Source organism: Streptomyces sp. CNH287 (assembly GCF_000424825.1).
The window spans coordinates 113,592-215,784 of record NZ_AUKQ01000014.1 but is presented as its reverse complement, the minus strand read 5'-3'; the positions used below and the strand labels follow the sequence as shown (position 1 = coordinate 215,784).

Annotated in this window: 93 protein-coding genes, 10 tRNA genes and 1 pseudogene (1 of these 104 running past the window's edge); 53 read left to right on the top strand and 51 right to left on the bottom strand. The window is 73.0% G+C overall.

Annotated features, from left to right (window positions below; genetic code table 11):
• From H299_RS34525 to H299_RS0116100, 5 genes are all read right to left on the bottom strand, one after another.
• A partial coding sequence (locus H299_RS34525; protein WP_037759217.1) for a choice-of-anchor A family protein occupies nucleotides 1-1,910 on the bottom strand: 1,910 nt, incomplete at its 3' end.
• Nucleotides 1,911-2,067: 157 nt separating this feature from the next.
• The gene (locus tag H299_RS0116115; protein WP_027749233.1) at nucleotides 2,068-2,766 is read right to left on the bottom strand and encodes a L,D-transpeptidase family protein; all 699 of its coding nucleotides are present in this window, start codon (nucleotides 2,764-2,766) and stop codon (nucleotides 2,068-2,070) included.
• A 181-nt stretch (nucleotides 2,767-2,947) separates the two neighbouring features.
• Nucleotides 2,948-4,090, bottom strand: a complete 1,143-nt coding sequence (locus H299_RS0116110; RefSeq protein ID WP_027749232.1) for a phosphotransferase — start codon at nucleotides 4,088-4,090, stop codon at nucleotides 2,948-2,950.
• Nucleotides 4,087-5,205, bottom strand: a complete 1,119-nt coding sequence (locus tag H299_RS34520; RefSeq protein WP_486587294.1) for a class II D-tagatose-bisphosphate aldolase non-catalytic subunit — start codon at nucleotides 5,203-5,205, stop codon at nucleotides 4,087-4,089. Before H299_RS34520 ends, H299_RS0116110 begins: the two co-directional genes overlap by 4 nt.
• Nucleotides 5,202-6,311 (bottom strand): DegT/DnrJ/EryC1/StrS aminotransferase family protein, encoded by a 1,110-nt coding sequence (locus H299_RS0116100; RefSeq protein ID WP_027749231.1) that lies wholly within the window; start codon nucleotides 6,309-6,311, stop codon nucleotides 5,202-5,204. The genes H299_RS34520 and H299_RS0116100 overlap by 4 nt, the downstream gene beginning before the upstream one ends.
• 210 nt (nucleotides 6,312-6,521) lie before the next feature.
• Here H299_RS0116100 and H299_RS0116095 point away from each other — a divergent pair, with 210 nt between their 5' ends.
• On the top strand, nucleotides 6,522-7,019 hold the full coding sequence (locus tag H299_RS0116095) for a GNAT family N-acetyltransferase (RefSeq protein ID WP_027749230.1): 498 nt from the start codon (nucleotides 6,522-6,524) through the stop codon (nucleotides 7,017-7,019).
• A gap of 342 nt (nucleotides 7,020-7,361) precedes the next feature.
• On the opposite strand, the gene H299_RS0116090 is transcribed toward H299_RS0116095, so the two are convergent.
• Entirely contained in the window at nucleotides 7,362-8,126 is a 765-nt protein-coding gene (locus tag H299_RS0116090) for an IclR family transcriptional regulator (protein WP_027749229.1), read from the bottom strand.
• 117 nt (nucleotides 8,127-8,243) lie between these two features.
• Here H299_RS0116090 and H299_RS0116085 point away from each other — a divergent pair, with 117 nt between their 5' ends.
• From H299_RS0116085 to H299_RS0116045, 9 genes are all read left to right on the top strand, one after another.
• Nucleotides 8,244-9,428 (top strand): 4-hydroxybenzoate 3-monooxygenase, encoded by a 1,185-nt coding sequence (locus H299_RS0116085; protein ID WP_027749228.1) that lies wholly within the window; start codon nucleotides 8,244-8,246, stop codon nucleotides 9,426-9,428.
• Entirely contained in the window at nucleotides 9,425-10,111 is a 687-nt protein-coding gene (locus H299_RS0116080) for a 4-carboxy-4-hydroxy-2-oxoadipate aldolase/oxaloacetate decarboxylase (RefSeq protein WP_027749227.1), read from the top strand. Before H299_RS0116085 ends, H299_RS0116080 begins: the two co-directional genes overlap by 4 nt.
• A 29-nt stretch (nucleotides 10,112-10,140) precedes the next feature.
• Nucleotides 10,141-11,259 (top strand): 4-oxalomesaconate tautomerase, encoded by a 1,119-nt coding sequence (locus tag H299_RS34515; RefSeq protein ID WP_051262535.1) that lies wholly within the window; start codon nucleotides 10,141-10,143, stop codon nucleotides 11,257-11,259.
• Nucleotides 11,256-12,272 (top strand): amidohydrolase family protein, encoded by a 1,017-nt coding sequence (locus H299_RS0116070; protein WP_027749226.1) that lies wholly within the window; start codon nucleotides 11,256-11,258, stop codon nucleotides 12,270-12,272. The genes H299_RS34515 and H299_RS0116070 overlap by 4 nt, the downstream gene beginning before the upstream one ends.
• Nucleotides 12,269-13,171, top strand: a complete 903-nt coding sequence (locus H299_RS0116065) for an amidohydrolase family protein (protein WP_027749225.1) — start codon at nucleotides 12,269-12,271, stop codon at nucleotides 13,169-13,171. Before H299_RS0116070 ends, H299_RS0116065 begins: the two co-directional genes overlap by 4 nt.
• Nucleotides 13,168-13,572 (top strand): protocatechuate 4,5-dioxygenase subunit alpha, encoded by a 405-nt coding sequence (gene ligA / locus H299_RS0116060; protein WP_027749224.1) that lies wholly within the window; start codon nucleotides 13,168-13,170, stop codon nucleotides 13,570-13,572. Before H299_RS0116065 ends, ligA begins: the two co-directional genes overlap by 4 nt.
• A gap of 2 nt (nucleotides 13,573-13,574) precedes the next feature.
• Nucleotides 13,575-14,417, top strand: a complete 843-nt coding sequence (locus H299_RS0116055) for a class III extradiol dioxygenase subunit beta (protein WP_027749223.1) — start codon at nucleotides 13,575-13,577, stop codon at nucleotides 14,415-14,417.
• Complete coding sequence (locus H299_RS0116050; RefSeq protein ID WP_037759215.1) at nucleotides 14,417-15,382, top strand: Gfo/Idh/MocA family protein; 966 nt, start codon at nucleotides 14,417-14,419, stop codon at nucleotides 15,380-15,382. The genes H299_RS0116055 and H299_RS0116050 overlap by 1 nt, the downstream gene beginning before the upstream one ends.
• A gap of 137 nt (nucleotides 15,383-15,519) precedes the next feature.
• On the top strand, nucleotides 15,520-16,869 hold the full coding sequence (locus H299_RS0116045) for an MFS transporter (protein ID WP_027749221.1): 1,350 nt from the start codon (nucleotides 15,520-15,522) through the stop codon (nucleotides 16,867-16,869).
• A gap of 74 nt (nucleotides 16,870-16,943) precedes the next feature.
• Here H299_RS0116045 and H299_RS0116040 read toward each other — a convergent pair whose 3' ends face one another.
• Nucleotides 16,944-17,567, bottom strand: coding sequence for a helix-turn-helix domain-containing protein (locus H299_RS0116040; protein ID WP_027749220.1), 624 nt, complete (start codon nucleotides 17,565-17,567; stop codon nucleotides 16,944-16,946).
• Between the two features lie 141 nt (nucleotides 17,568-17,708).
• On the opposite strand from H299_RS0116040, the gene H299_RS0116035 reads away from it, so the two are divergent.
• Entirely contained in the window at nucleotides 17,709-18,557 is an 849-nt protein-coding gene (locus H299_RS0116035) for an SDR family NAD(P)-dependent oxidoreductase (protein WP_027749219.1), read from the top strand.
• Nucleotides 18,554-19,465: a DMT family transporter gene (locus H299_RS34510; RefSeq protein WP_037759213.1), complete on the top strand. Its 912-nt coding sequence runs from the start codon at nucleotides 18,554-18,556 to the stop codon at nucleotides 19,463-19,465. Before H299_RS0116035 ends, H299_RS34510 begins: the two co-directional genes overlap by 4 nt.
• Before the next feature lie 34 nt (nucleotides 19,466-19,499).
• On the opposite strand, the gene H299_RS34505 is transcribed toward H299_RS34510, so the two are convergent.
• Both H299_RS34505 and H299_RS0116020 read right to left on the bottom strand, forming a co-directional pair.
• Nucleotides 19,500-20,435, bottom strand: a complete 936-nt coding sequence (locus H299_RS34505; RefSeq protein ID WP_037759294.1) for a hypothetical protein — start codon at nucleotides 20,433-20,435, stop codon at nucleotides 19,500-19,502.
• A 98-nt stretch (nucleotides 20,436-20,533) separates the two neighbouring features.
• Nucleotides 20,534-21,058 carry a hypothetical protein gene (locus H299_RS0116020; RefSeq protein WP_158692338.1) on the bottom strand — a complete coding sequence of 175 codons (525 nt, stop codon included), beginning with the start codon at nucleotides 21,056-21,058 and terminating at the stop codon, nucleotides 20,534-20,536.
• Nucleotides 21,059-21,181: 123 nt separating this feature from the next.
• Between H299_RS0116020 and H299_RS0116015 the strand changes: the two genes are divergently transcribed.
• A complete protein-coding gene (locus H299_RS0116015) occupies nucleotides 21,182-21,961 on the top strand; it encodes an alpha/beta fold hydrolase (RefSeq protein ID WP_027749217.1) in 780 nt (259 codons plus the stop codon).
• 8 nt (nucleotides 21,962-21,969) lie between these two features.
• On the opposite strand, the gene H299_RS34500 is transcribed toward H299_RS0116015, so the two are convergent.
• Nucleotides 21,970-22,575 (bottom strand): GNAT family N-acetyltransferase, encoded by a 606-nt coding sequence (locus H299_RS34500; RefSeq protein ID WP_051262525.1) that lies wholly within the window; start codon nucleotides 22,573-22,575, stop codon nucleotides 21,970-21,972.
• A gap of 13 nt (nucleotides 22,576-22,588) precedes the next feature.
• Complete coding sequence (locus H299_RS34495; RefSeq protein ID WP_078512789.1) at nucleotides 22,589-23,299, bottom strand: PadR family transcriptional regulator; 711 nt, start codon at nucleotides 23,297-23,299, stop codon at nucleotides 22,589-22,591.
• Nucleotides 23,300-23,422: 123 nt separating this feature from the next.
• Here H299_RS34495 and H299_RS0116000 point away from each other — a divergent pair, with 123 nt between their 5' ends.
• Nucleotides 23,423-24,802 carry a carotenoid oxygenase family protein gene (locus H299_RS0116000; protein WP_027749216.1) on the top strand — a complete coding sequence of 460 codons (1,380 nt, stop codon included), beginning with the start codon at nucleotides 23,423-23,425 and terminating at the stop codon, nucleotides 24,800-24,802.
• Nucleotides 24,803-24,814: 12 nt separating this feature from the next.
• Here H299_RS0116000 and H299_RS40485 read toward each other — a convergent pair.
• From H299_RS40485 to H299_RS0115975, 6 genes and pseudogenes are all read right to left on the bottom strand, one after another.
• Nucleotides 24,815-25,006, bottom strand: a pseudogene (locus H299_RS40485) (IS30 family transposase); the annotation flags it as partial.
• Between the two features lie 184 nt (nucleotides 25,007-25,190).
• Nucleotides 25,191-25,263 (bottom strand) — tRNA-Lys (locus H299_RS0115995).
• A gap of 73 nt (nucleotides 25,264-25,336) precedes the next feature.
• The gene (locus H299_RS0115990; RefSeq protein WP_027749215.1) at nucleotides 25,337-27,490 is read right to left on the bottom strand and encodes a DEAD/DEAH box helicase; all 2,154 of its coding nucleotides are present in this window, start codon (nucleotides 27,488-27,490) and stop codon (nucleotides 25,337-25,339) included.
• A gap of 450 nt (nucleotides 27,491-27,940) precedes the next feature.
• The gene (gene crcB / locus H299_RS0115985; RefSeq protein ID WP_027749214.1) at nucleotides 27,941-28,318 is read right to left on the bottom strand and encodes a fluoride efflux transporter CrcB; all 378 of its coding nucleotides are present in this window, start codon (nucleotides 28,316-28,318) and stop codon (nucleotides 27,941-27,943) included.
• The gene (crcB, locus tag H299_RS34490) at nucleotides 28,315-28,854 is read right to left on the bottom strand and encodes a fluoride efflux transporter CrcB (protein ID WP_078512778.1); all 540 of its coding nucleotides are present in this window, start codon (nucleotides 28,852-28,854) and stop codon (nucleotides 28,315-28,317) included. Before crcB (H299_RS34490) ends, crcB (H299_RS0115985) begins: the two co-directional genes overlap by 4 nt.
• Complete coding sequence (locus H299_RS0115975; RefSeq protein WP_027749213.1) at nucleotides 28,851-29,213, bottom strand: metallopeptidase family protein; 363 nt, start codon at nucleotides 29,211-29,213, stop codon at nucleotides 28,851-28,853. Before H299_RS0115975 ends, crcB (H299_RS34490) begins: the two co-directional genes overlap by 4 nt.
• A 126-nt stretch (nucleotides 29,214-29,339) precedes the next feature.
• Here H299_RS0115975 and H299_RS0115970 point away from each other — a divergent pair, with 126 nt between their 5' ends.
• The 5 genes from H299_RS0115970 to H299_RS0115950 all read left to right on the top strand — a co-directional run bounded on the left by H299_RS0115970 (nucleotide 29,340) and on the right by H299_RS0115950 (nucleotide 32,075).
• On the top strand, nucleotides 29,340-30,914 hold the full coding sequence (locus H299_RS0115970) for a metallophosphoesterase (RefSeq protein WP_078512777.1): 1,575 nt from the start codon (nucleotides 29,340-29,342) through the stop codon (nucleotides 30,912-30,914).
• 100 nt (nucleotides 30,915-31,014) lie between these two features.
• Nucleotides 31,015-31,087, top strand: a tRNA-Glu gene (locus tag H299_RS0115965).
• A gap of 45 nt (nucleotides 31,088-31,132) precedes the next feature.
• Nucleotides 31,133-31,207 (top strand) — tRNA-Asp (locus tag H299_RS0115960).
• 27 nt (nucleotides 31,208-31,234) lie between these two features.
• Nucleotides 31,235-31,311 (top strand) — tRNA-Phe (locus tag H299_RS0115955).
• 293 nt (nucleotides 31,312-31,604) lie between these two features.
• Nucleotides 31,605-32,075 carry a pyridoxamine 5'-phosphate oxidase family protein gene (locus H299_RS0115950; protein ID WP_027749211.1) on the top strand — a complete coding sequence of 157 codons (471 nt, stop codon included), beginning with the start codon at nucleotides 31,605-31,607 and terminating at the stop codon, nucleotides 32,073-32,075.
• Between the two features lie 40 nt (nucleotides 32,076-32,115).
• On the opposite strand, the gene H299_RS0115945 is transcribed toward H299_RS0115950, so the two are convergent.
• On the bottom strand, nucleotides 32,116-32,970 hold the full coding sequence (locus H299_RS0115945; protein ID WP_027749210.1) for an NAD(P)H-binding protein: 855 nt from the start codon (nucleotides 32,968-32,970) through the stop codon (nucleotides 32,116-32,118).
• Between the two features lie 71 nt (nucleotides 32,971-33,041).
• Here H299_RS0115945 and H299_RS34485 point away from each other — a divergent pair, with 71 nt between their 5' ends.
• Nucleotides 33,042-33,836, top strand: a complete 795-nt coding sequence (locus tag H299_RS34485; protein WP_051262524.1) for a TetR/AcrR family transcriptional regulator C-terminal domain-containing protein — start codon at nucleotides 33,042-33,044, stop codon at nucleotides 33,834-33,836.
• A 23-nt stretch (nucleotides 33,837-33,859) separates the two neighbouring features.
• On the opposite strand, the gene H299_RS40480 is transcribed toward H299_RS34485, so the two are convergent.
• Entirely contained in the window at nucleotides 33,860-34,351 is a 492-nt protein-coding gene (locus H299_RS40480; protein WP_486587293.1) for a hypothetical protein, read from the bottom strand.
• Between the two features lie 571 nt (nucleotides 34,352-34,922).
• Between H299_RS40480 and H299_RS0115930 the strand changes: the two genes are divergently transcribed.
• The 4 genes from H299_RS0115930 to H299_RS0115915 all read left to right on the top strand — a co-directional run bounded on the left by H299_RS0115930 (nucleotide 34,923) and on the right by H299_RS0115915 (nucleotide 36,882).
• Nucleotides 34,923-34,997: transfer RNA gene (locus H299_RS0115930), tRNA-Asp, on the top strand.
• Between the two features lie 27 nt (nucleotides 34,998-35,024).
• Nucleotides 35,025-35,098 (top strand) — tRNA-Phe (locus tag H299_RS0115925).
• 129 nt (nucleotides 35,099-35,227) lie between these two features.
• On the top strand, nucleotides 35,228-36,166 hold the full coding sequence (locus H299_RS0115920; protein WP_027749208.1) for a MerR family transcriptional regulator: 939 nt from the start codon (nucleotides 35,228-35,230) through the stop codon (nucleotides 36,164-36,166).
• 74 nt (nucleotides 36,167-36,240) lie between these two features.
• The gene (locus H299_RS0115915; RefSeq protein WP_486587292.1) at nucleotides 36,241-36,882 is read left to right on the top strand and encodes a GNAT family N-acetyltransferase; all 642 of its coding nucleotides are present in this window, start codon (nucleotides 36,241-36,243) and stop codon (nucleotides 36,880-36,882) included.
• On the opposite strand, the gene H299_RS0115910 is transcribed toward H299_RS0115915, so the two are convergent.
• Nucleotides 36,834-37,346 (bottom strand): DinB family protein, encoded by a 513-nt coding sequence (locus H299_RS0115910; RefSeq protein ID WP_027749206.1) that lies wholly within the window; start codon nucleotides 37,344-37,346, stop codon nucleotides 36,834-36,836. The two genes, H299_RS0115915 and H299_RS0115910, sit on opposite strands and share 49 nt — an antisense overlap.
• Nucleotides 37,347-37,464: 118 nt before the next feature.
• A complete protein-coding gene (locus H299_RS0115905) occupies nucleotides 37,465-38,163 on the bottom strand; it encodes a class I SAM-dependent methyltransferase (protein ID WP_051262523.1) in 699 nt (232 codons plus the stop codon).
• 104 nt (nucleotides 38,164-38,267) lie between these two features.
• Between H299_RS0115905 and H299_RS0115900 the strand changes: the two genes are divergently transcribed.
• Complete coding sequence (locus H299_RS0115900; RefSeq protein ID WP_027749204.1) at nucleotides 38,268-39,263, top strand: LacI family DNA-binding transcriptional regulator; 996 nt, start codon at nucleotides 38,268-38,270, stop codon at nucleotides 39,261-39,263.
• Here H299_RS0115900 and H299_RS0115895 read toward each other — a convergent pair.
• The 8 genes from H299_RS0115895 to H299_RS0115860 are packed head-to-tail and all read right to left on the bottom strand — an operon-like array spanning nucleotide 39,235 to nucleotide 48,133.
• Nucleotides 39,235-40,803, bottom strand: coding sequence for an aldehyde dehydrogenase family protein (locus H299_RS0115895; RefSeq protein ID WP_027749203.1), 1,569 nt, complete (start codon nucleotides 40,801-40,803; stop codon nucleotides 39,235-39,237). The two genes, H299_RS0115900 and H299_RS0115895, sit on opposite strands and share 29 nt — an antisense overlap.
• Nucleotides 40,800-41,924, bottom strand: coding sequence for a C45 family autoproteolytic acyltransferase/hydrolase (locus H299_RS34480; RefSeq protein ID WP_051262522.1), 1,125 nt, complete (start codon nucleotides 41,922-41,924; stop codon nucleotides 40,800-40,802). The genes H299_RS0115895 and H299_RS34480 overlap by 4 nt, the downstream gene beginning before the upstream one ends.
• A 43-nt stretch (nucleotides 41,925-41,967) precedes the next feature.
• A complete protein-coding gene (locus tag H299_RS0115885) occupies nucleotides 41,968-42,939 on the bottom strand; it encodes a P1 family peptidase (protein ID WP_051262521.1) in 972 nt (323 codons plus the stop codon).
• Nucleotides 42,940-42,956: 17 nt separating this feature from the next.
• Nucleotides 42,957-43,712 carry an ATP-binding cassette domain-containing protein gene (locus tag H299_RS0115880; RefSeq protein ID WP_027749201.1) on the bottom strand — a complete coding sequence of 252 codons (756 nt, stop codon included), beginning with the start codon at nucleotides 43,710-43,712 and terminating at the stop codon, nucleotides 42,957-42,959.
• Complete coding sequence (locus H299_RS0115875) at nucleotides 43,709-44,695, bottom strand: ABC transporter ATP-binding protein (RefSeq protein WP_027749200.1); 987 nt, start codon at nucleotides 44,693-44,695, stop codon at nucleotides 43,709-43,711. The genes H299_RS0115880 and H299_RS0115875 overlap by 4 nt, the downstream gene beginning before the upstream one ends.
• Nucleotides 44,692-45,537, bottom strand: a complete 846-nt coding sequence (locus H299_RS0115870; protein ID WP_027749199.1) for an ABC transporter permease — start codon at nucleotides 45,535-45,537, stop codon at nucleotides 44,692-44,694. Before H299_RS0115870 ends, H299_RS0115875 begins: the two co-directional genes overlap by 4 nt.
• Nucleotides 45,534-46,505: an ABC transporter permease gene (locus H299_RS0115865; RefSeq protein ID WP_027749198.1), complete on the bottom strand. Its 972-nt coding sequence runs from the start codon at nucleotides 46,503-46,505 to the stop codon at nucleotides 45,534-45,536. The genes H299_RS0115870 and H299_RS0115865 overlap by 4 nt, the downstream gene beginning before the upstream one ends.
• A 23-nt stretch (nucleotides 46,506-46,528) precedes the next feature.
• Nucleotides 46,529-48,133, bottom strand: coding sequence for an ABC transporter substrate-binding protein (locus H299_RS0115860; protein ID WP_037759210.1), 1,605 nt, complete (start codon nucleotides 48,131-48,133; stop codon nucleotides 46,529-46,531).
• A gap of 270 nt (nucleotides 48,134-48,403) precedes the next feature.
• On the opposite strand from H299_RS0115860, the gene H299_RS0115855 reads away from it, so the two are divergent.
• The 4 genes from H299_RS0115855 to H299_RS0115840 all read left to right on the top strand — a co-directional run bounded on the left by H299_RS0115855 (nucleotide 48,404) and on the right by H299_RS0115840 (nucleotide 53,446).
• A complete protein-coding gene (locus tag H299_RS0115855; protein WP_486587291.1) occupies nucleotides 48,404-50,365 on the top strand; it encodes a primary-amine oxidase in 1,962 nt (653 codons plus the stop codon).
• Nucleotides 50,366-50,377: 12 nt separating this feature from the next.
• Nucleotides 50,378-51,043, top strand: a complete 666-nt coding sequence (locus H299_RS34475) for an FMN-binding negative transcriptional regulator (RefSeq protein WP_051262519.1) — start codon at nucleotides 50,378-50,380, stop codon at nucleotides 51,041-51,043.
• A gap of 74 nt (nucleotides 51,044-51,117) precedes the next feature.
• Nucleotides 51,118-52,293 carry a CoA transferase gene (locus H299_RS0115845; protein ID WP_027749195.1) on the top strand — a complete coding sequence of 392 codons (1,176 nt, stop codon included), beginning with the start codon at nucleotides 51,118-51,120 and terminating at the stop codon, nucleotides 52,291-52,293.
• On the top strand, nucleotides 52,283-53,446 hold the full coding sequence (locus tag H299_RS0115840) for an acyl-CoA dehydrogenase family protein (protein WP_027749194.1): 1,164 nt from the start codon (nucleotides 52,283-52,285) through the stop codon (nucleotides 53,444-53,446). Before H299_RS0115845 ends, H299_RS0115840 begins: the two co-directional genes overlap by 11 nt.
• 61 nt (nucleotides 53,447-53,507) lie before the next feature.
• Here H299_RS0115840 and H299_RS0115835 read toward each other — a convergent pair whose 3' ends face one another.
• The 5 genes from H299_RS0115835 to H299_RS0115815 all read right to left on the bottom strand — a co-directional run bounded on the left by H299_RS0115835 (nucleotide 53,508) and on the right by H299_RS0115815 (nucleotide 57,590).
• Entirely contained in the window at nucleotides 53,508-54,641 is a 1,134-nt protein-coding gene (locus H299_RS0115835; protein ID WP_027749193.1) for a membrane protein, read from the bottom strand.
• A 25-nt stretch (nucleotides 54,642-54,666) separates the two neighbouring features.
• Entirely contained in the window at nucleotides 54,667-55,512 is an 846-nt protein-coding gene (locus H299_RS0115830; protein WP_027749192.1) for a cytochrome c biogenesis CcdA family protein, read from the bottom strand.
• Nucleotides 55,509-56,306, bottom strand: coding sequence for a thioredoxin domain-containing protein (locus H299_RS0115825; RefSeq protein WP_037759208.1), 798 nt, complete (start codon nucleotides 56,304-56,306; stop codon nucleotides 55,509-55,511). Before H299_RS0115825 ends, H299_RS0115830 begins: the two co-directional genes overlap by 4 nt.
• Nucleotides 56,307-56,355: 49 nt before the next feature.
• Nucleotides 56,356-56,919: a hypothetical protein gene (locus H299_RS0115820; protein ID WP_106965805.1), complete on the bottom strand. Its 564-nt coding sequence runs from the start codon at nucleotides 56,917-56,919 to the stop codon at nucleotides 56,356-56,358.
• Nucleotides 56,920-57,125: 206 nt separating this feature from the next.
• Nucleotides 57,126-57,590: a hypothetical protein gene (locus H299_RS0115815; RefSeq protein ID WP_027749189.1), complete on the bottom strand. Its 465-nt coding sequence runs from the start codon at nucleotides 57,588-57,590 to the stop codon at nucleotides 57,126-57,128.
• 239 nt (nucleotides 57,591-57,829) lie between these two features.
• On the opposite strand from H299_RS0115815, the gene hrpA reads away from it, so the two are divergent.
• The 3 genes from hrpA (at nucleotide 57,830) to H299_RS34470 (ending at nucleotide 62,788) form a co-directional block, all read left to right on the top strand.
• The gene (hrpA, locus tag H299_RS0115810; RefSeq protein ID WP_027749188.1) at nucleotides 57,830-62,020 is read left to right on the top strand and encodes an ATP-dependent RNA helicase HrpA; all 4,191 of its coding nucleotides are present in this window, start codon (nucleotides 57,830-57,832) and stop codon (nucleotides 62,018-62,020) included.
• 107 nt (nucleotides 62,021-62,127) lie between these two features.
• Nucleotides 62,128-62,202 (top strand) — tRNA-Asp (locus tag H299_RS0115805).
• A gap of 187 nt (nucleotides 62,203-62,389) precedes the next feature.
• Nucleotides 62,390-62,788: a DUF6274 family protein gene (locus H299_RS34470; protein ID WP_051262518.1), complete on the top strand. Its 399-nt coding sequence runs from the start codon at nucleotides 62,390-62,392 to the stop codon at nucleotides 62,786-62,788.
• 442 nt (nucleotides 62,789-63,230) lie between these two features.
• Here the strand turns inward: H299_RS34470 and bldC are convergent, their stop codons facing one another.
• Nucleotides 63,231-63,437 carry a developmental transcriptional regulator BldC gene (bldC, locus tag H299_RS0115795; protein ID WP_027749187.1) on the bottom strand — a complete coding sequence of 69 codons (207 nt, stop codon included), beginning with the start codon at nucleotides 63,435-63,437 and terminating at the stop codon, nucleotides 63,231-63,233.
• Between the two features lie 545 nt (nucleotides 63,438-63,982).
• Entirely contained in the window at nucleotides 63,983-64,867 is an 885-nt protein-coding gene (locus H299_RS0115790) for a DUF8083 family protein (RefSeq protein ID WP_027749186.1), read from the bottom strand.
• A gap of 187 nt (nucleotides 64,868-65,054) precedes the next feature.
• Here H299_RS0115790 and H299_RS0115785 point away from each other — a divergent pair, with 187 nt between their 5' ends.
• Both H299_RS0115785 and H299_RS0115780 read left to right on the top strand, forming a co-directional pair.
• Complete coding sequence (locus tag H299_RS0115785) at nucleotides 65,055-66,188, top strand: Glu/Leu/Phe/Val dehydrogenase dimerization domain-containing protein (protein WP_078512774.1); 1,134 nt, start codon at nucleotides 65,055-65,057, stop codon at nucleotides 66,186-66,188.
• Between the two features lie 339 nt (nucleotides 66,189-66,527).
• Nucleotides 66,528-66,785 (top strand): DUF3073 domain-containing protein, encoded by a 258-nt coding sequence (locus H299_RS0115780; RefSeq protein WP_027749184.1) that lies wholly within the window; start codon nucleotides 66,528-66,530, stop codon nucleotides 66,783-66,785.
• Between the two features lie 83 nt (nucleotides 66,786-66,868).
• Here H299_RS0115780 and purM read toward each other — a convergent pair whose 3' ends face one another.
• From purM to purS, 6 genes are all read right to left on the bottom strand, one after another.
• Entirely contained in the window at nucleotides 66,869-67,951 is a 1,083-nt protein-coding gene (purM, locus tag H299_RS0115775; protein WP_027749183.1) for a phosphoribosylformylglycinamidine cyclo-ligase, read from the bottom strand.
• A 120-nt stretch (nucleotides 67,952-68,071) separates the two neighbouring features.
• Entirely contained in the window at nucleotides 68,072-69,637 is a 1,566-nt protein-coding gene (gene purF / locus H299_RS0115770) for an amidophosphoribosyltransferase (RefSeq protein WP_027749182.1), read from the bottom strand.
• Nucleotides 69,638-70,008: 371 nt separating this feature from the next.
• Nucleotides 70,009-70,815, bottom strand: a complete 807-nt coding sequence (locus H299_RS0115765; RefSeq protein WP_027749181.1) for a maleylpyruvate isomerase family mycothiol-dependent enzyme — start codon at nucleotides 70,813-70,815, stop codon at nucleotides 70,009-70,011.
• A 79-nt stretch (nucleotides 70,816-70,894) separates the two neighbouring features.
• On the bottom strand, nucleotides 70,895-73,192 hold the full coding sequence (purL, locus tag H299_RS34465; RefSeq protein ID WP_037759205.1) for a phosphoribosylformylglycinamidine synthase subunit PurL: 2,298 nt from the start codon (nucleotides 73,190-73,192) through the stop codon (nucleotides 70,895-70,897).
• Between the two features lie 23 nt (nucleotides 73,193-73,215).
• Nucleotides 73,216-73,905 (bottom strand): phosphoribosylformylglycinamidine synthase subunit PurQ, encoded by a 690-nt coding sequence (gene purQ, locus H299_RS0115755; RefSeq protein ID WP_027749180.1) that lies wholly within the window; start codon nucleotides 73,903-73,905, stop codon nucleotides 73,216-73,218.
• The gene (gene purS, locus H299_RS34460) at nucleotides 73,902-74,210 is read right to left on the bottom strand and encodes a phosphoribosylformylglycinamidine synthase subunit PurS (RefSeq protein ID WP_037759203.1); all 309 of its coding nucleotides are present in this window, start codon (nucleotides 74,208-74,210) and stop codon (nucleotides 73,902-73,904) included. The genes purQ and purS overlap by 4 nt, the downstream gene beginning before the upstream one ends.
• Before the next feature lie 371 nt (nucleotides 74,211-74,581).
• Between purS and H299_RS0115745 the strand changes: the two genes are divergently transcribed.
• The 13 genes from H299_RS0115745 (at nucleotide 74,582) to H299_RS0115685 (ending at nucleotide 86,974) form a co-directional block, all read left to right on the top strand.
• On the top strand, nucleotides 74,582-74,899 hold the full coding sequence (locus tag H299_RS0115745; RefSeq protein ID WP_027749179.1) for a histone-like nucleoid-structuring protein Lsr2: 318 nt from the start codon (nucleotides 74,582-74,584) through the stop codon (nucleotides 74,897-74,899).
• Between the two features lie 249 nt (nucleotides 74,900-75,148).
• Nucleotides 75,149-75,220 (top strand) — tRNA-Gly (locus tag H299_RS0115740).
• Between the two features lie 74 nt (nucleotides 75,221-75,294).
• Nucleotides 75,295-75,367, top strand: a tRNA-Gly gene (locus tag H299_RS0115735).
• Nucleotides 75,368-75,523: 156 nt separating this feature from the next.
• Nucleotides 75,524-76,495 (top strand): ABC transporter ATP-binding protein, encoded by a 972-nt coding sequence (locus H299_RS0115730; protein WP_037759201.1) that lies wholly within the window; start codon nucleotides 75,524-75,526, stop codon nucleotides 76,493-76,495.
• Entirely contained in the window at nucleotides 76,492-77,322 is an 831-nt protein-coding gene (locus tag H299_RS0115725; RefSeq protein ID WP_051262517.1) for an ABC transporter permease, read from the top strand. Before H299_RS0115730 ends, H299_RS0115725 begins: the two co-directional genes overlap by 4 nt.
• 84 nt (nucleotides 77,323-77,406) lie before the next feature.
• The gene (locus H299_RS34455) at nucleotides 77,407-78,750 is read left to right on the top strand and encodes a histidine kinase (protein ID WP_051262516.1); all 1,344 of its coding nucleotides are present in this window, start codon (nucleotides 77,407-77,409) and stop codon (nucleotides 78,748-78,750) included.
• Nucleotides 78,747-79,361, top strand: a complete 615-nt coding sequence (locus tag H299_RS0115715) for a response regulator transcription factor (RefSeq protein WP_027749176.1) — start codon at nucleotides 78,747-78,749, stop codon at nucleotides 79,359-79,361. Before H299_RS34455 ends, H299_RS0115715 begins: the two co-directional genes overlap by 4 nt.
• Nucleotides 79,362-79,451: 90 nt before the next feature.
• Nucleotides 79,452-79,524, top strand: a tRNA-Gly gene (locus H299_RS0115710).
• 121 nt (nucleotides 79,525-79,645) lie between these two features.
• Nucleotides 79,646-80,926 carry a phosphoribosylamine--glycine ligase gene (gene purD / locus H299_RS0115705; RefSeq protein WP_027749175.1) on the top strand — a complete coding sequence of 427 codons (1,281 nt, stop codon included), beginning with the start codon at nucleotides 79,646-79,648 and terminating at the stop codon, nucleotides 80,924-80,926.
• A gap of 332 nt (nucleotides 80,927-81,258) precedes the next feature.
• Nucleotides 81,259-83,121, top strand: a complete 1,863-nt coding sequence (locus tag H299_RS0115700; RefSeq protein ID WP_078512786.1) for a hypothetical protein — start codon at nucleotides 81,259-81,261, stop codon at nucleotides 83,119-83,121.
• A 195-nt stretch (nucleotides 83,122-83,316) separates the two neighbouring features.
• The gene (locus H299_RS0115695) at nucleotides 83,317-84,852 is read left to right on the top strand and encodes a N,N-dimethylformamidase beta subunit family domain-containing protein (protein ID WP_027749173.1); all 1,536 of its coding nucleotides are present in this window, start codon (nucleotides 83,317-83,319) and stop codon (nucleotides 84,850-84,852) included.
• 97 nt (nucleotides 84,853-84,949) lie between these two features.
• Nucleotides 84,950-85,873 carry a phosphoribosylaminoimidazolesuccinocarboxamide synthase gene (locus tag H299_RS0115690; RefSeq protein WP_027749172.1) on the top strand — a complete coding sequence of 308 codons (924 nt, stop codon included), beginning with the start codon at nucleotides 84,950-84,952 and terminating at the stop codon, nucleotides 85,871-85,873.
• Nucleotides 85,874-86,155: 282 nt separating this feature from the next.
• The gene (locus H299_RS0115685) at nucleotides 86,156-86,974 is read left to right on the top strand and encodes an SLATT domain-containing protein (RefSeq protein ID WP_027749171.1); all 819 of its coding nucleotides are present in this window, start codon (nucleotides 86,156-86,158) and stop codon (nucleotides 86,972-86,974) included.
• A gap of 74 nt (nucleotides 86,975-87,048) precedes the next feature.
• Here the strand turns inward: H299_RS0115685 and H299_RS0115680 are convergent, their stop codons facing one another.
• From H299_RS0115680 to H299_RS34450, 3 genes are all read right to left on the bottom strand, one after another.
• Nucleotides 87,049-87,699: a hypothetical protein gene (locus tag H299_RS0115680; protein ID WP_027749170.1), complete on the bottom strand. Its 651-nt coding sequence runs from the start codon at nucleotides 87,697-87,699 to the stop codon at nucleotides 87,049-87,051.
• A gap of 177 nt (nucleotides 87,700-87,876) precedes the next feature.
• On the bottom strand, nucleotides 87,877-88,548 hold the full coding sequence (locus H299_RS0115675; RefSeq protein ID WP_027749169.1) for a GntR family transcriptional regulator: 672 nt from the start codon (nucleotides 88,546-88,548) through the stop codon (nucleotides 87,877-87,879).
• A complete protein-coding gene (locus H299_RS34450; RefSeq protein WP_078512773.1) occupies nucleotides 88,545-90,074 on the bottom strand; it encodes an aspartate aminotransferase family protein in 1,530 nt (509 codons plus the stop codon). Before H299_RS34450 ends, H299_RS0115675 begins: the two co-directional genes overlap by 4 nt.
• A 176-nt stretch (nucleotides 90,075-90,250) precedes the next feature.
• Between H299_RS34450 and H299_RS0115665 the strand changes: the two genes are divergently transcribed.
• The 4 genes from H299_RS0115665 to H299_RS34445 all read left to right on the top strand — a co-directional run bounded on the left by H299_RS0115665 (nucleotide 90,251) and on the right by H299_RS34445 (nucleotide 95,570).
• The gene (locus tag H299_RS0115665; RefSeq protein ID WP_027749168.1) at nucleotides 90,251-90,832 is read left to right on the top strand and encodes a DJ-1/PfpI family protein; all 582 of its coding nucleotides are present in this window, start codon (nucleotides 90,251-90,253) and stop codon (nucleotides 90,830-90,832) included.
• Nucleotides 90,829-91,389, top strand: coding sequence for a MarR family transcriptional regulator (locus H299_RS0115660; RefSeq protein WP_027749167.1), 561 nt, complete (start codon nucleotides 90,829-90,831; stop codon nucleotides 91,387-91,389). The genes H299_RS0115665 and H299_RS0115660 overlap by 4 nt, the downstream gene beginning before the upstream one ends.
• A gap of 73 nt (nucleotides 91,390-91,462) precedes the next feature.
• A complete protein-coding gene (locus H299_RS0115655; RefSeq protein WP_027749166.1) occupies nucleotides 91,463-93,499 on the top strand; it encodes a protein kinase domain-containing protein in 2,037 nt (678 codons plus the stop codon).
• Nucleotides 93,500-93,719: 220 nt separating this feature from the next.
• Nucleotides 93,720-95,570 (top strand): protein kinase domain-containing protein, encoded by a 1,851-nt coding sequence (locus H299_RS34445; protein WP_037759198.1) that lies wholly within the window; start codon nucleotides 93,720-93,722, stop codon nucleotides 95,568-95,570.
• Between the two features lie 68 nt (nucleotides 95,571-95,638).
• On the opposite strand, the gene H299_RS0115645 is transcribed toward H299_RS34445, so the two are convergent.
• Together H299_RS0115645 and H299_RS0115640 are read right to left on the bottom strand one after the other, a co-directional pair.
• Nucleotides 95,639-96,505, bottom strand: coding sequence for a putative protein N(5)-glutamine methyltransferase (locus H299_RS0115645; RefSeq protein WP_027749165.1), 867 nt, complete (start codon nucleotides 96,503-96,505; stop codon nucleotides 95,639-95,641).
• A gap of 150 nt (nucleotides 96,506-96,655) precedes the next feature.
• Nucleotides 96,656-97,030 carry a winged helix-turn-helix transcriptional regulator gene (locus H299_RS0115640; RefSeq protein ID WP_027749164.1) on the bottom strand — a complete coding sequence of 125 codons (375 nt, stop codon included), beginning with the start codon at nucleotides 97,028-97,030 and terminating at the stop codon, nucleotides 96,656-96,658.
• Nucleotides 97,031-97,114: 84 nt separating this feature from the next.
• Here H299_RS0115640 and H299_RS34440 point away from each other — a divergent pair, with 84 nt between their 5' ends.
• The gene (locus tag H299_RS34440) at nucleotides 97,115-98,704 is read left to right on the top strand and encodes an MFS transporter (protein ID WP_078512772.1); all 1,590 of its coding nucleotides are present in this window, start codon (nucleotides 97,115-97,117) and stop codon (nucleotides 98,702-98,704) included.
• A gap of 60 nt (nucleotides 98,705-98,764) precedes the next feature.
• On the opposite strand, the gene H299_RS0115630 is transcribed toward H299_RS34440, so the two are convergent.
• Nucleotides 98,765-99,541 carry a glyoxalase gene (locus tag H299_RS0115630; protein WP_027749163.1) on the bottom strand — a complete coding sequence of 259 codons (777 nt, stop codon included), beginning with the start codon at nucleotides 99,539-99,541 and terminating at the stop codon, nucleotides 98,765-98,767.
• 121 nt (nucleotides 99,542-99,662) lie between these two features.
• Between H299_RS0115630 and H299_RS0115625 the strand changes: the two genes are divergently transcribed.
• Nucleotides 99,663-100,478, top strand: coding sequence for a methyltransferase domain-containing protein (locus H299_RS0115625; RefSeq protein ID WP_027749162.1), 816 nt, complete (start codon nucleotides 99,663-99,665; stop codon nucleotides 100,476-100,478).
• A 31-nt stretch (nucleotides 100,479-100,509) separates the two neighbouring features.
• Here H299_RS0115625 and H299_RS37600 read toward each other — a convergent pair whose 3' ends face one another.
• From H299_RS37600 to H299_RS34430, 3 genes are all read right to left on the bottom strand, one after another.
• Nucleotides 100,510-101,256 (bottom strand): hypothetical protein, encoded by a 747-nt coding sequence (locus tag H299_RS37600; RefSeq protein WP_027749161.1) that lies wholly within the window; start codon nucleotides 101,254-101,256, stop codon nucleotides 100,510-100,512.
• 4 nt (nucleotides 101,257-101,260) lie between these two features.
• Nucleotides 101,261-101,878 carry a hypothetical protein gene (locus H299_RS0115615; RefSeq protein ID WP_027749160.1) on the bottom strand — a complete coding sequence of 206 codons (618 nt, stop codon included), beginning with the start codon at nucleotides 101,876-101,878 and terminating at the stop codon, nucleotides 101,261-101,263.
• A gap of 100 nt (nucleotides 101,879-101,978) precedes the next feature.
• A protein-coding gene (locus tag H299_RS34430; RefSeq protein WP_078512771.1) for a MarR family winged helix-turn-helix transcriptional regulator crosses the window boundary here: on the bottom strand, nucleotides 101,979-102,193 show its 3' end. The gene runs 397 nt beyond the window's last position; the window shows 215 of its 612 coding nt (coding positions 398-612); the start codon falls outside the window, past its right edge; its stop codon occupies nucleotides 101,979-101,981.

Sequence of the window (102,193 nt, the reverse complement as noted above, 5' to 3'; positions counted from 1 at the left end):
ACACCGTTGGTCTCCTGCCACAGCTCGAACTCCGCACCCGCGAGCGGGTCACCCGTCGCGCTGTCCACCTTGACGACGGTCACCTCGCCCTCACCGGGAATCCGGTCGTCCTCGGCGGTGACGGAGACACCCTCCTCGATGTTCCCCTCATCCAGCGTCAGCGGACCGAAAACATTCGGATCAGGCAGCTCGTAGCCGTCCGGCGCCGCGATCTCACGCCAGTAGTACGTACCCGCCATCTGCGTCGAGGTGCACTCACCAGCGCCGTCCGTCGTGCAGGACGGAACCACCAGGGCGTCCGGGTCCGCACCCGTGGTCTGAAGACCCTCCACGCCGTTGGTCTCCTCCCACAGCTCGAACTCCGCACCCGCGAGCGGGTCACCCGTCGCGCTGTCCACCTTGAGGACCGAGACCTCACCGGTCTCCTCCTCACTCGGAGTGTTCTCCGCCGTGACGGACACACCCTCCTCGATGTTCCCCTCATCCAACGTCAGCGGACCGAAAACATTCGGGTCGGGAAGGTCGTAACCGTCCGGCGCCGCGATCTCACGCCAGTAGTACGTACCCGCCATCTGCGTCGAGGTGCACTCACCCGAGGCCTCCGTCGTGCAGGACGGGACCACCAGCGTGTCCGGGTCCGCACCCGTGGTCTGAAGACCCTCGACACCGTTGGTCTCCTCCCACAACTCGAACTCCGCACCCGCCAACGGGTCACCGGTCTCGCTGTCCACCTTGAGGACCGAGACCTCGCCCTCCGGCTCGGGCTCTCCGCAGTCGGGCAGGTCGCCCAGGAAGGGGTAGTTGTGCATCTCCTCGCCGCCACCCGTGGTGGGGCTCGGGCTGGTGTGGGTGAAGGAACCGGTGGTGAAGAACCGGCCGTTCATGCCCGGGAGCTGCACCGTGGTCTCGGACGCCTGGTTGCCGACCAGCACGCTGCCCTGGAACTGGCCGGTGCCCTGGAACGCGACGTCGCCCGCGTCGGGGAAGTTCCACAGCAGCCTGCTGCGCAGCTGGTTGAACGGGTCGGTGTCGGAGATGCCCCCGCTGTAGGTGCTGATGACCCGGGCGTCACCGAGGACGTTGACCAGGATGGTCGCGCCCTCGGGGATGTCCTCGAAGACGATGCCCTCCTGCCCGCCGGTGGGCGAGGTCATGTCGAAGTCGACGTTGAAGACCTGGAGCGCCGAGGTGCCGTCGCCGGTGAAGGTGGTCTGACCGTTCGCGTGCACGGCCGTCCCGGTGGGCTCGCGGACGCTGCCCGGGCCCTCGGGGTGCGCGTAGCACTGGCTGGCGTCGGTCAGCTCCCCGCGCAGCTCCTCGTACGGCGCCGCCGCGTCCGGGTCCTCGACGAGGGTGGCCTCGACAGTCCCGCTGACCGGGCCCGCGTGGCGTACGACGCCGTCCTCGGCGAGCAGCCGCTGCCCGTCCGCGATGGTGATGCCGCCGCCGGTGGTGAGCCAGTCGGCTCCGACGGGCGGGGCCACGCGGGAGCCGACGCCGACCTCGCCGAGGTTGTAGACCTGACTGCCCGTGGCCGACTTGTTCATGTCGAAGTCGCCGAGCACGACGACCCGGCCCTCGGCCTCGGACGCGCGCTCGCGTACCCGGTAGTCGCCGCCGACGTAGATGGCGATGCCGTCGTCGCGGTAGATGATGTCGCCGTTGTTGATCGGCGGGTAGTCCCCGTCGGGGCAGTCGCCGGGCACGCACGGGCCGAGCCCGCCGGGCAGCGGGGCCTGGATGACGGCGCGGTTGGCGGCGGGGGGCTGCGCCCGTTCCGGGCTCGCCTCGGCGGCGCCGGCCGGCGGGGCCGGCAGCACCGCCGCCCCGAGCAGCGCAGCGCCGACGGCGATCAGGCCGCGCCGTAGCGCACCTGACCGCCGTCTGGCGTGGTGATGGGTACGGGACATGGCGGTGACGGCCTCCTCGTGGCGTGACTCCCGGTGGTCGCATATGCGACATACAGGACGAAGAGTCACATCCGAGAAGCCTCATGCCCGGGGTTCCGGCTCATGGCCCACCGAGGGATCACCCGCGCGGCGCAGACCTGCCGCCGGGCCCGCCCTCTCAGGCGCCCCGTGCGCCCCCCTTGGCCGAGGTACCGGGCTTCTGGCCCCAGACGAAGACCTTGTCGCCGACGCCGAGCCTCTCCCACAGCGCTTTCGCGTCGCGCAGCCGCAGGTTGACGCAGCCTGCCGAGCCGCCGCCGTCGAACAGGTCGTCGTACCGGCCGTGGATCGCCTGGCCGCCGTCGAAGTACTGCGAGTACGGCATCGGCGCGTTGTCGTACTCGCGTGAGTAGTCGTCACGGACGCGGCGGAAGATCTCGTGCAGACCCGGCCGGGTCTGCTCGCCCCAGCGGCCGGTGCGCGTGGCGACGGGGCCGTACTCCAGCCGTTCGCCGCTCTGGAGCCACAGGAGCTGGCGCGTCATGTCGACGCACACGACCACGCCGACGTCCACCGGGCAGGAGCCGTCGGCGTTCGGGTTCTTGCCCGCCCGCACGATCTGGGTCTGGCGGTAGGCCTCCAGGCCCGCGTAGCCGTCCCGGCGCTCCAGGCGCTGCTCACGCTGGAAGGCGCGGACGGCGGCGCAGTCCGCCGGCGACTGGGAGCCGTCCACGGTCAGTTTCAGGAAGCGCTCCAGCTGCCGCTGGTACGGCCCCGTCCCGGCGGCGCACGCCGCGTCCGCGCCGTCCCGTGCGAGCGCGGCGGGCGCCAGGGAGCAGAGCACGCCGGCGCACACGAGCACGGCCAGGGCCTGCACGCCACCTCGGAGGCGGAGGCGGGAGCGGGGCCGGGGGCGGGGTCGTCGTTCCTCAGATGTCGCACGCATGACCCCACCCTCCGGCCCCCGGCCCCGTCCCGCCCCCGGTGACGGCCATCCGGGGGCACGGACGGGGCCGGGACGTGGCCAGGACGGGCCGGGACGCAGCCGGGACGGCGGGCTACGCGTCCAGCAGGGCGAGCGTGGCGTCGTGGTCGATCCGCCCCCGCCCTTCCAGCTGGGCGACCGCGTCCTCCAGGAAGAGCGCACCGTAGAGGTAGTGGCCGGTGGCCAGCTCGACGGGGCTGAGCGCCTCCTCCCCCTGCTCACTGGTCCGCTTCTTGATGTCCGACAGCCGGCAGGCGGCCTCGGCGAGCAGGTGGAAGGCGTGCCCGAGGAGGTATCTGCTCTCCCAGCCGGGGTCCTCCAGCCCGTCGAACCCCTCGACCGTCCGCAGCCTCGGCAGCAGCTCGCGCGCCGCCTCCCGGTACCCCGGGTAGGTGCCGCCGCGCACGGACACCCGCCACTGGCCGTCGGAGTCCTCGATCCGGAAACCGCGCCGCAGCCCCGCGTCCCACACGGTGAGGCTGAAGAGGATCTTCGAGAGGTCGTAGGCCGGGTCCCACCAGTCGAGGGTCCCGCGGGGGTCGAGGATGCGGTGGCCGGTGCCGGAGATGAGGATGTTGCGGGTGTTCAGGTCGCCGTGCACGGGATAGTGGAGCCGTACGGGGTCGATGCGGGCGCTCAACTGCGGCAGCGTGCGCGCGAGGTCCAGCGGGTTGCGGCAGATCCGCCCGTTGACGGTGACCTTCTCCGCCCCGACCAGCCGCTCGGGCAGGTGGGAGCGCAGCAGCCAGAAGCGGCGGATCAGCCGGTCGGCGTGGACGTCCGCGATGTGCCCCGGCGGCGCGGGGACATGGGCCCGCAGGTAGCCGGGCACGGTCAGGTCCCGCACCACCGCCCGCAGGTCCTCCCAGAAGCCGGGCCGCCCCTCGCGCAGCGAGGCCGCGACGTCGCGGCCGGAGTAGAAGGGCATCGTGTACGCCGACCAGTTCTCGCCGTGGAACTGCTCGCTCAGGTCGGTGTAGACGGAGCGCAGCTCCGGCACCTCGTGACGTACCTTGGTGATCTGGTCGATCTTGGTGCGGAACGAGCCGAGGTCGTGCCCGTCGACGGCGCCGGGCAGGTCGACCAGCAGCTTGAGCACGGTGCCGGTCGAGGGCGAGTGCACCAGGCGGGCGGGTGAGCCGCCCTCGGTCAGCTCCACCCGGTCCGGCGCGCTCAGCCGTTCCAGCAGTTCCTCCTCCTGCTGCTCGATGGTCATGCGGCCACCTGCCCCGGTACGGCGAGGGCGCCGGCGTGGTGTGCGATGACGGCGCTGACGGCCTGGCGCAGCCGCGCGTCGAGGTCGTAGGCCACCGCGGCTGCGGCGGCGGCCTTGATCTCGGCGAACTCGGGGGTGTTGTACACCCCGTGCCCCGCGATGACGGCCCGCTCGGTGTCGCTGGCCCGGGTGTCGGGCGCCATCCACTTGCGCCAGTTCTCGGACTCGTAGGCGAGGCGCAGGAAGCGGTCCAGCTCGGCGGACAGGCCCGCCTCGCGCAGCAGCAGGACGAACTCCCGTGTCTCGGCCACGCCCAGCTCCGGCGCGACGTTGAACGCGTCCACCCCGGCGCCGACGAGAGCGCGCAGGTCCGGCACCGGGAGGTAGTCGCAGTTGTGGGCCTTGAGCGCGACGCCGTGCCGCCGGCAGATGGCGGCCAGCGCGCGTACCGTCGCCGTCACCGCGACCGGCGCCACCGTGAGCGCGCCGACGTTGCCGGTCTCCACCACCTTGGTGGCGGTCTGGGCCACGACGAAGGTGGGCGGCGGGAGTTCCAGCTTGCGCAGCCGTCCCAGCACTTCGGCGAGCTGGGCCTCGAAGAGGAGGGGGTCGCCGGTGTCGCGGCCCTGGTCCTCGAAGCCGATCTCGAACATCGGCGTCCAGGGGCGGGGGGTGGCCGCGACCCGCTCGTAGAGTTCGACGGTCCGCTCGATCGCGGTGTCGGCGGGGGCCGCGCCGTGCAGGTCGGCGGAAGTGTCCAGGTGCAGCAGGTCGAACCCGGCCGCCAGGTCCTCCTCGAACGACTCGGCGGCGGAGGTCATGGCCTCGGCGGCCGAGAACTGCCCCTGGCGCTCACGCGGGTGCTGGTAGGGGCCGCCGTGGTCGCGGCAGAGCAGCAGCAGCCGGTCGGGGTCGCGCGCCCGTACGTAGTCGGCGAAGGTGCGGGTGTCCCACCCTTCGACGTAGCCGCCACCCTGGGCCGCCGACTCGATCTGGCGGCGGCTGGCGATGAGCATCAGCGGCTCGCGCCGCGAGTAGGCGAAAGCGATCGCGGCGTCGACGGCGTTCCGGGACATGGGGCCGACGCCCAGCCTCGCGGGTAAGTGCATCGTCATTCCTCCGTGAAGAATCGGCGGACCTGTGTGCAGACGTAGGTGACGTGGCGCGGGTCGAGCGTGGGGTGCAGCGGCAGGCACAGCGTGTCGCGTGCGAGCGCTTCGGCGACGGGGAAGTCGCCTGGCCCGTGGCCCAGTTGGGCGAAGCCCTTCTGGAGGTGGACGGGGTGCGGGTAGCGCACCACCGCGTCGATCCCCGCCTCCCTCAGCCGGACCAGCAGCTGGTCCCGCCGCCGTACCCGGACCGGCAGCAGGTGGAAGACGTGCCCGCCGGGCTCCGCGCCCTGCTGGAAGGTGACCGGCAGGCCCTCGAGGCCCTCCGCGTAGGCGGCGGCCAGTTCGGCCCGGCGCTGGTTCCAGGCGTCCAGTCGCGGGAGCTTGTGCGAGAGGACGAGGGCCTGGAGGGTGTCGAGCCGGGAGTTCCAGCCGAGCAGGTCGTGTTCGTTCTGCCGCGGCTGCCCGAAGTGGCGCAGCAGCCGCAGCTCCTCGGCGAGCGCCGGGTCGCCGACGCTGATCGCGCCGCCGTCACCGGCCGCGGCCAGGTTCTTGGCGGGGGTGAAGCTCCAGCAGCCGGCGTCGCCGAGCGTGCCGACCCGGGCACCGCGCCAGCGGGCGCCGATGGCCTGGGCGCCGTCCTCGACGACGCGCAGCCGGTGCCGTGCGGCCAGCGCGCACACCGCGTCCATGTCCATGGCCTGCCCGTAGAGGTGAACGGGCATCAGGGCACGGGTGCGTTCGGTGATACGGGCTGCCGCCTGGTCCAAATCCATCAGGAACGTGTCGGGGTGACAGTCCGTCAGGACGGGTACGGCGCCCAGGCGGGCCACCGCCAGCGGGCCTGCGTGGAAGGTGTTGGCGGGCAGGATCACCTCGTCGCCGGGTCCCGTACCCAGTGCGTGCAGGGCGAGCATCAGCGCGTCCGTACCGGAGTTGACCCCGACCACGTGGCCGGTGCCGAGGTAGTCGGACAGCTCCTGCTCGAAGCGGGAGACCGCCTCGCCGAGCACGTAGTCGCCTCTGAGGAGCAGTTCGCGGATGGCGGGCAGCAACCCGCCGTCGATATCGGGGAATTGTGCGGGGAAGTCGTAGCGGTTGACCCTGGTCATGGGCACCCTCGATGCGGTCGGCGTCGACCATTGGTATGTACCAAAAAGATCCGTTCCCCGCACACGCATCTTGAAAACCCCTCGTCCATATGCCGCCTGGAACTGCCGCCCGCACCTCGCACCTGTCCCCGGGTTCCCGGGCCGAACGCTTCGGGCAGGCCGCGCCGAGGGTCCCTGGTGCCGCGGCTGACGTGGCGCTAGCCTCAGCCCGTGACCGTCCTCGAGACCGACCGTCTGCTGCTGCGTCCGCTGACCCGCCAGGACGTCGACGCGTTCGTGGCGCTGCACGACGACGACCAGGTGAACGAGTTCGTGGGCAGCTACACGCAGGAGCGGGCGCTCACGCGGCTGAAGACCATAGAGGAGCAGTGGGCGCTGCGCGGGCACGGCCTGTGCGCGGTCGAACTCAAGGAGACCGGCGCCTTCCTCGGCCGGGCCGGGCTCCAGTACTGGAAGCAGTTCGACGAGGTGGAGGCGGGCTGGGTGCTGCGCTCCGACACCTGGGGCCGCGGCTACGCCACCGAGGCCGCCCACGCCTGCGTCGACTGGGGCTTCACCGCCCTCGGCCTCGACCGCGTCACCGCGATGATCCGCCCCGGCAACGCCCCCTCCGTACGCGTCGCCGAGCGCCTCGGCTTCGCCCCGCTGCGCAGCGACACGCTCGTCGGCAACAAGGTGACCGTCTACGCCCTGGACCGGCCCGCCTGACCCGCGCCCCGCGCGGCGAGCACAGCCCGGACGCCGCAGGGCGCAGCCGGGGCCGACCGCGGCAGGCCGGACCGCGGTGGGCACGGAAGAGCCCAGGACGCTGTACGGCAGATCCGGCCACGGCTGCACGACGGTTCCCGGCTTCGCCGACCGGTCCTGGGTCCACCAGGTCGTCGACCAGCGAGGAGGCGCCCGTCCGCCCGCGGTCGTCCGGGAAGCATCTCGCTGACGGCGGCGGCGCCCGCCCGGCCCCGCTGAGCGTTCCCACCACGGCCACGGCCACGGTGCCCTGGGGCAGGTGCGGACAGGGGCCGCCGCCACACCGGGGCAGCGCCCCCGGCGCTACCCGCCCGGCCGGGGAAGCGGCGCGCCGAGGGAGCGGGAGATCCCCCGGGCCGCGGCGACGACGGCGGGGACGAAGCCGCGGGCGGTGCCGTCGCGCGAGGGGACGATGATCGACAGCGCGGCGACCACGTTGTTGTCCGCACCGCGGACCGGCGCCGCCACCGAGGTCGACACCAGCTCGAACTGCCGGTCGGTGATCGCGTAGCCGTTGGCGAGGACGGCGGCGAGTTCGCGCCGCAACTCCCGCGGGTCCACCACGGTGTACTCGGTGTACCGCTTGAGCGGGCCGCTGAGCACCTCGTTGATCCGGTCCGTCCCGGCGTGCGCCAGCAGGACCCGGCCGACGCCGGTCGGATGCAGCGGGAGCCGGGTGCCGGGGCGGGCGATGATCCGGGTGGCGGAGTGGCTGAAGAGGCGCTCCACGTAGACGACTTCGTTCCCGTCGAGGACGGCCACCTGCACGTTCTGGTGGGTGGCCTCGTAGAGGTCCTCCAGGAACGGCAGCGACACCTCCCGCAGGCTCTTGCTCCGCGGCGCCAGCGCGCCCACCTCCCACAGGTGCAGCCCGATCGAGTAGCGCCCCGACGCGTCGCGCTCCAGCGCGCCCCAGCGGGTCAGCTCCCGCAGCTGCCGGTGGGTGGAGGACACCGGCTGACCGAGGCGCCGGGCGATCTGCGACAGGGTCAGCGTCGGCACGTCGGTCGTGAAGCAGTCCAGGACGGCGAGCGCCCGCTGGGTGCTCGAGAGCCTGTCGGTGCTCATGACCGCCTCACCTGCCCCCGACCACAAAGTTTTCCTCAGGGTGGAAATCGAACCCCGAGATCCGGCCTCGATGGCCAAGCTGCCACCAGTTACGGAGAGAAGCAACCAGGAGGGTGCATGCGGACTCAAGTGGGGATTATCGGTGCCGGACCCGCGGGGCTGCTGCTGTCGCACCTGCTCTCCTTGCAGGGGATCGACTCGGTGGTGCTGGAGCGACGGGACCGCGCGTTCGTGGAGCAGCGGGTACGGGCCGGCGTCCTGGAGCACGGCACGGTCGAGACCCTGCGCGAGGCGGGCGTCGCCAAGCGGCTGGACGCCGAGGGCCTGGTGCACGAGGGCCTGAACGTACGCTTCGGCGGGCGCACCCACCGGATGGACCTGGAGGACCTGGCGGGACGCTGCGTCACCGTCTACGGACAGCAGGAGATCGTCAAGGACCTCATCGCCGCGCGGCTGGAGACCGGCGGCGACATCCGGTTCGACGCCGCCGACGTGGCCGTGCACGACCTCGACGGCGAGCGCCCGCGCCTGACCTTCACCGAGGCGGGCGAGAGCGTCGGGATCAGCTGCGACTTCGTCATCGGCGCGGACGGTTTCCACGGGATCAGCCGGGGCCTGGTGCCCGGCCGCGAGGAGTACGAGCGCGCCTATCCGTACTCCTGGCTGGGCGTGCTCGTCCAGGCGCCGCCTTCGTGTCCCGAGGTCGTCTACGCCCGGCACGGCAACGGCTTCGCGCTGCACAGCATGCGCTCACCCAGCGTGACCCGGCTCTACCTCCAGGTCGCGCCCAACGAGGACCTCGCCCAGTGGTCCGACGACCGGGTGTGGTCCGAGCTGCACACCAGGCTGAGCGACGACGAGGGCTTCGAGCTGACCGAGGGCCCGGTGCTGGACAAGAGCATCACCCCCATGCGCAGCTTCGTGGCGACCCCCATGCGGCACGGCCGCCTCTTCCTGGCGGGCGACGCGGCCCACATCGTGCCACCCACCGGCGCCAAGGGGATGAACCTCGCCGTGGCCGACGTACGACTGCTCTCCCGCGCGCTCGGCGGCTACTACGAGGACCGGCGCGAGGACCTGCTGGCCGGATACAGCGAGGCCGCGTCCCGCCGCGTGTGGCGGGCCACCCACTTCTCCTGGTGGATGACCTCGATCCTGCACAAGTCGCCCGGCGCCGACCCCTTCGAGGAGCGCCTCGCCACGACCCAGCTCGACTGGATCACGTCCTCGCGGTCGGCGGCCACCGCCGTGGCGGAGAACTACACCGGCCTGACCTACGACACAGGGTGGTCCTACCGATGAGCATGGTGGTCCGGAACACCGCGCGTACCGACACCGAGACCGTCGACGGCCTCGCCGGGTTCGGCGTCGCGACCGTGCACGAGGCACAGCGGCGCCGCGGCCTGCTCGACCCCCGGCTGCGCCCGATCTACCGGCCGGCCCGTATCGCCGGCACCGCGCTGACCTGCGAGGTGGCGCCCGGCGACAACTGGATGCTGCATGTCGCCGTGGAGCAGGCCAGGCCGGGCGACATCCTCGTGGTGGCCCCCACCAGCCCCTGTACGGACGGCTACTTCGGCGAACTCCTCGCCACCAGCCTCCGCGCGCACGGCGTACGGGGCCTGGTCATCGACGCGGGTGTACGGGACACCGCCGAGCTGACCGACATGGCGTTCCCGGTGTGGTCGCGTGCGGTCAGCGCGCAGGGCACGGTCAAGGAGACCGTCGGCAACGTGCAGACGCCGGTGGTCTGCGGCGGCGCGCGCATCTGCCCCGGTGACGTCATCGTCGCCGACGACGACGGCGTCGTCGTCGTGGAACGCGCGCAGGCCGGAACGGTCCTGGAGAGCGCCCGCATGCGCGAGGCCGCCGAGGAGGCGAAGCGGGCGCGGCTGGCGGCCGGCGAACTCGGCCTCGACCTGTACGGCATGCGCACCAAGCTCGCCGAACGCGGCCTGCGCTACGTCGAGGCGGGGGACCTGTGACGAGCGGGCGGGCGATCCCCTGCTCGGTCATGCGGGGCGGCACGTCCAAGGGGCTGTTCTTCCTGGCCGAGGACCTGCCGCCGGACCGTGCGGCCCGGGACGCCGTGCTGAGGTCGCTGATGGGCTCGCCCGACCCGCGGCAGATCGACGGCCTCGGCGGCGCCCACCCGCTCACCTCCAAGGTGGCGGTGGTACGGCGGTCCGCCCGCGCCGAGGCGGACGTCGACTACCTCTTCCTCCAGGTCTGGCCGGAGCGGGCGGAAGTGTCCGACCACCAGAACTGCGGCAACATGCTGGCCGCCGTCGGACCGTTCGCGATCGACCAGGGCCTCGTGGACGCCGGCGACCCGCGTACCGAGGTGCGGATCTGGATGGAGAACACCCGCAGCCTGGCCGTCGCCCGGGTGCGGACGCCGGACGGGCGGGTGCGCTACGGCGGCGAGGCGCGTATCGACGGCGTGCCCGGCTCGCACGCGCCGATCCCGATCGACTTCCAGGACGTCGCCGGGTCCACCTGCGGGGCGCTGCTGCCGACCGGCAACGCGGTGGACGTGATCGAGGGGGTGCCCGTCACCTGCGTCGACAACGGGATGCCGGTGGTGTGCGTGGCCGCCGCGTCGCTGGGCGTGACCGGGCACGAGGACCCGGCAGACCTGGAGGCCGACGCCGGGCTGCGGGAGGCCGTGGAGCGGCTGCGCGTGGCGGCGGGCCGCCGGATGAACCTGGGGGACGTGCGGGAGGGGACCGTCCCGAAGGTGACCCTGCTGTCGGCGCCGGAGCGCGGCGGGCTGATCGCCACCCGCACCTTCATCCCGCACCGGGTGCACGAGGCGATCGGGGTGTTCGGCGCGGTGTCGGTGGCGACGGCGTGCCGGGTGCCCGGCTCGGTCGCGGCCGACCTCGCGGGGAGCGCCGCGGGGGACACCGCGGGGGACTCGGCGGGAAACGCCCCCGGCCCCGCCCAGCTCGACATCGAGCACCCCACCGGCAGCTTCACGGTCACGATGGACGTCGTGTCCGACGGCACCACCGTGGTGGTCCGGCGAGCCGCGCTGCTGCGTACCGCGCGCCTGCTGATGCGCGGCGAGGCCTTCACCACGGAGGAGGCGGCGCCCGGCGCCGCCGCACGAGGAGGACACCCTCAATGATCATCGACTGCCACGGCCACCACACCACCGTGCCCGCCGCGCACACCGGCTGGCGCGACGGCCAGCGGGCCGCGTACGCGCAGGGCGCGCCGCCGCCCCCGTACCCGGCGCTCACCGACGACCAGATCCGCGAGTCCGTCGCGGGCCAGCTGAGGCTGATGGACGAGCGCGGCATCGACATGACCGTCTTCTCGCCGCGCGCCTCCGGCATGGCGCACCACCTCGGCGACGAGACCGTCAGCGCCGAGTGGGCACGGGTGAACAACGACCTCATCCACCGCGTCACGACCCTGTATCCCGAGCGGTTCATCGGCGTCTGCCAGCTGCCGCAGTCGCCGGGCGTCCCCATCGAGCGGTCCGTCGAGGAACTCCGGCGCTGCGTGGAGGAACTCGGGTTCGTCGGCTGCAACCTCAACCCCGACCCCAGCGGCGGGCACTGGACCTCGGCGCCCCTGACGGACCAGAGCTGGTACCCGTTCTACGAGGCGATGATCGAGCTGGACGTACCGGCCATGGTGCACGTCTCGGCCAGCGCCAACGCGAACTTCCACGCCACCGGCGCGCACTACCTCAACGCGGACACCACCGCGTTCATGCAGCTCCTCCAGGGCGACCTCTTCGGCGACCTTCCCGAGCTGCGCCTGGTCATCCCGCACGGCGGCGGAGCGGTGCCCTTCCACTGGGGCCGGTACCGGGGGCTGGCCGACATGCTCGGCAGGCCCGAACCGGCGGAGCACGTGCTGCGCAACGTCTTCTTCGACACCTGCGTGTACCACCAGCCCGGGATCGACCTGCTGTTCGACGTCATCGGCAGCGACCACATCCTCTTCGGCTCCGAGACGATCGGCGCCGTCCGCGGCATCGACCCGCGCACGGGCCACCACTACGACGACACCCGCCGCTACGTCGACGCGCTCGCGCTGAGCCCCGGCGAGCGGGCCAAGGTCTACGAGCACAACGCCCGCCGGGTGTACCCGCGCCTGAACGCGGCGCTGGAGGTGAGGGGCCGATGACCACCGCACCCTTCCCGCCGGACGCCGACTGGCTGCCGTACCACCCCGACCCGCGTACGCCGCGGTTCCGCCTGCCGCCGGGCTCGGTGGACGCGCACTGCCACGTCTTCGGCCCCGGAGACCGCTTCCCCTACGCGCCCGAGCGCTCGTACACGCCCTGCGACGCCGGCCGCGAGGAGCTGTTCGCGCTGCGGGACCACCTCGGCTTCGACCGGAACGTGATCGTCCAGGCCACCTGCCACGGCGCGGACAACAGCGCCCTTCTCGACGCGCTGCACGCCGCCGACGGCCGTGCCCGCGGCGTCGCGACGGTCCGCGGCGACGTCACCGACGACGAGCTGCACCTCCTGCACGAGGCGGGGGTGCGGGCGGTCCGGTTCAACTTCGTACGGCGGCTGGTCACCCGGGAGGCCGACGCGTACTACCACGCCGTCGTGGAGCGGATCGCGCGGCTGGGCTGGCACGTGGTCGTCTACTTCGAGGCGGCGGACCTGGCCGAGAGGTGGGAGTTCCTCACCTCGCTGCAAACGGTCGTGGTCGTGGACCACATGGGCCGCCCCGACGTCACCCGGCCCGTCGACGGACCGGAGTTCGAGCTGTTCCTGACTCTTCTGCGGGACCACCCGCAGTTCTGGTCCAAGGTGACCTGCCCGGACCGGCTCACGGTGGCCGGACCGCCCGGATACGACGATGTCGTGCCCTTCGCGAAGGCGCTCGTGGACGAATTCCCCGACCGGGTGCTGTTCGGCACCGACTGGCCCCATCCCAATCTGAGGAGCCATATGCCCGACGACGGCGACCTGGTGGATCTCGTGCCGCGCATCGCCGCCACCGAGGAGAAGCAGCAGCGGCTGCTGGTCAGCAATCCGACGCGACTTTACTGGGGTGCGGGGAAATGACGGAACACACGGATACGGAACACACGGATCTCGAAGACATACCGGGCACGACCGTGTTCACCGGTGAGCAGTCACGCAAGGGCTACCACCTGAACCAGTTCTGCATGAGTCTCACCCGGGCGGAGAACCGGGCCGAGTTCAAGGCGGACGAGCGCGCCTACCTCGATGCGTGGCCCATGACGGAAGCCCAGAAGCAGGCCGTTCTCGCCCGCGACTGGAATGCCGCGATCGCCGAAGGCGGCAACATCTACTTCCTCGCCAAGATCTTCGCCACCGACGGGACCTCCTTCCCGGAGGCCGCCAGCCTCATGACCGGAATTCCCGTCGCCGAGTACACCGCGACCATGCTCGCGGGCGGTCGTTCGCCGGAAGGCCTGCGATCCATCAGGGAAGGACGCTAGCAATGGCACGCATCACCGCAGGAATCACCACCAGCCATGTGCCCGCCATCGGAGCGGCCGTCGATCGCGGCAAGACGGAAGACGCCTACTGGAAGCCGCTGTTCCAGGGATTCGAGTGGACCCGGGAGTGGATCGGCCAGGAGCGGCCCGACGTGGTCGTCCTCGTGTACAACGACCACGCCTCGGCCTTCTCGCTGGACATGATCCCCACCTTCGCGCTCGGCTGCGCCGAGAGCTTCGCACCGGCCGACGAGGGGTTCGGGCCCCGCCCCGTACCGGCCGTGGCCGGCCACCCGGACCTGGCCTGGCACCTGGCGCAGTCGCTGATCCTGGACGAGTTCGACCTCACCATCATGAACAAGATGGACGTCGACCACGGGCTCACCGTCCCCATGACGCTGATGTTCGGCCAGCCCGAGGAGTGGCCGGTCAAGGTCGTGCCGCTCGCCGTGAACGTCGTCCAGTACCCGCCGCCGACGGGGAACCGCTGCTGGCTGCTGGGCGAGGCGATCCGACGGGCCGTACAGAGCTACGGCGAGGACCTCAACGTCCAGGTATGGGGCACCGGGGGCATGAGCCACCAGCTCCAGGGGCCCCGGGCAGGCATGATCAACACGCCGTTCGACCGCGCGTTCCTGGACCGGCTCACCTCCGACCCCCAGGCGCTGCGCCGCATCCCGCACCTGGAGTACCTGCGCGACGCGGGATCGGAGGGGATCGAGATGGTCATGTGGCTGATCATGCGCGGCGCCCTGGGCGACGACGTGCGGGAACTCCACCGGCACTACCACGTCCCGGCCTCGAACACCGCGGTCGGCCACCTGGTCCTGGAAGCGCTGAGCTGATGGCCGCCGCCCCGCCCCCCGTCCGCATCGCGCTGGCCGGCACCGGCGCGTTCGGCCGCAAGCACCTCGACGCGCTGGCCGCCATCGACGACGCCGAACTGGCCGCCGTCGTGACCCCGGACCGCGCGGAGGCACGCGAGACCGCCCGGCGGTACGGCGCGGCCCGCTCCTCGACGGACCTGGCGGACGTGCTCGGGCGTGACGACGTGGACGCCGTCATCCTCTGCACGCCGACCCCGCTGCACGCGCGGCAGGCCATCGCCGTCCTGCGCGCGGGCACCCACGTCCAGGTCGAGATACCACTGGCGGACAGCTGGGCGGACGCGGCGGCCGTGGCGCGGGCACAGCGCGAGACGGGCCGGATCTGCATGGTCGGGCACACCCGCCGGTTCAATCCGCCGCACCGGTGGATTCGCGAGCGCGTCCTGGCCGGTGAATTCCGGCTGCAACAGCTCGAGGTGCGCACGCACTTCCTGCGCAGAAGCAATCTCAACGCCCTGAACCAGCCGCGCAACTGGACCGACCATCTGCTCTGGCACCACGCGGCGCACACGGTCGACCTGCTCCGCTACCAGACCGGCGAGGAAATCGTCACCGCGCACGCGGTACAGGGGCCGCCGCATCCCGAGATGGGCATCGCGATGGACATGTCCGTCCAGCTGCTCACCAGCGGTGGCACCGTGTGCACGCTCTCGCTCAGTTTCAACAACGACGGCCCGCTCGGCAGCACCTTCCGCTACATCGGCGACACAGGCACCTATCTCGCCCGCTACGACGACCTGGCCACCGGCCGGGGCGAACCGGTCGACCTCGCCGGAATTCCGGTGCCCGCCAACGGGATCGAAGGCCAGGACCGTGAATTCGTCGCAGCCGTACGTGCGGGCCGCGAGCCCGAATCCAGCGTGACGGCGGTACTCGACAGCTATCGGGTGCTCGCCGATCTCGAAACACAGCTCGGTTCCTGAACGGAACCGCACCTGAATTCCTCGCGGACGGCGATCCCGCCCGCGCCCCTTACCAACTGGTACGCCACTGGAAAACCAACACAACGGAGTGCTGCCATGCGTCAGTTCCGCTCATTCCCCGGTACGGGAGCCACCCGGTGACCCGCTCACTGCACACCGCCTTCGAGGAAGGACCGATGAGCCGCTTCCAGTGGCGCGCGGTCGCGGTGTGCGTCATCCTCAACGCGCTCGACGGCTTCGACGTCCTGGTGATGGCCTTCACCGGAAAAGCCGTGTCGAACGAATGGGGCCTGGACTCCTCCCAGCTCGGGCTGCTGCTCAGCGCCGGACTCGTCGGCATGGCGCTGGGAGCGCTGTGCGTCGCCCCCTGGGCCGACCGCGTCGGCCGCCGCCCGATCATCCTCGGCTGCCTGCTGGTCTCCGCCGCCGGCATGCTGCTCTCCCCGCTCAGCCAGTCCGCCGTCCAGCTCGGCGGGCTCCGCGTGCTCACCGGCATCGGCATCGGCGGCGTCCTGGCCAGCAGCAGCGTCATCGCCAGCGAGTACGCCTCCCGCCGCTGGCGCGGGCTGGCCGTCAGCCTCATCGCCACCGGCTACGCGGTCGGTGCCACCGGGGGCGGACTGCTCGCGGTCGGCATGATCGACCGCTTCGGCTGGCGCTCGGTCTTCCTGGTCGGCGGCATCGCCACCGCCGCCGCCGTCCCACTGGCCTTCTTCTGGCTGCCCGAATCGATCGGCTTCCTCACCTCGCGCCGCCCCAAACGCGCCCTGGAGAAGGTCAACGCCCTGGCCCGGCGCATGGGCCACCCGCCGCTGGACCACCTGCCGGAGCCCACCGCCGCCCCGGCCGGCATCGGGGGCGGCTTCCGGGAACTGCTCTCCCCCGCGCTGCGCCGCCCCACACTCGTGCTGTGGTCCGGGTTCTTCCTGGTCATGTCCTGCTTCTACTTCGTGATGAGCTGGACACCGACGCTGCTGGTGGAGGCCGGCCTCTCCAGCAGCCAGGGCCTGACCGGCGGGACGCTGCTCAACTTCGGCGGCATCTTCGGCGCGGCCGTGCTCGGGCTCCTCGCCTCCCGGTTCGCGCTCCGCTCCGTGCTCATGGCGTACCTGCTCGCCATGACCGCCCTGCTGGCGGCGTTCAGCGCCTCGACCTCCGCGCTCGCCGCCGCCTTCGCCCTCGCGGTGCTGATCGGGGTCTTCGCCAACGGCTGCGTGGCCGGCCTGTACGCGCTCACCGCCACCCTCTACGGGACGGAGGTCCGGGCGACCGGGCTGGGCAGCGCGCTCGCGGTCGGCCGTATCGGGTCGATCCTCGCCCCGACCGTCGCGGGCGGCCTGCTCGACGACGGCTGGTCCCCGCAGGTCCTCTACCTGAGCGTCGGCGCGATCTTCGCCGCCGCAGCCGCGCTCTTCCTGCTGCTGCGCCCCGTCACGCAGCCGGTGGGGGCCGCCGCGGCTCCGGCAGCGGTCGGCGGCGCCCGCTGAGACCGGCCCCGGCCCTTGCGCCCCGCCGCCCCTGACAACCCCGCCGCACGTCGGCCGGGCGCGGGGCGGCGGGGTCAGGTGCGGGGTCCGGCGCCGCGCAGCAGGGTGTCGACCAGGCGGGCGGCGAGGGCGTCGGTGTCGGCACCCTCGCCCTCCCGTTCGCCCTCCCCTTCGCCGGGTTCGGTGCCGGCGCCCCCCGAAGCCCCGTGCAGGGTCTCGCCGAGGAGCGCGTAGTAGACCCGCCGTACCCAGTCGAGGTCGGCCGCCTCGTCGATGAGCTTCTCCGCCCGGGCCCGCTCCAGCACAAAGATGCAGCGCCGCGCGATGTCCTCCTGGACGGCCGCCGCCTCGCTGCCGGGATCGGCGGGCAGTCCCAGGGCGAAGGCCCAGGCGCTCTTGACCTCCAGCACGTTGGCCGTGATCCGGTGCAGGGCCACCAGGGGCGGGGCGGTGTCCGGCCGCCCGTCGTCCACGGCTCGGGCGAGCTGGCGGGCGGCGGACGAGGCCAACGCCTCGATCAGCGCCTGCCGATGCGCGAAGCGCCGGTGGATCGTCGTCCTGGCCACCCCCGCCGCCGCCGCGATCTGCTCCATCGACGCGCCGGGATCGGCGGAGAGCACGCGCTCGGCCGCCTCCAGGATCGCCCGTACGCTGCGCTCCGCGTCGGCCCGCAGCGGTCGTGCCCCTGCCTCGCTCATGGCGCCTCCCACTCCTTCACTTGACCCCTTAAAGGGTACACCGCTGCTCCACTTTCACTTCAACTGCATCAATGCTGTTGCAGATACACGAAACATCGGTACGCTCCTGTCTCAGTTGCTCATCGACACAAGGAGCCTCCCATGCACAGCACAGCCCTGATCACCGGTGCCTCCTCCGGTCTCGGCGCCGAGTTCGCCGCCCAGCTCGCCGAGCGCGGCCACGATCTGGTCCTGGTGGCGCGCTCCGAGGACCGGCTCACCGCCCTCGCCGAGCGCCTGAGCGCGGAGCACGGCGTCCGCGCCCATGTCCTGGTCCAGGACCTCGCCGAGCCCGACGCGGCCCGCCGGGTCTCCGCCCGGCTCGCCGAGCGCGGCCTGAGCGTCGACCTGCTGGTCAACAACGCCGGGTTCGGCACCTGCGGCCACTTCGAGGACATCGCCGCGGACCGCGACCACGACCAGCTGATGGTCAACGTCGTCGCGCTCGTCGACCTCACCCACGCGCTGCTCCCCGGCATGCTGGAGCGCGGCACGGGCGCCGTCCTCAACGTCGCCTCCACCGCTGCCTTCCAGCCCGCCCCGTACTTCGCCGTCTACGGCGCGGCCAAGTCCTTCGTGCTGAACTTCGGCCTCGCCCTGCGCCAGGAGTACCGCGGGCGCGGCATCCGCGTAGTGACCCTGTGCCCCGGCCCGGTCGACACGCCGTTCTTCGAGGCCATCGGCACCCGCGACGCGGCCGTCAACGGCTCGATGAGCACGCCGGAGCCGGTCGTACGCGCCGCCCTACGCGCACTCGACCGCGACCGCGGCTACGTCGCCCCCGGGCTGAGCAACGCCGTGGCCGCGCATCTGCTGCCGCGCCGGCCGCGCACCCTGGTCGCCGCCGTGGCCGAACGCGTCACCCGCAAGGTCCTCGCCTCTTCGGGCACCGCCTCCCCGGGTACCGCCCCGTCGGGTACCGCGCCGCAGCCGAAGGAGCGCGCGGCATGAGTTCCCCCACCGCCGCCCCGGCCGCGGGTGCCGCCGCCGCGATGCTGCTCGTCGGCACCTCGACGGCCGTCTCCGCGACCATCGCCGACTACCCCGTCCTCAGCGGCCAGGCCCTGCGCTACGCGCTCGCCGCGGCGATCCTCCTCGCCGTCGTACGCCACCAGCGCCTGCCGCGCGCCCATCTGACACCCCGCGACCTCCTGCTCCTGGCGGCGCTGGCCGCCACCGGCCTGGCCGGCTTCAACATCTTCCTGGTCGAAGCCACCCGGCACGCCAGCCCCGCCATGATCGGCACCGTGGTCGGCGCGATCCCCATCGTCCTCGCCCTCGTCGGGCCACTGACGGAACGCCGCCGCCCCGGCGCCCGCACCGTCGCCGCCGCAGCCGTGGTCACCCTGGGCGCCGCCGTCGCCGCCGGGCTCGGCGGCGGCAGCCTGCACGGCGTACTGCTGTCGGTGGGCGCGCTCGCCGGGGAGGTCGCCTTCTCGCTGCTCGCCCTCCCGCTGCTGCCCAAGCTCGGTCCGCTGCGGGTCGCCGCCTATCCCGCGGCCCTGTCCGTGCCCCTGCTGCTGATCGCGAGCATCGCCCTGGAGGGCGCGGACGCCCTGCGCCTGCCCACCCCCGCCGAGACGGCCGCATTCGGCTACCTCGGCGCGCTCGTCACCGCCACCGCCTTCTTCCTCTGGTACGACGCGCTGCGCCGGCTCGGCGCCGACCGCGCCGGGCTCTTCGCCGGACTCGTCCCCGTCGGCGCGCTGCTCACCACCGCCGTGCTCGGGCTCGGCAAGGTGGGCTCCGCGGACGTCGCCGGCGCCCTGATCGTCGCCGTCGGCGTCGTCATCGGCCTGCGGCAGCCGGCGGCGTCCGGCGGGCGCGCCCGGACCACCGCACCGGCGGCGGACCGGTGAGCAGCCCGGGACCTCCCGCGCCCGCCCGCAGCGGTCAGGCCAGGTGGAAGAGCGTCTCGGTCGGGCGGTCCGGGCAGGAACGGCACTCGAAGACGTACACGTCGCCCCCGCCTCCCACGTCCAGGCCATGCGGATTCCTCGCGGCCCGGGCTCTCTCGAAACCTGGCTTCCACAGGTGGAGCCCCTCGCCCTCGTCGTCGGGCCGGTCCTCCACCGGCAGCCAGGACCGCCAGGACTCCCCGTCGAACTCCTGGCAGGCGAGGGTCAGAAGATGCTCGGCAGGCGCCCCGCACTGGTCGCAGCTGAACGAGGTCGTCGGACCGTTCCAGCCGCGCGGGTGGCCACCGGCCTTGGTCCCGGGTGCCGTGCTCAGGTGGTAGAAGTAGCTCCACCCCGTGGTCTCGTCCAGCCCGCGCAGCCGGTCCCCGATCTCAGCGCGCAGCTCCTGGGGTATGTCGTCCCAGGCGGGATACTCCGTCACCGACTCCGGGTGCACCACGCACGGCTGCGGCAGGTGGCCCTCCGGAGCCCCGGCGGGCACCGGGGGCGCGACGAGCACCCGCGGCACATCCGCCGCGGTCCGCCAGAAGACGCGCGCGCGGACCGAGCGGTCGTACCAGGGCTCCCCGTGGTCGAATGGGCACCACAGCACCTGAAGCAGATCCCTGCCCGGCGGGAACGGCACACCCGGCGCGTCCGGCGCGTACAGCTGCACGACCGGAACCATGGGCTCCGCAGCCTCGTGCAGCGTGTCGGCCTCGCCCCCGCCGTCGCCGGTGTTGTAGTGCTCCTCGGCGCACCACGGCCAGGGCTCGTCGACCGGCCACCGGTGCGGCCCGCCGACGGAACTGTCCTCGTACGACGGGGCTCCCGCACGCGGATGCAGCCGGAGCGCCGCTCTCCCGAGCGGCTTCAGCTCGGGCAGAAGCTCCTCCACCGCTACCGCCTTGGGCGGGGTACGACGTGCCATCCGCATCTCCGATCAAGCTCCGCGCGCCACGTGGGGAACCCTACGGGCCGGGTCTGACAACCGGGACGGCGTCCGATGCCGTCCCACGGCCACCCGCCCTACCGGAGGTAGGCGCGGAAGCTTTCCCACACCCGGTCCGGAACCAGACCCGTCGTGGGATCGCCGTCGTTCGCGTCGTGGACCTGGCCGAACGCGGCGCGGGAACGATCACAGCACAGGAAGTGCAGGTGCCGGTCACCGTGGCTGCCGATCTCCAGCCACACTCCCACCTTCTGGACACTGTTGAGGGCGTCTTCGCGCTCGTCCTCGGGCACGTGGTCGTCCTCGACCGGGAGGAGCGCCTCGTACATCCCGGTCGTCGCCGCGAGCACCTGCGGCCAGCGGTGCACCCGCCGCCCGTACGGGACCGCACGCCCGTCCCGGCCCGGCGCCGCACGCAGGCCGCCACCGCCGCTCCTGCGCAGGAAGCGGGCGTAGTCGGCGGGGATCTCGAACCGGGCGAGGGCGTCATCACCGTGCACGCGCGCGAGCAGCGCCGCCAGCGCCTCCGGCAGCGCGAACGGGTCCGCCCGTCCGGCGGCCTGCCTTGATGCCCCGCCGTACGGGCGTCGGAAGATCCCCACGGCGCGAGTGTTCCACGCCGCCGGTGCCGACGCGGTGCAGGTGCGGTGCCGGCGCATCCGCGGCGGGAGGCCGTACGGCTACGCTCGCCTCTCCATCGTTGTGGATCGCAGGGGAGCAGAGCTGTGCGCAGTGCCGCGGTGACACCGGAGGGCGACCGGATTCGCTGGGTCGAGCTGCCCGGAGGGGAGCCGCCACGCGTCTACGTGCACGGCCTGGGGGCCACGTCACCCGCCTACTTCACCGAGGTCGCGCTCCACCCGCTGCTGGCGGGCCACCGCTCGCTGCTGATCGATCTGCTGGGGCACGGTCTCAGCGACCGGCCGACGGACTTCGGCTACACGCTGGAGGCGCATGCCGACGCGCTCGCAGCGGCGCTGCGGCACGCGGGCGTGACGGGCGCGGAGCTGATCGCGCACAGCATGGGCGGCTCGGTGGCCGTCGTGCTGGCCGCCCGGCACCCGCGGCTGGTCTCCCGGCTGGTCCTGGTCGACGCCAACCTCGACCCGATCACGCCCGAGCCCGGCGCCGGAGGCAGCAGCGGCATCGCCGCCTTCCCCGAGCCGGAGTTCCTGGCCGGGGGCTGGGAAGAAGTCCGCGACCAGGTCGGCGCCCAGTGGTGGTCCACAATGCGCCTGGCCGGCCGTACGGCCCTGCACCGCAGCGCGGTCCACCTCACCCGCGGCACCGTCCCGACCATGCGGGAACTCCTGCTGGACCTGCGGATTCCCCGCGTCTACCTGCTGCCCGAGGCGGACGGGCCGCTCCCGGGTGCCGACGCGCTCACCGAAGCCGGGGTGTCCGTCGTGGCGGTCCCGGACTGCGGGCACAACATCATGCTGGACAACCCGGAAGCCTTCGCCCGCGCCACCGCCGCGGCGCTCGCGGACGAGGGGCGGGGGTGAAGGGCCCGTCAGCCGGGGGACTCACCAGGCGCTGCGGGCAAGGGTGTTGACGCCTGCCGGAGCCGCTCCCACTCGGTCCGGGTGAGCGCGTACTCGACCTCCCCGTGCTCGGAGCCCGCGATCGCCTCCGGCCAGTCGCCGGTGAAGCTCCGGACGAAGGACAGGCCCGACTTCTCCATGACGCGGCGGGAGCGGCTGTTGACGGCCATGGTGTTCGCCGTGACCCGGTCGACCCCCAGGCGCGTGAACCCCCGGTGGATCAGGGCCCGGGACCCCTCGGCGGCGTAACCACGCCCCCAGGCCGCCTGGTTCAGCCGGTAGCCGAGTTCGACCACGGCGGGGCTGTGCTCCTCCAGCGGCCGGAACTCGAACCAGCCCAGGAAGGTGCCGGTGGTCTTCTCCCGCGCGGCCCAGTAGCCGCGGGTGCCCCAGCACGGGTGGTCGTGCAGGAGCCGGGGCAGGACCCGCGTCTCGACCGCCTCCCGGCTGGTGGGGCGCCCGCCGTTGAGGAAGCGCATGACCTCGGGGTCGCTGTCCAGGGCGAGCAGGTGGTCGGTGTCGGCTGTCGTGAACGCGCGCAGGGCGAGCCGTTCGGTCTCCAGGAAGTCGGACATGCCGCGATCCTCCTCACGGACCGGCCGGCCCTGCCACCGGATTTCCGGCCGCCGCGTCCCCCTGCCGGGGATCGACCTGCCGCGGATCGACCTGCCGGGGATCGACCTGCCGCGGATCGACGACGCTCGCGCCGCGTTCGGCGATCTCGGTCCAGAAGGCCACCGCCAACTCCTCGAAGCGCAGGCCGAAAGCGAGGGCGGCGGCCTGCGGGGCGTCGAACCTCGTGCCGAGCCCGGCGGCCTCGGGTGCGGGCGTGCCCGGGGCGGGGGCCGACGCGAGGATCGTCTCGTACTCGGCGAGCTTGCGGCGGTGCGCCGCCAACTGCTCCACGGCGAGCCGGTGCACCTGAGCGGCGCCGGAGGACTCGTCCTGCTGGAAGTAGAGCCGCAGCAGTCCCTCGTCGCGGATGTCCGTGACGTGCGCGGACGGGTCGCTTCCGGCCGAGTCGCGTCCGGCCGGGTCCGTGAGCCACTTGGCAAGCGTGTCCCGCCCGGCCTGGGTCAGCGACAACGTCCGCCGCCGCCGTCCGGCCCCCTCGCGGTCCTCGGTGACGAGCCCGTGGCGCACGAGCCGGGCGGCCTCCGCGTAGATCTGGGACCGGGGGAAGCTCCAGAAGTGTCCGACGCTCTGCTGGATCTCGCGGTCGAGTGCGTACGGGGTGGCGGCGCCCGACTGCTCGAGGAGGCCGAGCACGACATAGGCGCTGGCGGAAAGGGTCGGCATGACATCTCCCGGTCTGGACGGTCTGAACCTCGGCGTTGCACCGGCGATGCCGTCAACGGAGCATGGAAACCGTACAGGCTGCACGTACAGGCTGCACGTTCCGCCCGACGATCGGAGTCCTCCATGGCCACGGCACTCGACAACCCCTACCTCCAGGGCAACTTCGCCCCCCTCTCCGACGAGGTGAGCGTCAACGACCTGCCGGTGACGGGGACTCTGCCCCCCGAGCTGAACGGCCGCTACCTGCGGATCGGCCCCAACCCCCAGGGTGACGAAACCGGCGCGGGCCACCACTGGTTCGTCGGCCGGGGCATGGTGCACGGCGTCCGCCTGCGCGACGGGCGCGCCGAGTGGTACCGCAACCGGTTCGTCCAGGGCGACGCTCCCGAGGACTCGCCCAACACCAACATCCTCGCCCAGGGCGGGCGGCTCCTCGCGCTCGTCGAAGGCGGCGGGGCACCGGTGACGATGACCCCCGACCTGGCCCGGATGACGACCTGGGACGCTGATGGAGCACTGCGCTCCGGCTTCACCGCCCACCCGAAGATCGATCCGGTCACCGGCGAGATGCACGGCGTCAACTACCTGATCAGCCCCGACTCGGAACACCTGCGCTACGTCGTCCTGGACGCCACCGGGAAGGCGACGCACACCGCTGAACTGCCCGTCTCCGGGGTGCCGATGGTCCACGACATGGCGATGACCAGCACCCGGGTCATCGTGCTCGACCTCCCGGTGACCCTCTCGGCAGACGCCGCGGGCCGCCTGGCGGCGGGCACACCGCACAGCGGCGACGCGCTGCCGATGCGCTGGAACGAGGAACACCCCTCCCGGGTGGGAGTGCTGCCGCGCGGCGGCACGGCGGAGCAGATCAGCTGGTTCGACGCGCCGCGCTGCTACGTCTTCCACGTCCTGAACGCCTACGACGCCCCTAACGGCTCGATCGTCATGGACGTCGTCCGCTACGACACGGTCTTCCGCGACGCGTTCCGCGGCCCCGCCGACGGAATGCCCGCCCTGGCCCGGTGGACCATCTCCCCGCGCCAGGGCACCGTCTCCGAGCAGATCATGTCCGACTACAGCCTCGAATGGCCCCGGATCAACCAGGCCTGGGCCGGACGCGCGCACCGCTACGGCTGGTTCGGGGGAGTCGGCCCCGAGAGCCTGCGCCTGTCCGACGACGTCGACCGCGACCGCGGCGGCAGCTTCGAACCCGGACCGCTCGTCAAGTTCGACACCAAGACCGGCGAGGCCGCGGCCCACCATTTCGGAGCCGGGAGGGTCACCCAGGAGCCCGCGTTCGTACTCCGGCCGGGAGCCGTGGCCGAGGACGACGGCTGGATACTCTCGGTCGTCCACGACGGCAACACCGATCGCAGCGAACTGGTCGTCCTCGACGCCACCGACATCACGGCCGCCCCCCTCGCCCGCGTGCACCTGCCCCGACGCGTCCCGTTCGGCTTCCACGGCAACTGGGTCTCCGACGACGAGATCGACGCGTAACCGGCCCGCCGAGGGTCTGAGCCGCTGAGGGTCCCACCGGCCGTTGCGCCACTCACGGCCGGTGCGCTCGTTCACACCGACCGCTGCGGACGCTTCCTTGTTGGTGTATCCCGCCTTCACGAGCCGGAAGTATTCCTCCCGCTCAGCGTGGAGCTTCCGGGGCCCATGGGCCACCGTCCTGCCCTTACGGATCTCGAAGTCCATCGCACCCCTTGAGCTGGGGTGTTGCGACGACTACTAGAACCCAAGGGCCGCAGCGGCCGGGGCTTCGCCGTGCCTGACATGATCGCCTGTACTTCGGCCGAGCAGGGGCCGAGCTAACGATCTTCATGGCCCCTGAACAGCGGTGAAGCCCAGGTCAGATGTCCTCTGACCTGGGCTTCGTCGGTAGGCCGTGTGGGACTCGAACCCACAACCAACGGATTAAAAGTCCGCTGCTCTGCCAATTGAGCTAACGGCCCGCCCCCGCAGCATAGCCCGGCTGCGGGCCGCTCCTCGAAGGCATTCGCCTTCGGGGAGCGGGGTCATCGTCCGTCAGCCGTTGCGCTTCCAGCGGGGCTTGTCGGTGCGACGGTCGGACGTGCGGCCTGCGGCGTTGCGGTTGAAGGAACCGGGCGCGCCGCTGTGGTCGTCGCGGCGGCCCTGCGGGCGGCGGTCGCCCGCGCCCGTCTCGCGCCGGTCGCGGTTGAACGGGCGGCTCTCGGTGCCGCCGCGGCGGTCGTCACGGCGGAAGCCGCCACGCTCGCCACGGTCACCGGTCTCGCGCCGGTCCCGGCTGTCGCGGTTGTACGGACGGCTCTCGCCCGCGCCCGTACGGCTGTCGGTGCCGCCGCGGCGGTCGTCACGGCGGAAGCCGCCGCGGTCGTTGTCCCGACGCTGCCCGTAGGACGGGCGGTCGTCGCGACGCTCGTACGGCCGCCGGTCGCGGTTGTCGCCGCCACGGCGGTCGCGGTCGCCGCCGCGGTCGTCACGGCGGAAGTTGCCGCGGTCGTCCCGGCGTTCGAACGAGCCCTCCTCGCGCTTGCGCTCGCGCCGCTCCTCGCGCCGCCGCTCGGCGGCTGCCTCGGCCTCGGCCTCCGCGGCTACCTCGGCGGCCAGGGCCTCGGCCGCGCGGGCCACCGCCTCGTCCGGGTCGTCGCCCCGCTCGCGGGCGGCACGGGCGGTCAGGCGGTCGGCCTCCTCGCGCAGCTCGGTGGCGTTCCGCTGCGCCCGCTCCAGCTGCTTGGTGAGGTCGAGGACCTCGCGCTCGGCCTGCCGCGCGGTGTTGGCGGTGGACTCGGCCTGCACCTCGGTGAGCGAGCGCACCCCGGTGATCTTGGCCACATCGTCATCGAAGACGTCGCCCCGCCCGATGATGTGCCGCGAGGCGTCGACGCCCGCGTCCTCCATCAGCCGGAAGATCTGCCGCCGCTGGTGCGGCAGGGCCAGCGAGACGACCGTGCCGGACTCGCCCGCGCGGGCCGTACGGCCGGAGCGGTGCAGGTAGTCCTTGTGGTCACCGGCCGGGTCGACGTTCAGGACGAGGTCGATGCCGTCGACGTGGATGCCGCGCGCCGCGACGTCCGTGGCGACCAGCGTGTTGACCTGGCCGCCCTTGAAGTCCTCCAGGGTCCGCGTGCGCGCGCCCTGGGTCATGCCGCCGTGCAGGGCGTCCGCCTTGACGCCGGACTCGCGCAGCTGCTCGGCGACCCGGTCCGCGCCCAGCTGGGTACGGACGAAGATCAGCGTGCGGCCCTTGCGCGCGGCGATGGCCGCGGTGACCGGGGCCTTGTCGCGGGGCTTCACGACCATCACGTGGTGGCTCATGGTGGTGACCGCGCCCTGCGCCGCGTCCACCTCGTGCCGGACCGGGTCGACCAGGTAGCGCTTGACGAGCGTGCCGATCTCCTTCTCCAGGGTGGCGGAGAAGAGCATCCGCTGACCGCCCTCGGGGATCAGGTCGAGCAGCTCGATGACCTCGGGCAGGAAGCCCAGGTCGGCCATCTGGTCGGCCTCGTCGAGGACGGCGACCTCGACGTCGTCCAGCGCGCAGGCGCCGCGGTTGATCAGGTCGCGCAGCCGGCCCGGGGTGGCGACGAGGATGTCGACGCCGCGGTCCAGGGCGTACATCTGGTTGCTCATGGAGGTGCCGCCGCAGACGACCTTGAACTTCAGGCCGAGCGTGTCGCCGTACGGCTGGAGCGCGTCGGAGACCTGCATCGCCAACTCGCGAGTGGGCGTGAGGATCAGGCCGCGGGGGCGGCGCTTGGCGGTGCGTCCGCCGGCCAGCCGGGAGAGCAGCGGGAGGCCGAAGGAGAGGGTCTTGCCGGAGCCGGTACGGCCGCGGCCGAGGATGTCCTTCCCGGCCAGGGCGTCCGGAATGGTCGCGGCCTGGATCGGGAAGGGCGTGATGACGCCGTTCTGGGTGAGCTTGCGGACGAGCTGCTCGACGAGGCCCAGGTCACCGAAGGTGACAGTGTTCTCGGGCTCCGGCGCGGTCTCGGGCGCAGGCTCGACGGCAGGCTCAGGCTCGGCGACGGCGGGGGCGGTCGCGGCGACGGCGTCCGTCGCGGACTCGGCCTCTACGGACTCGGCCTCGGTGGTCAATGCGGACTCGGCCTCCACGGTCGCGGGCTCCACGGTTTCGGAGACCTGCGGGAGGGTGTCCTCGGCGTCGGACAGGAAGACGTCAGGGGCAGAAATGGACATGCGAAATGCAAACCTTCCGGAGTCATCGGCACGCGCCCATAACTCCGTGTTGCACACACGATCGCCTCAATGCGATCAGGCCACGGCTGGAAGAGAACGCGCCACACGGCGCGCTCTTTTGTGGCGCCGGGCAAATGGGATCAAACGATCTACCAGCATACGCACCCCATGGTGGGTACGCAAATGAGCTTCCGCAGAGGCTCCTTCAGGCGCGTACGCCCGTCCGGCCCTCGAACAGGGAGCTTCACTGACCGGAACCCCCAGAGCCACCAGCACCGCCGATGTCCCCGGCGCCACCGGCCGCCGTAGGGTTCCAGCGTACCGTGCCCGCGCCCCGCAGCGGGCCGCGGGTCCCCGGCGGGCGGTCACTCTCCGTCGCGGCAGGCGCGCGGGCGCCCCGGCCCGCCCCGGCCCGCCCCGACCCGCCCCGCTCCCGCTCCCGCTCCCGCTTCAGCCGAGCAGCACGTCGCGGGTGAGCGTCAACCCCAGGAACACCGCGCCCAGCCCCACCAGCAGCGAGGCCGCCACGTTCGCCGCCGCCAGGAGGGCCCGGCCGCGCTCGGCCAGCCGCAGCACCTCGTAGGAGAAGGTCGAGTAGGTCGTCAGCGCCCCGCACAGTCCGATGCCCAGCAGCGCCGTCGCCCCCGGACCGACCGCCCCCGCCTGCGCCGCTCCGGTGAGTGTCCCCAGCACGAGACTGCCCGCCGCGTTCACCGCGAAGGTCCCCCAGGGGAAGACGGAGTCGTGCCGCGCCTGCACCGCGCGGTCCGTCACGTACCGCAGGGGTGCGCCCACCGCCGCGCCGAGGACCACCAGCAGCCACGTCATGCCCGCGCCGCCGTACGCCGCCGCCCCCGCGCCACCACCGCCCGGCCGGCCGAGGCGCCCAGCCACACCGCGGCGAGCGCACCGGCGACCGTCCCGAACAGATAGCCGACCGCGCTGCCGCCGCCGCCCTCCTCCAGCAGCCGGATCGTGTCCGCGGCGTACGTCGAGAACGTCGTGTAGCCGCCGAGCACGCCCACGCCCAGGAACGGCCGCACCAGCGGACGCGCCGCCCGGCCGCCCGCGCTCACCAGCGCCATCAGCACGCCGAGCAGCGCGCAGCCGCTCACGTTGACCAGGAGCGTCGCCCACGGGAAGGCGGCGCCGTGCGCGGGCAGCGCCAGCGACAGCCCGTGCCGGGCGGCGGCCCCGAGCGCGCCGCCGCAGGCGATGGCGGCGAGCAGCGGGGCCGTACGCCCGCGGCCCGTCTCGGCGCGCTGCTCGGGGACGTGCAGGTCGACGTCCGGGTCGACGGCCTCGGGCGCGGGCGCCGAGAGGTTCCGCGGGGCGCCGGGCCGGCCGCGGTGCCCGTCCGTCACCCGTAGCCCAGGGCGTGCAGCCGCTCGTCGTCCATGCCGAAGTGGTGCGCGATCTCGTGCACGACGGTCACCTCGACCTCCTCCACCACCAGGTCGCGATCACCCTCCTCGGCGGCGACCATGCGCAGCGTGGGGCCCATGTAGATGCTGATCCGGTCGGGCAGCACACCCGCGTACCACTCACCGCGCTCGGTCAGCGGCGTCCCCTCGTACAGCCCGAGCAGGTCGGGGTCTTCGGCGGGCGGCTCGTCCTCGACGAAGACGGCCACATTGTCCATGAGCCGCGTCAGCTCAGGGGGAATGCGGTCGAGCGCCTGGGACACCAGTTCCTCGAACTCCTCGCGCGTCATCTCCAGCACCCGTCCATTGTCGGGTACCGCACGCCCGGGGCGCACGACCCGCGTGACGGCCTCGCCCGCCGAGCCGCTCCGCCAGTCGGCCCCCGTACAGCATGAACCTCCGCCTTGCGGGGCATACGGGGCGACATGGCCCCGAGCGACGCCAGGCACCCGCTCAAGCTGCTCCGCGCCACCGCGTCCCAGCTCCCCCGTGCCGCCGCCGGGCAGGGGCGCACCCGGGAGGACCGCTGGCGGTCGGCGCTGGGCATGGTCGTGGTCACCCTGCTCGGGGCCTGGCTCGGGCTGCTGGTCGTGGGCAGCGTGCGGACGCCCGTCGGGCCGATGGACACCACGATGACGCTGCGCCCGTCGCTCACCGGCGGCACCAAGATCAACGTGGCCCCGCTCGGCTCGCTCCGCCTCCAGAGCCACTATGCCCCCGTACGCCTGGACGTGGCCGTGGACCAGCTCGACCCCGTACGCGCCACCGCGCTGGTCGACCGCCCCGAACGGCTCGAGGGGCTGGAGGACGAGGTCGCCCACGACGTGCAGGCGGGCACCCTCGACCTGGCGGTCCGCTCCGTGGTCGCGGTGGTGTCCGGCGCCACGGCGCTCGGTCTCGCCGTCTACCGGCGCCCACGCCGCGCGCTCGGGGCGGGCGGCCTGGCGCTCGCGCTGCTGGCCGCCTCCGGGGGCACCGCCGCAGCGACCTGGAACCCGGACTCGGTGCTGGAGCCGAAGTTCTCCGGGCTGCTCGCGAGCGCGCCCTCGGTGGTCGGCGACGCACGGAACATCGTCTCCGACTTCGACGTCTACCAGCAGGAGCTGGCGCGGCTGGTGACCAACCTCACCAAGCTGTACGACGCCACCTCCACCCTGCCCACCTACCAGCCCTCCCCCGGCACCACCCGGGTCCTCCACGTCTCGGACATCCACCTGAACCCGGCGGCGTGGAGCATCATCGAGTCGCTGGTCGACCAGTACAAGATCGACGTGATCGTCGACGCGGGCGACACGATGGACCACGGCACCGCCCCCGAGAACGGCTTCCTGGAGCCGATCCCCGACCTCGGCGCCCCGTACGTCTGGGTACGCGGCAACCACGACTCCCCCGAGACGCAGGCCGCCGTGGCCGCCCTCGGCGAGAACGTGCACGTCCTGGACGACGGCGTCCCCGTCAACGTGGCCGGACTGCGCATCGCGGGCATCGGCGACCCGCAGTTCACGCCGGACCGTTCCGTCGAGGCCGAGGGCGACCCGGAGGAACGGCGCGCCGGGCGCGAACTGGCCTTCACGCTGCGCCTCCAGAAGGCCGCGGGCACCCCGGTGGACATCGCGGTGACGCACAACCCGGTCGCCGCCAAGGAGACGGCGGGCGACGTACCCCTCGTCCTGGCCGGGCACACCCACAAGCGCGGGAACGAGGTGCTCGACGGCGGCACCCGTCTCATGATCGAGGGCACCACGGGCGGCGGCGGGCTGCGCGCGGTGGAGGGCGACGAGCCGCAGAAGGTGCAGGCGTCCGTCCTGTACCTGGACGAGGGGACCGACCGGCTCCAGGCGTGGGACGAGATCACGCTGGGCGGCCTCGGCCTGACCACGGCGGAGGTCAGCCGCCACGTGCCGGGCGACCTGAAGCCGGGCGGGACCCCGTCCCCCGCGACCCCCTCCCCGGCGCCGCCCGCGCCGCCGTCCGACACCACCCGCGCACCGTCCCCGTGACACCCTCCGCCGGCCCGGTAACCGTTTTGGCGATCCGTCTCGCTATCCCATATGCTTCTCTCGTCCCCGAGGCGCTGTGAGGCGCCCAGGTGGGCCATCAGCCCTCATCGTCTAGTGGCCCAGGACGCCGCCCTTTCAAGGCGGTAGCACGGGTTCGAATCCCGTTGGGGGCACGCACGGCGTCGCGTGTTCGAATTCTTCGGACACAGCGATGGCTTGGTCCTGTGGAGCAGTTTGGAGTGCTCGCCACCCTGTCAAGGTGGAGGCCGCGGGTTCAAATCCCGTCAGGACCGCTTGCAGCTCACCCAGGTGAGCTGCGTGGCTGGGTAGCTCAGTTGGTACGAGCGATCGCCTGAAAAGCGATAGGTCGCCGGTTCGATCCCGGCCCCAGCCACCACGTGGAAGAAGCCCCGGACGACATCCCGTCCGGGGCTTCTTCGCGCATCCCCCGGGCCACGCGCCGGAGCCGTCGGCCCCGAAAGAGAACCCGCCCCCGCTCGGGGCGGACTTCCTTGGTGCGGACACAGACCCACTGCCCAGCCGGAAGTCGGCAGCCGGAAGTCGGAGTAGGCCCGCGACCGGCATCGCCACGGGGCCATCGCGCGCGCTCCGCCCCGGGAGGCGCCCCCGCCGTGCGACGTAGGTCCGCCGCCTGATGTGACAGGGTGCCCCGCGCCATAACCTCACCGCATGACAGCAGCCAACTCCCGCCCCAGCGGTCCCCGCAGCCCGGAGCAGCGCAAACGCGAGGCGCTTGAACGACTCGTACGGGACGACGGCGTATGGGCGGCCACGGCCGACGCCACGGGCGAGCCGTGCCTCGTCCCGCTGGCGTTCTGGTGGGACGGCGAGGCGGTGTGGCTGGCCACCCGCGACACCAACCCGACGGGGCGCAATCTGTGCTCCTCGGGCCGGGTCCGGCTCAGCTTCGGCCACAGCCAGGATGTGGTCCTGATCCACGGCACCGCGCGCATGCTGCCCCGCGAGGAGCTTCCGGCCGGGGTCGGCGACGCCTTCGCCGCCAAGGACGGCTGGGACCCTCGCAAGGACCACCCCTCCTACGTCTTCTTCCAGGTCACCCCGCAGGTGCTGCAAGCGTGGGGAACGGTTCGCGAGATGGCCGGGCGGACCCTGATGCGCGACGGGAAGTGGCTGGTCTGAGGGCTGTCCCGCAACTCCACGGTGGAGCAGCACGCAGCCCTCAGCGGAAGTCCTCCACCCGGTCCCGCGCCCACTGCGCGAACGTGCGCGCCGGCTTGCCCGTCACGGACCGGGCGGTGGGCGGCGGGACCAGCACCGACGAGTCGAAGTCCGCCTCGGCCGACGGGTCCGCGGGGTTGCCTTCGTAGTCGGTGAATCCCAGCAGGAAGTCCGCGGCCTCGGCGGCGAAGCCGCCCATCGCCCGGTAGACCTCGCGGGCCTGCTGCGGGCTCAGCTCCTCGAACCGGACCTCCTCGCCGAGCGCGTCGCCGAGCGCCCGCACCTGCTCCCGCAGGCTGACCGGGCCGGGACCGTTGAGGTCGTAGGCCTTTCCGTCGTGGCCGTCCTCCAGCAGCGCCTGGACGGCCACGTCGGCGATGTCCTGCTCGTGCACCGGGAACCACTCGCCGTCCGGGTGGGCGTCGCGCACCACGCGTTCGGCGCGGACGGAGGGGCCCCAGAGGGCGAGCTTGTTCGCCGCGAACTCGCCGGGCCGGAGGTGGGTCCACTCCAGACCGGACTGTTCGACGGCCTGCTCCACGGGTGCGTGGAACGTCGTGTCGAAGCCGGCGGTGACCGCACCGGAGGAGAGGACGACGATCCTGCGGACGCCCGCCCGCTTCGCGGCCTCGACCACCTCCGTGGCCGTGGACGGTTCCGGGAAGAGGAACATCCTGTCCACCCCGGCCAGCACCGGCCCCAGTTCCCCGGGCCGGGTGAGGTCGCCCTCGGCCACCTCCGCACCGGCGGGCGCCTTTCGAGGGTCCCTTGTCATCACCCTGACCTCGACGTCGCGCAGTCCGGCCGTGACCAGCCGGCCCACGGTGCCCGTCGCACCCGTCACCAGTACCCGCATCGCCCGCGCTCCTTTTCCGTACGACCCACGATTAAAGAATACCGTACACTCTACGGAAATAGGGAGGCCCGATGGAACGCAGCGGCGGAGGCGATCCCCGCGAGACCCTGCGGCTGCTGTGGGGGCAGGAGAAGGCCAGGTCAGGCCGTGGCAGGCCGCCCAAGGTCACCCTGCCGAAGATCATCGACGCGGCGATCTCGGTGGCCGACGGGGACGGCGGGGACGGCGTCGGCGCCATGACGATGGACAAGGTCGCCGCCGCCCTCGGCGTCGGGACGATGACGCTGTACACGCACGTCCCCGGCAAGACCGAACTGCTCGACCTCATGGTGGACGCGGCCTGGCAGTCCCTGGACTTCAGCGCTTCCGGCTCGTGGCGCGCCCAGGTCACGCACTACGCGCACCAGACCGTCGCCCTGTACTCCCGGCACCCGTGGCTGCGTACGATCTCCACCGTGCGCCCTCCCCTGGGCCCAGGCCTGTTCGCCCGGCAGAACCACCTGCTGGCCGCGCTGGAGGAGACGGACCTGGCACCGCTCGAGGTCTCGGCCGCCGTCGACGCGATCGTCACCTTCGTCGACGCCGCCGCGGCAGCCCAGGCCGAACACGCGCAGGTCTCCGCTGCGAGCGGCGAGTCCGAGGACGACTGGTGGTCCGCCCGCCAGGTCTTCTGGGAAGAGATCTTCGACCCGGCCCGCTACCCCGCCGTCGCCCGCGCGTGGGCCGACGGCGGCTTCGACCGCACCCCCGCCCAGGCCAGGACGAACGCCTTCGACACCGGCCTGCGCGCCCTGCTCGACGGCATCACCGCCATGGCGGCGGAGGCCCCGCCCGGTCACGGCCACCCGCGCGGGCAGCGCGGCTGATCCCCTCCCGTACGGCACCGCGCTCAGCCGGGCGGTGCCGTACGCAGCCCCCCGCCGGAACCGCGCGTGTGCCCAGGAGTACGAGCGGCGCGGTATTCCACCTGCACCGGTCCGGCGTCGCCGCGCGCGCCCCGGCACGGCCTTCTCCTGCGGAAGAGACCGCGGAACGCGCCCTCGTGGCGGACTCCGGGAATCCGCAGCTGACGCTGTGCCGACGTGCCGGCACCCGGACTGCCGTGTCTCCCGGGCCGAGGCCCCCGGCCGTCAGGCGCGCAGCAGGGTGACGGTACGTCCCGCAGGCTCGACGTCCCCAGACGTCCCGGGTCCCCGCCCGAGGCCGCCTTGTAGTCGCGCACATCCCGCAGCCCGCACAGCACCACCGACTGCGGAAAGCCGCTGCGGTTGGTCGTGAATCCGTGGCGCAGCTGACGCAGCACGCTGCGCAGGCTCTGGCCGCGCAGCGCGTCGATCTCGTCGAACACCAGCACCAGCGGGCGGGGGAGTCGCGCGCCCACTGCGTCAGCCCCTGCTGGAGCCGGGCCCCGGGCTCGGCGTCGGGCCAGACCGGCGGAGGGGCGAGCTGTGGCGAAAGTCCGGCGGCCTCGGCGGCGTACCGGATCGCCTCCAGGACCAGCGACTCCGCCCAGCCGACATCCTCCCCGGCCACTTCGGCGTTCTCACAGGAGAAGTGCAGCGCCGTGTACTGTGCCGAGGCCGTCAGATCATGAGCCAGCGCCGCCAGCGCCGTGGTCTTCCCCGTCCGACGAGGCGCGTGGACCACGAAGTACTGGCTCTGCGCGACGTACCCACGGGCCTTCGGCAGCCGTTCCTGGGCCGGAAGCATGTAGTGCAACGACGGGAGACACGGACCCGCCGTATTGAAGTAGCGCATGCTGCGCACGCTAACCGACGCTACCGACAATCTCCGCGAACGATGAGGAAGAGGTGCCCGCGCGCGGACGCCGACCTCAACATGATCTGATTCCCGTGCGTTTTTGCAGGTCAGGGAGGCAGCGACGGCGGGCGCGAATCCCGTTGGGGGCAGGCGTCATCCTGTGCGAGACTGGTGCTCGCATGATGACGCTTGGTCCTGTGGAGCAGTTTGGAGTGCTCGCCACCCTGTCAAGGTGGAGGCCGCGGGTTCAAATCCCGTCAGGACCGCTTGCAGCTCACCCAGGTGAGCTGCGTGGCTGGGTAGCTCAGTTGGTACGAGCGATCGCCTGAAAAGCGATAGGTCGCCGGTTCGATCCCGGCCCCAGCCACTGCCGCTGTGCCGAAGCCCCTGGTGAGCCCGCTCACCGGGGGCTTTCGCGCGTCCGCTCAGGCAGAATCCACTCGTCGCGAGTTCACGAGCTTGAGTCTCCAGCAGGGGGAGACCGGACGGTGGGGACATGAACGGCCACACGCTCTACCCGATCGGCGAGCTGGCCCGGCGGACCGGCACCACGGTCAAGACCATCCGGTTCTACTCCGACTGCGGACTCGTACCACCCGCCGACCGCAGTCCGTCCGGATACCGCCTCTACGACGACGACGCCGTCGCACGGCTGGATCTCGTGCGAACCCTGCGCGACCTGGGACTGGACCTTGCGGCCATCCGCAAGGTCATGGACCGGGAACTCGCGCTGCCGGAGGTTGCCGCGGTACACGCCGACGCACTGGACGTACAGATCCGAATCCTGCGGCTGCGGCGCGCGGTGCTCACCGCCGTGGCGAAGCGCGGGGCCACCCCTGAGGAGACACATCTGATGCACCAACTGGCCAAACTCTCCGCAGTCGAACGCCAGCAGCTGACCGAGGACTTCCTCGACGCCGTCTTCGGCCGTCCGGATACCGGCTCCGTGTTCGCGGGACTCGTGCGCTCGATGACTCCGGAGCTGCCGGACAACCCCGCTACGGAACAGGTCCAGGCGTGGGTGGAACTGGCCGAGCTGTCGCAGGACCCGGACTTTCGCGCCCTCGTACGGGACCTGGCCCAGGAGCGGGCGGCCGGGTACGACCAGGGTGGTCCACCCGCGCCGCACCGGGACTTGGCCGCGGTCGTGCGCGCCCGGATCACGCCGGCCGTGGCAGCGGGCGTCGAACCGGCTTCGCTCCGGGCCGATGCGATCGTCGCGGACCTCATGAGCCGCTGCGCACCACTCCTCGGCCGCAGTGACGACGCCGAGTCGCGGGGGCGGCTCCTGGTCCGGCTGGAGCGCATGAACGACCCTCGCAGGGAGCGCTACTTCTCGCTGCTCGCGGTGATCAACGGCTGGCCGGCTCCGGAGAGCCTGCGACCGGTGTTCGACTGGACGGTCAGTGCGCTGCGGGCACGGACGCAGGGATGACGGGGCAACCGCGGGGTGGCGTGGACCGGCTGTCGCCGGGGTCGGCTCACGGCCCCGCTCCTGATGATCCGGCGGTGGGCTCTCCCGTCCTGCTCAAGGCCGCCGCGACGCCGGCCGCTCCCGCTCTTGTCCTTCGCCCCTGGTGCGCGGCAGACGTTGCTGCGCTGGTCGAGGTGTACCGGGACCCCGAGCTGCGGCGTTGGACGGACTCTCGTATGGAGAGTGGAGGGGACGGACTGAGATGGGTGCGGGCTCAGGAGCAGGGTTGGGCGGCAGGCGACCGGTTCGCCTTCGCCGTCCTGGAAACGGCCCTTGACGCGGCGCCGCTGCGGCTGGTGGGCAACGTGGTGCTCAAGGACGTCGCCTCCGGCAAGCCTTCCGCAGAGGTCGGCTACTGGACGGCGTCACAGGCTCGCGGGCGAGGCGTGGCCCCGCGAGCCCTGAATGCTCTCACCACCTGGTCCTTCGACACTTTCCGAGCCGACGGTCTGGAGCGCCTCGAACTCCTCCATCAGGTCGACAACCTGGCATCCTGCCGCGTCGCCGAGAAGAACGGCTACCAGTTCGACAGGGTCCTGCCGGCGGCTCCGCCCTCCTACCCCCTCGATGGCCACCTGCACCTACGGCGCGCAGCTGTCCGCCCCACCGGGGAGGTGCGGGACAGCCCTCAGACGCCGGTCACGCCGTCGATGCGTTCCCGGAGCAGGTCGGCGTGACCGTTGTGGCGGGCGTACTCCTCGATCATGTGGACGTAGATCCAGCGGAGGCTGACGTCCTGCTCCATGAAGCGGCCGGTGTCGCTCAGCGCGCGCTCGGCGCAGAGTGCGCGGGCGCGGGCGATCTCCGCCTGCCAGGTGCGGAGAGCCTCGCGCAGGGTGGCGCCCTCGGCCAGGTCGAAGCCGCCGTCGGGGCCGCGCGGGTCGGCCTGCGGGTCGTAGAGGGGCGGGGCCGCTTCTCCGGCGAACACCCGGCGGAACCAGTTCCGTTCCACCTCCGCCAGGTGCTGGACGAGGCCGGTCAGCGTGAAGCCGGACGGTGGCACGGACGCGGCGGCGGCCTGCGCCTCGTCCAGGCCCTCGCATTTCATGGCGAGGGTGGCGCGGTGGAAGTCGAGCCAGCTTTCGAGCGTGGTGCGCTCGTCGGCGTTCAGGGGTGGTACGGGGCGTTCGACGGTGCTCATCCTCCGATTGTCGCCAGTGGGCGAATCCGCAGTGGAAAGGGGGGCGGCTACCGGCTGAGCGGCAGGCCGTATTCATGGGCGAAGGCGGCGGGGCGGCGGCTGGCGGGAGCCGGGCCGGTCAGAGGTGGGCCAGGAGCGCGTACCTCTCGTCGGAGACGGGGCCGCCCCAGAGGCGGGGGTCGTCGCTGAGCGGCTCCACCCGGAGGCCCGCGACCAGCGGGCGGAGGGCGGCGGCGAGGGTGTCCGCGCCGACCCCGCCGTGCCAGGGGAGGGACTCGGCACCGGAGACGTACGGCGCGGCGCCGGCCGACTGGCGCCAGCGCCCCTCGACCAGGATGAGGCAGCCGCCCGGCCGCAGCCGCGTGATCCAGGCGCGCAGCGCGGCCACCGGGTCGGGCAGGGTCCACAGCAGGTGGCGGCTGACCAGGACGTCGAAGCGCTGGTCGCCGGTCGGCGGGTCGGACGCGTCCCCGAGGTGGAAGTGGGCGGGCAGCCCCGCCGCCGCCAGCTTGGCCTGGGCGCGCGCCACCATGCGCGGGGCCACGTCCACTCCCGTGACCCGGTGCCCGGCGCGGGCGAGCAGGAGGGACAGCGAGCCCGTACCGCAGCCGACGTCCAGGATGTCGGCCGGGCGGGAGGGCACCCAGGTGGCCAGCCGCTCCGCCCACGCGGCTCTCGTACGGACGTCCAGCAGCCCGTGGTCCGGCTCCTGGTCGAAGGAGGGGGCGGCGTCGTCCCAGTACGCGGCGATGGCTGAGGCAGGGTCGGTGGCGGTGGCGGTGGCGGCGGTGGCGGTGGCGGAGTGCGGGTGATCCATGGTCGGAAGGGTGGCAGCCGCCACTGACAATCGGTCCCTGACCGCGGATCCGGCCCCGCCGCAGCCGTTCGCCACGGCCCGGTGGGCGGGCTAATGTAGCTCTGATGAGCCCAGATGCCCCCGTGACGCTGGTGGCCGTCGCACGTGCCGCCGGAGTGTCCAAGACCACGGCATCGGACGCCCTCCGGAACTCCGGCCGGGTGTCGGAGAAGACCCGGAAACGGGTCACCGACACCGCCATCCGGCTCGGTTACGCACCCAACGTGTCCGCCAGGTCGCTGCGGAGTTCCACGACCGGGGCGATCGGCCTGCATCTGCCGGAGACACTGACCAAATCCGAGTACTACATGTCGTTCGTGTTCGGTGTCGTGGAGCAGGCGGCCCGACGCCGCTACGACGTCACGCTGCTCACCTCGCGCAACGCCCAGGCCAACGGAACCTTCCAGCGGGTCGACGGCGTCGTGCTCGGCGACCCGCTGGTGACCGATCCGCTGGTGGGCGGCCTGCTGGGCTCAAGTCTCCCGGTCGTCACCTGCGAGCGGTTCACCGGCGAGGCCCGTGCGAACGGTGCGGTGCGGTCCGATCACGCCGCGATGCTCGTCCGGCTCCTGGACCAGCTGCGGGCGGCGGGGGCCGCCCGTCCCGCACTCCTGGCGTCGAGCGCCGTGACCGACTGGGGCGCCAGCCTCCAGCGGGCCTATCTGGAGTGGTGCCGCGCCCACGGCGTCCCCGTCCAGCTGCGCGAGCTGGCCTTCGGCTCGTCACCGGAGGTCGTGCAGGAGAACGTGCGCGCGCTGCTGGCGTCGGACCCGGCGCCGGACGCGCTGATCTGCTCGCCGGACGGGTCGGCCGTGGCGGCGCTGCCGGTGCTGCGCCGTGCGGGACGCGTCGTTGGTCAGGACCTGCTGCTCGCCGCGTGCGTCGACAGCGCGCACCTGCTGCACACCGATCCGCCGATCACCGCGATCGACCTCCGCCCGAGGGATGCCGGGGCTGCCTGCGCAGAGCTGCTCTTCGACATCCTCACGGGCGACGCCGAGGAGGACACCGTGCGCGAGCTTCCCATCGGGCTCAACCTGCGCCAGTCGTCGAAGGCGTGACGCGCTGGCCGTCCGCGACGGGCACGCCGTCGATCCTGCGCGGCAGCCGCCACGGGTTCGCCGCCCGGAGCGCGGCGGGCAGCGCGGCGTCCGGGACGTTCTGATAGGCCACGGGCCGGGTGAAGCGGACGAGCGCCGCCGCGCCGACGGAGGTGGTCGAAGGGGCGGTCGTGGCGGGCCATGGTCCGCCGTGCTGCTGGGCCCAGGTGACCGCGACCCCCGTCGGCCAGTCGTCCACGGTGACCCGGCCGGCCCGGCTGGCCAGTCGTGCGACCAGGTCCGCGACATCGGGGTCCGCTACCTCCGGGTCCGCCTCGCCCGCGCTCATCACAGCTGCCGCCAGCGTGCCCGGCAACTCGGCCAGCGCGCGCTCCAGTTGGGCGCGGTCCTCGTACTCCGCCACGAGTGCGACGGGACCGAAGCACTCGCCGAGGAACCTCGATCCGGCACGCAGTTCCGCGATGGGGACCCGGAGCACCGTGGCGTCGGCCGACCAGCCGTCCCCGGGGCCTTCCGCGCGGCCGACGACCCAGGCGCCGGCCGCCACCAGCTCCCGTACACCTTCCGCCGCCGAGCCGGCGATCCGTTCCGTCAGCATCCACGCCCGCGGGCTGTTCCGCTCCAGCGCGGCGGCGATCCTCCCGGCGGCGTCATGGCCGCTGGGCACGAACAGCAGGCCGGGCTTCGTGCAGTACTGGCCCGCCCCCAGCGTGAAGGAGGCGACGAAGGCGTCCGCGATGCCGTCGAGCCGCGCCGCCGCCGCGGCCGGGGTGACCACGACCGGGTTGACGGTGCCCATCTCGGCGAAGACGGGGATCACGACCTCGCGTTCGTTGGCCATGCGCCACAGCGCCAGGCCCGCGCTCTGCGAACCGGTGAAGGCGACGGCCGCGGTGTGCACCGAACGCACCAGCCGCGCTCCGGCGTCGAAACCGGTCACCAGCTCGAACACGCCGCGCGGGGCGCCCGCCGCCGCCAGCACGTCCCGGGCGAGCCCGCCCAGGCGGCGGCTCAGCCGGGGGTGGGCGGGGTGTCCCTTGACGACGACGGGGCATCCGGCGGCGAGCGCGGACGCCGTGTCGGTGCCCAGGACGCTGAACGCGAAGGGAAAGTTGCTCGCACCGAACACGGCCACCGGGCCGAGCGGCACCCCGACCCGCGCCAGCGCGGGCCTCGGTCGACCAGCACCGTCGGAGGTGGCCCGGTCGAGGGTGGCCTGGAGGTACGACCCTTCGACGGCCACTTCGGCGTAGTACCGCAACTGGCTGGAGGTGCGCCCGATCTCCATCCGCAGCCGCGGCTCGCCGAGTGCGGTCTCCTCGTCAGCGAGTGCGACGAGTTCGCCGGCCGTTTCCGGCTCGTCGAGCGCGTCGGCCACGGCGCACAGCCATGCGGCACGCTCGGCGGGTGCGGCCCTCCCGGTGGCCGGGGCTGCCGCCGCCACCCGTTCGAGCGCCGCGTCGACCTCGTCGGGCGGCGTGGCGCCGACTTCGCCGCCCCGCCTTCCGGTACGCGGGTCGTAGCTGATGTCCGCCGTCATGTCGTCTCCCTCTTCCGTTCGGACGGAACCGTCCGCGGGGACGGCGACCACTGCCAGCCGTCCCGCGTCACGGCACAGGGGCCGCCCTCGTGCACGGCCAGCCGGCAGGCGGCCAGGTCGAGGCTGACCGTCGCGAGCGTCTCCCAGCGCTGATGCGGCGGCAGTTCCGGGTCGGCGTGCGAGCAGACCGGCGCCCCGTCCGCGCCGTGCGAGAGCAGCGCATGCGCGCGCCTGGTCAGATCGTGGTGAGCCAGGCCGCCGGATCGCTCCCGCAGCCGGGCCAGTCGCTCGTGGGTGCTCGACTCCGCCGCGACGGTCCGCTCGCCGCCGGCCAGAGCGGGATCGACGAAGTGGTTGGTGTGCGCGAAAGTCCCGTTACGCCCGGTGGCCACCTCGGCGACGCCTGCCGGGCTCAGCTCCAGCCCCAGTGCCGCGCCCCGCGTGCCGTCGTACGTCAAGACGGTGATCACCGAGGACGCGGACAGGCGCGCCGAGCGCGCGAGGGCCGCCGCCTCCTCGATGGTCGTTGCCTCGTCCAGGACGCGTCGCGCCACGACGTGTACGGGGACGCCGATGGCGGCGCTGTCGGAGTGGTGCCGGAGCACGTTGAAATGGACACCCAGACCGGCGCTGTTCACACCGATCTTGCCAACCATCCCGAACTCCGTGAAGGTGTGCACCAGATGCCCCGGCCTCGGTTCGAGCGACCAGATCATGGTCCCGCCGCGCATCGTGTCGTGCCAGTCCCAGGTCTGCACCGTACGAGGCGGGGGCCCGTCACGGGGCACCACCACGGAGGTGGAGCACTCGCCCTCCCCGGTGGCCGACACCGCCGCGAGTATCTCGGTCCTGCCGTTCAGCGCGCCGAGCTGCCAGCGCTCCAATCCGGCGCCCTCGGCGATCCCGGCCATCTCCGCCGCGAGTTCAGGTGCCCAGGCCTCGGTTTCGGCGTTGGCCCGCTCACCCCACTCAGCGACCTGCGCCCGGGAGGCGCCGACCGCCTCGAAGAGCCCCGTGTAGCGGGCGAAGCCCTGGTGCACCTGGGCGCGGAACGCCTCGCCCAGCCGCCGTCCGCGCACGGTGGGGTCACTGCTCGTGCTGTGGTGGTGGGGGAGAGTCATTCCGCATCCTCTTCATCGCGCCGGCCGGCCGGTCCGGACGCCGTCATTCCGCGCTGCTCAGCACGGCGTCCCAGGCGGCCTCGGAGGCGAGCGCGGCGAGCCCCGTCGCGGTGCCCTCCAGCTCGACCTCGTCCGTCGTGACGGTGAAGAGGATGTCGCCGTCGATCTCGGTGTGGAACGGCTGGATGGCGCGGTGCATGGAGCTGTGCACCTGGATACCGAACTGGCGCAGCGACCTCTCCGGCAGCCGTACGTTCGTCACCACCGCGGTGAGGGTGGTGTTCCCCGCGAGCGCGCCCGCGAGCGGACCGCCGTCGGCGGCTTCCAGGTAGTCCGCGGTCGGTGCCCGCCGTTCCCCTGTTTCGGGATGGACGTTCCCGCGCACAACGTGCCCCTCCCGGTCCACGATCACCCCCACCGCGTTGACCACGGTGAGCACCAGCACCTTCATCCCGCCGAACGTGCGGAAGGCCGCGCCCTGGCCCGCGAACTCCGCGCGGGCGAAGTCGAGCTTGCCGACCGAGGCGGAACTGCCCGCGCCGCACCGGCCGACCGGTACGCGGCCGGCCTCAGCGTTACGCAGGGCCGCCCGGCCGAGCGCGGCGTCCGGGACCACCGCGGTATCCCGCGGGGAGAAGTCGTAGATCACCGCGCCGGAGACGTGTTGCAGCGCGGCCCAGTGCGTCTGGTTCTCCACGCCCCGCAGGAGTTCCTCGCTCACCCCGGCCGCCGCCGCCAGTCCGTAGACGGAGCCGCCGGCGAACACGATCGCCTCGTGGATCTCGTAGCCGCCGCTGAGGCCGACCGCGCCGCCCCGGGCGTCGACGGCGGTGCGGGAGCCGTCGGGCAGCCGGATCACCGTGCACCCGGTCGGCCCCTCCGCGTATTCGGCCGTCCCGACCCGGACGCCCGGCAGGTCGAACTCGACCGAGGCGCGCCCCGCGCTCGGCTGGGGAACCAACGTGAGGTCGTCGTTGCCGACCGCACCCCGCGCGTACGCCGAGGGCGGTGCCATCCGTAGTTCGCGCTCTTTCACAGGGCCTCCAATAGCTGTCGCGAATACTCGTGCTGGGGGTTGTCGTAGAACACCGCGGCCTCGGCCGTCTCGACGATCTCACCGGCGCGCATGACGGCGACACGGTCGGCGGCGTACCGCACGGCACCCAGATCGTGGGAGATGAAGAGCGCCGAGAAGCCGAACTCCGCCTGGAGGTCCTTGATCAGATTCAGTATCTGCGCCTGGACCGACACGTCGAGCGCGCTCACCGCCTCGTCGAAGACGAGGAACGGCGGCCGGGTGATCAGCGCGCGGGCGATGGAGACGCGCTGCCGCTGGCCGCCGGAGAGTTCGTGCGGGAGGCGCCCGGTGAACGAGGCCTCCAGGCCGACCTGGGCGAGGACCTCGACCGCCCTGTCCGCCTGCTCGGCCCTGCTGGTGCCGCCGAGCACGGCCAGCGGCTCCGCCACGCTGGTGCCGACCCGCATCCGCGGGTTGAGCGACCACTGGGGATGCTGGAGCACGGCCTGCATCCGCCCGGCCAGCGCACGCCGCCTGCGCGGGAACGGCTCCCCCATGAACCGGACCGAACCGGAGGTGGGCGCCCGCAGGCCCAGCGCGACCATGCTCGCGGTGGTCTTGCCCGAGCCGGACTCACCGACGAGCCCCAGCGTCTCGCCCTCGGCCAGCGCCAGGCTGATACCGCGCACCGCGTGCGTCACCGTGCGGCGCAGGGGGGAGCCGCCGGCGAAGGAGACGGTGACGGCGTCCAGTTCGAGGATGGCGCTCATCGGCCGGCTCCCACGGATTCGAGTGCGACGGTGTCGTCGGCGCGGTGGCAGAGCACTTCCCGGTCGGCAAGGCGGACGGGTTCGGGGCGCTCGTGCGAGCAGGAGTCCAGCGCGAGGGGGCACCTCGGCGCGAACGCGCAGCCTGGCGAGGGCCCGTCGAGCACCGGCGGCTGCCCCGGGATCGGCGACAGTCGCTCGCCCAGCGGCACCGATCCGGGCACGGAGCGGGCCAGCGCGGCGGTGTACGGGTGGCGCGGGGCGCTCAGCACGGCCGCTGCGGGCCCGGACTCGACCACCCGTCCGCCGTACATCACCGCCACGTCGGCGCACCGCCGCGCGACCGCCGGCAGGTCGTGGCTGAGCCAGAGGATGGCGGTGCCGGCCTCGGCCGCCAGGGCGAACACGACGTCCAGGACCTCCTCGCGGACCTGGCTGTCCAGCGCGGCCGTCGGCTCGTCGGCGACGAGGATGTCCGGTTCGGCGGCCATCGCCATCGCGATGGCGACCCGCTGGGCCATGCCGCCGCTGAGCTGGTGCGGGTAGGCGCGCGCGACGCGCTCCGGTTCGGTCAGCCGCACCCGCGCCAGCCGGGCGTGCACGTCGGAGTCGCCCGCCCGGCCGCGCAGGGCGAGTTCGAGCTGCCGGCCCACCCGCAGGGTGGGGTCCAGCGAGCCGATCGGGTCCTGGAAGACGAATCCGAGCCGCTCGCGGCGGAGCTTCCGCAGCTGCCGTCCCGTCATCCGCTCCAGCGCGGCGCCGTCGACGCTGACCTCGCCGCGCGTGGTGCGCGCCGCCCTGGGCAGCAGGGCTCCGACCGCGAGACCGAGCGTGGACTTGCCCGATCCGCTCTCGCCGACGATGCCGACGGTCTGGCCCGGGGCGACCGCGAGCGCGGCACCGTCCAGCGCCCGTACGGTACGCGCGCCCGAGGTGTAGTCGACGACGAGGTCGTCCACCCGTAGCAGCTGTGTCGTACGTGTCATGTCAACGACCTCGACTCCCTCGGTTCCAGCCGGTCACGGAGGCCGTCGCCTATCACGTTGATGGCGAGGATCGCCGCTACGAGAATGATTCCGGGGAAGGCGAGCAGCCATGGTGCGGCGAGCAGATAGACGCCGCCTTGCTGGATGAGCAGGCCGAGTGACGACTGCGGCGGCTGCACGCCGAACCCGAGAAAGCTGAGCCCGCCCTCGACGAGGATGCCGACGGAGAGCGCGTAGGTGCCCTGGACCGCGATGGTGCCCGCGACGTTCGGCAGGATGTGGCGGCTCAAGATGTGCCGGCGGCCGGCGCCGCTGATCTTGGCGGAGATCACGAAGTCGCGCTCCGCCACCGTGATCGCGGCGGTCCGGACCAGCCTCGTCATCAGCGGGATGGTGACCAGGACGATGCTGCACATCGTCGCCGTACGGCCCGGACCGAGCACGGCGGCCACCAGGATGGCGAGCACGATGGCGGGGAAGGAGTACAGCACGTCGACGCCGCGCTGCACCAGCTCGCCGAGCCAGCCGCCCCGGTATCCGGCGACGACGCCGAGGAGCGTGCTCAGCACGGCCGTCACCAGTACGGCGGCGGCGGACAGGAGCAGGGTAGTGCCGATGCCTTCCAGGACCCTGGGCAGCACCGACCGGCCGAGCTGGTCGGTGCCGAACGGCTGCCCGCCGCTCGGTTCGCCCAGACGGGGCCCGCCGAGCGCGTCGGGCTCGCCGCCCACCCCGAAGACCGTGCCCGCGACCGCCGCGAGCGCGAGCACCGCCAGCACCCCCAGCCCGATGCGGGCCAGCAGGTCCATCCCCCGCAGCCAGCGGGCCGTTCGCCGTATCATGCCGTCCCCTTCCGGGACGCGGTACCGAAGCGGGGATCGAGTACTCCGGCCACCGCGTCGACCGCCATGTTGATCACGATGAAGACCGCGGCGGCCAGCAGCACGCCGGCCTGCACCACCGCGTAGTCGCGCCGCTGGACGGCCTGGACGACGTAGGAGCCGACGCCCGGCAGGTTGAACAGCTGCTCGATGATCACAGCGCCGCCCAGCAGGTACGCGGCGATCGTGGTGACCGCGACCATGACCGGGATCGCGGCGTTGCGCAGCACGTGCCGCGCGATGATGGAGCCGGGTGACTCGCCGCGGGCGACGGAGGCGGTGATGTAGGGCTCCACCAGTACGTTCAGCACCGCGTCGCGGGTGGTCCGCGCGGTCACGGCGACGGCGAACACCGAGAGCACCGCCGCCGGCAGCACCATGGACCGCAGGTTGGCACCGGCGTCCTCGCCCAGGGGCTGGTAGCCGCCGACGGTCAGCCCCAGCGCGTACCGGGAGAAGACGAACACGACCAGGCTGCCGAGCACGAACTCCGGCAGGCTGACGCCGAGTCCGCCCGCCAGCCGGCCCAGCGCGCCGCCGCCGCGCCGGCCCGCCCGCACCGCCGTCCAGATGCCCAGCGGGACGCCGAGCGCGACGGCCGCGCCCACGCTGAGCAGGGTCAGTTCGGCCGTGACGGGGAGGCGGAGCCGCAGTTCGGAGGCGACCGACTCACCGCTGATCATCGACGTGCCGAAGTCGCCGTGCGCCACCGCCTCCAGCCACAGCCCGTACTGCACGAGGATGCCGCGGTCCAGCCCGTACTCGGCCGAGACGGCGGCCCGCTGCTCGGGGCTGGCGAACGGTCCGAGCACCACCTCGGCGAAGCCGCCCGGCATGAGCCGCGAGGCGGTGAAGATGAGGACCGAGACGACGAACAGGGTGAGAGCCGCACTCGCCGCCCGGCGGACCCACAGGGAAAACAACCGCATGTTGGCGCCCTTCCTCTGCCGTGCTATCTCGACAGCAGCCGGAAGTCGGCTGCCTTGCGGAACGGATTGCCGTAGCCCTCGGCGTCGAGGAGGGTGGGGCTCACCGTGTCGTACCGGTAGGCGACCATCACCGGCCGGGTGACCAGCGGAATCATCTGCGCGTCCCGGTCGACGGCGGCGCACAGGCCGCGCAGCGCCGCCTTGCGTTTCGGCCCCTTCGGTACGGCGGTCGCGGACTCGATCTCGCGGTTCAGTTCCGGGTTGGGCCGCATGAACCCGGCGTTGAATCCGCCCTGTTCCGGGTTCCACCACTTCGCGACCATCCCGGACTCGCCGTAGCCGGCGAACCAGGACAGCGCGGCGTCGAACCGTGCGGGCTTGGCGTACACCTTCCCCGCCCAACTCGCCTCGTCCAGCTGCTCGATCTTCACCTCGATCCCGATCCTGGCCAGGTTCTGCTGGATGACCTGGCCGATCGCGGGCGCGGGTTCGGTGGAGAAGAGGGCGAGGGAGAACATCAGGTCCTGTGCGCCGGCCTCCTTCAGGAGGGCGCGGGCACGGTCGAGACCGGCCTTGGCCGAGGGGAGTTGGTCCGGGTCGCAGGCGTCCGGCAGTCCCACCGGGGTGACGCCGGTGGGTTTGCCGTGGCCGCCCGTCGCGACCCGCCCGATCTGCTCGCGGTCCATCGCGATGTTGACGGCCTCGCGGACGCGCGGGTCGGTGAACTTGCCGCCCGGAGCGTGGTGGTTGAGCATCAGGTAGTAGAAGTCGGTGGTGGGCTGCGGCCGTACGCTCACGCCCCGGACGCCCTTGAGTATCTGCGGCGAGTCCACGTTCCCCAGCAGGGCCATGTTGGCGGTGTTGTTCTGTAGCGCGGCGATCCTGGCCTGCTCCTGAGGCACGATCGCGACGTTCACCCCGTCGACGGCCGGTTTGCCCGGGTCCCAGTAGTAGGGGTTGCGCTGGAAGCGCCACAGCACGTCCTGCCGGTGGAACGCCACCTGGAACGGGCCCGTCCCGAGCATCGTCTTGCTGATGTCCACCGACCCGTCGCGGATCTCCGCCATCGGCAGGATCGCGGCCGGGGTGTTCGCCAGCGCGGAGAGGAAGGGCTGGTACGGCTTCGAGAGGGTGAACTCGACGGTGCGGGGCCCCAGTTCCCGCACCGACTCGACCGGCCCGATCTGCCCGCGCCAGACCCCTTCGCCGTCGAGCAGCCGCCGCATGCTGCCGACCACGTCGTCCGCCGTCATGGCGCGGCCGTTGGAGAACTTCACGCCCTCCCGGAGGTGGAACACGTACCGCGTGGGGCTCGGGTTCTCCCAACGGGACGCCAGGCCGGGCCTGATGTCGAACTCGGGGCCGACGTTCACCAGCGTCTCGTAGGCCAGCGACATCAGCTGCCAGGAGCTGGCGACGTCGGCGAGCTGCGGATCGAGACCGGTCACCGTCCCGATGTCCACCGGCACCTGGAGTTCCAGCTTGCCCCCGGAGCGGACGGACTCGTCGGCGACGGCGAGGTAGCCGGGGCGGCGCGCGTCGTCCGGCTGCCCCACGTCCGCGGCGGCGCAGCCTGCGAGGAGCGGCGCGACGGCCGCCGCCGTACAGAGGTATCTGATCTTCCGCATCTGGGGCGACCTTCCGTCGTCGACGCTCTGTAGCCGCGTACTCATGCCGGGTGTCGTGCCGGAACGTTCCGACAGGGCTGCGATTTAACGACGGGCCGCCCGGACCGTCAACCCCTCTCACAGGAGATCGATACGGGGCTTTTTTCGGCGGTCTACCGGCCCTGCGCACCGGCCATTGACCCGGAAAGCGGGCGGGGATACGGTGTCCCCCGCATGCCGGAACGTTCCGGCATACGCAGAGCCGACGCGATGCGTGGACGGGAGAAGAGCGTGACCGAATGTTGCCGAGCGGCTTCGGGTGACACGGGCGCGGAAGGTGCGCCGGCACATCCCCTCACACCCCTGAGCGCCGCGGAGGTCGCCCGCACGCGCGAGATCCTCCAGGCTTCAGGCGTCCTGCGGGACACGACCCGCTTCGCCTATATGGGCCTGGCCGAACCGCCGAAGGCCGCCGTCGTCCGCCACGGCCTCGACGGCACCGCGTGCCCGCGCGACGTGCGGACGCTGCTGCTGGACGTCGCGACCGGCGCCGCCGAGGACGTACGCGTCAGCCTCACCGACGGCAGCGTCCTGACCCGCGAGCCGATCGACCCCGAGACCGCCGGCCACGTGCCGGTGCTGGCCGAGGAGCACGAGACGGTCCGCGCGGTCCTGGCGGCCGACGAGGGCTGGCGGGCCGCGCTGCGCGCCCGCGGCATCCACGACCCGTCAAAGGTCTACACGGCGGCGCTCTCCGCCGGCCGCTTCGAGTCGATCGGCGACTCGGACAGCCGGATGGTGCGTGTGCTCGCACACTGGCGGCCCGAGCCGTCCACCATGGTCTGGGCCCATCCGATCGACGGCCTCGTCGCCTACGTCGACCTGATCGGCAGGTCGGTGCGGGAGATCGTCGACACCGGAGCGGTGCCCATCCCCCAGGAGTCCGGCGACTACGACGACCCGGAGGTGGCGGGCCCGCTCCGCACGTCGCTGCGTCCGATCGAGATCACCCAGCCGGAGGGTCCGAGCTTCGTGGTCGAGGACCACGAACTGCGCTGGCAGAACTGGCGCCTGCGGCTCGGCTACGACATGCGGGAGGGCCTGGTCCTGCATCGCGTCGGCTACACCGACGGCGTACGGCACCGGCCGGTCGTCGACCGGGCCTCGGTGGCCGAGATGGTCGTGCCGTACGCCGATCCGGGACCGATCCGCTTCTGGCAGAACTACTTCGACACCGGCGAGTACCAGCTCGGCAGGCTCGCCAACTCCCTGGAGCTGGGCTGCGACTGCCTCGGCGACATCACCTACCTCGACGCGGTCGTGGCCAACGGCGCCGGTGAGCCGGTGACACTGCGGAACGCCATCTGCATCCACGAAGAGGACTTCGGCGTGCTGTGGAAGCACACCGACCCGGCGAACAAGAGCAGGCAGACCCGCCGGCAGCGCAGGCTGGTCATCTCCTTCTTCACCACCGTCGGCAACTACGACTACGGCTTCTACTGGTATCTCTACCTCGACGGCACGATCGAGCTGGAGGCGAAGGCCACCGGTGTCGTCTTCACGGCACGCTACGACGAGCGGATCGCCCCCTACGCCTCGCAGGTGGCCCCCGGGCTCGCCGCGCCCTACCACCAGCACCTGTTCAACATCCGGCTCGACATGGCGGTGGACGGTGAGGCCAACGCCGTCGAGGAGGTGGAGGTCGAGCGCATGCCGAGGGGGCCGGAGAACCCGTACGGCAACGCGTTCCTCCGGCGCAGCACCAGGTTCCGTACCGAACAGGACGCCATCCGGCGCGCCGATCCCGCGCACGGCCGCGTGTGGCACATCGTGAACACCCAGCGGCGCAACCGGCTCGGCGACCCGACCGCCTACGCGCTGATCCCGCAGGCACAGCCGCTACTGCTCGCGGACGAGTCCTCCGCGGTGCACGGCAGGGCGGCCTTCGCGGCCCAGCACCTGTGGGTCACCCGCTACGCCGAGGATGAGCGCTACCCGGCGGGCGACCTGGTCAACCAGGGCCCACCCGGCGCGGGCCTGCCCGCCTACACAGCCGCGGACCGGGACATCGACGGGACCGACCTCGTCGTCTGGCACACCTTCGGGCTGACGCACTTCCCCCGCCCCGAGGACTGGCCGGTGATGCCCGTCGACCGCTGCGGATTCACCCTGCGGCCGGTCGGCTTCTTCGACCGCAACCCCACCCTCGATGTCCCCGCACCGTCCACGACCCACTGCTCGTCCGGGCGTTGAGAGGAAGCACCGATGCATGTCTTCGAGCGCTACGCCGCACCCTCGGCGGCGGCCGAGGTCGACCTGGTACGGCGGAACCCCTTCGCCGTCGTGGTCAGCGCCGACGGCCGCGGCGCACCCGTGGCCACCCACCTCCCGGTGATCCTCCCGCCGGACGCCCCGCCCCCTGGGGCGCTGGAGGGCGCCTCGCTGCTGGGGCACATGGCGCGGGTCAACCCGCAGTGGCGCGCGTTCGCCGGCGGTGGCGAGGTCCTGCTGGTCTTCTCCAGCCCGCACGGCTACATTTCACCGACCGCGTACGGTTACGAGCCCGCCGTCCCGACGCTCAACTACGCGGCGGTGCACGTGACGGGCACGGTCGAGCTGATCGACGACGACGCGGGCAGCCTGCGCGTGGTCGAGGACACGGTGCGCGCGCTGGAGGGCCTGCGCGACCCGGAGTGGGACATGACCGGCTCGCGGGGCACCTTCGCCTCCCTCGTCGGCCAGGTGGTCTCCTTCCGCGTGCACGTCACGTCCGTCACCGCGATGTTCAAGCTCAGCCAGGACATGCCCGCCGACGTCCGCTCCCGGGTGCGCGCCGACCTGCGATCCGGCGGGTGTCCGCACCTCGCCGACCTGATGGCCCGGGCGGAGCCCGGTGCGGGCGGGAGCAGTCCGGCGGATCTTCGAGGATGAGACCGAAGGCGGCCGAAGGCGGCACACCCGCCCTTGAGGAGGCGACCCATGACCACGACACCACGGCACCGGCCATGACGGGGGCGCTGTCCGGCGTCCTCGTCGCCGACTTCTCGCGGGTCCTCGCCGCGCCCTACGCGACGATGCTGCTGGCCGACCTCGGCGCCGACGTGATCAAGGTCGAGCGACCGGGGACGGGCGACGACACCCGCGCCTGGGGCCCGCCCTTCGCGGGCGACGCGGCGACGTATTTCCTCTCGGTCAACCGGAACAAGAGGTCGCTCACCCTCGACCTCGGCACCGACGAGGGCCGGCGGCTCGGGAGGGAGCTGGCCCGGCGCGCCGACGTCGTCTTCGAGAACTTCCGTCCGGGCACCATGGAGAAGTACGGCCTCGGCTACGAGAGCGTGCGCACGCTCAATCCCGCGACGGTGTACTGCTCGGTCACCGGGTTCGGCGCCGGTGCCGGCGCCGAACTGCCCGGGTACGACCTGCTCGCGCAGGCCGTCGGCGGCCTGATGAGCGTCACGGGGCCGGCCGGGGGCGAACCGGCCAAGGCCGGTGTGGCGGTGGTCGACGTCCTCACGGGGCTGCACGCCGCGGTGGGCGTCCTCGCCGCGCTGCGGCACCGCGAGCAGACCGGCCAGGGCCAGCGGGTGGAGGTGAACCTGCTCAGCACCCTGCTCTCCAGCATGGTCAACCAGAGCACCGGATACACCATGGCCGGCGCCGTGCCGCGCGCCATGGGCAACCGCCATCCCTCGATCGCGCCGTACTCCGTCTTCCAGACGGCCGACAGACCCATGGTCATCGCCGTCGGCAACGACCGGCAGTTCGCGTCGCTGTGCGAGGGAATCGGGCTGCCAGAGCTGGCGGTTGACACGCGTTTCACCACCAACTCGGCGCGGGTGGCACACGTCGACCAGCTCACGGACCTGCTCACGAGCAGCCTCGCGGACCGCCCCGCCGACCACTGGTTCGCCGCGCTGACCCCGCTCGGCGTCCCGTGCGGGCCGGTCAACGACATGGCCGCCGCGTTCACGCTCGCCGAGGACCTCGGGCTGCGGCCGTTCGTCCCCGCCGGGGGCGGGGACCTGGTCGCCGACCCGATCGGGCTGTCCCGGACACCGCCCGCCTACCGCAGGAACCCACCCGAACTCGGCGAACACACCGCCGATATCACCGCCTGGCTCAACGAGCCGGACCAGCCCGGAGAACGAGCGCACCAGGAGAATCCCGATGACCGCTGACCCGCTCCAACTGCTCGACCTGCCCGCCACCTTCGGTGCGGACGAGCGTGACATCCAGTCCACCGTCGCGCGCTTCCTCCACGACCACGTGCGCCCGCACATCGGGGAGTGGTTCGAGGCGGGACACTTCCCCCGCGAGCTGATCACCGAACTGGGCGCGCTCGGGGTGCTGGGCATGCACCTCGACGGATACGGCGCTGCGGGCACCAACGCGACCAGCTACGGCCTGGCCTGCCTCGAACTGGAGGCGGCCGACTCGGGTCTGCGCAGTTTCGTCTCCGTCCAGGGGTCACTGGCGATGTACTCCATCCACCGCTACGGCTCCCCGGAGCAGAAGGCCGAATGGCTGCCGTCGATGGCCACCGGCGAGGCGATCGGCTGCTTCGGCCTCACCGAACCTGACTCCGGTTCCGACCCGGCCGGGATGCGCACCCGAGCCGTCCGGGACGGAGACGACTGGGTGCTCAACGGCACCAAGATGTGGATCACCAACGGCTCGATCGCGGATGTCGCGACGGTGTGGGCAGCCACCGACGACGGCACCCGGGGCTTCCTCGTCCCGCGGGGCACCCCGGGCTTCGAGGCGCATCCGATCAAGCACAAGCTGTCGCTGCGCGCCTCGATCACGGCCGAACTCGTCCTCCAGGACGTGCGGCTCCCCGCGTCCGCGCTCCTACCGGAGGCACGCGGGCTGTCGGCACCCCTGTCGTGTCTGAACGAGGCGCGGTTCGGCATCCTCTTCGGCGCCGTCGGCGCCGCCCGCGACTGCCTCACCACAGCCCTGGACTACGCCGGCGAGCGGGTGCAGTTCGGCAGGCCGATCGCCGGCTTCCAGCTGACGCAGAAGAAGCTGGCCGACATGACTCTGTCGCTCAGCAACGCGATGCTGCTCGCGGCCCACCTCGGCAGGCTGAAGGACGCCGGACGCATCCGGCCCGAGCAGATCAGCGCGGGCAAGCTGAACAACGTCCGCGCGGCGCTCGCCATCGCACGGGAGTGCCGCACGATCCTCGGCGGCAGCGGCATCACGACGGAGTACTCGCCGCTGCGGCACGCGAGCAACCTGGAGTCCGTCCTCACCTACGAGGGCACCGCCGAGGTGCACACCCTGGTCGTCGGCCAGGCACTCACCGGCATCGCCGCCTACCGGTGAGCCCGCCGACGGGGCGGCGCGGGCTCAGGGACGCGCACCAGCGCCGCGGACCCGCCCGGCGTCACGCAGTGGCCGGGGAGGGCGGCGGGCCGTCGGCGGCCCGTGCCTCCGCCTCGCCCGGGGCCCGGCCGCCGGGGTGCCGGTGGCGCCAGGTCCAGAAGACCGTGCCCGACACCAGCGCCCAGGCCGCCAGCACGAGATACGGCTGGAGGTGCTGGTGCCCGGCGAAGTAGACGGCGGTGTGCAGCGCGTTCACCGAGGCGCCGGGCGGCAGCCAGCGGCCGATCTCGCCGAGCGCGGACGGCAGCAGCGGCCACGAGACCGCGCCGCCGGAGGACGGGTTGCCGAGGATGACCATCAGGCCCCAGGTCGGCAGCATCGCCCAGCGCCCGATGAGGGTGTTGAACATGGTGAAGACCATCCCGGAGGCGAACATGGTCAGCGCGAGGATCGTCCACGCGTGCAGGAAGGGCAGTTGGACGGAGCTGAGCACCCAGGTCTCCACCGCGCAGATGGCGAAGCCGCCCAGCAGCGCGTACAGCGCGGTGAAGCCGATCCGCTCCAGCGGGTCGAGCCCGCTCGCGTGGACGCTCAGCTGGATCGCGCCGACGAAGCCGACGATGACCGCCGCCAGCGAGATGTAGAAGAGCGCCAGTCCGCGCGGATCGCCCTTGTCCAGCGGTTTGAGGTCCCGGACGACGACCCGCACGTCGGCCCGCTCACCGACCTTCGGGGCGGCCTCTTCGAGCACCTGTGCCACCGAGGCACCGGCCGCACTGGCGACGTCCAGCCGTACCCCGCCCTGCCGCGACAGCTCCAGGATCGCGAACACCCGCTGCGCCTCGATCGCGTCCCGTGCCGCCGGATAGCCCTCGTACAGGCGCAGGTCCAGCGACGAGCCGAGGGCCTCCTCCAGCCCGGACACGAACCGCGCGCCGTCGCCGCTCCCCATGGGCTGCCCCACCACGGCGGTGGGGATGTCGCGCGGAGTCGGGTCGGCCATGGCGTAGGTGTACGAGCCCGCGAAGAGCGCGGCGGCGGCGGCGAGGATCAGCGCGACGGTGACGGCGGGGTAGAACGGCGACTCCCGGAACGCCCGCCACCGCCCGGGCGGCCGGGCCGGAGCCGACGCGCCGGAGGGGGCGGGCGGTGCGTCCGGTGCGGGCGCGTCGGATGCCGGGGGATGATCACTCATACCCGGCACCCTAAACCGGCACTAATCACCCATCCGTGACCTTCGCCCGCGCCCTCCGCCTCCCCCACACCCAGCGCCCCAGGACCACCCCGGCCACCCCGGCCACCAGCACCGGCAGCAGCACCTCGTCCGGTACGGCCGCCCCCGTCCGCCCCGCCCAGCTCTCCGCGGCGAACGCGGCGTCCACGTCCAGCAGACCGGGGAGCGACGCGGTCCCGTTGTAGATCAGGAAGACGGAACCGAGCAGCACGAAGAAGGCCCCGGACAGCAGCGAGTTGGAGTGCAGCCGGAGGCGCCCCAGCCGCACCTCGCGCCCCCGCAGCCACGTCCTGCGCCCCAGGTCCAGCCGGTCCCACAGCAGCGCCAGCACGAACAGCGGCACGGCCATGCCCAGCGCGTACACCGCGAGCAGCACCCCGCCGTAGAACGGGTTGCCCCGCACGGCCGCCACCGTCAGCACGCTGCCGAGGATCGGCCCCGCGCAGAACCCGGCCAGACCGTAGACGGCCCCCAGCGCGTACGTGGACAGCGCCGTCGTCGGGCGGATGCGGGCGGACGCCTCCTGCATCCGGCGCGACGTGAAGCCCATCCCGAGCAGTTGCAGCACGCCCAGCGCGATGATCAGCCAGCCGCCCGTGGTGACCAGCGCGTCCCGGTGGCTGTAGAAGAACCGCCCCGCGTAGGAGCCCGCCGCGCCGATGGGCACCAGGGTGGAGGCGAGCCCGAGGTAGAAGACGCCGGTACGGGCGAAGAGGCGGCCGGGCGAGTCGAAGGAGTAGGCGAAGAAGGCGGGCAGGAGCAGCGCGCTGCACGGGCTGAGCAGGGCGAGGAGCCCGCCGAGGAACGCCGCGAGGTAGCCGATGTCGGTCACTGCGGCACCCCGCCGCGCTTCTTCGCCGACGCCTCGGCGCCCTCGATGGCGTCCTCGAAGACCTTCGTGGGCTGCGCCCCGGAGATCGGCTGCTCGTTGACGAGGAAGACGGGGGTGCTGGCCGCGCCCAGCCGGTACGCCTCCTCGCGGTCGCGGTCGAGCGCCTTGCGGGCCGCTTCGCCCGCGCGGTCGCGGTCGAATCGGTCGAGGTCGGGGACGCCCGCCTCGCGGGCCAACTCGGTCAGCCGGTCGTCGTCGAAGCCGTCCTTCATCTTCCGCTCGTCCGCGTAGGCGGCCTCGTGGAACTGCCAGAAGCGGTCCTGTTTCCCGGCTGCCCAGGCGGCGAGGGCGGCCTGCTCGGACTCCTTGCCGAAGACCGGGAAGTTGCGCCACTCGATGCGCAGGACTCCCTCGTCCACGTACTTCCGCACCAGTTCCTGTTCGGTGTCGCGGGCGAACTTGCCGCAGAAGGAGCAGGCGAAGTCGGCGTACTCGATCATGACGACCGGCGCGTCCGGGTCGCCGTGCGCCAGCGGGTCGCCGTCGTCGCGGCGGGCGAGGGCGAGCAGGTCGGCGACGGCCTCGCTCTCGGCGGTGTCGCTCTCGGAGCCGCCGTCGGAGCCGCCGTCCGAGCCGCCGTCGTCGGCGGTGTCGGTCGCAGCGGGGCCGTCACCGCTGCCGCTGCCGCCGCTGTCGACGGCGTACTGCGAGAGCCAGCCGAGCAGCAGCGCGGTCACGGCGATCACGACGATCAGGAGGCGCTTGCGCGAGAGGGGGCGGGCTGGAGAAGACATGGGGATCACCTGTCACAGAGGAAGGGAGGAAGGAAGGGGGCGCGGCGGGTCAGGCCGGTCTCGCGGGCCGGGCGTCGGCCGGGCAGGCGACCTCGCCCGCGAGCCGCCGCAGGGTCGCCACCGCCAGCAGGGCGAGCGCGGCCACCGCGAGCAGGGGCTGCACCGGGGCCCAGACGTTCAGCGCGCCCGAGGTGCCGAGCAGGAGCAGCACCAGCTTGTTGCAGACCGGGCAGCCGACCGCGAAGAAGGACAGCAGGCCCGACACGGAACCGAGCCGGGCCGGCGCCCGGTCCGCCGGCCCCTCGCCCCCGCCGTCGTGGCCGGTGCGCACGTACGTGGCGAGCAGCAGCCCGCCGAGCAGCGCCGTACCCGCGAGCACGGGCGGGTTCCACCACTGCACGGGCACGGACCGGCCGAAGAGGGGATTGGGGATCACGGCGGTGGGCAGGCCGACGGCCAGCGCGCAGCACAGCGCGGCGCCGACGGCGACCCCCCAGCGGGTCGGCGGCCAGGCGGCCGGGGCACGCAGCGCGAGCCGCAGGGATGTCCGGGGCGGACGCGAGGTACGAGGTGGACGCGAGGTACGGGGTGCGAAGAGGCTTCGGAGCCGCATCGGGGCTCTCCTTTCGGATGTCCTGGGCGTGGATCGCGGCGCGCACGGCGGCAGCACGGCGCACGGCGCGAGGGAGCACGGCGAGGGCGCGTACGGGCGGCGGGGCCGCGCTGTGGGACGCCGGGGCGTTGAGCCCCTGACCCGGCCTGGGCCCTGTCGTCACAATGACGGCGCCCGGCCGGAGGCCGTCATTGTGACGACAGGGCCTAGACCCGCAGGACGGAGAGCTGGACGTGCGTCGGGGTGACCGGTGGCGAGGGGCCGTCGGCGGGCGGCGCGACGGTGCCCGGGCCGGGCACCGCCTGGGTGCCGGGGAGGACGCGTGCCACCAGGGCCGGCGGGGTGACGTGCGAGACCTTGCCGCCGGAGGGTACGGCCGGGGGCAGGTCGTCGGCCGGACGGGGGGCGCGGCAGCCGGGCCGGTCCCCGTCTCCCCGATCCTCGTCCCCCCGGTCGGGCGTGACGGACGGCGGGCCGGACACGGACTCGTCGACGACGGGGGCGGCAGCCGCGGCCGGAGCAGCGGCCGCGACGGGACCGGCAGCTGCGGGACCGGCACCGCCACCAGCACACGGCAGCGCCCCGCACAGCACAGCCACCAGGCCCAGCACCCCGAGCAGACCCAGCAGCACGGAGGCGCCGTCGCCTCGCCGCTGCCGCACGCCTGTCATCGGGGTCCCTTCACACGGTCTGCCGGTCACACCGCGGGCCACTCGGTCCGGGTGCCTCGGCGGGAGGCGGCGCGTTCCCGTCGCCTCCCCGGCCGCGCCGCATACGCACGGGCGGCCGAACGTCAACCTGGGGTGCATCCGTGATGCACCCTGACCACCCTACGGGGACGGCGCGCGCGCTCCGGCACGGGGGAAATGATTCGCCACCCGATTCGGTGAGGTGAGATCCTGGGGCCCGTATGTCCACCACGCCTGCTCCCGCCCCCACGCTCCCCGCCCTGCTGGAGCGACTGCCCGAGTTGATGCTGCGCGACCAGCTGCGGCTCGGGCGCCGACTCGACGGCGCCCGCAGAATTCGCAAGCCGGAGCCGCGCGCCACCGTGCTCGCCGAGATCGCCACGTCGATGGCCGAGTCCGAACGGCGCGTCGCGGCCCGCCGCGCGGCCGTCCCCGCCATCCGCTATCCCGAACAACTGCCGGTCAGCCAGAAGAAGGACACGATCCTGGCGGCCATCCGCGACCACCAGGTGGTGATCGTCGCGGGGGAGACCGGCTCGGGCAAGACGACGCAGATCCCGAAGATCTGCCTGGAGCTGGGCCGCGGCATCCAGGGTCTGATCGGTCACACCCAGCCGCGCCGCATCGCGGCCCGTACGGTCGCGGAGCGGGTGGCCGAGGAGCTGGGCTCCTCGCTGGGCGAGGCGGTGGGCTGGAAGGTCCGCTTCACCGACCAGGTCAAGGACAACACCCTGGTCAAGCTGATGACGGACGGCATCCTGCTGGCGGAGATCCAGACCGACCGGGAGCTGCGCCAGTACGACACGATCATCATCGACGAGGCACACGAGCGCAGCCTCAACATCGACTTCCTGCTCGGGTACCTCGCGCAGCTGCTGCCCCGGCGCCCGGACCTGAAGGTCGTGATCACCTCCGCGACGATCGACCCGGAGCGCTTCTCCCGGCACTTCGGCGACCTCGCCGCCACCGTCCCGGCGCCGCCCCAGGACGCCGCCCCGGTGCGCGAGGACGCCGCCGCCGCGCACCCCAGCGCCCCGATCGTCGAGGTGAGCGGCCGTACGTACCCGGTGGAGGTGCGCTACCGCCCGCTGCTGGAGGAGGACAGCGAGGAGCGCGACCGCGACCAGATCACCGCGATCTGCGACGCGGTGGACGAGTTGCAGGCCGAGGGCCCGGGCGACGTCCTGGTCTTCCTCTCCGGCGAGCGGGAGATCCGCGACACCGCCGACGCCCTGCACAAGCGCAGCCTCCCGCACACCGAGGTCCTCCCCCTCTACGCCCGCCTCTCGCACGCCGAGCAGCACCGCGTCTTCCAGCGTCATTCGGGCCGTCGCGTCGTGCTGGCGACGAACGTCGCCGAGACCTCACTGACCGTCCCCGGCATCAAGTACGTCGTCGACCCGGGCACCGCCCGCATCTCCCGCTACAGCCACCGCACCAAGGTCCAGCGGCTGCCGATCGAGCCGGTGTCGCAGGCCAGCGCCAACCAGCGCAAGGGCCGCTGCGGCCGTACGTCGGACGGCATCTGCATCCGCCTCTACTCCGAGGACGACTTCCTCTCCCGGCCCGAGTTCACCGACCCGGAGATCCTCCGCACGAACCTGGCGTCCGTGATCCTCCAGATGACGGCGGCCGGGCTGGGCGAGGTGGAGAAGTTCCCCTTCATCGACCCGCCGGACCACCGCAGCATCAAGGCGGGCGTCCAACTCCTCGAGGAACTGGGCGCGTTGCGGGAGCGGGCCCGCGAACTGACCCCGATCGGCCGCAGGCTGGCCCAGCTGCCCGTCGACCCGAGGCTGGGCCGGATGGTGCTGGAGGCCGAACGGAACGGCTGCGTACGGGAGGTGATGGTGATCGCCGCCGCGCTCTCCATCCAGGACCCGCGCGAGCGCCCGGCCGAGAAGCAGCAGCAGGCCGACCAGCAGCACGCCCGCTTCAAGGACGCGACGAGCGACTTCCTGGCCTTCCTCAACCTCTGGCGCTACGTACGGGAGCGGCAGAAGGAGCTGTCGTCCTCGCAGTTCCGCCGGATGTGCAAGGCGGAGTATCTGAACTACCTGCGGATACGCGAATGGCAGGACATCTACGCCCAGCTCCGCCAGGTCGTGAAGGGGATGAAGCTCCAGTTCGACGAGCAGCGCGAGCAGGCGGCCGACGTGCCGATCCACCAGTCGCTGCTGGCCGGCCTGCTCTCCCACCTCGGCCTCAAGGAGACCGAGAAGAACGAGTATCTGGGCGCGCGCAACGCCAAGTTCGCCGTCTTCCCCGGCTCCGCCCTGTTCAAGAAGCCGCCCCGCTGGGTGATGTCGGCGGAGCTGGTGGAGACCAGCAGGCTGTGGGCGCGGGTGAACGCGAAGATCGAGCCGGAGTGGGTGGAGCCGCTCGCCGGGCACCTGGTCAAGCGCACCTACAGCGAGCCGCACTGGGAGCAGAAGCAGGCCGCGGTGATGGCGTACGAGCGGGTGACGCTCTACGGCGTGCCGCTCGTCGCGCAGCGCAAGGTCAACTACGGCGGCATCGACGCCGAGACCTCCCGCGACCTCTTCATCCGCAACGCCCTGGTCGAGGGCGACTGGCGCACGCATCACCAGTTCTTCAGCGACAACCGCAAACTCCTCGACGAGGTCGAGGAGTTGGAGCACCGGGCCCGCCGCCGCGACATCCTGGTGGACGACGAGACGCTCTACGACTTCTACGACCAGCGCATCCCCGAACACGTCGTCTCCGGCGCCCACTTCGACTCCTGGTGGAAGCGGCAGCGGCGCGACGAGCCCGATCTGCTGAACTTCGAGAAGTCCATGCTCATCAACGAGCGGGCGGGCCAGGTAACCAAGGCGGACTACCCGGACACCTGGCGCCAGGGCGAGCTGGCCTTCCCGGTGACCTACCAGTTCGAGCCCGGCACGGACGCCGACGGCGTGACCGTCCACGTACCGCTGCACGTGCTCAACCAGGTCACCGCCGACGGCTTCGACTGGCAGATCCCGGGGCTGCGCGCGGAGGTGGTCACCGAGCTGATCCGCTCGCTGCCCAAGCCGATCCGCCGCAACTACGTGCCCGCACCCGACTTCGCGCGGCGCTTCCTCGCGGCCGTCGCCGACGGGAGCGGCGCGGGCGGCGCGGCCGGCGGGGACACCGCGCCCCGCGAGCCGCTGACCACCGCGATGTCCCGCGAGCTGCAACGCCTGGTGGGCGTACGGATGGAGCCCGCCGACTTCGACTGGGCCAAGGTCCCCGACCACCTGCGGATCACCTTCCGGGTCGTCGACGAGCGGCGGCGCAGGCTGTCCGGGGACTCCGAGGACAAGGACATCGAGGCGCTCCAGCTGCGCCTGAAGCCGAGGACGCAGGAGGCCATCTCCAAGGCGTTCGACTCCTCCGCGCGCTCCCGGAAGAACTCCGGTGGCACGGGCGGCACTTCGGGCGGCAAGGGCGGCGGTGCGGCCCCCGCGGCGGGCGGTGGGGACGGTACGGGCGCCGCGCGCGGTGCGGGTGCCGCCGCAGCCGGCGAGGCGGCCCCGTCCTCCCCCACCCAGCGCACAGGGCTGACCAGTTGGACGCTCGGCAGCCTCCCCCGCACCTTCGAGACCCGGCGCGCGGGCCAGCCCGTCAAGGCGTACCCGGCGCTGGTGGACGACGGCACGTCCGTCTCGGTGAAGCTCTTCGACACCGCGGAGGAGCAGCAGGACGCGATGTGGCGGGGCACCCGGCGGCTGATCCTGCTCAACATCGCCTCCGATCCCGCCAAGTTCGCCCAGTCCAAGCTGAGCAACCAGCAGAAGCTGGCGCTCTCCCGGTCGCCGCACGGCAGCGTCCAGGCCCTGTTCGAGGACTGCGTCACCGCCGCCACCGACCGCCTGGTCGCGGCGCGCGGCGGCCCCGCCTGGGACCAGGAGGGGTTCAGCAAGCTGTTCGACGCGGTACGGGCCGACCTGGTGGACGCCACCTTGAACACCGTCCGGCAGGTCCAGGAGGTGCTGGCCGCCTGGCACTCGTGCGAGCAGCGGCTGCGCACGATCCGCAGCACGGTGCTCCAGCCGTCCCTGGCGGACGTGCGGGAGCAGCTGGCGGCGCTGGTCTGCCCGGGGTTCGTCACCCTGCACGGTGCGGGACGGCTGCCGGACCTGCTGCGCTACCTCGTCGCCGCGGACCGCCGCCTCCAGCAGCTGCCGAACAACGCCGAGCGGGACCGTACGCGGATGGCGAAGGTCAAGGAGATGCAGGACGAATACCTGTGGCTGCTCGAGCAGTTCCCGCCCGGACGGCCGGTGCCGAAGGCCGCGCGGGACATCCGCTGGATGGTCGAGGAGCTGCGGGTGAGCTACTTCGCGCACGCGCTGGGGACGGCGTACCCGGTGTCGGACAAGCGCATCGTGAAGGCGGTGGACGCGGCGGTCCCGGCGGGGCGCTGATGCCCTGCTCCCTCCCGGGATGAGCAGGGAAGAAGGCGCCGGAGGCGGATTGGCCTCGGACGGCTGCGCTGCTGTAGAGTCTGTTTTCGCGCCAGCGTGCGCGGCAAGGTCCTGTGGAGCAGTTTGGAGTGCTCGCCACCCTGTCAAGGTGGAGGCCGCGGGTTCAAATCCCGTCAGGACCGCAGTGCGGAAGGTCGGCTCGTGCCCCTCGGGGTGCGGGCCGTTTTCGCGTGTCCGCGCATGTCACTCCGTGCCGCGAGGGCGGTCCGTCCGGGCGGATGTGCCGCGGGCCGGTTCCACCGACCTGTTCCGGCGTCTTGACGCGGGTACCTCCCGCCGGTACCTCTGAGCTACACGGAGGTGAGCGGCATGACGACCATTCCGATCAGCCCGCGTCCCACCAGCTCGCGGCGGCACGAGACGCGCGCCCTGCTGCGCGCTCATCTGGCGGCGGCCTCGGCCTACCGCCACGCCACGCGCCACTGCCCCATCTGCCACCGGCTGCTGCGGCTCGCCCTGGAGTCCGGGCCGGAGCCCGAGTGGGGCCCGCTGCCCGGCCCGTCCGGGGTGGCCCCGACGGGCAGCAGCGGGAGCACCATGACCGAAGCGGCCGATGCGGCCCAACAGACCGGCGAGGCCCGGGAGATGCCCGCAGAGGGCGCCACAGGGGCCGCGCCACGCCCCACTGCCGAGCGCGGGCCGGGAGATCCGGGCCCGGCCGCCGACCGCACAGCCGACCGCACCGGGGGCGGAAGCGAGATCCTCTAATATCGCGCAGCCGCCTATCGGGACAAGAGTTTCGTGATGTGACGGGAGTCACCGAATCAACCACCGACGCAGGGGAACTCACGGTTCCTCCAGGCTTCGTCAATTTAATATGTGAAATTTTACTATGCCCCTCAGTGCCACCCCGGCCGCCGCACAGCACCCCCCGGCGCCCGTGCGGCCCGCCCCGCGAGGCGTCGGCCCGGCACCCCGGGCAGCCGCGCGCGGGGCGCACGGCCGGCCTCCCGGCCGCCCCGACCCGCGCCTCCCCACCGCGCCCTGACACGCGAAATCGCGCTGAACCCGGCGGAGTTCAGCGCGATCGCGTGCTGCTGGCGTTGCTCGCCGTACGGTACGTACTCGCCGTACGGCTGGCGTCGATCCGAGGTGGGGGACCCCGGAAGACACCGGATTATGCGGTTATTTCGCTGTACTTCCTCTGATTTCAGACCTCGCTGCGCTGCTGCGGGATGCCCGCAAGGAGTGCGCGCACCTCCGCCTCGCGATAGCGGCGGTGTCCTCCGAGCGTGCGGATGGACGTGAGCTTGCCGGCCTTGGCCCAGCGAGTGACCGTCTTCGGGTCCACGCGGAACATGGTGGCAACCTCAGCCGGGGTCAGCAGCGGCTCGGCATCAGGGGTGCGAGCGGTCATGAGCGGCCTCCTCGGGAGAACCGAACCATCACGGTTCTTTCCTCTAAATTCTGCACCTTGACCCGCGTTGCCCGAAATGGTGCACGCGAGCCGAGTCGGTTATAGGACGAACGGCTTGTCCTCGGCACTACAACTACACCATCCGTCCAGCCACGTCGGCCAAACCGATGGAATTGCCCTCTCAGGTAGTCAACCTCGGCGGATGCCGATGGACCGGTCCATAGCGGACAGTTACCCCGCCATGACAATCAGTCACAATGGGGTCAGGTGTCACCAGATCCCACAAGAAGCGCAATACTGAACCAACTGAACTATCCGTCCTTTCCCGGACGGAAGGAACCCCTCCGGACTCCTTGTCCTATTTTGACATGAGGGGTAGCTCTGAGTGCAAGGCCCTGAAACGTGCTGTCCGTCACGCTTGGGAGGGGTTGCGCGGGATTGATCTGAGTTGAACAGCCTTGAGCCAATGGCCCGGTTCAGGGAGAACATCCCCGAATCCGGCCCCTTCGCCGCCTGTCGCCCACCGCCTGCCGTCCGTTCGCGACTCAGTTCGCGAACTGGAGTTCGCGCACCGCGCGCCAGCGATCCGTCAGCCGCTCGTACGCCTCCCCCGCCCGGTCCGCGTCCCCCTCGCGCAGCGCCGTGATGCCCTCCGCCACATCCGCCGCGGAGTGGTCCTCGGCGAGCTGGGACTCGGGGATCACATGGGAGAGACCGCCGTAATCCAGTTCGACGAGTGACCGCGGATGGAACTCCTCCAGCCACCGCCCCACGTCGACCAGACCCTCGACGAGCGGCCCCTCCTCCAACTCCTCGCGGATCACCTTCAGCCCCCGCGCGACTCGTCGGCGCGCCTGGACCATCGGTGTGCGATAGCGGAGAACGGACTGCTGAACGCTCTCCTCACCGCTTTCCGGCTTCGCAAACTCCCTTTCCGCGTCCGCGAAGAGGACGAACCAGCGCACCGGCACGTGCCACAGCGCCGTACGAATCCAGGGCCGCGCGTCCGGGTTCCGCTCCCGCCACTGCTCGTAGTCCGCGGCGGCCTGACGCCGTACGACCGGCGGCAGGGCCGCGTCCAGGACCGTGCGCGGCAGATCGACCTCCGTGGGGCCCGCGGTGCCCACCGAGGCCGACAGCGCCGTCAGCGCCTGCCAGCCGCGGAGCCTGGTGCGCCACGGGCAGACGCAGGTGACGCCGTCGATCTCGGCGACGAACGCCTCCGCGCTCTCCCGCACCGGCACCACGACCGGCGGAACCGGCAGCAGATCGGCAAGAGCGCGGCGCAACTCGTCCTGGGCCGTGGGCATCCGGTCCCGTTTCGCGTACCGCGCCCAGTGCGCACGCTCCGGCTCGGGGAAGGCCGCCAGCGGCTCGTACACCCGCAGGTAGGCCGCGTACGGGACGACTGCCGCCGGACTCTGCGCCACGCCCACTCCTCCGTCCTCCCACCGGTACGACCGGCGGGAAATCTGCCTACCCAGATCGTGGCACTGAGACGATCCCCTCCGCACCGCAGGTCTACGCTCAGGGGCATCAGGCCCCACCACCGGGCACCCGGCCACAGACGGGGAGCACGGCGGGGGGCACCCGACGCGACCTACAGGAGTCACCACCGTGACTGACGTACGTCCCTCGCCCGTCAGCGCCGACGAGCCGCCCGCCACCCCCAACACCGCCAGTACCGCGAACAGCGCGCTGCACACGCTCTTCCGCACCGAGCAGGGCGGCCACGAGCAGGTGCTGCTCTGCCAGGACCGCGAGAGCGGCCTGCGCGCCGTGGTCGCCATCCACTCCACCGCGCTCGGCCCCGCCCTCGGCGGCACCCGCTTCCACCCCTACGCCAGCGACGAGGAGGCGCTGCACGACGCGCTCAACCTCGCCCGCGGCATGTCGTACAAGAACGCCCTCGCCGGGCTGGACCACGGCGGCGGCAAGGCGGTGATCATCGGGGACCCGGAGACGCTGAAGTCCGAGGAGCTGCTGCTCGCCTACGGGCGGTTCGTGGACTCGCTGGGCGGGCGCTACGTGACGGCCTGCGACGTGGGCACGTACGTACGGGACATGGACGTCGTCTCGCGCACCTGCCGCTGGACGACCGGCCGGTCGCCGGAGCAGGGCGGCGCGGGCGACTCCTCGGTGCTGACCGCCTTCGGCGTCTTCCAGGGCATGCGCGCCAGCGCCCGGCACCTGTGGGGCGCGCCCACCCTGCGCGGGCGCAAGGTGGGGGTGGCCGGGGTCGGCAAGGTCGGGCACCACCTGGTCGCGCACCTGGTGGAGGACGGCGCGGAGGTCGTGGTCACCGACGTGCGGGAGGAGTCGCTCGACCGGGTGCGCGCGGCGCACCCCGAGGTCGCCGTCGCCGCCGACACGGACGCCCTGATCCGCACCACCGGGCTGGACGTGTACGCGCCGTGCGCCCTGGGCGGGGCGCTGGACGACGAGACGGTGCCCGTGCTCACCGCGAAGGTGGTCTGCGGCGCGGCCAACAACCAGTTGGCCCACCCCGGCGTGGAGAAGGACCTCTCCGACCGGGGAATCCTCTACGCGCCGGACTACGTGGTCAACGCGGGCGGGGTCATCCAGGTCGCGGACGAACTGCACGGCTTCGACTTCGCACGTGCCAAGGCGAAGGCGACGATGATCCTGGACACCACGCTGGCCATATTCGAACGTGCGGAGGCGGACGGCGTACCGCCGGCCGTGGCGGCCGACCGGATCGCGGAGCAGCGGATGGCGGACGCCCGGTAATCCGGCGGCCCGGACACCCGGCCCGGCCCGCACCGGTGACACTGCGTGCCGGGCCGGGTCACAGCCGTGCCCCGGCGCGAGAGTCTCGTCACCCACCCCCCGGGCGGGTCCGCCGATGTGCGGAAGGTAAAATCCCGATTGACCAGGGAAAAACTGGTCAAGGGACGCAACGGCGACCTGCCGTGTCGTGTGGGTGACGTACCGCCCGGCGGCGGAAGCAGGTACCGTTGAACACCTACGGACCGGTCTCTCAGCCGAGAGTCCGCAAGTCCGGTCTGAAACATGAACGCGTGTCAAGACTCTGGGGCCGTCGAGCCCCGTCGTTGAGGGGGTCGAGCCATGGGGCGCGGCCGGGCCAAGGCCAAGCAGACGAAGGTCGCCCGCCAGCTGAAGTACAACAGCGGCGGGACGGATCTGTCACGTCTGGCCGAGGAGCTGGGCGCATCGCCATCGAATGAGCCGCCGAAGGGCGAGCCTGTCGAGGACGATGAGCTGGATGACGACCCGTACGCACAGTACGCGGATCTGTACAACAGCGATGAGGAGGATGACGACGATCAGCCGTCCGACTCCCCGTCGCGACAACGCCGCGCCTGACGCGGCGCACGAAGGCATCGGCCCGGTCCGGCATCCGCCGGACCGGGTTCTGTGCTGCTCCGGCACGCTCACCGCGCGGTCCCTCAGCGCGCATGGTCCCCGGTCAGGGTGACCGCCGCGCCGTCCGCGCCGCGCTCGGTGATCTCACCGGCCACCCAGGCGCCGACCCCGCGCTCGCCGAGCGTGTGCAGCGTCGCCGCCACCGACTCCTGCGGCACCACGGCGATCATGCCGACGCCCATGTTCAGCGTCTTCTCCAGCTCCGGCCGCGCCACCCGGCCCAGCTCGCCGACCAGGTCGAAGACCGCGCCCGGCGCCCACGTGGCCCGGTCCACGCGGGCGTGCAGCCCGTCCGGCACCACCCGGGCCAGGTTGTTGGCCAGCCCGCCGCCGGTGATGTGCGAGAAGGCGTGCACCTCCGTCGTACGGGCCAGGGCGAGGCAGTCCAGCGAGTAGATCTTGGTGGGCTCCAGCAGCTCTTCGCCCAGGGTGCGGCCGAACTCCGCCACCTGGCGGTCCAGCGCCCAGCCCGCGCGGTCGAGGAACACGTGCCGGACCAGTGAGTACCCGTTGGAGTGAAGTCCGGAGGACGCCATCGCGATCACCACGTCACCCGTACGGATACGATCCGGGCCGAGCAGCGCGTCCGCCTCGACCACGCCGGTGCCCGCGCCCGCCACGTCGTACTCGTCCGGGCCGAGCAGCCCGGGGTGCTCGGCGGTCTCGCCGCCCACCAGCGCACAGCCGGCCAGCACACAGCCCTCGGCGATGCCCTTGACGATCTGCGCGACCCGCTCCGGGCGCACCTTGCCGACACAGATGTAGTCGGTCATGAACAGCGGCTCGGCCCCGCACACCACCAGGTCGTCGACGACCATGGCGACCAGGTCGTGGCCGATCGAGTCGTGGATGTCCATGCGCTGCGCGATGGCGACCTTCGTACCGACCCCGTCCGTCGCGGAGGCCAGCAGCGGGCGCTCGTAGCGCTTGAGCGCGGAGGCGTCGAAGAGCCCGGCGAAGCCGCCGAGGCCGCCCAGGGACTCGGGGCGCTGGGCCTTCCTGACCCACTCCTTCATCAGGACGACGGCGCGGTCGCCCGCCTCGATGTCGACTCCGGCGGCGGCGTAGCTGGCGCCGGGCGGCTCCGGCGCGGTGGGCTCAGTCATGGCGGGTTCTCTCGTCACGGTGTCAGGGGCGGATCGGACCTGGAAGGGGACGGCGGCGGCGCCGGAGAGGCACGGACGGCGGGCCCGCCCGGCCCCGGACGGGGCGTCCCCGGACAGGCCCTAGGGCCGGCGCAGCGCGTCCGCGCCGCCCGGGCCCGCGGTCAGCGTCGGCACGCCGTCCACGTCGGCCTGTGCGGGTGCCTGGGCCTCGGTCTCCAGCAGGTGCTTGCCCAGCAGCTCCGGGTCCGGCAGCTCCATCGGGTACTCGCCGTCGAAGCAGGCCCGGCACAGATCCGGCTTGGCTATCGTGGTCGCCGCGATCATGCCGTCCGTCGAGATGTACGCGAGCGAGTCGGCGCCCAGCGACTTGCCGATCTCCTCCACGGTCAGACCGTTGGCGATCAGCTCCGCGCGGTTGGCGAAGTCGATGCCGAAGAAGCAGGGCCACTTGATGGGCGGCGAGCTGATCCGCACGTGCACCTCGGCGGCGCCCGCCTCGCGCAGCATCCGGACCAGGGCGCGCTGGGTGTTGCCGCGGACGATCGAATCGTCGACGACGACCAGCCGCTTGCCCCGGATGACCTCCTTGAGCGGGTTCAGCTTGAGGCGGATGCCCAGCTGCCGGATCGTCTGGGACGGCTGGATGAAGGTCCGGCCGACGTAGGAGTTCTTGACCAGCCCGCTGCCGTACGGAATCCCGCTGGCCTCGGCGTACCCGATCGCGGCCGGGGTGCCGGACTCGGGCGTGGCTATGACGAGATCGGCCTCGGGTGCCGGGGCCTCGGCGGCCAGCCTGCGGCCCATCTCGACGCGGGAGAGGTAGACGTTGCGGCCCGCGATGTCCGTGTCGGGGCGGGCGAGATAGACGTACTCGAAGACGCAGCCCTTGGGCTTCGCTTCCGCGAAGCGGCTGGAGCGGAGGCCGTCCTCGTCGATCGCGACCATCTCCCCCGGTTCTATCTCCCGGATGAAGGAGGCGCCGCAGATGTCCAGCGCGGCCGTCTCGGAGGCGACCACCCAGCCGCGCTCCAGCCGGCCGAGAACCAGCGGGCGAATCCCCTGCGGGTCGCGGGCGGCGTACAGCGTGTGCTCGTCCATGAAGACGAGCGAGAAGGCGCCCTTGACCTGCGGCAGCACCAGCGGCGCGGCCTCCTCGACGCCGAGCGGCTTGCCGTCGTCGTCGGTCTGGCCCGCGAGCAGCGCGGTGACCAGGTCGGTGTCGTTGGTCGCCGCGACCTGGGTCGCGCGGCCGTTGCGCCGGTCGGCGAGGGTCGCGACGAGTTCGGCGAGCTGGACGGTGTTGACCAGGTTCCCGTTGTGGCCCAGCGCGATGGAGCCGTGCGCGGTGGCCCGGAACGTGGGCTGCGCGTTCTCCCAGACGGACGCGCCGGTCGTCGAGTACCTGGCGTGTCCGACCGCGATGTGGCCCTGGAGGGAGCCCAGCGAGGTTTCGTCGAAGACCTGTGAGACCAGGCCCATGTCCTTGAAGACGAGGATCTGCGAGCCGTTGCTCACCGCGATGCCCGCGGACTCCTGACCGCGGTGCTGCAACGCGTACAGACCGAAATAGGTGAGCTTCGCGACCGCTTCTCCCGGGGCCCAGACTCCGAAGACGCCGCAGGCGTCCTGGGGACCTTTCTCGCCGGGGAGCAGGTCGTGGTTGAGTAGTCCATCACCACGTGGCACGTCTTCGAGTCTAAGGGCACGGGCGCGGGTGCTCCGAATCGGGTAGGCCCCATGCGCTTCCCGCAGGGCGGGTCGCCCCGCCGGCCCGCTCCGCGGGGCCGGGGGCACGGGGGGCGCCGGAGGGGCTCACGTACCGGTGCGGCGCGCGGGGGCGGGCCTGTGCGGGGGTCGCCGCCGAGGCTGGCCCGCCGACCCGCCGCGCGGGCCGGGGCGTCCTCAAACGCCGGACCGGCTGTAACTCACGCACCCAGGGGGCGAGGCCCGCACGGAGACCACCGCCAACGCTGACCCGCCACGCGGGCCGGTGCGGCTTCGGGCTGGAACCTACACATCGTGCACGGACGTCGGTGGCGCAGGGTTGTGCTGGGAGGTCAGGTCAGGAGGGGGAGGTACGGGGACAGGTCGGCGCGGGTGCCGCTGGCTGTGATGTTGCCCTCGTCGAGGGACTCGGCCCACCCCGTGCGGCCCGTGGCGAGGCGGAGCCAGGTCAGCGGGCCGGTCTCCACCACGTGCGGCGGGGTACCGCGGGTGTGCCGGGGCCCGGCGACGCACTGGGTCACGGCGAACGGCGGGACCCGTACCTCCACCGTGCCGCCCGGCGCCTTCACCGCGAGCGCGTCCACGAGCAGCCGTACGGCGGCGGCAAGGGCCTGGCGGTCCAGGGGGACGGGCAGGCCGGTGGCGCGGGCGAGGTCGTCGGCGTGCACGACCAGTTCCACGAGCCGGGTGACCGTGAAGTCCAGCGCACGCATCGCGCCGAAGGCGTGCGGCAGCAGCAATTCGGGCCGTACTGCCGACTCCAGCACCGGTTCCAGCGCGGCGACGGCTTCGTCGATCCGGGCGGCGGCGTCCGCCGTGTCCGCTGCCTGCTCGCGGACGTCCTCGTCCAGCGCGCCCGCCGGCGTACCGGTGGACAGCGCCCAGGTCGACAGGTCCACCTCGGGTGTCCGCGCGGCGGGTTCCGGCAGGGCCAGCAGCCGGGGCAGCGCGTCGATCTGGCGGGCGATGTGGACGAGCAGCCGGTGGACGTCCCAGCCGGGCAGCCCGGAGGGCAGCGCCCGCTGCTCGGGCCCGCACCGGTGCGCAGCCACGGCCAGGGCCTCCACCTGCGCGATGAGCGCCGCACGGACGCGGGCGGCATCGTAGATACGCGGCTTGCTGCGGTTCGCGGGCGGCATGGCGGGAGTCTACGATCCCGCCCTGGCACGCCCGCGCCGCCGCACAGACGTACGGCGGCGCGGGTGCCCCGGCGGGCGCTCAGGCGAGCAGCGCCGGGATGGTGCGCTCGTGGGTCTCGCGCAGCTCGCTCAGCGGGATGCGGAACAGGCCCTGCACCTCGATCGCCGCCGCGTCCTCGCCACCGTCGGTGCCGTCGCCCTCGGCCGCCTCCGTGCCGTCCACCACACCGATGCGGGTGGCGGGCAGCCCGCGTGCCCCGCACATGTCGTTGAACCGGACCTCCTCGCTGCGCGGGATCGCCACGATCGCGCGGCCCTGCGACTCGGAGAAGAGGAAGACGAACGGGTCGATGCCGTCCGGCACCACGATGCGCGCGCCCCGGCGGCCCTGGAGGCAGGACTCGCTGAGGGCCTGGATCAGCCCGCCGTCGCTCAGGTCGTGCGCCGCGTCGGCCATGCCGTCGCGGGAGGCGGAGATGAGGATCTCGCCGAGCAGCCGCTCGCGCTCCAGGTCCACGGTGGGCGGCAGGCCGCCGAGGTGCCCGTGCGCCACCTGGGACCAGGCGGAGCCGCCCAGTTCCTCACGGGTGTCACCGAGGAGGTAGATGAGCTGGCCCTCCTCGGCGAAGCCGCTCGGCGTACGGCGGGCCACGTCGTCGATGACGCCGAGCACGCCGACCACCGGGGTGGGGTGCACGGCGTTGTCGCCGGTCTGGTTGTAGAGCGAGACGTTGCCGCCGGTGACCGGCGTGCCCAGCACCTGGCAGGCGTCGGCCAGCCCCCGGCACGCCTCGGCGAACTGCCACATGGCCGCCGGGTCCTCCGGCGAGCCGAAGTTGAGGCAGTCGGTGATCGCGAGCGGCTTCGCGCCCGTCGTGGCGACGTTGCGGTACGACTCGGAGAGCGCCAGCTGCGCGCCCGCGTACGGGTCGAGCTTGGCGTACCGGCCGTTGCCGTCGGTTGCCAGGGCGACGCCCAGGCCGGTCTCGGCGTCGATGCGGATCATGCCGCCGTCCTCCGGCTGCGCGAGCACCGTGTCGCCGAGGACGTAGCGGTCGTACTGGTCGGTGATCCAGGACTTGGCGGCCTGGTTCGGCGAGCCGAGCAGCGCCAGTACGGCCGCGCGCAGTTCGGCGCCGCCGCTGGGGCGGGGCAGCTTGGCCGGGTCGTCGGCCTGGAGCGCGTCCTGCCAGGCGGGGCGCGCGTACGGGCGGTTGAGCACCGGGCCGTCGTGCGCGACGGTGCGCGGCGGCACGTCCACGATCTGCTCGCCGTGCCAGTAGATGCCCAGCCGGTCGCCGTCGGTGACCTCGCCGATGACGGTGGCGATGACGTCCCACTTCTCGCAGATCTCCAGGAAGCGGTCGACCTTCGAGGGCTCCAGGACGGCGCACATGCGCTCCTGCGACTCGCTCATCAGGATCTCCTCGGGGGAGAGCGTGGAGTCGCGCAGCGGTACGACGTCCAGGTCGACGCGCATGCCGCCGGAGCCGTTGGACGCCAGCTCGGAGGTGGCGCAGGAGAGCCCCGCCGCGCCCAGGTCCTGGATGCCGACGACGAGCCGCTCCCGGAACGCCTCCAGGGTGCACTCGATGAGCAGCTTCTCCTGGAACGGGTCGCCGACCTGGACGGCCGGGCGCTTGCTCGGCTTGGAATCGTCGAAGGTCTCGGAGGCCAGGATGGACGCGCCGCCGATGCCGTCGCCGCCGGTGCGGGCGCCGTAGAGGACCACCTTGTTGCCGGTGCCGGAGGCCTTGGCCAGGTGGATGTCCTCGTGCTTCATGACGCCGACGCACAAGGCGTTGACCAGCGGGTTTCCCTGGTAGCAGGAGTCGAAGACGACCTCGCCGCCGATGTTGGGCAGGCCCAGGCAGTTGCCGTAGCCGCCGATGCCCGCGACGACGCCGGGCAGCACCCGCCGGGTGTCCGGGTGGTCGGCGGCGCCGAATCGCAGCGGGTCCATGACGGCGACCGGGCGGGCGCCCATCGCGATGATGTCCCGCACGATGCCGCCGATGCCGGTGGCCGCGCCCTGGTAGGGCTCGACGTACGAGGGGTGGTTGTGCGACTCGACCTTGAAGGTGACCGCGTACCCCTGGCCGACGTCCACGACGCCCGCCTGCTCGCCGATGCCGACCAGCATGGCGTCCGAGGCCGGGGCCTTCTCGCTGAACTGCTTGAGGTGCACCTTGCTCGACTTGTACGAGCAGTGCTCCGACCACATCACCGAGTACATGGCCAGCTCGGCGCCGGTCGGGCGGCGGCCGAGGATTTCCCGGATGCGGGCGTACTCGTCTTCCTTCAGGCCGAGTTCGGCCCACGGGAGGTCGGTGTCCGGGGTCTGCTCGGCGTGCTTGACGGTGTCCAGGCTGTGCATGAGGGCTCGCTCGCTCCGCTCGCTCACGATGAGGCGACCAGGGTCTTGAGTACCGAGGTGAAGAATCCGAGGCCGTCCGTCGTCGGGCCGGTCAGGGCTTCGACGGCGTGCTCGGGGTGCGGCATGAGACCGACCACGTTCCCGGCCTCGTTGGTGATTCCGGCGATGCCGCGGTAGGAGCCGTTCGGGTTCGGGCCCGCATAGCGGAAGACGACCCGCCCTTCGGCCTCCAGGGCGTCGAGGGTGCGCTCGTCGGCGACATAACCGCCCTCGCCGTTCTTCAGCGGGACGGTGATCTCCTGCCCCTGCTGGTAATCCGCCGTCCAGGCGGTGTCGGCGTTCTCGACACGCATTCGCTGGTCGCGGCAGACGAAGTGGAGATGGTCGTTGCGGGTGAGCGCGCCCGGCAGCAGATGCGATTCGCACAGCACCTGGAAGCCGTTGCAGATGCCCAGGACCGGCATTCCCGCGCGCGCCTGTTCGATGAGCGTCTCCATGACCGGCGAGAAGCGGGCGATGGCGCCGCAGCGCAGATAGTCCCCGTAGGAGAATCCGCCGGGCAGCACCACGGCGTCCACGCCGTGCAGCTCCTTGTCCCGGTGCCAGAGCGCGACGGGCTCGCCGCCGGCGAGGGCGATCGCGCGCCGGGCGTCGCGGTCGTCCAGCGACCCGGGGAAGGTGACGACGCCGATCCGGCCGAGGCCCGCGCTCACGCCTGGGCTCCCGCGCCCTCGGGCGCGGCACTGCCGGAGACCGCCGCCTCCGCCCCGGACGGGGTCTCCAGGCGGACGGTGTAGTCCTCGATCACGGTGTTGGCGAGGAAGGTCTCCGCCATCTCCCGGACGCGGACGAGGAGGGCGTCGTCGACGGGCCCTTCCACTTCGAGTTCGAAGCGCTTGCCCTGGCGGACATCGGCGATGCCTTCGAAGCCCAGCCGGGGCAGTGCACGCTGCACCGCCTGTCCCTGCGGGTCGAGGATCTCCGGCTTCAGCATGACGTCGACTACGACGCGAGCCACGGGTACTCCCGGTGATGTGGGGTGCTGGTGGGGGCTGCCGACCGCTGGCGGTCGAACCCCGGAGAGCTTGCTGCTCCGGTCGCCAGGGTACCCGGTTACGGGATCTACGCGGGTAGATATACTGTTCCCGGCAAATCGGAGCCGCCTGACTCTGGGAAAATGGCAGCGAAAAAAGTATCGTCCAGATTGCGGCAAGACACGCGAGAAGTAGCGCGAGCTGGCATATCCTCGCCTCGCAATAAGATGCCGACGCCGGTGCAAAAGAAATGTCATTGATCACAATCAACCGGATCGCCCGTATTCCCTCACGTGTCAACGCGACGCGGCGCGGGGTAACCCGCAGGGCGATCCATACCGAAGGGCCGATATCCGTGGCGCAGCGCGTAGTGGTCTCACTCTCCGACGACATCGACGGCGGAGACGCGACGGAGACGATCGCATTCGGGCTGGACGGCCGGTCGTACGAGATCGATCTCAGTACGGCGAACGCGAAGAAACTGCGAGGAGCCCTGGAGCCTTTCGTGGAGGCCGGTCGCAAGCGGTCGAAGTCCGGCAAGACCTACCACCGGACGGCGGTCGCCCCCGATCCGCGCGCGGTGCGGGCGTGGGCCGAGTCCAACGGCTTCAAGGTGCCGCCGCGCGGCCGTATCCCGAAGAAGGTCTACGAGGCGTTCAACGCGGCGCGGTGACGCCGGGCACCGCAGCGGTCGTCGCCCGCGCGCCCCGGAGTACGGGGCAGGCGCGGCAGCCGCCCGCGTGCGCCGGGCGCCGGGCGGGCGCCGGACCCGCGCTCCGGGGCGTGTCCGGGTCCGGCCCGGTGCGCCCGGGAGGGGCCCGTCCGGACCGCTCGGCGGAGCCAACTTGCCAGCACCCCCCGGCGATCGGCTAGAGTTTGGCTCACGCCGCGAGGGAAACCCGCAAGGGACTTCACGAAGCGTGCGGGTGTAGCTCAGTAGTAGAGCGCCCCCTTTCCAAGGGGGAGGCGCAGTGTGCAATCCCTGTCACCCGCTCCGTCTGCTCAACCAGTCCTCGGGATCGGGTAGAGTAGCTGTCGCACCGCTCGGTGAAAGCCGAGTGGCGGCATGCGGACGTAGCTCAGCTGGTAGAGCGCAACCTTGCCAAGGTTGAGGTCGCGAGTTCGAACCTCGTCGTCCGCTCAGTACGAGAAGGGCCCGGTCGAATCGACCGGGCCCTTCTCCTGTGCCCTCACTCCGGTCCGCTTCCCCGTCTCCCTCCGCGCGCATGACGTTTGTCATTTCAGTCCGTGACAGCACGCACTGCCCGCGTGCCCGGCGGCGCGGAAGCCTGGTGGCATGGATACGACGAGTGCCACGGCCGCGATCGAGGTCGAAGACCTGAAACGGAGTTACACGGACGGCTTCGAGGCCGTCCGGGGTGTGTCCTTCGCCGTGCCCCAGGGGGAGATCTTCGCGCTGCTCGGGACGAACGGCGCGGGCAAGACCTCGACCGTCGAACTGCTGGAGGGACTGGCCGCGCCCAGCGGCGGACGGGTGCGCGTACTCGGCCTCGACCCGTACACCCAGCGCGCCGCCGTACGTCCGCGCACCGGGGTGATGCTCCAGGAGGGCGGCTTCCCGTCCGACCTGACGGTCCGCGAGACGGCCCGGATGTGGGCGGGCTGTACGACGGACGCCCGGCCGGTCGAGGAGGCGCTCAGCTTCGTCGGGCTGGCGGGCGGCGGTGGCGGCGGCGGGGGCACCAGCCGGGAGAACGTACGGGTCAAGCAGCTGTCCGGCGGCGAACGGCGCCGCCTGGACCTGGCGCTGGCCCTGCTGGGCCGGCCCGAGGTGCTCTTCCTCGACGAGCCGACCACCGGAATGGACCCGGAGGGACGGCGGAACACCTGGGAGCTGGTGCGCCGCCTGCGCGACCAGGGCACCACGATCCTGCTGACCACCCACTACCTGGAGGAGGCCGAGCAGCTCGCCGACCGGCTGGCGATCATGCGCCGGGGGCAGATCATCACCGCCGGCACCACGGCAGAGGTCACGGCACGGCGGCCGTCGCGTATCCGCTTCACACTGCCGGACGGGGTGCCGCCGTCGCGGCTGCCGCTGGCCCTGCAGGCCGGGGCCGCAGGCCACGAGGTGGAGATCCGCACCGAGCGGTTGCAGCACGATCTGACCGAAGTCCTGCTCTGGGCACGCGAACACGAGGTCGAGGTGTCCGGACTGGACGCGCGCTCGGCCTCCCTGGAGGAAGCGTTCCTGGACATCGCGCGGACGGACACCGGTTCGCACGCGGACACGGAGGTACCCGCATGACCACGAAACTCGCCGCGGAGGACGCGCCGCCGCACGCGACACCCCCCACCACGCGGAGCACCACGCGGACCGCCGCCGGACGGCTGCGCGCGCTGGGACGCGCCGAGCTGACCCTGCTCCTGCGCAACCGGGCTGCCCTCTTCACCGCCCTGGTGGTCCCGCTGTCCCTCACCGTGGCGGTGAAGTCGACCGTGGACGGCATGGACCTCTCCGGCACCGGGCTGACCGTGGGGACGGTCATGCTGCCGGGGGCCCTCGGCTTCGTACTGCTCTTCGCGGTCTACTCGAACCTGGTCGGCACCTACGCCGCGCGGCGCGAGGAACTCGTCCTCAAGCGACTGCGCACCGGCGAGCTGCGCGACACGGAGATCCTGCTCGGTGCCGCGCTGCCCTCTCTCGTGATCGCGCTCGTCCAGTGCGTCCTGGTGGCGGTCAGCGGCGCCCTGATGCTGGACCTCTCCGCGCCGGAACAGTCCGGGCTGTTCCTCCTGGGCCTGCTGCTGGGCCTCGCCCTCATGGTGGCGGCGGCCGCCGCGACCGTGGTCCTCACCAGGTCGGCGGAGGCCGCGGCGCTGACGCCGATGCCGCTGATGATGGTGTCCTTCCTGCTCTCCGGGGTGTTCGTGCCCCTGGAGGTACTGCCGGACAAGGTGGCCACCGCCGCCGCCTGGCTGCCGATGAGCCCCGTCATGGAGCTGCTGCGCGGCGGCTGGACCGGCGCTCTGGACGCGGGCGAGGCCCTGCGCGCGCTGGTGCTGGCCGCATCATGGGTGGGGGTCTCGGTGTGGGCGGTGCGGAAGTGGTTCCGCTGGGAGCCTCGGCGCTGAGCACTGAGCGCGGGGAGCGGGAAGCGGGGAGCGGGAAGCCGGAGCGGGAGGGCTGCTCGGCGTGGCGCGGGAAGGAGCGGGAACGTGATCGGTTGGGCCAGGGCGCAGCGGCGCGGGTGGTGGGCGCGCAGCCACCAGAAGCAGGTCGAGACGACGATCCGGTGGTCGATCGCCGCCATAGCGCCCTTCCTCTTCCTGCCGGCCACGCCGCAGCTCTTCGTGCACTACGACGCCGAGCCGCTGTCCCGGACCCTGGCCCTGTCGCTGTTCGTGCTGGGGCTGGGCGCGTGTCTGACGGGTACCGGTGTGGTGTGGCGCTCTGTCGACGCCTATCTGGGCACGGGCCCGTTCCCCCGGCTGGGCTTCGCCTCGCTGGGCACCCTGCTGGCGGTGCAGCTCGCCCTCACCGTGACACTCGCCGCCGTGGACGACACGTCCGGCGGCAACGTCGCCATGCTGCTGTTCGCCGCGTCCACCCCCTTCCTCTCCGCCTGCGCACTGCTGATGCGCGTCCGGATGACGCTGCTCACCGGAGCGGGCATCACCGCTCTCGCGGTCGCCGGGCTCGCCGCCACCGGTACGTCGGGCCGGGAACTGCTGGGCACGGCCCTGGCCCTCCTGCTGGGCGGCCCGTTCGTGCTCTTCGGCGCACGCTGCTCGGCCTGGTACCTCAACGTGCTGCGCGAGCTGGAGGGAGCCCGCGACACCGAGGCACGCCTGGCGGTGGCCGAGGAGCGGCTGCGCTTCAGCCGGGACCTGCACGACGTGATGGGCCGCAACCTCTCGGTCATCGCGCTCAAGAGCGAGCTGGCCGTCCGGCTGGCACAGCGCGGCGACGAGGCGGCGGCGGACCAGATGGTCGAGGTGCAGCGGATCGCCCGCGACTCGCAGCGCGAGATCCGCGAGGTGGTGCGCGGCTACCGGGACGCCGACCTGCGTACGGAACTGGCGGGGGCGCGCGGCATCCTGCGGGCCGCCGGGGTCGAGTGCCAGGTCGCGGAGCGGACGGCCACGGGGCAGCCGGGGCGCCCCGGGCACGCGGTGCTGGCCGAGCCGGTGCGCTCCGCGCTGGGCTGGGTCGTGCGGGAGGGCACGACCAACGTGCTGCGGCACGCCGACGCCACCCGGTGCGCGGTGACGCTGCGGGTCACGGCGGTGGCGGCGGTGCTGACGATGGAGAACGACGGCGCGCCGCCGGACGCGCGGACACCGGACGGCCCGGGGCGGACCGGCTCGGGGCTGGCCGGGCTGCGCGAGCGGCTCGCACCGCTCGGCGGGACGCTGTCGGCGGAGCACACGGGCGCGGGCTCCCACTCCTTCCGGCTCACCGCCGAGATCCCGCTCACCCCGGGCACCGGCCCGGAGCCGGACGGCGCGCACCCGGACGGCGTGCACCCGGCGCGCCAGCCCAGCGGAGCGGCCCGATGAGCGACCGCATCCGCGTCCTGCTCGCCGACGACGAGCACCTCATCCGCGGCGCGCTCGCCGCGCTCCTCGCCCTGGAGGACGACCTGGTCGTCGTCACCGAGGCCGCCTCCGGCCCCGAGGCGCTGGCCATGGCACGGGCCCATCGCCCCGACGTGGCGGTGCTGGACCTCCAGATGCCGGGCGCGGACGGCGTGACCGTCGCGGAGTCGCTGCGGGCGGAGCAGCCCGGCTGCGCCACCATGATCGTCACCGGGCACGGCCGTCCCGGCCATCTCAAGCGGGCGCTCGCCGCCGGGGTGCGGGGCTTCGTACCCAAGACGGTGTCCGCGCAGCGCCTCGCCGAGATCATCCGCACGGTGCACGCGGGCAGCCGGTACATCGATCCGGAGCTGGCGGCCGAGGCGATCAGCTCCGGCGACTCCCCGCTGACCGCCAGGGAGGCGGAGTTGCTGGAGCTGGCGGCGGACGGCGCGCCCATCGCCGAGATCGCCGAGCGGGCCTCGCTGGCGCCGGGGACCGTACGGAACTACCTCTCGGCGGCGGCGGCCAAGCTCGGTGCCGCCAGCCGCCACGCGGCGGTCCGCGCCGCCCGGGAGCGCGGCTGGCTCTAGTGCCCGTCTGGCAGTTCGCGTCGGATCAGGCCCTGAGGCCCGGGCAGCGTGGCTATACTGGGCGCCGCACCGTACGGAGACGTCCGGCGCGCGGACGTAGCTCAGCTGGTAGAGCGCAACCTTGCCAAGGTTGAGGTCGCGAGTTCGAACCTCGTCGTCCGCTCCGCACCCAGAGGGCCCCGGTCATATGCCGGGGCCTTTTGCCGTAGCCCCGTGTCGCCCGGCGCGTCCCACCGCCCGGACGCCGCGGAACCCGCCCGCCACCGAAAGTTAGGCTGCACCCCGTGAAGGTCCTCGTCATCGGCGGCGGCGCCCGCGAACACGCCCTGTGCCGCTCCCTCTCGCTCGACCCCGGCGTCACCGCGCTGCACTGCGCCCCCGGCAACGCCGGGATCGCCGAGGTCGCCGCACTGCACCCGGTCGATCCGCTGGACGGCGCCGCCGTCGCCGCGCTCGCGGCCGGGCTGGACGCCGGCCTCGTCGTGGTCGGCCCGGAGGCCCCGCTGGTGGCCGGGGTCGCGGACGCCGTACGGGCGCGCGGCATCCCCGTGTTCGGGCCGTCCGCCGAGGCCGCGCTGCTGGAGGGCTCCAAGGCGTTCGCCAAGGAGGTGATGGCCGCCGCCGGGGTGCCCACCGCACGTTCGTACGTGTGCACGGACGCGGCGTCGGTGGACGCCGCGCTGGACGCCTTCGAGCCGCCGTACGTCGTCAAGGACGACGGTCTCGCCGCGGGCAAGGGCGTCGTAGTCACCCGCGATCTGGCCGCCGCCCGCGCGCACGCGCTCAGCTGCGACCGGGTGGTCATCGAGGAGTTTTTGGACGGCCCCGAGGTCTCGCTCTTCGCGGTCACCGACGGCGAGTACGTCGTGCCGCTCCAGCCCGCCCAGGACTTCAAACGCGCCTACGACGGCGACGAGGGCCCCAACACCGGCGGCATGGGCGCGTACTCACCGCTCCCCTGGGCCGATCCGAAGCTGGTCGGCGAGGTCGAGCGGACGGTGCTCCAGCCGACGGTCGACGAGCTGCGGCGGCGCGGCACGCCCTTCTCCGGACTGCTCTACGCCGGGCTGGCGATCACCTCGCGCGGCGTCCGCGTCATCGAGTTCAACGCCCGCTTCGGCGACCCGGAGACGCAGGCGGTGCTGGCCCGGCTGAAGACCCCGCTGGGCGGCCTGCTGCACGCCGCCGCGACGGGCTCGCTGGCCGAGCTGCCGCCGCTGCGCTGGAGCGACGGCGCGGCGGTGACCGTGGTCGTCGCCGCGCACGACTACCCCGCCGCCCCGCGTACGGGCGACCTCGTCGAGGGGCTCGACGAGGTGCTGGCGAAGGACGCGCCCCGGGCGTACGTGCTGCACGCGGGCACCCGGCTGGACGAGGACGGGCGCACGGTCAGCGCGGGCGGCCGGGTGCTGTCGGTGACGGCGACCGGCGGCGACCTGGCCAAGGCCCGCACCCGCGCGTACGCGGCGGTGGACCGCATCCGGCTGGCCGGCTCCCACCACCGCGGCGACATCGCGGCGCGGGCGGCGGCGGACGAACGGGCCGCGGCGGGCACCGCGGACTGACCGGCACGCCCGGCTGACCGGCGGAACGCCGCCCTCGCATCCGAGCGCCCTCGCGCGCAGCATCTCTCCCCAAAGCCATTCCATCGAGTGAGCGCCCCGCCGTCCCACTGACGTCGGCACGCGGCCCCAACTAGGGTGCCGGGCAACCGCATCGAGCGTTTCGGGGTCCGGTCAACCGACTGGCCCCTCACACGTTGCAATGTCGGTGCGCGATGCAACAGTGGGGGAGTACCTCGCGGTATCGAGGTCGGATCTCGGTCGTTTCCGGGGGTGAGCAGTTCGTGCGGAACCAGCAGGCAGGCGCACTCTCGGCGCGCGGGCACGCCCTCGCCGTGCTCCGCATCCGCAACACGGCCCTCGGCGTCGCGCTGCTGCCGACCGCCGTGGCCGTCGTCCTGCACGCCGCCGACGCCATGGGGCGGACGGGTGGCGCGTGGACGGTTGTGCGGTGGGCCGTCACGGGCCTCGCACTGGTGGTGCTCGCGGTGACCGCGGGGGTGGCGGCGGCGATCGCCCGCGCCCGGCCCGCCGTGACGCCGACGGTCGCGGTGGCGGAGTCCTCGGCACCCGACCTCTACGGGCTGGTGCGGGATCTCGCGCGGCGGCTGGACGTGCCCGTGCCGTCCGCGATAGCCCTCACCCCCGACTGCGACAGCTGGCTGGAGGACCGCACCCACCGCGCGCTGCGGCGCGCCCCCGCGGGCGCCCGGCGGCGGGCGGGTGCCGCCGGAAGCGGCGAGCGGGAGGCGCCCGTCCTGGTGATCGGTTCCCCGTTCCTGTGGTGGATGCGGGTGCCGGAGCTGCGCGCGCTGCTGGCCCCCGTCGTCGCCGGGACGGGCCCCTCGGCCCATCCGGACATAGCCGCGGCGCGCCAGTGCGTGCGCGGCCTCGACGCGGCCGTGGCGGTCGCGGACCGGGCCCGCCGTCCGGAGCCGGGCGGCGCGGCCCCGCTGCGGCGTACGGCGCTGCGCTTCGTCGGCTGGATCGCGCGCCTCATGCTGCGCTCCTGCGGACCGCACACCGCCGAGATGGAGCGCGGGGTCGCGGCGGCGGCGGCGGACCGCGCCCAGGGCGTCGACCGCGGCCTGCGCACGCTCGCACAGGAGCAGGTCGGCCTCGCCTACGCGGGCTGGGACCGGCTGCTGACGCGCGTCGCGCTGCCCGCCTGGCGCACCGGGCGCTGGCCCGGCCGGCTGAACGCGGGCGTGGTCGCGGCGCTGACCGAGCTGTCCCGCCGGGACCGGCTGGCCAACGGCTTCGCCTCCCGGCTCGGCGAGCGCCCCGCCTGCGACCTGCTGGAGGAGCCGGGCGCGGTCGACGCGGAGATCTCGCTGCTGGCGGCGCGGCTCTTCCATGGGGAGCCGACGGGGCCGGACGCGGACTGGGCGCCGGTGGACTGGGCGGCCTATCCGGAGGAGGTCGTCGACCGGATCTGGCGCGCGGAGGCGTCCCGCCTGTTCGAGGCCCTGGACGCGACGGACACCGCGGACGGAGCGGGCGCGGCGGGCACAGCGGGCACCGCAGGCGGTGACGGGCGCGCGCTCACCGGCGCCGCCCCGCTCGCCGCGCCCGCCGTACCGGAGCGCCCGCAGGCCGCCGCCCGCGCCGGAGGCGCCCCGGGCCGCCCCGGTACGGCGCTGCGCACCCCCGGGCGGGCACCGGCGGGCGGCGGCGCGCGGCCCGGGCACCCGCCCGGCGACGCCACCGAGGCAGCGGTCCCGGACGCGGGTCCGCCGGGCCGCCCCGAGTGCGGGGAGCCGTCGTACGGGGCGACGCTGGCGCGGATCGTCACCCGGCTGACGCGCGGCGGCGGCGACGCCGTAGCCGCTCGGATCGGCGCCGCCGTGGCGCGCGAGGAGCTGGCGCGCGCCGCCGACGCCCCGGCCGCCGGTGCGGGCGGCGCGGTCGAGGGGGCGCCGTCGCCCATGGGCCTGCCGCTGCGTCCGCCGCGTACGGGCCGGGAGCTGCTGGCGGACCACGTGGCCGCCGCCGTCTGCTGCGCCGCGGTCGACACCACGGACGCGGTGCCGGGGCTCGACTGGCTGGACGGGCCGGTGCTGCTCGTCCGCGGTGAGCGGCCGGCCGATCTGACCGGCCCGGTGCTGGCGCTCGTCGAGGACGGCGAGCCGCAGCCGCTGCGCCAGTGGCTGGCGGCGCTCGGCGTGCGCGCCGACAAGCCGGTGCGCCTCGTCTGACGGCCGCCCCCACGGCACCCCCGCACGCCCGTCCCGCGCCCCGTCCGTAGCCGCCCCGGGCCGCCGCAGGATGCGGAGACGTCCCCGTAAGAGGTAACTACTTCAACCATTTCATGACGAACAGGGCGGCCAGCTCGCTTTATGTGATGTGCTGGGTGCAGTGAGTACGGGGGACGTGTGCGAGGGGAGTCGGACATGGGGACGGATCACACCGCGGACCACATCGGGCGCTGGGAGTCGGGTGCGCTGGCGCACGCCGTCTCCGACCCGTTCGGCCAGGGGCCGCTGCCCTGGCTGCGCGGCAGCGAGCACTACTTCGACAACGGCCGGATGATCCCCTGGTACGTGGACATGTCCCCCGGCGGCACCGGCGCAGCCGTCGACGGCGCCAGCGCCCCCCGCGCCCGCCCCCTCGGCGGCACCGACGGCGCGCACGCCCGCGGCCCGCGTACCGCCGACGACGTCGCGTGCCAGATCAAGGGCTTCGCCTCCGGCGACGGCGGCGTGGCCCCCGGCGAGTCGATCGACTTCCGGGTCACGGTCAATCCGCCGCAGCCCTTCAGCATCGACATCTACCGGATCGGCCACTACGGCGGCGAGGGCGCCACCAAGATCAGCACCAGCCCCCGGCTTTCCGGCATCGTGCAGCCCGAGCCGCTCACCGCCGACCGTACGGTCTCCTGCCACAACTGGTGGCTCTCCTGGCGCCTCCAAGTCCCGGACTACTGGTCGACGGGCGCGCACGTCGCCGTGCTCACCACGGCGGACGGCCACCGTTCGCACATCCCCTTCACCATCCGCGACCGCGAGCACGCGGACCTGCTCCTGGTGATGCCCGACGTCACCTGGCAGGCGTACAACCTCTTCCCCGAAGACGGCCGCACGGGCGCGAGCCTCTACCACGCGTGGGACGGCGCGGGGCGGCTGCTGGGCGAGGAGCAGGCGGCGGTCACGGTCTCCTTCGACCGCCCGTACGCGGGGGCCGGGCTGCCCCTGCACGTCGGGCACGCCTACGACTTCATCCGCTGGGCCGAGCGCTACGGCTACGACCTCGCGTACGCCGACGCCCGCGACCTGCACGCGGGCCGGATCGATCCGAGCCACTACCGGGGGCTGATCTTCCCCGGCCACGACGAGTACTGGTCGGTGCCGATGCGCCGGGCCGCCGAGCAGGCCCGGGACGGCGGTACGGCGCTGGTCTTCCTCTCCGCCAACTCCATGTACTGGCAGGTCGAGTTGCAGGCACTGCCCAGCGGGGCACCGGACCGGCTGCTGAGCTGCCGCAAGCACCAGCGGCCCGGCCGCTCCGCCCTCTGGCGGGACCAGGCGGACCCGGAGCAGCGGCTGCTGGGCATCCAGTACGCGGGCCAGGTGCCCGAGCCGCACCCGCTGGTCGTACGGAACGCCGAGCACTGGCTGTGGGAGGCGACCGGGGCGGCCGAGGGCGACGAACTGCCGGGCCTGGTCGCGGGCGAGGCGGACCGCTACTACCCGAGGGTCGCGCTGCCCGAGCACACCGGCCGCATCCTGCTCGCGCACTCCCCCTACCACGACCGCACGGGCACCCGCCGCCACCAGGAGACCTCGCTCTACCGGGCGCCCAGCGGCGCGCTCGTCTTCGCCTCCGGCACCTTCGCGTGGTCCCCGGCGCTGGACCGCCCCGGCCACACGGACGCCCGCGTGCAGCGGGCCACGGCCAACCTGCTCGACCGGATCTGCAAACGGGACTGACGAGCCCGCCCCCGGGCACCCCGGGCACCCCCTGGCAAGCCGACCCCTGCCGCGTGCAGGAGAATGGCCAGTCCGCCGTGCCGATGGGAGAGAGCCCGTGTCCGGATTCGTCGAGAAGCCCGAGCCCGTACAGGTGCCCGGGCTCGTGCATCTGCACACCGGCAAGGTGCGCGACCTCTACCAGAACGAGGCGGGCGAGCTGGTCATGGTCGCCAGCGACCGGATGTCGGCGTACGACTGGGTGCTGCCGTCGGAGATCCCCGACAAAGGCCGGATTCTGACCCAGCTGTCACTGTGGTGGTTCGAGCAGCTGGCGGACCTGGTGCCGCACCACGTGCTCTCCACCGAGGTCCCCGAGGGCGCTCCCGCCGACTGGGCCGGGCGTACGACGGTGTGCCGTTCGCTGCGGATGCTGCCCGTCGAGTGCGTGGCGCGCGGCTACCTGACCGGTTCGGGGCTGGCGGAGTACGAGGTGTCGCGCACGGTGTGCGGGCTGGCGCTCCCGGAGGGCCTGGCCGACGGCTCGGAGCTGCCCGCGCCGATCTTCACCCCCGCGACCAAGGCGGAGATCGGGGAGCACGACGAGAACGTCAGCTACGAGGAGGTCGCCCGGCGTACGGGTGTGGAGAGGGCCGCGCAGCTGCGCCAGACGACGCTGGCCGTCTACAGCCGCGCGCGCGGCATCGCCCGTGAGCGCGGCATCATCCTGGCGGACACGAAGTTCGAGTTCGGCCTCGCCGGGGACGCTGGGGTCGCCGGGGAAGAGGGCACGCTGGTGCTGGGCGACGAGGTGCTGACACCGGACTCCTCCCGGTTCTGGCCCGCCGACCAGTGGGAACCGGGCCGTGCGCAGCCGTCCTTCGACAAGCAGTACGTCCGCGACTGGCTCGACGGCCCCGACTCGGGCTGGGACCGGCACGGCACGGAGCCGCCGCCCGCGCTGCCCGGCGCGGTGGTGGAGCGGACCCGCGCCAAGTACGCGGAGGCGTTCCGACTGCTGACCGGTACCTCTTTCGAGTGAGCCGCACCCAACGGGCGGCGCGCGGCACCACGCGGCACCGAGTGTCGGGGACGGCACGGGCAGTCCGAGACGGGTGAGGAGCCCCCTCACCCGCCAAAGACCGCGCCGACACCGAAAGCGAGGAGACCCAGCGAGCGAGGCACGAGAGAGCGCCGCGTCGACGAGCGTCGGGGTCGGGTACGAGCGGTCGGAGGCGGGTGAGGAGTCACAGCGCGGGCGCTGCCCGCGGGCAGGCAGGTCCAGTCGGCCGCGATGCCGCGGTCCGGGGTTTGGGAGTTACGGGTGAGTCAGCCGGAGATGCGGCCCGAGGGCGCGTCGCGGGACCGGGACGGAAGTGCCGCGCAGGGCGAGGGCGTCCGGACGGAGCAGGCGGAGCGGACGGGCCGGAAGGGCCCGGCGGGCCGGACCGCGCGGAGCGGGGGCGCGCGCGGTGACCTGCTGGGCCGGACCTTCCCGCTGGGCGACTGGGAGGAACCGGCCCAGCGGCTCGACGAGTTGTACGAGTGGGTGGAGCAGGGCGCGTTGCGGACGGTCGACTGGTATCTGGCCGACCGCCGCGGCAAGCGCCGGGCCGCCCGCGCGTTGCGCGGGGGCACGGTGGCGGCGGTGACGGCCGGTGCCGCGCTGCCGCTGCTGGAGCTGACCGGCTCGTTCGACCAGGCGCTCGGGCCGTGGGGTTTCGTCTCGCTGCTGGGCGCGGCCGTGTGCGTGGGCTGCGACCGCTACTTCGGGCTGACGTCCGGCTGGATGCGGGATGTCGCCACGGCGCAGGCGGTGCAGCGCAGGCTGGAGGAGCTTCAGTACGACTGGGCCGCGGAGAGCGTCCGCGAGGCGCTGGGCCCGACGGAGGGCACCGCGAGCGAGGCGGCGGAGCGCTGCCTCAACGTGCTGCGGCGCTTCACCCAGGACGTCACGGAGATCGTGCGGGCGGAGACGGCGGACTGGATCGTGGAGTTCCGTACGTCGCCCGCGCCGCTGCGGGCCCAGTCGGGGCGGGCGGGCGGCGCCCGTACGGACGAGGTGCCGGTGCCCCGCTTCCCGCTGCTGCCGGGCGCCCGGCCGAACATGCCGCGGCAGCGGCCTCCGGAGAGTTCCCGCTGAGTGTCTGCCGGGTGGCCCGGGGCCGGTCCGCGCGGTACGGCGCGGACCGGCCCGGCTGGTGCTGTGGCCGCCGGTCAGCTGAAGATGATCATGGAGCCCTGCGCGAGGCTGCGGGTTGCCGCCGCGTGCAGGCCCAGCCAGACGTGCCGCTCCCGCGCGTACGGGCTGTCGCCGTAGGCGATGCTCGCCGCGGGCTCGTCCAGTTCCGTGGGGCGGGCGGGCGGCTCGGGCGGCGGGGGCGGGTTGGCGGGATCGATGCCGAGGTAGGGGGCGATGGATTCCAGTTCGCGCAGCAGGCCGTGACCGGAGCCCAGCGGGCCACCGCCCTCCAGCAGTTCGTCGTTGGAGAGGGGTGCGGCGAAGTCGACGGGGACGTACGCCCCCGCGTGGTCGTAGTGCCAGACCAGGTGGGACTGCTGGGCTGTGGGTTCGAACATCTCCAGCAGCTGTTCGTAGTCCCCGCCCAGCGCGTCGACCGGGGTGACCTCCAGGCCGCACATGTGCAGCAGGTGCGCGCGGCGCAGCAGGTGCAGCGCGTCGTAGTCGAAGCCCGCGACCGGGGCGACGTCGCCGGAGAGCCCGGCGACGTAGCCGTACACGGGCACCGGAGGGAGCCCGGCGTCCGCGAGGGCTCGGTCGTACGTCGCGATCTCGTCGGCGAAGGGATTGTCGGGGCTGTGGCACAGCACGTCCACCAGGGGGACCAGCCACAGGTCACAGGCCAAGGGGTGCTCCAATACACGGCGACGTTCGTCGGAAAGGGCTCGGAACAGCCTAATGCCGGGTCCGCGACAGTTGCAGCCTGCATGGGTTCACACACGGAAAGAAAGTGCCGTGGCCAGGAGCCCCTGGGAAGCGGCCGGGCAGTCGGCAGGCAGCCGCGGGGAGGTCGCCGGGAAGCCTCAGAGCCCGCTGAGCTTCTGCACCAGAGCGAGCGAGTGCGCGTTGTACGCCGCCACGAGCCGCTCCGCCGCCACCGCGTCCCGGCGCTCCACGGCAGCCACCAACTCCCGGTGCCCGGCCCATAGTTGACCCGCCAGCTCGTCCTGGCGGCGCAGGAAGGGCACCGCGTAGGCCCAGCACTGGACGCGGACGCGGTCCAGGAAGTCCGACACGTAGGGGTTGGCGATGATCGCGCTCAACTCCCGCCAGTAGCGCAGGTCGTAGCCGATGAGCACGTCCAGGTCACCGGCGAGCGCGGCCCGTTCGGCCGCCTCCGCGCGGCGGCGTACGGAGGCGATCAACGCCGGGTCGGGCGCCCGCGTGCTCTCGCCTGCGGCGTCGGCCGCGACGCTGCGGAAGACGCCGTCGAAGACGAGGGTGCGCGCCTCGATCATCGCCCGGAAGTCGTCGAGCGTGAACTCGTGCACCCGGAAGCCACGGTGCTGCTCGACCTCCAGCAGCCCCTGCGCCGCCAGGTCGACGAGCGCCTCCCGGACGGGTGTGGCCGAGACGCCGAACTGCTCGGCGATCTCCTTGACCGTGAAGTCGCGGCCGGTCGGCAGCCGTCCGGCGAGGATCTCGTCGCGCAGCGCGACGGCGATCTGCGCGCGCAGGGTGCTGCGCCGGATCACAGCACGCGCCCGGCTCTGGACGGCCCCGCACCCGCATCACCCGCGCCGCCCGCATCACCCACAGCACCCGCGCCGCCCGCCGCCCGGGGCACGCCCTCGGTGGTGTGCGCGTCGGCCGCGTACAGCGCCGCGTCCAGGAGCGCCAGGCCCTCCCGCGCCTCCGGCTCCGTGACGGTGCACGGCGGCACGACGTGCGTGCGGTTCATGTTCACGAACGGCCACAGCCCGCCGCGTCTGCAGGCGGCGGTGAAGTCCGCCATCGGCCGGCTGGCCTCGCCGGAGGCGTGGTAGGGCACCAGCGGCTCGCGGGTAGCGCGGTCCCGTACGAGGTCCAGCGCCCAGAACACCCCGGTGCCGCGCACCTCGCCCACCGAGGGGTGCCGCTCGGCCAGTTCGCGCAGGCCGGGCCCGAGCACCCGCTCGCCGATCCGGGCAGCGTTCGCCACGATGCCCTCCTCCGCCATCGTCTCCAGGGTCGCGACGGCCGAGGCGCAGGCGAGCGGGTGCCCCGAGTAGGTCAGCCCGCCGGGGTAGGGGCGCGTCCCGAAGGTCGCGGCGATCGCGCCGGAGATCGCGACGCCACCCAGCGGTACGTAGCCGGAGTTGACGCCCTTGGCGAAGACCAGCAGGTCGGGCGTGACGTCGAAGAGGTCGGCGGCGAACCAGCTGCCCGCGCGGCCGAAGCCCGCCATCACCTCGTCCAGGATGAACACGATGCCGTACCGGTCGCAGATCTCGCGGACGCCCGCCAGGTAGCCGGGCGGCGGCACCAGCACGCCGGCGGTGCCCACGATCGTCTCCAGGACGACCGCCGCCACCGTCTCGGGTCCCTCGTGGGCGATCGTCTCCTCGAGGTGGGCCAGCGCGCGTTCGCACTCCTCGGCCTCGGTGGTGGCGTGGAAGTGCGTGCGGTAGAGGTGCGGGCCGAAGAAGTGGACGACTCCGGCGGAGGCGGTGTCCGAGGGCCAGCGGCGCGGATCGCCGGTGAGGTTGATCGCGGCGGCGGTGGCTCCGTGGTACGAGCGGTAGGCGGAGAGGAGCTTGGGGCGGCCGGTGTGCAGGCGCGCCATCCGCACCGCGTGTTCGACGGCCTCGGTGCCGCCGTTGGTGAAGAAGATCTTGTCGAGGTCGCCGGGGGTGCGTGCGGCGATCAGCCGCGCCGCCTCGGACCGTACGTCCAGCGCGAAGCCGGGTGCCATGGTGCACATCCGGGCCGCCTGGTGCTGGATCGCGGCAACGACGCTGGGGTGCTGGTGGCCGATGTTGGTGTTGACCAGCTGGGAGGAGAAGTCCAGGTAGCGGTTGCCGTCGTAGTCCCAGAAGTACGAGCCCTCGCCGCCCGCTACGGGCAGCGGGTCGATGAGCGACTGTGCGGACCAGGAGTGGAAGACGTGCGCGCGGTCAGCGGCCCGCACCGCGTCCTTCGACGCCCCCTGGAGGGCTTCCCGCACCGCGCGCGGCACGGGCGGCACGGGCGCGGCCGACCCGGCGCCGGGGTCGGTACGGCTGGTGTCCTTGCTGGTCATGCCGGTTCACCTCTTCGGTCGGCCCCGATCGCCGCCGTGGGGTGGTAGGCGTCGGAACCACCAGCGTAGGCCCTTGTCCGATGGCCGCCGGAGATCGTCGGAGCCCACCATTGACAACATACTGTCGTAATGACAGACTACTGTCGTACCAACCGGAACAAGCGCGGGAGCACACCATGACCGTCCACCTGGCCGTCTACGACACCCTCGCCGACTACGAGTACGGGCACGCGGCGGCCCATCTGCCCGGCGGCGTCACCACCGTCGGCGCGAGCCGCGAGCCCGTCACCACCAAGGCGGGTCTCCGCGTCCAGCCCGAACTGACTCTGTCCGAGCTGCGGCCCGAGGACAGCGAGCTGCTCATCCTGCCGGGCGCCGACCTCTGGCACGACGGCACGCTCGCGCCCTTCGCGCGCACCGCCCGCGCCTTCCTGGCCGCCGGCGTGCCGGTGGCCGCGATCTGCGGGGCGACCTTCGGACTGGCGGCCGAAGGGCTCCTGGACGACAGGGACCACACCAGTGCCGCGCCGGAGTACCTTGCGGCCACCGGTTACGCGGGCGGCGCGCGCTACCAGGACGCGGACGCGGTGACCGGCGGCGACCTGATCACCGCCGGTCCGACGGAGCCGGTCGCCTTCGCCCGGGAGATCTTCGCCCGGCTCGACACCTTCGAGCCCGCGGTGCTGGACGCGTGGTTCCGCGTCTTCCAGCACTCGGACGCGGAGGCGTACGCGGTCCTCGCGGCGGCGCAGGGATGAGCGCCGCCGCCGGCCCGCAGCCCGAGCCGCAGCCCGGCCCGCAGCCCGAGCCGCCCGCTCCCCTCGAAGGGGCGGAGCCGGGCCCGGACCCCGCTCCCCTGCTGAGCGGCACCGCGCTGCGGGTGTTCCGGCTCAACGGCCAGTTCCTGTCCGTCGCCGAGCGGCTCGCCCGCCCCTCCGGGTTGACCGCCGCCTGGTGGCAGGTGCTGGGCGCCGTCCTGCACGAGCCGCTCCCGGTCGCCGGGATCGCCCGCACCATGGGCATCACCCGGCAGAGCGTGCAGCGCATCGCGGACCTGCTGGTGGAGCGCGGGCTGGCGGCGTACGCACCGAATCCGGCGCACCGCCGCGCCAAGCTGCTGACCCCGACCGAGGAGGGCCGGGCGGCCGTCGCCCGCATCACCCCCGGACACGGGGTGTTCGCCGCACGGTTGGCCGAAGCCCTGGGCGGGGAGACCGAGTTCGAAGCCGTACTGGGCGCGCTGGACAGGCTTGCGGAGGCGCTGGAGGCGGTCGACCCAGCGGATACGCTGACCCAGCCGGGCGCACCCGGGTAACGGATCAGCGACGGACCGCACCTCCTCCGCACGCGTGCGCGTAATCTCCGTGTCGGGGAAGGGACCACGCAGCATGGAGAAGCTCGAGCCGCAGGACCCGCGGACCATCGGCGGTTACCGGCTGATCGGCAGACTCGGCGAGGGCGGCATGGGCCGCGTCTACCTCGCCCGCAGCGACCGGGGCCGTACGGTCGCGGTCAAGCTGGTGCGGGACGAACTGGTCGAACAGGAGGAGTTCCGCGCCCGGTTCCGCCAGGAGGTACGGGCCGCGCGGCGCGTCGGCGGCACCTGGACGGCGCCCGTGCTTGACGCGGACACCGAGGCGGCGACCCCGTGGGTGGCCACCGGGTACATCGCGGGGCCGTCCCTCCAGCAGGTCGTCGCGGGCAACGGCAGACCGCTGCCGGAGCGGTCCGTCCGGCTGCTGGCCGCCGGGCTGGCCCGCGCGCTCCAGGCCGTGCACGCCGCCGGGGTCATCCACCGGGACCTGAAGCCGTCGAACGTGCTGCTCACCATCGACGGGCCGCGCGTCATCGACTTCGGCATCGCCCGCGCCCTGGAGGCGACCGTCGCGGGGGACGGGCTGACGCACACCGGCTCCATCGTCGGCACGCCCGGCTTCCTCGCGCCGGAGCAGGTGCGCGGCGAGCGCCTCACCCCGGCCAGCGACATCTTCTGCCTCGGCTCGGTGCTGGCGTTCGCGGCGACGGCGCGGTTGCCGTTCGGGGGCGCCAACAGCGGCGTGCACGCGGTCCTCTACCGCATCGCGCAGGAGGAGCCCGATCTCACCGAGTTGCCGGAGGGGCTCCGCGAACTGGTCGGCGGCTGCCTGGAGAAGGACCCGGAGGCGCGGCCCACGCTGGAGGACATCCTCGCGCGCACCGCCGACCAGGCGCCCGCCGACGGCAGCCCCACCCTGGGCGAGGCGCTCGGGCGTACCGGCGACCCGTACGGCTCGGACGAGCCGTGGCTGCCCGGTCCGCTCATCGCCCAGCTCGGGCGGCACGCGACGGAGCTGCTGGAGACCGAGCACCCCAGCGGGGACACGGACGGCGGCGGGGCGCCGCTGGCGCTGCCGCCGGGGCCGTCCGCGGCGGGTGCGGCAGCGGGTGCCGGTGCGGCGGGGATGGTCCCGCCGCCGCCCGGGGTGCCGCCCGCCTGGCCGTCCACCACGCACGGGCCGTCCACCCCTGCCACGCTGCACCACCTGCCCACGGAGGTGAGCGGCGGCAACCCGCCGGCGCAGCAGCCCCCCGCGCAGCAGACACCGCCGCCGACACCGCCCCCGGCCCAGGCGCAGCCCCAGCCCCTGCCGCAACCGCAGCCCCAGCAGCAGCACGCCCCGCTCGCGCTGCCGCCCGCCGCCTCGACCCCGCCCCCCGCACCCCAGGACCCGCACTCGCTGCCCGGCGTCGCCGGCCACGGCCAGCCGTCCGGCCCGCCGACCGCCGTTCCCGGCTACGTCCCGATCGCGTACTACCCGCAGCCCGAGCCCGCACCGCAGCGCAGCGGCACCCCCGCGCTGATCGCGGCGCTGGTCGCGCTGCTGATCGTGGTGAGCGGCGTGACGGCGTACGCGGTGCTCGACGACGACGGGAAGGAGGGCGACCAGGCCGCCACGCCCAGCGCCTCCCCCAGCCCGAGCGGCGACCCCGACGAGACCGATGTGGACAGCGGCCCCGACGACCCCTCCGAGTCCCCCGTCGAGGACGATCCGAGCACCGACCCGGACGAGGAGCGCGGCGAGGACGGCGACACGGACGACGACGGCGACAACGACAAGATCCCGTCGGGCTATCTCGGCTCCTGGAAGCGCTCGTTCGGCACCGGCGGCGTCAACAAGTTCCGGGTGGTGATCAACCAGGGAGACCTGGGCGACACGGTCATCGCGATCTCCGGTGAAGGCCCCAACTTCAAGTGCCGGTTCGAGGCGGACCTGACGTCCTACGGGCCGCCGGTGGCGCTCAGCGGCTCACGGGTGACCTACAAGTCCTCCGACGAGTCCTGCGCCGACGGCCCGACGACCACGCTGAAGCTGACGAGCGACGGCCAGCTGCGCCGCTCGTTCTCCGACGGGCGGCCCCCGGAGATCTACTCCCCCGCCGATTGAGAGGCACAAGCGGAATCCGGCGGCACGCGCCCGGCGGCGGCCGGAACGGACCGCCGGGTAACCTCCGGCCACCGCGCGGCACTCGGCACACCACACCGCTCCGGCAGCATCTCCGGGGCTCATAACGGAACCGAATCGAGGCCGCGGCCCGTCCACCACACCAGTCGGCCGCACCTCTATCCTCGGTGAGGTTCGACCATACGGGGGAGGGGCTGCACATATGGACAGGCTGGACGCCCGCGATCCACGCTGGATCGGTGGCTACCGCCTGCTCGGCAGGCTGGGCGAGGGCGGCATGGGCCGCGTCTACCTCGCCCGCTCCGAGCGCGGCCGCACCGTGGCCGTCAAGGCCGTCAAGGCCGAGCTGGCCCGGCACCCGGACTTCCGGCGGCGCTTCGCCCAGGAGGTCACCGCCGCCCAGCGGGTGGGCGGTGAGCACACCGCCCCCGTGCTGGACGCGGACACCGAGGCCGCCGAACCCTGGGTGGCCACCGGCTACATCGCCGGACCCTCGCTCGCCGAGGTCGTCGACCGCGACTTCGGGCGGCTGCCCGAGCACTCCGTACGGGCCCTGGCGACCGGTCTGATCAAGGCGCTCACCGCGATCCACGGCGCCGGGCTCATCCACCGCGACCTGAAGCCGTCGAACGTGCTCATCACCATCGACGGGCCGCGCGTCATCGACTTCGGCATCGCCCGCGCCCTGGACGACGCGGTGCAGTCCTCCGGCGGACTCACCCGTACCGGCGCGGTGATCGGCTCCCCCGGCTTCATGTCCCCGGAGCAGGTGCGGGGCCAGCAGGTCACGGGCGCCAGCGACGTGTTCTGCCTGGGCGCCGTGCTGGCCTACGCGGCCACCGGCCGGATGCCGTTCGGCACGGCGGACAGCGGCGTCCACGCGCTGCTGTTCCGCATCGCCGAGGAGGACCCGGACCTGGCCGGCCTCTCCGGCCCGCTGCACGACCTGATCTCCGCCTGCCTCGCCAAGGACGCCGCCCAGCGGCCCACTCTGGAGGCCCTCACCGCCCGCACCCAGGGGGAGATAACCGGCACCTGGCTGCCCGGCGAGGTGCTGGCGCAGCTGGGGCGGCACGCCGTGCAGCTGCTGGACAGCGAGGACCCGGAGGCGCAGTACGCCGCCGGTTCGGGCCCCGGCGCCGGTCCGCCGGGCCTCTCGACACCGCCGCCGCCCGCGAGCGCACCGCACGGCGGGGCGTCCACCACCGGCGTGCCGGGGGCCGGTTACCAGGCGGGGCCGTACGGCTATCCGCAGAACACCTGGCAGCAGGGCATGACCCAGTCCGCCGTCCCGCACAGCGGCTACCAGACCGGCTATCCGCCCGGTTACCAGCCCGGGTCCGCCTACCCCGTCCCGGTGGCACCGCACGCACCGCCCAAGCCGGCCCGGCCGGTGCGCGGCCTGGCCACGCCCACCTGGGCGCTGCTGGCCACCACCCTGGTGTGGATGGTGGTGCACTTCTTCCTCATGGTGAACGTGGACTCCGAGCTGGGCGAGCTGCCCGACTCCCTCCCGGTCGAGTACCACGAGAACTTCTCGTCCATGAAGGACACCACCCAGGTGGTCGAGATCTTCGGGATCTTCATCTGGCTGGCCGTGATCCCGCTGTGGACGCTGTGGTTCCACCGCGTGCGGGCGAACGCCGAGGCGTTCGCGCCGGGGCAGATCCGCTACGCGCCGGGGATGGCGGCGGGCACCTGGTTCATCCCGGTGTGCAACTTCTTCATGCCCAAGCAGATCGCCAACGACATCTGGACGGCGACCAAGCCGCCCCCCGCGCCCGCGTCCTGGTACGGCGGCACCCGCCCGCGCACCCCGCGCGGGCTGCTCAACGCCTGGTGGACGCTGTGGGTGATCTTCTTCTGCATCAACTTCATGGCCACCTGGGAGAGCTGGTACGAGAACGACGACATCGACGGCGCGTCGGGCACCCTGGCGCTCGGCATCTTCGCCGACCTCACCGGTGTCGCGGCGGCGATCCTCGCGATCATCTACGTCGTGCAGCTGACGAAGATGCAGGAGGCGCGGATGCTCGGCCACCACGTCGGCTGACGGCGGTACGCGCCGCGCGCCGGGTGCCGCGACGTCGTACGGCCACCGCGTACGGCCACCGCGCGCGGTTACGGGCGACGCCGCGCCGGCTCCGGCCGCCGGGCGCCCACGACGACCGTGGCGTGCAGGTCCTCGTGCACCGCGAGCCGGGTGGCGAGCCCGCCCCGCCGGAAGATCTCCAGGGCGCGCGGCGCCTGCCGCCCGCTCGTCTCGACCAGCAGGCACCCGCCCGGCGCCAGCCAGTCCGACGCCTGCGCCACCACCCGCCGCAGCACGTCGAGCCCGTCCGCGCCCCCGTCCAGCGCGGCGCGCGGCTCATGCACCCGCGCCTCCGGGGGCAGCAGCGCCAGCTCCTCGGTCGGCACGTACGGCACGTTGGCGGCCAGTACGTCGATCCGGCCGCGCAGCGCGGCGGGCAGCGGCTCGTACAGATCGCCCTGGTACACCCGGCCGCCGAACGGGGCGAGGTTGCGCCGGGCGCACCGCACCGCCGCCGGGTCGACGTCGGCCGCGTGCACCTCGGCCCCGCCCACCGCCCGCGCCAGCGCGGCGCCGACCGCACCGGAGCCGCAGCACAGGTCGACCAGGACGGGGCGCGGCCGGTCCACGGCCTGGTGGGCGAGGTGGACGGCCAGCCGTACGAGGTACTCGGTACGGCGGCGGGGCACGAAGACGCCCGGTTCCACCAGCGTGCGACCGCCGCAGAACTCGGCCCATCCCAGGACGTGTTCCAGCGGCAGGCCGCCGGCCCGCCGGTCCACCATCGCGGCCAGCTCGCCGGGTGTGCGCGCCTCGGCGACGAGCAGCCGCGCCTCGTCCTCGGCGAAGACGCAGCCCGCGGCACGCAGCGTGCGCGTGACGGCCGAGGAAGGCGCCTCAGGGGCGGGCTCATCAGGGGCGGGCGGCGAGGAAGGGGAGGTCGGAGGAAGCGACATGAGAAGCCTTTCGGATACCGAAGGGCACTCCCGTGGCCGGCTACGCCGTCTTCCGACCAAGAGGTGAGAGCACCCGGCCTGCTACCGCGGTAATGGGTCCCACCTCCTCGATCCGGTCACGTCCGGTCCGCTGCACGACGAGCCGCCACCCTACCCGAGGGGCTCCGGGCCTGCCGGTGTGTCCGGCTCGTCCGCGGTGCGCAGCTCGCGGTACCAGAGCCCCCAGCGGTCGAGCTGCTCCATGATGCCCTCCAGGCTCCGGCCTGTGCCGGTCAGCTCGTACTCGACCTTCGGCGGCACCTCGGCGTGGACCGTACGGTGCACCAGGCCGTCCGCCTCCAGCTCGCGCAGCTGCCGGGTCAGCATCCGCTGGGTGATGCCGGGCATCAGCCTGGCCAGCTCGCCGAAGCGGCGGGTGCCGGGCACGAGGTTCTTGAGGATGAGCATCTTCCACTTGCCCCCGAGAACGGTCATCGCCACCTCGACGGCACAGCTCGGGGGCATGGCTGCCACGTCTTCCCGCATACGCACCACGGTATACGGACCGCCGGTACAGGACAGAAAAGACCGTACTTGCCGGCCGGGCCGGCACCTGGTGAGAGTGGGCGGATGCCCGTCGACGCCCTGCCCCCGTGCCCGCCCGACCCCGCCCCGGCCCCCACCGCCCCGGCCGGAGCCGCCCCGCCCGTACGGCGCTGGGCGGTGCTCGCCGTCCTGTGCGCGAGCCTGTTCCTGGTCGGCGTGGACGTGACCGTCCTGCACGTGGCCGTCCCCACGCTCAGCCGGGACCTGCTGCCCACCGGCACCGAGCTGCTGTGGATCGTCGACATCTACCCGCTCACCGTCGCCGCGCTGCTCGTCACCTTCGGGACGCTGGGCGACCGGCTGGGCCGCAGGCGGCTGGTGCTGACCGGGTTCGCCGTGTTCGGCCTGGCGTCCGCCGGAGTCGCGTGGGCGAACGGGCCGGTGCTGCTGATCCTCGCCCGGGGGCTGCTCGGGGTGGGGGCGGCGATGCTGATGGCGTCGACGGTCGCGATCATCCGCGTCGTGTTCACCGACCGGCGTGAGCGGACACTCGCCCTCGGCCTGTGGACGGCCGCGAACAGCGTCGGTGCGGCGGTGGGGCCGCTGCTCGGCGGGCTGCTGCTGGAGCACTGGTGGTGGGGCTCGGTCTTCCTGGTCAACCTCCCGGTCGCCGCGGTGGCCCTCGCCGTCGGGCTCCGCGTCATACCCGAGTCCCGCGACCCCGAGCCACGGCGCTGGGACGCGACGGGCGCGGCCCTGTCGGTGGCCGGTCTGGCCGCCACCGTGTTCGCCTTCAAGCACCTCGCCGAGGGGCTCTCCGTGGACGCCGTCGGGCTGGTCACCGGCCTCGGCGGCCTCCTGCTGCTTGCGCTGTTCGTACGGCGCCAGCGGCGGCTGGCCCACCCGCTGATCGACCTCACCCTCTTCGCCGACCGCCGCTTCTCGGTCGCCACGCTGAGCATCCTCGTCTGCTTCGCCAGCTTCACGGCGCTGCTGTTCTTCGCGACCCAGCTGCTTCAACTCGTGCTGGGCTACTCGCCGTTGCGCACCGGACTGGCCCTGGTGCCGCTGGCGGCGGCCACCGGAACGGGCGCCGTAACGGCCCCCTGGCTGGCCAGGCGCTGGGCCCACCACCGGGTGACCGCAGGGGCGTTGGGCCTCTTCGCGGCGGGCCTGGCCGGCCTGGCGGTCCTGGGCGCGGGCACCGGCAGGCCGGGCCCGGCGGTGCTGGTGGCGCTGCTCATGCTCGCCGGAGCGGGGGCGGGGATGGTGATGACGCTGGGCGCCGACGCGATCATGTCCAACGCGCGGGAGGAGCGGGCGGGCGAGGCGGGCGGCATCCAGGAGACCTCCTTCGAACTCGGCGCCGGGCTGGGCATCGCCCTGCTCGGCACGGTGCTGACCCTCACCTACCGCTCCGCCCTGCCGCCCGCCGCCGCACTGCCCGGACCGGCCGAGGAGGGCTACGCCCAGGTACGGGAGTCCCTCGGCAGCGCCGCCGAACTGGCCGACCGGCTCGGCCCCGGGCCGGGCGGGGCACTGCTGGAGGCGGCCCGGGACGCGTTCACACAGGGCTTCGTGGTGGCGTCCGCGACCGCGGCCCTCGCCCTGGCCGTCACCGCGGCCCTGTGCGCCGTCCTCCTCCGCGAGCGGCGCGGCGACGGCAGCCGCTGACGCCGCAGGGCGGGGCGGGGCCGGGCGGGGCTCCGGCTACGAACCGCCGGGGCCGAGGCCTCAGTCGGAGTCGGAGTCGGAGTCGGGCTCGGGGTCAGCGGGCTCGCGCAGCCAGTCCTCCAGGGCCGAGGCGATGCCCAACTCGACCTCCACCCGCTCCCTTTCGGACCCGGTCAGCTGAATCCCCCGCAACTCCGTGGCGAACTCCGCCTTCTTGTCCGGCTCCCCCAGGGCGACAGCCAGCTCGACGAGCGTCGCCAGGGCCATCGCCCGTTCGGCCGCCGGAGCCTGCTCCCCGTGCCGCCGGCGCCAGGAGTCGACCGCCCGGAACGCGGCCCGGTCGTCGTTCTTGAACTCGCGGAGGATGCGCACGTTGTCGAGCACCCTGGCCAGCCCCTCCAGCGACTTCGACCCGCCGTACTCGAGCCCCTCCGGCTCGTCCCGCTGGATGAAGATGATCGAGTTGCCCGAGGGGTCGACGAGTGTGAAGCGCGTCGCCCCGGGCCGGTAGCGCGTGATGCGCGGCCGGCCCGAGGCCAGCACCTTCCCGAAGGACCGGCGCATCGCCTCGGTGAACGCGGCGTGGTACGGGGCGAGTTCGTCCACCATGACCAGGCAGCCGCCGACGTCCTCCCGGGCCGGGTCCGTGCCCGCGGGCGGCTTGGCGAAGTGCAGCGAGAACCCGCTCCACTCCAACGCGAGGTAGAGGTACGGCTTCGTCATCCTGTACGTGGTCGTGAATCCCAGCGCCTCGTAGAACTCCAGCGTCTCCTCGGGCGACACGCACGACAGCACCGGCACCGTGGTCTCGTTCGCCCGAACCGTCTTCCCGGTCATCACCCAACGCCTCCCCGAATGGCCGACGATCCTTTCACGCCGAACCGGCGCACATCCGCTCGTATTTCATATGGCGAGACGATACTGCTCAATATATGGACCGATGGACTACGCTGCGGCCATGCCGGAAGAAACCGCCGTGTACACGCACGGACACCACGACTCCGTACTGCGCTCGCACCGCTGGCGCACGGCCGCCAACTCCGCCGCCTACCTGCTGCCGGAACTGCGCGCCGGGCAGTCCGTCCTGGACGTCGGGTGCGGACCGGGCACCGTGACGGCCGACCTGGCCGCCGCCGTCGCCCCGGGCGGGCAGGTGACCGGTGCCGACGCGGCCGAGGAGATCCTCGGCCCGGCGCGCGCCCACGCCGCCGAACGCGGCCTGGACAACGTCCGGTTCACCGCCGCCGACGTGCACGCCCTCGACTTCCCCGACGACTCGTTCGACGTCGTCCACGCGCACCAGCTGCTCCAGCACGTCGGCGACCCGGTGCGCGCGCTCGGCGAGCTGCGCCGAGTCTGCCGCCCGGGCGGCGTCGTCGCGGTCCGGGACTCCGACTACGGCGCGATGACCTGGTACCCGCGCGTCCCCGCCCTCGACGACTGGCTGGACCTCTACCAGCGCGTCGCCCGCGCCAACGGCGGCGAACCCGACGCGGGCCGCCGGCTGCACGCGTGGGCACGCCGCGCGGGCTGCACCGGCGTCACCGCCACCACCGGCACCTGGTGCTTCCACTCCCCCGGGGAACGCGCCTGGTGGAGCGGCCTGTGGGCGGAGCGCACCGTCGCCTCCGCCTACGCCCGCCGCGCGGTCGCCTCAGGGCACGCCGACGAGGCGGCCCTGCACCGGATCGCGGACGGCTGGCGCGAGTGGGGCGCGCACGAGGACGGCTGGTTCTCCGTCCTGCACGGCGAACTCCTGATCCGCGTCACCTGATCCGGGCCGCCTGATCCGGTTCGGCGCCCCGTCAGGCGGTGCCCGGGGTGCCGACGAGGTGGGCGAGGACGAGCACACCGGCGTCCGCGCGGCCGGACGCGCGGGCGACCAGGCGCAGTTCGGGGCGCTCGGTCATCGCGTACACGTGCGCGCCGGGGAAGCGGGCGGTGCTGCCGTCGCCAGGCTGCCCGTAGCGCGTCACCGCGTCGGCCACGAAGCGCGTACGGCTGCCGTCCGCGCGCCACAGGTCGATCACCGCGCCCCGGCGCAGTCCGCCCAGCCCGGCCAGCGCGGCCCGGCCGGGGGCCGCGCCCGCCGCAGCGCCCGCGCCCCCGCCCGTGTCCAGCCGGCCGGCCAGCAGCGCGGGTCCGGGCTCCCCCGGCGACGGGCCGCCCCGGTACCAGGCCACCCGCCGCGCCCCGGCCCCGGCCGCCTCGGCCGCGCCCGGCCCGCCCCGTCCCTGCGGGCGCCCGGGGATGCCCGCCACCCGCACGTCCGTGTCCGTACGCGGGATGCGCAGCCGTACGGGGGCCGAGCGGGGCAGCGCGCCCGCCGCGTGCCCGGGATCTGCGGCGGTGTCCCGCGGGGCTGCTGCCGGGCTGGACCCCAGGCCCCGGGCCACGTTCGCGAGGCCGCCGCGCGCGTCGTCCGCCGCGCCGGACGCCTCCTCGCCCGGGGCCAGCCGGCACAGTAGGACGGTCAGCAGAACGGCACCGGCCAGCGCCGCGGCCTCCAGCCGGCGGCCGTGCAGGGCGAGGCGCTCGTGGCGGGTCGGCACCGGCTCAGCCCCGTCTCTGCCCGGAGCGGCGGCCCGCGCCGTCCCGCGCCGTACCGTGCGGTCCCGCGCCCCGCAGGCCGCGCGGCGTACGGGAGGAACCGCCGCGCACCGTGAGCACGTACCCCGCCAGCCCCGCCGTGGCCAAGCCCCCGCCGATGGCGAGCGCGGCGTTGTCGACCCCGCGGCCCTCCCGCTCCGGCGGGCGGCCGAGGCCGGTGTCCGCCGGACCGCCGACGGCGTGCACGAAGGAGGCGGTCAGCGACTCGGACCCGCTGCAAATGGCGGTGACGACGTAGCGCTCACCGGGCAGCAGCCCGGAACGTACGACGGCCCGCGCGACGGCCGTACCGTCGGAGCCGGACCGCAGCGGCGCGGGGGAGCGGAAGGCGGTCGAGAAGACCTGACCGTGCCCGCCGCCGCTCGCGCAGTCGGCGCGTACGGCCACGGGCTGTCCGGCGGCGGCCGAGGCGGGGGTGAGTGTCAGGCCCTCGCCCGGCGCCGAGCTGTCGTTCTGGGCCGCGGCCGGGACGGCGAGTCCGAGCACGACCGCCGCGGACGCGGCGAAGGCCGCGGCCAGGGAGCGGGCACGGCGGTGTCCGCCCGCGCGCGTCGGCGATGTCATGCCTCCATGCGAGCAGCACGCGCCACGCGCCGCACCAGCAGCGCCGCCTATCGGGTGGGCGGCTGCGCCGTCCGGGCGGGGGCGCGGCGGTGAGGGCGGGTCAGTCCGCGTGCCCGCCAAGGCCGGTGAGGCTGCCGAGACCCCCCAGGTCGCTGAGGTCACCGAGGTCGGCGACGCTGTCCACAGCGGCGGCAGCGGGCCCGGAGCCGGGCGCGCCGTTGCTGCGGCGGGCGCCGTTACTGCCGTTGCCGCTGCTGCTGCCGTTGGCGCCGTTGCCGCTCCCCGCCGCCGTGACGTTGTGCCGGAGGCGGTCGA

Bases quoted from the DNA above. Each gene is read 5' to 3' on its own strand.
- H299_RS0115715 (WP_027749176.1), top strand. From the start codon at position 78,747: ATGAGCGACCGCATCCGCGTCCTGCTCGCCGACGACGAGCACCTCATC.
- H299_RS0115780 (WP_027749184.1), top strand. From the start codon at position 66,528: ATGGGGCGCGGCCGGGCCAAGGCCAAGCAGACGAAGGTCGCCCGCCAG.
- H299_RS0115725 (WP_051262517.1), top strand. From the start codon at position 76,492: ATGACCACGAAACTCGCCGCGGAGGACGCGCCGCCGCACGCGACACCC.
- purL (WP_037759205.1), bottom strand. From the start codon at position 73,192: ATGCACAGCCTGGACACCGTCAAGCACGCCGAGCAGACCCCGGACACC.
- H299_RS0115970 (WP_078512777.1), top strand. From the start codon at position 29,340: ATGGCCCCGAGCGACGCCAGGCACCCGCTCAAGCTGCTCCGCGCCACC.
- H299_RS0115875 (WP_027749200.1), bottom strand. From the start codon at position 44,695: ATGACACGTACGACACAGCTGCTACGGGTGGACGACCTCGTCGTCGAC.
- H299_RS0115815 (WP_027749189.1), bottom strand. From the start codon at position 57,590: ATGACAGGCGTGCGGCAGCGGCGAGGCGACGGCGCCTCCGTGCTGCTG.
- H299_RS34520 (WP_486587294.1), bottom strand. From the start codon at position 5,205: ATGACGATGCACTTACCCGCGAGGCTGGGCGTCGGCCCCATGTCCCGG.
- H299_RS0115845 (WP_027749195.1), top strand. From the start codon at position 51,118: ATGACGGGGGCGCTGTCCGGCGTCCTCGTCGCCGACTTCTCGCGGGTC.
- H299_RS0116035 (WP_027749219.1), top strand. From the start codon at position 17,709: ATGCACAGCACAGCCCTGATCACCGGTGCCTCCTCCGGTCTCGGCGCC.
- H299_RS34485 (WP_051262524.1), top strand. From the start codon at position 33,042: ATGGAACGCAGCGGCGGAGGCGATCCCCGCGAGACCCTGCGGCTGCTG.
- H299_RS0115730 (WP_037759201.1), top strand. From the start codon at position 75,524: ATGGATACGACGAGTGCCACGGCCGCGATCGAGGTCGAAGACCTGAAA.
- H299_RS0116000 (WP_027749216.1), top strand. From the start codon at position 23,423: ATGGCCACGGCACTCGACAACCCCTACCTCCAGGGCAACTTCGCCCCC.
- crcB (WP_027749214.1), bottom strand. From the start codon at position 28,318: ATGACGTGGCTGCTGGTGGTCCTCGGCGCGGCGGTGGGCGCACCCCTG.
- H299_RS0115835 (WP_027749193.1), bottom strand. From the start codon at position 54,641: ATGAGTGATCATCCCCCGGCATCCGACGCGCCCGCACCGGACGCACCG.
- H299_RS0115820 (WP_106965805.1), bottom strand. From the start codon at position 56,919: ATGCGGCTCCGAAGCCTCTTCGCACCCCGTACCTCGCGTCCACCTCGT.
- H299_RS0116055 (WP_027749223.1), top strand. From the start codon at position 13,575: ATGGCACGCATCACCGCAGGAATCACCACCAGCCATGTGCCCGCCATC.
- H299_RS34515 (WP_051262535.1), top strand. From the start codon at position 10,141: ATGCGGGGCGGCACGTCCAAGGGGCTGTTCTTCCTGGCCGAGGACCTG.
- H299_RS0116050 (WP_037759215.1), top strand. From the start codon at position 14,417: ATGGCCGCCGCCCCGCCCCCCGTCCGCATCGCGCTGGCCGGCACCGGC.
- H299_RS34470 (WP_051262518.1), top strand. From the start codon at position 62,390: ATGACGACCATTCCGATCAGCCCGCGTCCCACCAGCTCGCGGCGGCAC.
- H299_RS0115660 (WP_027749167.1), top strand. From the start codon at position 90,829: ATGAGCGCCGCCGCCGGCCCGCAGCCCGAGCCGCAGCCCGGCCCGCAG.
- H299_RS0115615 (WP_027749160.1), bottom strand. From the start codon at position 101,878: ATGACATCGCCGACGCGCGCGGGCGGACACCGCCGTGCCCGCTCCCTG.
- H299_RS34510 (WP_037759213.1), top strand. From the start codon at position 18,554: ATGAGTTCCCCCACCGCCGCCCCGGCCGCGGGTGCCGCCGCCGCGATG.
- H299_RS34440 (WP_078512772.1), top strand. From the start codon at position 97,115: ATGCCCGTCGACGCCCTGCCCCCGTGCCCGCCCGACCCCGCCCCGGCC.
- H299_RS0115920 (WP_027749208.1), top strand. From the start codon at position 35,228: ATGAACGGCCACACGCTCTACCCGATCGGCGAGCTGGCCCGGCGGACC.
- H299_RS0116040 (WP_027749220.1), bottom strand. From the start codon at position 17,567: ATGAGCGAGGCAGGGGCACGACCGCTGCGGGCCGACGCGGAGCGCAGC.
- H299_RS0115860 (WP_037759210.1), bottom strand. From the start codon at position 48,133: ATGCGGAAGATCAGATACCTCTGTACGGCGGCGGCCGTCGCGCCGCTC.
- H299_RS0115625 (WP_027749162.1), top strand. From the start codon at position 99,663: ATGCCGGAAGAAACCGCCGTGTACACGCACGGACACCACGACTCCGTA.
- H299_RS0116080 (WP_027749227.1), top strand. From the start codon at position 9,425: ATGAGCATGGTGGTCCGGAACACCGCGCGTACCGACACCGAGACCGTC.
- hrpA (WP_027749188.1), top strand. From the start codon at position 57,830: ATGTCCACCACGCCTGCTCCCGCCCCCACGCTCCCCGCCCTGCTGGAG.
- H299_RS0115900 (WP_027749204.1), top strand. From the start codon at position 38,268: ATGAGCCCAGATGCCCCCGTGACGCTGGTGGCCGTCGCACGTGCCGCC.
- H299_RS0115895 (WP_027749203.1), bottom strand. From the start codon at position 40,803: ATGACGGCGGACATCAGCTACGACCCGCGTACCGGAAGGCGGGGCGGC.
- H299_RS34475 (WP_051262519.1), top strand. From the start codon at position 50,378: ATGCATGTCTTCGAGCGCTACGCCGCACCCTCGGCGGCGGCCGAGGTC.
- H299_RS0116110 (WP_027749232.1), bottom strand. From the start codon at position 4,090: ATGACCATCGAGCAGCAGGAGGAGGAACTGCTGGAACGGCTGAGCGCG.
- H299_RS0115765 (WP_027749181.1), bottom strand. From the start codon at position 70,815: ATGCCGCCCGCGAACCGCAGCAAGCCGCGTATCTACGATGCCGCCCGC.
- H299_RS0116100 (WP_027749231.1), bottom strand. From the start codon at position 6,311: ATGACCAGGGTCAACCGCTACGACTTCCCCGCACAATTCCCCGATATC.
- purM (WP_027749183.1), bottom strand. From the start codon at position 67,951: ATGACTGAGCCCACCGCGCCGGAGCCGCCCGGCGCCAGCTACGCCGCC.
- H299_RS0115910 (WP_027749206.1), bottom strand. From the start codon at position 37,346: ATGAGCACCGTCGAACGCCCCGTACCACCCCTGAACGCCGACGAGCGC.
- H299_RS34480 (WP_051262522.1), bottom strand. From the start codon at position 41,924: ATGACTCTCCCCCACCACCACAGCACGAGCAGTGACCCCACCGTGCGC.
- H299_RS0116090 (WP_027749229.1), bottom strand. From the start codon at position 8,126: ATGAGCACCGACAGGCTCTCGAGCACCCAGCGGGCGCTCGCCGTCCTG.
- H299_RS0115665 (WP_027749168.1), top strand. From the start codon at position 90,251: ATGACCGTCCACCTGGCCGTCTACGACACCCTCGCCGACTACGAGTAC.
- H299_RS34450 (WP_078512773.1), bottom strand. From the start codon at position 90,074: ATGACCAGCAAGGACACCAGCCGTACCGACCCCGGCGCCGGGTCGGCC.
- H299_RS34505 (WP_037759294.1), bottom strand. From the start codon at position 20,435: ATGGCACGTCGTACCCCGCCCAAGGCGGTAGCGGTGGAGGAGCTTCTG.
- H299_RS0115655 (WP_027749166.1), top strand. From the start codon at position 91,463: ATGGAGAAGCTCGAGCCGCAGGACCCGCGGACCATCGGCGGTTACCGG.
- H299_RS0115825 (WP_037759208.1), bottom strand. From the start codon at position 56,306: ATGTCTTCTCCAGCCCGCCCCCTCTCGCGCAAGCGCCTCCTGATCGTC.
- H299_RS0115630 (WP_027749163.1), bottom strand. From the start codon at position 99,541: ATGACCGGGAAGACGGTTCGGGCGAACGAGACCACGGTGCCGGTGCTG.
- H299_RS0115885 (WP_051262521.1), bottom strand. From the start codon at position 42,939: ATGGCACCGCCCTCGGCGTACGCGCGGGGTGCGGTCGGCAACGACGAC.
- H299_RS0115640 (WP_027749164.1), bottom strand. From the start codon at position 97,030: ATGCGGGAAGACGTGGCAGCCATGCCCCCGAGCTGTGCCGTCGAGGTG.
- H299_RS0116085 (WP_027749228.1), top strand. From the start codon at position 8,244: ATGCGGACTCAAGTGGGGATTATCGGTGCCGGACCCGCGGGGCTGCTG.
- H299_RS0115695 (WP_027749173.1), top strand. From the start codon at position 83,317: ATGGGGACGGATCACACCGCGGACCACATCGGGCGCTGGGAGTCGGGT.
- H299_RS0115865 (WP_027749198.1), bottom strand. From the start codon at position 46,505: ATGCGGTTGTTTTCCCTGTGGGTCCGCCGGGCGGCGAGTGCGGCTCTC.
- H299_RS34495 (WP_078512789.1), bottom strand. From the start codon at position 23,299: ATGCCGACCCTTTCCGCCAGCGCCTATGTCGTGCTCGGCCTCCTCGAG.
- H299_RS0116070 (WP_027749226.1), top strand. From the start codon at position 11,256: ATGATCATCGACTGCCACGGCCACCACACCACCGTGCCCGCCGCGCAC.
- H299_RS0115840 (WP_027749194.1), top strand. From the start codon at position 52,283: ATGACCGCTGACCCGCTCCAACTGCTCGACCTGCCCGCCACCTTCGGT.
- H299_RS0115880 (WP_027749201.1), bottom strand. From the start codon at position 43,712: ATGAGCGCCATCCTCGAACTGGACGCCGTCACCGTCTCCTTCGCCGGC.
- H299_RS34500 (WP_051262525.1), bottom strand. From the start codon at position 22,575: ATGTCCGACTTCCTGGAGACCGAACGGCTCGCCCTGCGCGCGTTCACG.
- H299_RS0115950 (WP_027749211.1), top strand. From the start codon at position 31,605: ATGACAGCAGCCAACTCCCGCCCCAGCGGTCCCCGCAGCCCGGAGCAG.
- H299_RS0115905 (WP_051262523.1), bottom strand. From the start codon at position 38,163: ATGGATCACCCGCACTCCGCCACCGCCACCGCCGCCACCGCCACCGCC.
- H299_RS0115870 (WP_027749199.1), bottom strand. From the start codon at position 45,537: ATGATACGGCGAACGGCCCGCTGGCTGCGGGGGATGGACCTGCTGGCC.
- H299_RS0116065 (WP_027749225.1), top strand. From the start codon at position 12,269: ATGACCACCGCACCCTTCCCGCCGGACGCCGACTGGCTGCCGTACCAC.
- H299_RS0115945 (WP_027749210.1), bottom strand. From the start codon at position 32,970: ATGCGGGTACTGGTGACGGGTGCGACGGGCACCGTGGGCCGGCTGGTC.
- H299_RS34445 (WP_037759198.1), top strand. From the start codon at position 93,720: ATGGACAGGCTGGACGCCCGCGATCCACGCTGGATCGGTGGCTACCGC.
- H299_RS0115990 (WP_027749215.1), bottom strand. From the start codon at position 27,490: ATGTCCATTTCTGCCCCTGACGTCTTCCTGTCCGACGCCGAGGACACC.
- H299_RS0115645 (WP_027749165.1), bottom strand. From the start codon at position 96,505: ATGTCGCTTCCTCCGACCTCCCCTTCCTCGCCGCCCGCCCCTGATGAG.
- bldC (WP_027749187.1), bottom strand. From the start codon at position 63,437: ATGACCGCTCGCACCCCTGATGCCGAGCCGCTGCTGACCCCGGCTGAG.
- ligA (WP_027749224.1), top strand. From the start codon at position 13,168: ATGACGGAACACACGGATACGGAACACACGGATCTCGAAGACATACCG.